Genomic DNA, 112,847 nt, shown 5'->3' with positions numbered 1-112,847 from the left:
CCCTGCCACTCGGCCAGGCTGCTGGAGGCCAGGAAGGGTACGACGACGTACCGCTGTCCGAGGGTCGCGGCGTTCTCGAGCTTGGTGCGCAGCGCGGTGGCGTCGGCGCTGATGCCGTCGTGGCTCGACGAGGCCCGGATGCCCAGCCCGTCGAGGAAGTCGCGGAGCTGGGCAGCGGTGCGGCCGTAGTAGCCGGCGAGCTCCACCTTCTCGTAGCCGTACTGCGCGAGCCGCTCCAGTACGGCGTCGAAGCCCGGCGTGCCGCCGAGCGCCGCCCGGAGCGTGTAGAGCTGGATGCTGATCCGGTCGTGGGGTACGCCGTGCGGGCGGCCGCCCCCGTGCCGGCCGCCCGCGACCGCCGGAGAGGCGAGCCCGGATCCAGCAGCGGCGACCCCAGCGGCGCCGAGGGCCGCACCCCGGAACAGCGAGCGGCGGCTCGCGCCCTTCTCCTCGAGCGAGCGGCGCAGGGCGCCCTCGCCGTCATAGCCGAAGCACATGCGATTGTCCTTCCCGAGATTCCTGGTGCGACCCGGGCCGGCGGCCCGGGCTGGAGCTGGATGACCGACTCAGTCGTCCGTGGCGAACGCGGCGTCGAAGGCCGCCGTAGGAGCGTCGAAGGCCAGCCGGCGCACGAAGGCCAGCGCCTCGGGCGCACCGAGCAGCCGGTCCATGCCGGCGTCCTCCCACTCGATGGAGATCGGCCCGTCGTACCCGATCGTGTTGAGCATCCGGAAGCACTGCTCCCACGGCACGTCGCCGTGGCCGGTCGACACGAAGTCCCAGCCGCGGCGCGGGTCGGCCCACGGCAGGTGCGAGCCGAGCCGGCCGTTGCGGCCGTTGCCCGTCTGCCGCTTCGCGTCCTTGCAGTCCACGTGGTAGATCCGGTCGGCGAAGTCCCACAGGAAGCCGACCGGGTCCAGGTCCTGCCACACGAAGTGCGAGGGGTCCCAGTTCAGCCCGAACGCCTCGCGATGCCCGATCGCCTCCATCGCGGCCTTCGTCGTCCAGTAGTCGTAGGCGATCTCGGAGGGGTGCACCTCGTGGGCGAACCGAACCCCGCACTCGTCGAACACGTCGAGGATCGGGTGCCAGCGGTCGGCGAAGTCGCGGTAGCCGGCAGCGACCATCTCCTCGGTGGCCGGCGGGAACATCGCGACGTACTTCCAGATCGAGGAGCCGGTGAACCCGACGACGGTGCGTACGCCGAGCCGCTGCGCGGCGCGCGCCGTCATCTTCATCTCCTCCGCCGCCCGCTGCCGCACCCCCTCGGCGTCGCCGTCGCCCCAGATCCGCGCCGGCAGGATCGCCTGGTGCCGGGCGTCGATCGGGTCGTCGCAGACCGCCTGGCCCTTCAGGTGGTTGGAGATCGCGAACACCTGCAGGCCGTGCCGCTCGAGCAGGTCCAGCTTTCCCTGCACGTACGCGTCGTCCTCGGCGGCCTGCCAGGGGTCGAGGTGGTCGCCCCAGCAGGCGATCTCGAGGCCGTCGTACCCCCAGTCGGCGGCCAGGCGGACCACCTCCTCGAAGGGCAGGTCGGCCCACTGGCCGGTGAACAGGGTGATCGGTCGGGTCATGTCGGGACCTCCTGCCAGGTGCGGGTGTCGGAGCTGGTCTCGACGGCGGCGAGCACCCGCTGCACCTGCAGGCCGTCGGCGAAGGTCGGCGCCGGGTCCGTGTCCTCGGCGATCGCGGTCACCAGGTCGACGACCTGGTGGGTGAAGCCGTGCTCGTAGCCGAGCCCGTGACCGGCCGGCCACCAGGCGTCGACGTACGGGTGGCCGGGCTCGGTCACCAGGATCCGTCGGAAACCGGCGGTCTCGGCGGGCTCGTCGGCGTCGTACAGCTCCAGGACGTTCATGTCCTCGAAGTCGAAGGCCAGCGACCCGGCGGAGCCGTTGAGCTCGATCCGGATGGAGTTCTTGCGGCCGGTGGCGAACCGGGTCGCCTCGAAGACGCCGAGCGCCCCACCCGCGAAGCGGGCGATGAAGACGGCCGCATCGTCGACGGTCACCGGGCCGCGCTCGGCGGTGGCCGTGCCGGAGAGGCCGGCGCCCACCGCCACCAGCGGCCGCTCCTTGACGAAGGTCTCCAGCTGACCGGAGACCTCGCGGACCCGGTCTCCGGTCAGGTACTGGGTCAGGTCGATGATGTGGGCGCCGATGTCCCCGAGCGCCCCGGACCCGGCCAGCTGCTTGTCGAGCCGCCAGGTCAACGGCGCCTCCGGATCGGCGATCCAGTCCTGGAGATAGTGCGCCCGGACGTGTCGGATCTCCCCGATCCGACCCTCCGCGACCAGGCGGCGGGCCAGCGCGATCGCCGGCACCCGGCGGTAGGTGAAGCCGACCATCGAGCGGACACCCCGGGCGGCGGCGGTCTCGGCGGCCGCCGCCATCTCCTCGGCCTCGGCCACCGTGTTGGCCAACGGCTTCTCGCACAGCACGTGCTTGCCGGCGGCCAGCGCCGCGATCGCGATCTCCGCGTGGGTGTCCCCCGGGGTGCACACGTCGACGAGGTCGATGTCGTCACGAGCCACCACGGCCCGCCAGTCGGCGGCGCTCTCGGCCCAGCCCAGCCGGTCGGCCGCCGCGGCCGCCCGGTCGGCGTCCCGGCCGACGGCGACCCTCATCACCGGGTCCAGGGCGAGGTCGAAGAACCGGGGTGCGCTGCGCCAGGCCTGCGAGTGGGCGGCACCCATGAAGGCGTGGCCGATCATCGCGACGGCGAGCGCGGGGCGAGGGGAGGTCAACGTCGTCTCTCTTTCCGAAGCGGTCGACGGATCCCGCGGGCCCGCCCGGGGAGAGTCGGGCGGGCCTGCGGGAGACGGGTCAGGACTCGAAGGCGGTGTCGATGAACTGGTCGACGTTCTCGGCCGTCACGACCGGTGCGTAGAGCTGCACCGTGCGCGGGACCTCGACCTCGACGAGGTCGCTCATCGACTTCCCCTGGACGAGCAGTCGAGCGAGCTTGATGCCGTCGGCCGCCTGCGTGGACGGGTAGATGACCGTGGCCTTCAGCACGCCGTCGTCGGCCTGGATCGAGCGCATCGCGTTCGCCGAGCCGGCGCCGCCGACCATGAAGAACTCGTCGCGCCCGGCGTTCTCGATCGCGGCGAGTACGCCGACGCCCTGGTCGTCGTCGTGGTTCCAGAGCGCGTCGATCTTCGGGGCCGCCTGCAGCAGGTTGGCCGCTGCCTCCTCGCCGCCCTCGACGGTGAAGTCGGCCGCCACCCGGTTGTCCACGTCCAGGCCGCACTCGCCCAGCGCGTCCTCGAAGCCCTGGCTGCGGTCCTGGGTCAGGGGCAGCGAGTCGATCCCGGCGATCTCCGCGACCACCGCGTCCGGGGTGTCGGCGAGCTGCGAGCACACGTAGGTGCCGGCCGAGACGCCCATGCCGTAGTTGTCGCCCAGGACGGTCACCCGTGCCGCGTTCGGGTCGTCGAACTCGCGGTCGACGTTGATGACCGGGATCCCGGCCTCCATCGCCTTCAGCGCCACCGGCGTCATCGCGGCGCCGTCGAAGGGCAGCAGCACGATCGCGTCGACCTTGTCGTTGATGAAGGTCTCGACCTGGCTGATCTGCAGGTTGACGTCGTTGGTGCCCTCGGCGACCCGCAGGTCGACGTCGTCGTACTGGTCCGCGACCTTGCGGGCGGACTCGGTGATCGAGCCCATCCAGCCGTGGTCGGCGGCCGGGGCCGAGAATCCGATGACGACGGTGTCGCCGGGCTCGTCGTTGGAGCCCTGCTCGGCTGCGGAGGTGCCGCCGCCCAGGTCCTCCTCGTCGTCGCCGGACTCGTTGCTCGTGCACGCCGCGAGGGCGAGCACCGTCACGCCGGCGAGCAGGCCGGCTCCGAACTTCGTGTGCGTGGGTCGCAGGGACATCGTGGGCTGCTCCTTGAACTGAGGGTGGCGCTACTGGGGAGGTGTCGACGCGGGAGGCGTCAGGTGCTGCTCCGAGACGCCAGCCGCTGCTGGAGCAGGACGGCGGCGACGATGATGGCTCCCTTGAGGAGCGACTGCTCCGAGAAGGAGCGGTTGTTGAGGGTGAAGACGTTGGTCAGCGTCGTGAAGATCAGCACCCCGATCACGGTGCCGACGATGGTGCCGCGACCGCCGGAGAGGAGAGTTCCGCCGATGACGACCGCCGCGATCGCGTCCAGCTCGTAGAGACCACCGTGCGTGGAGCTGCCGGTCGTGGTGCGCGAGATGATCATCAGCGCCGCGATGCCGCAGCAGACCCCCAGCAGCACGTAGAGGTAGACCGTGTGCCGCTTGACGTTGATGCCGGCCAGGCGGGCGGCCTCGGGGTTCCCGCCGACCGCGAGGGTACGACGCCCGAACGTCGTGCGGTTGAGGAGCACCCAGCCGGCCGCCGCGACCAGCACGAACAGGATCACGATGAACGGGATGCCGAGGATCTCCCGGGTGAAGAACTCCTGGAAGCCCGGCACGTCGACGATCTGGGTCTTGCGGTCCGAGATGATCTCGGCGAGGCCGCGGGCGCTGGCCAGCATCGCCAGCGTGGCGATGAAGGGCACCACCCCGCCGTAGGAGATCAGCAGGCCGTTGACCACGCCGCACCCGCCGCCCACCGCGAGCGCGGCGAGCACCATCACGGTCCAGTGCGTGTCGTTGGCCAGTTCCTGGGTGGCCACCGTGGTGCACCACACCGAGGACAGGGCCAGGATCGCGCCGACCGACAGGTCGATGCCGCCGCCCGTGATCACGAACGTCATGCCGATGCTGACCACGCCGATGGTCGCGGCCAGCCGCAGGATCGTGAGCACGTTGTCGGTCGAGGCGAAGCGGTCCCCCGCGGTCGCCACCCCCACCACGCAGAGCAGCAGCAGCGCGATCACCAGGCCGAGGTTGCGGCCCAGGCTGGTGCGCAGCACCGCCAGCACGGGGTTGTCGGTCCGGGTGGTCTCCAGAGCGGCCTGCTCGACCCGGGCGGTGCTCTCGGTCATGCGACCTTCCCTTCCATGACCAGGTCCAGGACCCGGGACTCGTCGATCTCCTCGGCCGGGGACTCGTGCACGACCACGCCCTCGCGGACCACCAGCACCCGGTCGGCGAGGCCGAGCACCTCCTCGACCTCGCTGGAGACCACGACGACCGCGACGCCGGAGTCCGCGAGCCGCCGGACCAGCTGGTAGATCTCGCTGCGCGCCCCCACGTCGACACCGCGGGTGGGCTCGTCGAGCAGCAGCACCCGGCACTCGCGCAGCAGCCACCGCGCGAGCACCACCTTCTGCTGGTTGCCGCCGGACAGGGTTCGCACGGCTCGCTCCACGCCGGCGGGGCGTACGTCGAGGGAGCGGGTCAGCTCCTCGGAGCGCTTCCGCTCGGCTGCGGAGCGGAGGAAGCCGGCCCGGGCGAACCGGTTCAGCGAGGAGAGCGTGATGTTGCGGTACACGGCCTGGTCGAGCAGCAGGCCCTGGCTCTTGCGCTCCTCGGGGGCCAGGCCGACCCCGGCCCGGACCGCGGACTCGACCGAGCCGCGACGCAGCCGCTTGCCGTCCACGCTCACCGTGCCGGCCGAGGCCCGACGGGCGCCGTACAGCGTCTCGAGGATCTCGGAGCGGCCCGCGCCGACGAGTCCGGCCAGGCCGACGATCTCACCGCTGTGCACGGTCAGGTCGACGCCTCGGAAGACCCGGTCGTGGGCCAGACCCCGGACCTCCAGCACCGGCTCGCCGCGATCACGCGGCGTCTCGGGACGGGGCGGGAAGACGTACTCGATCGAGCGACCGGTCATCAGCTGGATCAGCCGGCTGGTCGGGGTCTCCTCGACCCAGAGCCCGGTGCCGACCGTGATGCCGTCCTTCAGCACGGTGATCCGGTCGCCGATCGCCCGGATCTCCTCCAGTCGGTGGGAGATGTAGACGATCGCGACGCCCTCGGCGGTGAGCCCGCGGATCACCCGGAAGAGATTGTCGACCTCGCCCTGGTCGAGCACGGCCGACGGCTCGTCGAGGACCAGCAGCCGGGTGTCGTGGGAGAGCGCGCGGGCCATGCTGACGATCTGCTGGCTCGCCGGCGAGAGGCTGCCGACCGAGCGGGTCGGCGAGATCTCGCTGTGGCCGAGCCGGGCGAGCAGCTCGCGGACGACGGTGTTGGTGCGGGCGCGCTGCGTCAGGCCGCCGCGCGAGAGCTCGTGACCGAGGAAGATGTTCTCCGCGACACTGAGATCGGGGACCAGGTCGAGCTCCTGGTAGATCGTGGAGATGCCGACCCGGATCGCCGCCATCGGGGACCCCAGCGAGACCTCCTCGCCGTCCCAGGTGATGGTGCCCTCGTCCGGCTGGTACGCCGCGGCCAGCACCTTGATCAGCGTTGACTTGCCGGCGCCGTTCTGGCCCAGGAGGCAGTGCACCTCGCCCGCCCGGACGTCCAGATCGACGCCGCCGAGGGCCCGGACGCCCGGGAACTCCTTGACGATGCCGCTCATCTGGAGCAGCGGGCGATCGGTCATGTGCACCTCGTCCACACCGTGCCGGACGAGTGACGTCCGTCACTCGTGGGCGTCAAGGTAGGCCGACGAGCGACGTTAGATCAAGAGGTGATGGCGAAAGTTCGCAAATTCGTGTGCAAACTTTTGCAGTCGACTGGACAAAGTCGGAGAGTCTCAGGCGAGCGACTCCGGGGCGTAGACCGAGTCGCTGATCAGCCGGGCCGCACCGACGACGCCGCCCTCGTCGCCCATCTCGCTGAGCACGATGGGCAGGCTGCCCGTGGCGAGCGAGAGGGACCGCCCGTAGGTGACCCCGCGGATCTCCGCGAGGAACGGGTGCCCCAGCCCGGTCACCCCGCCGCCGATGACGATCATCTCGGGGTTGAAGAACGACACCAGGGTCGCGAGGACCTGGCCCACCCGGCGACCGCTCTCCCGGATCAGCTGCACGGCGGGCGCGTCGCCCCGCTGCACGGCCAGGCCCACGTCGGCCGCGGTCAGGGCGCCGCTGGCCGCCAGCGCCTCGGCCAGGAAGACCGATCGACCGGCGCGGGCGACCACCGTCGCGTCGCGGGCCAGTGCCGCGCCACCGGCGTACGCCTCCAGGCAGCCGATGTTGCCGCAGGCGCAGGTCGGGCCGTCGTCGGCGACCCGGATGTGCCCGATGTCGCCCGCGCAGCCGTCGACGCCGCGGTAGAGCTCGCCGTCGATCACGATGCCGCAGCCGATGCCGGTGCCGATCTTGACGAACAGGAAGTCCCGCGCGCTGCGCGCCACCCCGGCGTGCTGCTCACCGATCGCGAGCAGGTTCACGTCGTTGTCGAGCAGGGCCGGGCAGCCGAGCTCGCGCGAGACGGCGTCGCGCACCGGGTAGCCGTCCCAGCCGGGCATGATCGGCGGCGTCACCGGCTGACCGCGGTCGAAGTCCACCGGACCGGGTACGCCGATCCCCGCGCCCGCGGGTCGCTCCACACCGAGCTCGTCGAGCACCTCTCGGACCCCGGCCAGCGCGATCCCGAGGACCTCCTCGGGACCCTGGCGGATGTCGCAGCCCAGCTGCCGGGTGGCCAGGGTGGTGAGCCGGCCGTCGGTGACGCCCACCGTCATGCCGGTCGCCCCGATGGCGATGCCGACGAAGTGGATGTCCTCGGCCAGGTCCACCATCGTCGAGCGCCGGCCGCCCCGCGAGGCCGCCGGCCCCGCCTCCTGGGCCAGGCCGAGCTCGAGCAGCCGGGCGACCTCGGCGGCCACGGTGGTCCGGGACACCTGCAGCCGGTCGGCGAGCTGCGCCTTCGACAGCGGGCCCTCGTCCCGGAGCCGGGTCAGCAACCGGGCCTGGATGGCGCTCTCCGCCCGACCCGCCAACGAATGACGCACGCGCAGATCCTCGCACGGCGTTACGGGAGGAGTGCCCCGATCCGCTCGGCCAGCTCGTCGGCGACGTGGTCGCCGAGCTCGCGGTGGCCGGCTTCGGTGAGGTGCAGCCGGTCGTCGAGGTAGGACAGCTCCAGCCCCGCGGTGGAGATGTACGTCGCGCCGTGCGCGGCGCTCAGCCGGGCCAGCAGTGCGTCGAGCGCCGGCACCCGCCGGGCCCGTGAGGGGGCCGGGGCCGGTCCGACGACGACCAGCTCGCGGTCCCCGACGGCGCGGACCAGCCGCTCGAAGCCGAGGGTGATCGCGGCCGGGGTCTGGTCCCAGTCGTTGAGGCCGCCCTCGACCACGACGAGCCGGGCGCCGGAGCGGCGTACCGCCTCCGGGGTGCGGGTCGCGAAGGAGACGGCGCCGCACGGGCTCGCGGTCCGGCTGAAGCCGGAGCCGGAGAACCCGGCGACGTGCACCCGACCGGACAGCCGGCTCGGCCAGGAGTCGGCGGGCCGGTCCAGGCCGAGGCCGGCGGCGTAGGAGTCGCCGACGACCAGCACGTCGACGCCCGAGCCGGTCACCTCCGCCGCACGGGCGGCCGACTGGTCCGCGAACCGGTCGCACCGGGTGTCGTCGGCACCGGCACGGGCCGTGACCGACCCGACGGCGAGGGTCGCCATCAGGGCGACGACCAGCACCAGCACGCGCGCGCGGGTCGATCCCGCAACCCCCCGGAGGACCACCCCGCAATTCTGCTGCCGGCGGCCCCAGGACCGGTATGGCCCAGGTGGGCTACCCGGGGGCTACGCGGTGCTCAGCCGGTGACGAGGAAGTCCGCGAGCTCGCCGGCGAGCGCCTCGCTGGCGCGACCGGTGACCCGGGTGCCGTCGGCGGTGTGCTCCAGGCTGCCGATCTCGCCCTGCTGGTGGATCTTGTTGACGAGGTCGCCGCGGGCGTACGGCACCAGCGCGTCGAACTCCACCGACGGCCGGGGCAGCTCGCCCTCGACCAGCGCGATCGCCTCGGCGATGCCCTCGCCCGTCTTGGCCGAGACCACGATGCTGTGCGGCTCGCGCTGGCGGATCCGGGCGAGCACCAGCGGGTCGGCGGCGTCGGCCTTGTTGATCACGATGATCTCCGGCACGCCGCTCGCGTCGATCTCGGCGAACACCTCACGCACCGCCGTGATCTGGCCCTCGGGGTCGGGGTGCGAGCCGTCGACCACGTGCAGGATCAGGTCGGCGTCGGCGACCTCCTCCAGCGTGCTCCGGAACGCCTCCACCAGCTGGTGGGGCAGGTGCCGGACGAAGCCGACGGTGTCGCTCATCGTGTAGACGCGGCCGTCGGCGGTGGTGGTACGACGCGTGGTCGGGTCGAGCGTCGCGAACAGCGAGTCCTCGACCAGGACGCCGGCGCCGGTGAGCCGGTTGAGCAGCGAGGACTTGCCCGCGTTGGTGTAGCCCGCGATGGCGACGGCGGGGATCTGGTGGCGCCTGCGCTCCTGCCGCTTGGTCTCGCGGGTGCCCTTCATCTCCTTCAGCTCGCGGCGGAGCTTGGCGATCTTGGTGTTGATCCGGCGGCGGTCGGTCTCGATCTTGGTCTCACCGGGACCGCGACCGCCGATGCCGGCACCGCCGGCGACCCGGCCACCGGCCTGGCGGGACAGGTTGCCGCCCCAGCCGCGCAGCCGCTGCTTCATGTAGTTGAGCTGGGCCAGCTCGGTCTGGGCCTGCGCCTCACCGGAGCGGGCGTGCTGGGCGAAGATGTCGAGGATCAGCGCGGTCCGGTCGACGACCTTGACCTTCAGCTTGTCCTCGAGGTTGCGCAGCTGGCTGGGCGCGAGCTCGCCGTCGCAGATGACGGTGTCGGCGCCGGTCGCCTGCACGATCTCGGCGATGCCGTCGACCTTGCCGCGGCCGACGTACGTCGCGGGATCGGGAGTCTGGCGGCGCTGGTAGATCGCCTCGAGCACCTCGGAGCCGGCGGTCTCGGCGAGCAGGGCCAGCTCGGCCATGGAGTTCTCGGCGTCCTCGGTCGTGCCCTCGGTCCAGACCCCGACCAGGACGACGCGCTCGAGCCGGAGCTGGCGGTACTCGACCTCGCTGATGTCCTCGAGCTCGGTGCTCAGGCTCGCGACCCGCCGGAGCTGGTGGCGCTCGGCGAGCTCCATCGCCCCCACGGTGGGTTCGTCCTCGGGGTCGGGCGCGCTCAGGTCGGGCTCGTCGTACCCCGACTCGACGTCGTCGTCCTCCCAGTCGGAGGTCGAGTCGAGCTCGTGGTCAAGGTTGAAGTCAGATGCGTTCGTCATACGCCTTCCAGAGTAGGTCCCCTACCTCAACCCGCGCGAACGGTTAACTAATCCCGTGCTCCCTCCCCTCCCCGCCGGGATCCGACTGCTCGGCCTCACCGGTGCTCCCGGGGTCGGCAAGTCGACCCTCGCCACGGCACTCGAGCTGCCGGTGGTGCCGATGGACGGCTTCCACTACGCCGACGTCGAGCTGGTCCGGCGCGGCCTGCTCGAGCGCAAGGGCGCGCCGGAGACGTTCGACGCCGAGGGGTACGCCGCGCTGCTGCGGCGGGTGCGGTCCGGGGAGCCCGAGGTGGTCGCGCCGGTGTTCGAGCGGGGCCTCGAGCAGCCGCTGGCCGGAGCGCTGCGGGTGCCTCCGGTCGGCACCGTGGTCACCGAGGGGAACTACCTGCTGCTCGACCAGCCGCGGTGGCTCGCGGTGCGCGCGGAGATCGAGGTGGTGTGGCACCTGCAGGTGGATGCCTCGATCCGGGTCGAGCGGCTCGTCGCCCGGCACGTGCGCTTCGGCAAGTCGCCCGCCGAGGCGCGGGCCTGGGTGAGGCGGGTGGACGAGGCGAATGCGCGCCTGGTCGACGCGGCCGCGTCGCGGGCCGATTCGGTGGTGGATCTCTCCGGCTGGACTCCTGGGTCCTAGTCAGGCTCGCCTCGCTGGCCGGGCTCCGCCGCGAACCGCCCCGGCGTGAGCCCGGTCGCGGTGCGGAAGTCGCGGGAGAAGTGCGCCTGGTCGGAGTAGCCGAGCTCGACCGCGACCCGGGCGAGGTCGGGCCCCTCCCCCGCCCGCAACAGCTCGGCGGCCTCGTGCAGCCGGCGCCGCTGGACCAGCCACTTCGGCGTCAGCCCGAGCCGGCTGCGGGTCAACCGCTGCAGGGTGCGCTCGGTGAGTGCGAACTTCTCGCACACCTGGCTCACCCGCTGGACCCGCGGGTCGCCCTCGACGTACTCGACGACCGCGTTGGCCAGCAGCCCCTCCTCGTCGACCGGCAGCAGCCCGGCTAGGGCCGCCTCGACGACGCGGACCCCGGCCCGCTGCCGATCGGGATCGAGCGGGTCGTCGCCGACGGCCTCCCGGACGCCCGCCTCGAGCGCCGCGCCGTCGAGGCCGCCCGCCTCGGTCAGCGGGACCGCCGTGTCGGTGAGCCGGTCCACCGCCCCGCCGGCGAGCGCCCGACCGGCCGCGGGCTGGAGCATCGTGCCGAGCGCCCAGCCGTCGCCGGCCAGCGCCTGCACCGACAGCCCCCGCTGCGGCCCCACGAGCAGGCCGTAGTCGGCGGAGACGACCAGCAGGCAGACGGGGTACTGCAGGACCCGCTGCTCGCTGACCCGGCCCGCGGGCAGCGACCAGACCGGCATCCAGTAGCGGCGCACGACGTCGACCAGCTCGACGCTCGGCGCGAACCGGAAGATGGGCGGGGTGTAGCCCTCGGCGTCGAGCAGGTGGGCACGCTCGGTCGGGTCGATCCGGCGTGGCTCCTGCATATGTCGGATTCTTGCAAGAACCACCGACACCGCGCGACGACGCTGGACCCCATGACCACGACCACGCACCCTCAGATCCAGCAGTACCTCGACAACGCGGCCCTCTTCACCGAGGTCGTCGACGCCGGCGGCCCCTGGGACGCCACCAGCCCCTGCGCCGGGTGGAGCGCCCGCGACGTGCTCGACCACGTGGTCGAGACGCAGCGGTCCTTCCTCGCCCAGCGCGAGCTCGACCTCGGCCCGGCTCCCACGGGCGAGCCGGCCGAGGTGTGGCGGACCCACCTGGACGCCGTACGCCGGGTCGTCGCCGACGACGACCTGGTCAGCCGCGAGTACGACGGCTACTTCGGCCGCACCACGATCGCCGCCACCCTCGCGACGTTCTACGGCTTCGACCTGCTCGTGCACCGCTGGGACCTGGCCCGCGGGCTGGGCCGCGACACGACCTTCAGCGACGCCGAGCTGGAGACGATCGAGACCGCGCTCGCGGGCTTCGGCGAGCACCTGTACGACGACGGTGTCTGCGCCCCCGCCGTACCCGTCCCCGACGACGCGCCGCGCCAGACCCGCCTGCTCGCGCAGATGGGCCGGCGCGGATAGCCGGGTCGCCGGGTCGCCGGGTCGCCGGGGTAGTCCGTCACACCAGCGGGGTCGAGTCCGCCGAAAGTCCCCCTGGTGTGACGGAGTATCCCGACGATCGACTACTTCGGCGGCATCCGGATGCCGCCGTCGACGCGGATCGTCTCGGCGTTCATGTAGGAGTTGGTCAGGCACTCCAGCACCATCGAGGCGAGCTCGTCGGCGGTGCCGAGCCGCTTCGGGAAGAGCACGCTCTCACCGAGCTTGGCCTTGAACGCCTCCGACTCGGGGCCCTCGCCGTAGATCGGGGTCTCGATCAGGCCCGGGGCGACGGTGTTGACGCGGATCGCGGCGGCCGACAGGTCGCGGGCGACGGGCAGGGTCATGCCGACGACACCACCCTTCGAGGCGGAGTACGACGCCTGCCCGATCTGGCCGTCGAACGCCGCGACGCTCGCCAGGTTGACGATCGCGCCGCGGTCGCCGGACTCGGTCGGCTCCTGGGTGCTCATCACGGTCGCGGCCTGGCGGACCATGTCGAAGGTGCCGATCAGGTTGATCGCGATCACCTTGGTGAACGCGGCGAGGTCGTGCGCCGACTCCAGCTGGCCGTCGCGGCCGATGGTGCGCTGCGCCCAGCCGATGCCGGCGGAGTTGACCACCGAGCGTAGCGGCGCGATCTCGGCCGCCGCCTTCACGGCCGCGCCGATCTGCTCGGTGTTCGTCACGTCGACCAGGGCGAAGACGCCGCCGATCTCCTGGGCGAGCGCCTCGCCCTTGTCGGCCTGCAGGTCGGCGACGACGACGATCGCGCCCCGCGCGGCGAGCTGGCGGGCGACCGCGGCGCCGATGCCCGACGCCCCGCCCGTGACGATGGCACTGGTTCCCTTGATGTCCATGGGTCGGAGCATAGCGATTGCGACAGCGTCGCTGTCACGGTTCGGGACCTGGATCGGCAGGCCGTCGTACTTCTCGGGGAGAGCCTGACGTTCTCGGCCGTGGTGATCCCCGCGGACATCCCCTACAGCGAGGTCACTCCCCGCGCGACGACCACCGCGGGCCCCGTCAGGAGCACCCGGTTGGCGGCGGTCCAGGTCACGGTGAGCGTGCCGCCGGGGACGTCGACGGTGTACGCCGTGTCGGTGGCGGGCGCGTCGTCCCCGGAGCCGACGACCCCGTCGCGGATCGCGGCGGCGACCATCACCGCGCAGGCGCCGGTGCCGCAGGACCGGGTCTCGCCCGAGCCGCGCTCGTGCACCCGCATCGCGACGTGCCGCTCACCCCGGTCGACGACGAACTCGACGTTGACGCCGTGCGGGTAGACCGCCGGGTCGTGGTCCGGTGCCTCGAGGAGCGGCCCGGCGTCGTCGAGCGAGGTCACGAACGCCACTGCGTGCGGGTTGCCCAGGTCGACGTGGCGCGCCGTCCAGGCGGACGGCCCCACCGACACCGGGGTCTCCCCCAGCACCCGCGGGACGCCCATGTCGGCGGTCACCAGGTCGCCGTCGACCTGCAGCACCTTGATGCCGTCGCGGGTGCCAACCGGGATGGGCGCGGACGGGTCGGCCAGTCCCTCCTCCACCAGGTGGCGGGCGAAGACCCGGATGCCGTTGCCGCACATCTCCGAGACCGAGCCGTCGGAGTTGCGGTAGTCCATGAACCACTCGGCCGCGCCCTCCGGGACGTACGACGCCGCCTCGGCGTACGACGCCGTCCGCACGACCCGGAGCACCCCGTCACCGCCGATGCCGGCCCGTCGGTCGCACAGCGCGCGCACCCGCGCGGGGTCGAGATCGCCGTGCACGCTGCCGTCGTGATCGGGCAGCAGCACGAAGTCGTTCTCGGTGCCGTGGCCCTTCAGGAACTCGTAGGTGTCAGGCATAGAGACCCTTGGCGTAGGTCTCGGGCGAGTAGTACGCGTCGAGCTGCTCGAGGGTCATCCCGTTCGGCTCGATCTCCTGGGTGACCAGCGCGCGGCGCGGCACCTTCCCCTCCGGGTCCCAGGTCTCGGGCTGCCACAGCCCGGAGCGCAGGAACGCCTTGGCGCAGTGGAAGAACAGCTCGTCGATCTCGACGACCACGGCCAGGATCGGCCGGTGGCCCTTCACGACCATCTCGTCGAAGAACGGCGCGTCGCCGACCAGCCGGGCGCGTCCGTTGACGCGCAGGGTGTCGCCTCGGCCGGGGATGAAGAAGTTCAGCCCGACGTGGGGGTTCTGCAGGATGTTCTGGTAGCCGTCGGCACGCCTGTTGCCGGGTCGCTCGGCCAGCGCGATCGTCGTGTCGTCGATGACGTGCACCAGCGACCCGGGCGGGTCGCCCTTCGGGGAGGCGTCACACTCGCCGGTCGCCGCGGCCGTCGCCAGCACGCAGAACGGCGAAGCGGCCAGCCAGTCGCGGTCGACCGGCAGCAGGGCCCGGCGGGTCTTGTCGCGGGCCCGGTCGCTCGGGACCCCGAGCAGGTCGACGAGCGCGCCGACGGTGGTGATCTCGGTCCAGGCGGCAGCGGTCGACACCCCCCAGACGATACGTGGGGGCGCCGACCGCCGCGCGTCACTTCCGGGGCTTGACCACTCCGGCCGCGCCGCCACCGCGCCGAACCGGCTCGGCCACCGCGATCAGGCGGCGGCCGCGGATCCCGATCGCCGTCGCCGCGCCGATCTCGGCCGCGCTGGTGAACGCGTCACCCGCGGGCACCAGGGTGTGGCCGTACGCCGTCAGCGCGTCGCCGTACCGCTGCAGGAACGCCGGCTCGGCCGTCACGTTGGCGGTGTTGCGCTGCGCGGCCCGCGGGGCGGCGATGGCCTGCGGCAGGCTCATGCCGAGGTCGAGCCGGTTGACCAGCATCTGCAGCACCGTCGTGATGATGGTCGAGCCACCGGGTGAGCCGAGCGCGAGGACCGGCTTGCCCCGCTTGGTCACGATCGTCGGCGACATCGACGAGCGCGGGCGCTTGCCGGGCTGGATCCGGTTCGGGTCGTCGGCGACGTACTCGGTGGAGAAGTCGGTCAGCTCGTTGTTGAGCAGGAACCCGCGCCCCGGCACGACGATCCCGGAGCCACCGGTCTGCTCGATGGTGAGCGTGTACTCGACGACGTTGCCCCACTTGTCGACCACGGTGAGGTTGGTCGTCGAGACGTTCTCGGTGTCCTCGGCCGACGCGGCCGTCCTGGGCGCCGCGGCGCACTTCCCGTCGTACGACCGCACGTCACCCGCCGCGGTCGGCTTGGCCATCGCCCGCGCCGGGTCGATCGCGCAGGCCCGCTCGCGGGCGTACTTCTGGCTCAGCAGGTGCCGGATCGGGACCTTGGTGAACCGCGGGTCGCCGACGTACTTGCCCCGGTCGGCGAACGCGAGCGCGCTGGCCTCCAGGTAGTGGTGCAGCGCGGCGGGCCGGGCGAGCTCGCCCAGGTCGGTGCCCTCGAGGATGTTCAGCGCCTCGCCGACCGTGGAGCCGCCGCTGGACGACGGCGGCATGCCGTGCACCTGGTAGCCGCGGTAGGCGACCTTGGTGGCCCGGCCATCGACGGTGCGGTAGCGCTTCAGGTCGCGGGCGGTCAGGTAGCCCCGCGGCACCGGGAGCGTGGTGTCGCGGGTCTTCGGGGGCTTGCGGACGGTGCGGGCGATCTGCCGGGCCAGAGCCCCCTCGTAGAACGCGTCGGTGCCGCGCCGGGCGAGGAGCCGGTAGGTCTCGGCGAGGTCGCGGTTGCGGAAGGTCGAGCCGATCCGCGGGGCGTCCCCGCCTCGGAGGAAGAGCCGCTTGGTGGACCGGAAGGCGTTGAACCGGACCTCGTTGTCGAGCGTCTGCTGGCGGAAGGTCCGGTCCACCCGGAAGCCCTTGCGGGCGATCCGGGTCGCCGGGGCGAGCGTCTCGGCCAGCGACCAGGTGCCCCAGCGGTCCAGGGCGCGCTGCCAGGTGGCGGGCGTGCCGGGCACGCCGACCGAGACGCCGCTCGTCACCAGGTCGGGAGTGAAGGTGTAGGGGTCGCCCGTCGTCGGGTTGATGAACGCGTCGCGCGGCATCGCCTTCGGGGCGGTCTCGCGGCCGTCGATGGTGCGGACCCTGCCGGACTTGGCGTCGTACACGACGAAGTAGCCACCGCCTCCGATGCCGGCGCTGTACGGCTCGGTGACCCCGAGCGCGGCCGCCGTCGCGACGGCGGCGTCGACGGCGTTGCCACCGGCCTTGAGGACCCGCAGGCCGACGCGGGTGGCGTAGGGATCGACCGACGAGACGGCGCCGCCGGAGCCGCGGGCGGTGGGTTTCTTCGGCGGGGCCGCCCCGGCGGGAGCTGCGCTGCTCACGGCCAGGGTGGCCGCGGGCAGGGCGAGGGCGAGCAGGACGGCTGGGACGCGCCGAAGGTGCATGGGTTTTCCTCCCGAGCGGGGTGGTCGCCGCTCCGGTACCCGATCAGCGCGGACCCACGACCTCGTAGCGCGCGCAGAGGAACGCGCCGTTGACGCCGTGCTCGACCAGCTTCAGGTCGAACGGCTGCGTGAACAGCGGCCGCCCGGCGCCGAGGGTGACCGGCGCGATCGAGAGCACGATCTCGTCGAGCAGCCCGGCGGCCGCGAACTGCGCCGCCAGGTCACCGCCGCCGACGACCCACAGGTCCTTCTTCCCCGCTGCCTCGGCCATCTCGGCGTGGATCGCGCGCACGTCGCCCTGGGCGAACCGGACGTCGGCCCCCTCGATGCCCGGCAGGTCGGCGTGGGTCAGCACCCAGGCCGGCATGTCGTAGTACCAGGCCTCGCCGGTCTTCTCGAGGTGGTCGCGGACCCACTCGTACGTCGTGCGCCCCATCACGATCGCGCCGACGTCGCGGATGAAGTCGTCGTAGTTCATCGCGCCGCCCTCGTCCTGGGGCTGGGTGAGCAGCCAGTCGAGGCCGTCCTGCGCGTCGGCGATGAACCCGTCGATCGTGGTGGCGGTGTAGAAGGTGGTCGTCACGGTTGTCCTCCGGTCCGTCGCTGAAGCCAGGTGATGGGATCGCCCTCCGGCCAGGCCGCAGCCGCGCCGAGCAGGTGCCGGGCCAGCAGGCGCCGGTGGGCGGAGTAGGTCAGCACGTGCGCGAGCACGCTGGCGAGCACGAAGCTCTCGGGCGGCTCGCACAGCGCGTCGACGAGTCGGTCGCCCCAGGCTCGGCGGCGGTCCACGTCCCGGACCATCGCCAGCCAGCGCGGCGCCACGGCGTCGTGCCGCTCCAGCAGGGCCGGCACGTCGTCGGCACCCGGCGGCGGGACGTCGCGCCCCTCGATCGAGGCGAGCCAGAGCTCCTTGGTGCCGACCAGGTGGCCGAGCAGCTGGGCGAGCGACTCGTCGGGGCCGTCGAAACCGAGTGGGGCGTGGCCGGGCAGCCGGGCGTCGCGGTAGGCGTGCTCGTCGAGACCCTTGGCCAGCTCCAGCAGCTCGCGGGTGTCGTCGAGGTCGTGCTCGACCAGCAGCGCGCTCACCTCACCGGCCGCCGGGCGGGCCGTCCCCTCGACCCAGAGCGAGGTGGGCGGATGGAAGTGGATGCCGTTCGGGGCCGGCAGCCAGTGCGGTCCGGCGTCCCGCGGGACGGACCCGGGCGGCTCGCCGTACGCCCGCTGGAACGCGCGGCTGAACCCCTCGACGCTCTCGTAGCCCGCGGCGAAGGCTGCGTCGGTGACCGAGCTGCCCTGCCGCAGCTGCCAGGCGGCCCGTTCCAGCATCACCCGACGTCGCATCGCCACCGGCGGCTCACCGGCGCCCCGGCTGAGCTGGCGGCTGAAGTGGTACGGCGACGCGTACGCCCCGCCCGCCATCTCCTCCAGCGTGCGATGGTCCTCGTCGAGGACCGCGTCGAGCAGCTCCCGCAGCCGGTCCCGCCCGGCACCCGTCTCGGTCATGGCTCCAGTCTCGCGCCGATCGACCGGTCGGCGCCCGACCGATCTTGCTCCGATGAGTTCGGAGGCCGGTCCGGGTCGGTCCGGTCATGAGCAGGATCATCGGGGACATCACGGTCTCGCTGGACGGGTTCGTCGACGGAGCGGGCGACGGCGTGGAGGCCCTGCACGCCTGGGCCCTGGTCAGCGACGACCCGGTCGACGCCGCCGTGCTCGCGTCGGTCGCCGGGGCCGGGGCGGTGGTGATGGGCCGGGGCACCTTCGACGTCGTCGACGGGCCGCACGGCTGGCAGGACGGGCTCGGGTACGGCGCCCGCGAGGACGCCCGACCGCCCTTCGTCGTGGTCACGAGCAGCCTCCCCGAGGAGGTGCGGCTCGCCGCGACCCACGACTTCTCCTTCGTCACCTCCGGCCCGGCTGCTGCCGTCGCCGCCGCCCGGGAGGCCGCGGGCGACGCGGACGTCTACGTGATGGGCGGCGGCACGACGGTCGGCTCCTGCCTGGCCGCCGGGCTGCTCGACGTACTGCAGCTGCACGTCGCCCCCGAGGCGCTCGGCAGCGGCACGCCGCTCTTCACCGGCTCCCGGCACCGGCTCGTCCAGCGGGACGTCCGGGTCTCCCGCGCGGCCGTGCACCTGACCTACGACGTCAGCGAAGTGCCCGCACCAGGCTGAGCCCGAGCCCGTCGACGCTGCGGGCCCGAGCCGAGAGCACGACGACGGCGTCGCCGGTCTCGGGCAGCACCGCCACGAAGCTGCGGTGCCCGCCGGTGCCGCCGTCGTGCCACAGCACGTCGTGGGCGAAGCGGAACCGCGCCGGCCCCTCGCCGCCCGCGATCCGCAGCCAGGCCAGGCCCACGCCCATCACGGCGTTCGCCCGGTGCCGCGGTACGGCGGTCTCCGCAGCCGCCTCCGCGAGCGAGCCGGTCGCATCCGGTGCCCACAGCGCGAGCAGGGCGAGCAGGTCGGCCGCGGTCGAGACCAGCCCGCCCGCGCCGGCCAGCGAGGCCAGGTCCCAGCGCTGGGCCCGCCTGCCCCACCGGCTGCGCCCCTCGACGAGGCGGTGTCCGGCCGGGGTCGCGACACCGGTGTCCGCCAGGCCCAGCGGGCCGGCCACGCGGTCGGCGACCAGGGCGTCGTACGACGTCCCGGCGGCGTGGGCGAGCGCGTAGCCGAGCAGCCCGGCTCCGTAGTTGGAGTACGCGAACCGCTCGCCCGGCGGCCGCTTCGGCCGGGTCTCCCGGATCGCCTGCTCCATCCGCTCGTCGTCGAGCCGGGCGTAGGGGTTGCCGCGGTCGCGCGTCAGGCCCGCGAGCAGCATCCCGGCCGGCAGCCGCGGCAGGCCGGAGTGGTGGGTGGCCAGGTCGACCAGCGTGATCGGCCGGCCCACGACCGGTGGGGCGACGGGCAGGTGCGCGGCGACCGGGTCGTCGTACCCGACCTCGCCGGTGCGGACCAGGTCGGCCAGCAGCAGCGAGGTCACCACCTTGGTGACCGAGCCGATCTCGAAGATCGACGACTCCCCGTCCGGCAGCTCCCCGTGGCTCCACAGCCGGGTCGTGCCGCCGCTGCGGACGCCCACCACCGTCGGCCGGCCCCGCAACCGGGTCTCGCCCAGGATCTCCTCGATCTGCTCCATCGCCCCAGCCTGCCCGCCTCGGCCGCACGCGACATCGGGCCGAGGTCTGCTCCGGACCCGACGAAAGTCGCACGGGAACCTCCGGCTGCTCGACGCCGTCGCAGAGACGTGCGGATGACCTGGGGGATGCGGTTCGCGGTGGCCCTGCTGGCACTGGCGAGCCTGCTGTCGGCGGCGTGCACGGTCACCGGGGGATCCGACGAGCCGGCGACGGGCGCACGCCGGACCGGTCCGGCCAGCGGGTCCGCTCCCGAGGCGTGCCTCGGGAGCGCCGAGGCCACGCGGGACAGCATCGAGGGGACACCGGTCTGGGCCAGGTTCTGTCCCGGACCCGAAGGGCGCACGGCACTCGCCGAGGTGCCGTCCGACGCGCTGGTCACGCACCTCGACCTCCTCGCCGGCCTCCACCACCTGTCCGCGCCCGCCAACCCGGCGGTGGCGAGGTGCGACGGGTCGATGGGCCGGACCTACCGCGTCCAGCTCGGCTACGCCGACGGCCGGGTCGCCACCGTCGGCGGGCACACCGACCCCGCCTGCGCCGGGCAGCTCGCTGGCGACGGTGCGCTGGTCGGCGGCCCCGAGACGCTCGGCGTGTACGGCGCGGTGATGACGGCGTTCGGGCGCCAGTACGCCGACGAGTCCGTGGACGCCCCGAGCGGCGTACCGCTCGTCTGTCCGGAGGACCCACGAGAGCCCGACAGCGTCGACCTCGACGGGGCGTCGGCATCGCTGGACACCGGCTACGTCCTCGGTCAGCGCAGACCGATGATCATGCCGCTGCCGGCGGTGCGCGGAATCGTCTGCACCTGGCCGTTCGGGACCGAGGACGACGAGCCAGAGGTTCGGGTGCTGACCGGCGAGGAGGCCGAGCGGGTCCGCATCGGGCTGCACGCGATCGCAGGCGGCACGGTCGACTGCGAGCCCGGTCCCGAGCCGACCCACACCGCCGTGGTCGAAGACCGAACCGGCACCCGCCGTGCGGTCACGATCCTCGAGTCGGAGTGCTCGACGGTCATCCGCAGCGACGAGGGGTACGGCCTCGGGTTCGCCTGGCTGGACCGCTGAGACAGCGAGCTCTCAGAGCGCCGCGACCGCGGCCAGCGCCTTCTCGACCCGGTCCGGGTCGTCGAAGGAGACCCAGACGATGCGCGGGTCCTTGCGGAACCACCCGTCCTGGCGGCGCGCGAAGCGGCGGGTGGCGGCGGCGGTCCGCGCCCGGGCCTCGGCCTCGGTCAGCTCTCCGCGCAGCAGGGCGACCACCTCGCGGTAGCCGATCGCCCGCGACGCGGTCCGCCCCTCGGCGAGCCCCTCGTCCAGCAGCCGCTCGACCTCCGCGACGAACCCGCCGGCGAACATCGCCTCGACCCGTTGCTCGATCCGGGCGTCGAGCGTGGGCCGGTCGATGTCGACGCCGACCTGGACGGTGCGCGGGTCGTCGTACTCCAGGACGGGGAGGGAGGCGGAGTACGGCCGCCCGGTCAGCTCGATGACCTCGAGGGCGCGGACGATCCGGCGACCGTTCTCGACCAGGATCCGCTCGGCCGCCTCGGGGTCGGCCTCGCGCAGCCGCGCGTGCAGGGCACCGGAGCCGAGCTCGGCCAGCTCCGCCTCCAGCCGGGCCCGCACCGTCTCGTCGGTGCCGGGGAACTCGAAGCGGTCCAGGATCGCGCGGGTGTACAGCGCCGAGCCGCCGACCAGCACCGGGGTCGCCCCGCGCCCGCGCAGCTCCACGACGGCCGCCCGGGCCCACTCCTGGTACGCCGCGACCGTCGCCGGATCGCGGATCGAGTGGGTGTCGAGCAGGTGGTGCGGGATGCCGCGCCGCTCGGCGGGCGGCAGCTTCGCCGTACCGATGTCCATGCCGCGGTAGACCTGCATCGCGTCGGTGTTGACGACCTCGCCGCCCAGTCGCTCGGCGAGGTCGAGCGAGAGCGCGGTCTTGCCCGACGCGGTGGCCCCGACCACCGCCACGATGGGCGACGGGACGGCGCTGGGCATGTGGCTAGTGTGGCAAGTCGGGTACGGGACCGGCACACCGACCAGGAGGAACGATGAGCTTCTTCGACAAGGCCAAGCACAAGCTGAGCGACGCCGTGGACCAGCACGGCGAGAAGATCTCCCAGGGCATCGACAAGGCCGCCACGGTCGCCGACCAGAAGACCGGCGGCAAGCACGCCGACAAGATCCGCAGCGGCGCCGACAAGGCGAAGGACGCCCTCGACAAGCTGGACAAGAAGGACGACGGCGACCTCGGCACCCCGGGAGCGCACCGATGAACCAGAAGCAGCACGACGACCTCGACGCCCCCACCCCGCCGGGCGGCCCGCAGCGCACCGACGCCCCCGACGGTCGTGAGACACCCGGTGAGGCAGCGCCCGATCCGGGTCCCCGCACCCCCGCCACCGGCTCGGACGTGCCCGCTCCGACGGGCGACCGCCCCGAGCAGGACGGCGAGGAGCGTGACCGGCAGGAGGAGAACGCCGAGACCTCCCTGGACCAGCCGTCCCAGTGACCGAAGGAGCACCGATGACCGACCAGCCGATCGAGGCCGAGGAGCTCGAGCCGGACGACCGTCCGGACCCGGAGGAGCACCACGCCGACGACGAGACCGTCTCGGACAGCACGGGTACGGCCTACTCCCCCCTCGGCGAGGCCGACGCGACCCCCCAGGACGAGCTGACCGAGGACGTCGAGGAGTGACGCACGGTCGCTTCGTCGTCGTCCCCGCCTCCTACGTCTTCCTGCTCCGCGACGGCGTCTCCGGACCGGAGGTGCTGCTCCAGCTGCGCCAGGGCACCGGCTACATGGACGACCACTGGGCCGCGGCCGCGGCCGGTCACGTCGAGCAGGGCGAGACGGCGTACGACGCCGCCCACCGCGAGGCCCGCGAGGAGCTCGACGTCGGCGATCTCGACCTGACCTTCGTGACCGCCATGCAGCGCACCCGGGGCGGGGAGTCGATCGACGAGCGGATCGACTTCTTCTTCACCGCCCGCAGCTGGTCCGGGCAGCCCCGGATCGTCGAGCCGCTGAAGTGCGCCGACCTGCGCTGGTGCCCACTCGACGCCCTGCCCGACCCGGTGGTGCCGCACGAGCTCAGCGTGTTGACGGCGATCCGCTCGGGTACCACCCAGGCGTACTCAACCTTCGGTTTCTGACCGTCCCCCATGTCTTCCGAGGAGGACCCATGACCGACCCGACCGATCAGACCGACACCGCAGATCTCGGCCCCATGCCCGAGCCGGAGATCGAGCCCGGCGAGCCGAACCCCGGCGGCGTGGACGCGATCCCCGAGACCGACGTCGCACTCCCCGCAGACCTGTCGACCGCCGAGAACCCCGCCGTCGACGCGGAGACCACCCCCGACGAGATCCAGGGCGGCGAGGACACCTCCACCGAGGCGACCAAGGACGGCGAGGACGTGCCCGCCGAGGAGGAGTCCCCCGCATGACGACGCCGGATCCCGAGACCACCGACGCCGCAGCGGGCGGGATGGGCGTGAGCAGCGAGCGGGTCGGGCCCACCGGTCCCGGCCAGGTCGGCACCGACGGCGTCCGAGACGTCACCTCGGCCGAGCCGCCCGCGGACGCCCCGCCCGAGCAGTCCACCGGCGGGCCGGAGACCAACCCGGGCCCCGGCATCCCGCCGAAGGCCGGCTACTCCAGCAAGGACCCGCGGCACGACGACGAGGTGTAGAGGTAGAGGGCCCGGATCGACCTGATCGGCGTCCCGTTCGACGGCTTCGGCCGTCCACGCCGCCAGTCGCGGGCGGCGTGGGAGCGGTGAGTGGTCCACCGTTGCTGGGCGGTCGAAGGTGGACCACTCACCGGCGGCTCGCGTGTCGGGCGCGACTCACCGAGCCGGTCCGCGTCGCGACCGACTCCCTGCCCTGAGCGGACTCAGCGGCAGGCGGGCGCGTCGGGCAGCGGTGCGGGTACGCCGATGGACGGCATGCCGAGACCCACGCCGGCCGTCGCAGGCGCGGCACGGCGGGCCGCCCACGCGTCGCCCGAGCGGGTACGACGCACCTCGAGCACCGGACCGTCCGCGACCAGGTGGTGCGGGGCCGCGTAGGTGACCTCGACGGTGACCATGTCGCCCGGTCGGATCTCGACGGGCTCGACCGACGGGGCGAGCGCCGGGTTGAAGTGCACCAGCCGGTTGTCGCGGGCGCGGCCGGAGAGGCGGTGGGTGGCGGCGTCCTTGCGACCCTCGCCCTCGGCGACCATCAGCTCCACCCGCCGACCGACCAGCCGCTTGCCCTCGTCCCAGGCGATCTCGTTGACGAGGTCGACGAGCCGCCCGTAGCGGTCCTTGACGTCGGCGGCCGACACCTGGTCGGGCAGGTCCGCGGCGGGGGTGCCGGGGCGCTTGGAGTACTGGAACGTGAAGGCGCTGGCGAAGCGCGACTCCCGGACCACCCGCAGCGTCTCGAGGAAGTCCTCCTCGGTCTCGCCGGGGAAGCCCACGATGATGTCGGTGGTGATCGCCGCGTCCGGCATCGCTGCGCGGACCCGCTCGATGATGCCGAGGTACTTCGACGACCGATAGGAGCGCCGCATCTCCCGCAGCAGCCGGTCGGAGCCGGACTGCAACGGCATGTGCAGGCTCGGCATCACGTTCGGCGTCTCGGCCATCGCCTCGATGACGTCGTCGGTGAACTCGGCCGGGTGGGGCGAGGTGAACCGCACCCGTTCCAGCCCCTCGATCTCGCCGCAGGCGCGCAGCAGCTTGCTGAAGGCCTGCCGATCGCCGAACTCCACGCCGTACGCGTTGACGTTCTGCCCGAGCAGGGTCACCTCGCTGACGCCCTCGGCGACCAGGGCGCGCACCTCGGCGAGGATGTCGCCGGGTCGGCGGTCCTTCTCCTTGCCGCGCAGCGCGGGGACGATGCAGAACGTGCAGGTGTTGTTGCACCCGACCGAGATCGAGACCCACGCGGCGTACGCCGACTCGCGCTTGGTCGGCAGCGTCGACGGGAAGACCTCGAGCGACTCGAGGATCTCGACCTGCGCCTCCTCCTGCACCCGCGCTCGCTCCAGCAGCGCGGGCAGCGACCCGATGTTGTGGGTGCCGAAGACGACGTCGACGTACGGCGCCCGCTCGGTGATCGTCGAGCGGTCCTTCTGGGCCAGGCAGCCGCCGACGGCGATCTGCATCCCCGGGTGCGCGGCCTTGACGGGCGCCAGGTGGGAGAGGTTGCCGTAGAGCTTGTTGTCGGCGTTCTCGCGCACCGCGCAGGTGTTGAAGACCACCACGTCGGCCTGCTCGCCCGTGGGCGCGGCGGCGTACCCCGCGTCCTCCAGCAGCCCGGTGAGCCGCTCGGAGTCGTGGACGTTCATCTGGCACCCGTGGGTGCGGACCTCATACGTGCGAGCCATGACCGCAAAAGGGTACGGCGCAGCGGACCTCGCCACCCAACCGCGAGCGTCGCCTTCCGGTGGTCGCGTCGTTTACCACCACGTGTGACCGGGCAGGTTGCGCACGATCTCTCAACGAATACGGGGCACACATGCGACCACTCCGTCTCGGGACGACGCTCGGTGTCGTCGCGCTGACCCTCGCTCTCGGCTCCTGCTCCTCGGACACCGAGGAGCCGAAGACGCTGGAGCTCGACGCCACCCCGTCCGCCTCGCCGACACCGTCGGCGGAGCCCGGCGAGACCCCGTCGGGCGAGCCGGCCGACGACGCGATCCCGACCAGCTATCCCGAGATCGGGCTGGAGTTCTCCGCGCTCCCACAGGCCAGTGGGCCCGAGGCGGCCGCACTCGCCACCTACGTCGAGTACGAGCGAGGCCTGCGCGAGCTGAGCCGCACCGGCGAGCTCAACCCGCTCCTCACCGACAACGCCGCCCCGTCGCTCACGCCGACGCTGGAGTCGACCGTCGCCTACCTCCGCGACAACGACACCCGCTACGACGGCGAGGTGCGGATCGACGTCGACCTCGAGGGAGCCGGCCCCCGGGCCGCCGCCCTGACCCTGTGCACCGACGCCTCGGACCTGAAGCTCGTGAAGTCCGGCCGGCCCGGGCCCGTCGAGGGCCTGCAGCGCGCCGTCGGGCGCGTGGTGCTCACCGCCGCCGACGGCACCTGGGTCGTGACCCAGTACGACACCCTGGAGGAGTCATGTTGAGATTCGCCCGCTCCCTGGCGACCGTGATCGGCGCCGCGTCCGGCATCGTCGTGATGGGCGCGGTGCTCGAGTCCGCAGCCGCCTGCGGAGGTGGCGGCATCAGCTGCGAGCCCCCGCAGGTCGACGGCAGCACGGTGACGGTGACCGTGACCGGCTCCTTCGTCTCGGGTGGCAGCCCGGGCTCCCCCGGCGGCGGCACCACGACAGTCCACGTCCCCGTCCCGTGCGTCTTCTACGAGGGCTGGACCGGCAAGGAGTACTTCGAGGGCGTCAAGGAGGGCTCCATCTCCGGCGCCGGCAGCGACGAGGCCGACCGGGGCGAGTGGAAGCCGTACGCCGGCTACCAGCAGCACAAGGACGACACCGAGGGCCACTGGTACTTCGCCGGCTGCCAGAACGTGAACGACCTGCCCTGGGACGACTTCGAGGCCTTCGCCGAGAACTTCTTCGACACCCACGACGGCGTCTACGTCGAGGCCGGCGGGGCCCCGCCGGTGCCGCCGGTGCCGCCCGAGGTGCTGCTGATGGCCGCCCAGCAGGCGATGACGATCCCGGAGCCGGCCTTCGAGTTCAACCCGGACGCGGCGGGCGCCTTCGACACCCTGGTCAACCTCGACACCTGGTTCTGGCTCTCCGACCCCGCCCAGAGCGGGTCGGTGACGGCCACCGCCGGCACCAACAGCGTGACGGTCGAGGCCGCGCTCGCCGACGTCGTCTTCTCGGCACCGGACGCCGGCGCGGTCCCGTGCGCCGGCACCGGGGTCGCGTGGCAGCCGGGCGGCTCCAGCGAGTGCGTCCTGGCCTTCCGCCGCGCCGGGACCGCCGAGGTCACCGCCGACACCCAGTGGACGGTCAGCTGGACCTTCAACGGTCAGCCGCAGGGCGAGGTCGACCCGCTGTCGGCGAGGTTCACCCAGAGCGTCGGCGTCGCCGAGTCCCAGAGCCTGGTCACCGCGGTCGGCTGAGCGGGGTCTCAGCGCACGTAGACCGTGCCGTCGAGGTGGAGCAGTCCCGCCGCCTCGAGCGCGACGCTGGTCTCGCTGTCCTCGTCGGACTCGGCACCGGTCTCGACGTCGACCGCGGAGACGTCCGCGAGCGGGATCATGTGGGTCTGCGGGGTCCGGATCCCGCTGCCGGAACGGTCGGTGGCGAGCTGGTCCTCCAAGAACACGAAGCCGTCGCGGATCCCCAGGATGCGGGCGAGCGGATGCACCTCGCGGGCACCGTCGGTACGGCGGACGGAGATGGTGCTGAAGGCAGAGGTGTCGTCGGGCACGACACCATCCTCCCGCGTCCCGTGCCGGAACGCCGGGTCACGACTCGGTCTCGGTTCGCATCGCCCCAGGTGGGGGATGGTTCGGAAGGACTACTTGTGGATAGTGTCCCCGGGCATGACCGCACCGGAGGCAGCCCCCGCCACCGCCGGCCGGGGCGAGCCCCTGGTCGTGCTCGAGAACGTCGACAAGTGGTACGGCCAGCTGCACGTCCTCCAGGACATCAACCTGACGGTGAAGCGCGGTGAGGTCGTCGTCGTCATCGGCCCCTCCGGCTCCGGGAAGTCCACGCTCTGCCGGGCGATCAACCGTCTCGAGGTGATCCAGGAGGGCTCGATCACCCTCGACGGTCAGCCCCTCCCGGCGGAGGGCAAGGCGCTCGCCAACCTGCGCGCCGAGGTCGGGATGGTCTTCCAGAGCTTCAACCTCTTCGCCCACAAGACCATCCTCGAGAACGTCACGCTCGGTCCGATCAAGGTGCGCGGTCTGAAGAAGGACGCCGCGGAGACCCGGGCCCGCGAGCTGCTCGAGCGGGTCGGCGTCGGGCACCAGGCCGAGAAGTACCCGGCCCAGCTCTCGGGCGGCCAGCAGCAGCGGGTCGCGATCGCCCGCGCCCTGGCGATGGACCCGAAGGTGATGCTCTTCGACGAGCCCACCTCGGCCCTGGACCCCGAGATGATCTCGGAGGTCCTCGACGTCATGGTCGACCTCGCCAAGCGCGGGATGACCATGGTCGTCGTCACCCACGAGATGGGCTTCGCCCGCACCGCGGCCGACCGGGTCATCTTCATGTCCGACGGAGCGATCGTCGAGGAGAACACCCCCGACGAGTTCTTCACCAACCCCCAGAGCGATCGGGCCAAGGACTTCCTCGGCAAGATCCTCAAGCACTGAAGGAGACAGCTATGCGCTCGATCAGGTTCAAGGCGGCCGCAGCGGCCGTCCTCCTCACCGGGAGCCTCGCGGCCTGCGGCGACGCCGGCAGCGACGACTCCGGTGGCCGCGAGGTCGAGGCCGAGGAGAACGCCGCCGACCAGTTCGAGGAGGGCACCCGGATGCGGGAGCTCGCCGAAGCCGGCAAGATCACGGTCGGCGTGAAGTTCGACCAGCCCGGCCTGGGCTTCAAGGGCGCGAACGACGACCTGCCGAGCGGCTTCGACATCGAGATCGCCAAGCTCCTGGTCGCCGACCTCGGCATCGACCCCAACCAGGCCGACATCTACGTCGAGACCATCTCCGACAACCGCGAGCCGTTCCTGGAGAACGACCGGGTCGACCTGGTCCTCGCGTCGTACTCCATCACCGACGAGCGTCGCGAGCTCGTCGGGCAGACCGGGCCCTACATGGTCACCGGCCAGCAGGTCCTGGTGCCCACCGACAGCGACGTCGAGTCGATCGAGGACCTCAAGGGCCAGGAGGTCTGCTCCGCCGAGGGCTCGACCTCGCTGAAGAACGTCACCGCCGCCGGCGCGGTCGGGGTCCCGGCCGACACCTACAGCGTGTGCGCCGAGCAGGTCGTCGACGGCTCCGTCCCCGCGATGTCCACCGACGGCTCGATCCTGCTCGGCCTCGCCGCGCAGTACGAAGGCGAGCTGAAGGTCGTCGGCGACGAGTTCTCCGAGGAGCGGATCGGCGTGGGCTACTCCAAGGACCACCCCGAGATGTGCCAGTGGATCAACGACGTGCTGACCGAGTCCTTCGAGGACGGCTCGTGGGCGGAGGCGTTCGAGCTCACCCTCGGCCCCTCGGGCGCCGAGACCCCGGAGCCGCCGGCCCTCGACGAGTGCGCCGCCTGACCTGACCTCATTCCGGGGGTGACCCCGACGATCACCGGGCACCCCCGGAAGGAGGACCGCATGGACGTGATCCGCGAGAACTACCAGTTCATCGCGATGGGCTTCGCCCACACGATCCTGCTCTTCGTCATCGCCGGCATCGGCTCGCTGCTGCTCGGCACCCTGCTGGCCGCCCTCCGGGTCGGACCGGTCGCGATCATGCGTCGTACGGCGGTCGTCTACGTCACCCTCGTCCGCAACACGCCGCTGCTGCTCGTGCTGCTGTTCTTCAGCATCGCCGGGCCGAAGATCGGCATCCGGTTCACCTGGATCGACATCGTGATCAACACCGGGTGGGGCCAGATCCGGATGACCAACGCCTTCGCCGGAGCGGTCGTCGGGCTGACCCTCTACACCGCCGCGTTCGTGTGCGAGGCACTGCGCTCCGGCGTCAACGCCGTCCCGCTCGGACAGGCCGAGGCGGCGCGCGCGATCGGGCTGCCGTTCAGCGGCGCGATGCGGCACGTCGTACTGCCCCAGGCCTTCCGGGCGGCGCTGCCGCCACTGGCGAGCGTGCAGATCGCGCTGATCAAGAACACCACCGTCGCCGGGACCGTCCTGGTCGTCGAGGCGTTCTACCGGATGAAGCTGCTGCTCAACGACTACCCGGCCGACCGGTGGTGGATCTTCGGCGCGTTCGCACTGGTCTTCGTGGTCCTGGTGGAGATCTACTCCCTGGTGGCCCACCGCCTCGAGCGTCGATGGAGGGTCGCCTGATGTCCGGAAGCGTGCTGTTCGACGCACCCGGTCCGCGCACGATCGCGCGGCACCGGCTCTACACCGTGCTGACCCTGCTGGCCGTCGCCGCCGCGGTCGCCTTCCTGCTCTTCCAGCTGCAGTCCAAGGGTCAGTTCGAAGGCGACAAGTGGGAGGTCTTCACGACCCCCGGCTACCTCGAGACGATCCTGGTCGACGGCCTGTTGAACACCCTGAAGATGGCTGCGGGCGCGATCGTCGGGGCCCTGGTCCTGGGCGTTCTGCTGGGGGTCGGCAAGCTCTCCGACCACCGCCTGGTCCGGATGCCTTGCTGGGCGTTCGTGGAGTTCTTCCGCGCCCTGCCCGTGCTTATGTTGATGATCATCTTCTTCTCCGCCTACGGCATCACCCGGGGCGAGAGCGGCGCGTTCTGGTGCGTCGTGTGGGCGCTCAGCCTCTACAACGGCGCCGTGCTGGCCGAGGTGTTCCGCGCGGGGGTCCTCGCGGTGCCGCCCGGGCAGGCGGAGGCGGCGTACGCCCTCGGCCTGCGCAAGACCCAGGTGATGCGGGTGATCCTGCTGCCGCAGGCGGTCAAGATCATGATCCCGGCGATCATCAGCCAGTGCGTGGTGGCCCTGAAGGACACCAGTCTCGGGTACGCCATCACCGCCCCCGGGCTGACGGCGATCGGGAAGCCGATCTACCTGGAGTTCCAGAACCACGTGCCGGTCATCTTCGTGCTCGGGGCGATGTACGTCGGCGTGAACCTGGTCCTGACCGGAGCGGCGACCTGGGCGCAGCGCAAGTTCGTCGGCGAGAAGAAGCCGCTCGAGGTGGCGATGGTCGGCGAGACCGACCCACGCTCGATCTGACGATCCCGATCACCGGGACGGCGCTCGTCGGTCACCGGGCGAGCTACTGACACGTGTCAACTTCGTTGCTAGCGTCGCGCCGCGTGACCACCGACACATCCGGACCGGCGTTCCCCGAGCTCGGGTGCTACGGCCTCGCCGGCCACACCAGCTCCCCCGCCGATTTGCTCGACGAGGTCCGACTGGCCGAGGACCTGGGGCTGGGGGCGGTGTTCCTCTCGGAGCGGTTCAACGTCAAGGACGCCGGGGTGCTCGCCGGGGCCGCCGTCGCGGCGTCGAGCCGGATCGGCATCGGCACCGCCGCCACCAACCACAACACCCGGCACCCGCTGGTCACCGCCACGATGGCCACCACGCTGCACCGGATGAGCGGGGGGCGCTACGCCTTCGGCCTGGGCCGCGGCTTCGACCTGCTCTTCGACGTGATGGGCCTGCCGCGGGTCACCGGAGCCCAGCTGGCGGACGCGGTCGGGATCTACCGCCGACTGTGGCACGGCGAGGCGTTCGGCCACTCCGGACCGGCCGGCGACTACCCCTACCTGTCCCAGGACTCCTCCTTCGACGAGGACATCCCGGTGCTGATGATGGCGATCGGGCCGAAGAGCCTCGAGCTCGCCGGCCGGATCGCCGACGGCGTCGTACTCCACACGTTCCTGTCCGACGAGACCCTCGCCCGATCGGTCGCGACGATCCGCCGCTCGGCCGAGGAGGCCGGCCGCGACCCGGCCGCAGTCCGGGTCTGGTCGGTGCTGGCCACGGTCGAGGACTCCATCCCCGAGGAGCAGCAGCTGCGCAAGCTCGTGGGTCGGCTCGCGACGTACCTCCAGGGGTACGGCGAGGTGCTGGTCCGCGCCAACGGCTGGGACCTCGCGGCGCTGGAGCGGTTCCGCGCGGACCCGCTGCTGCAGGGCTACCCCGGCGCGCTCGACGCGATCGGCACGACCGAGGAGCTGACCTACCTGCGCGAGCAGGTGCTCCCCGCCGAGTGGCTCGCCGCCTCCGCGACCGGCACGGCGGAGCAGTGCGCACGCCGGGCCCTCGACCAGCTCGCCGCGGGCGCCGACAGCGTGATCCTGCACGGCGCCACCCCCCTCGAGCTCGCCCCCGTCCTGGCGGCGTACGCCGGCCTGCGGCCCGACCTGCCGGCCCTCCCCGCCAACCCGGGGTGGCTGCGATGAGCATCCCGGCGCTGATCGAGGAGCTCACCCCCGCGTGGCTGAGCGAGGCCCTCGGCGGCCGGGTCACGGCCGTGCGGAGCGAGCCGGTGGGCACCGGCCAGATCGGCACCTGCCACCGGCTCCACCTCGAGGGCGAGGGCGTCCCCGAGACCGTGCTGGCCAAGCTGCCCGCGGTCGACCCGGCCGCCCGCGAGCTGCTCGCCGGGGTCTACCGCACCGAGACGCTCTTCTACACCGAGGTGGCGCCGACCGTCGCGATCCGGGTCCCGACCTGCCACCACGCGGAGATGTCGCGCGACTCCGGCGCGTTCGTGCTGCTCCTGGAGGACCTCGCGCCGGCGGTGCAGGGAGACCAGCTCGGCGGCTGCACCGTCGACCAGGCCCGCGACGCGGCGGTCAACCTGGCCGGCCTGCACGGCCCGCGCTGGTGTGACCCGACGCTGCTCGACCTCGACGGCGTGACCCTGACCGATGCCGAGGGCGCGACCCTGCTGGCCGAGCTCTACGGGCCGGCGACCGACATCTTCCTGGACGGCCTGGGCACGCTGCTGGCCCCCGAGGACCACGACACGCTGCGCGACTGCGTCGCCGTGACCGAGCAGTGGACGCTGGCCCGCGGCGAGAGGTTCGGCCTGGTGCACGGCGACTACCGGCTCGACAACCTGCTCTTCCCGCCCGACGGCGGACCGGGCTCGGTCGCCGTCGACTGGCAGACCCTGTCGCTCGGCCTGCCCGCGCGCGACCTCGCCTACGTCCTCGGGACCGGTCTGCCCGTCGAGGACCGGCGGGCGCACGAGCGGGACCTGGTGGCGTCGTACCACTCGGCGCTGGTGGGGCACGGCGCGGCGTCGTACTCAGCCGAGCAGGCCTGGGGCGACTACCGCTTCGCGATGCTGCAGGGGCCGCTGGTGTCGGTCTTCGGCTGCGCCTACGGCACCCGCACCGAGCGAGGGGACCGGATGTTCGCGGCGATGGTGACCCGTTCCTGTGCCGCGATCCGGGACCTGCGGTCGATCGAGCTCGCCGGCGGCTGAGCGCGCCCACCCGGGTGCTAGTGTGGCGCGCGGTGACGGCCCTCGGTGCCCGTCACCAGCGCTTCTGGCCGGTCGTGGACGGCCCCTCGGGAGGAGCTCCCCCCGCTTTTCTCGAGGGGTCGCCCAGGACCGGTCGTCCGGTCAGGGGACCCGCGCCACCACGAAGATCCGGCGGAACGGCAGCACGACGCCCCACGGCCGCTCGGGGTACACCGCCCGGAGCCGCCGCCGCAGCTCCGCCTCGAAGGCCGGCCTCAGGTCGTCCGGCAGCGCCTGCAGGGTCGGGCGCGCACCGGTCGCGGAGATCCAGGTGAAGACCGGATCGGGGCCGCTCAGCCGGTGCAGGTACGTCGTCTCCCAGGCGTCGACCTCGCAGCCGAGGCCGGCCAGCGCCTCCAGGTAGACGACCGGGTCGTGGCTGGCGGGCACGGCGACGCCGCGGGTGTGGTCGCGGTACGCCGCCTCCTGCGCGAGCTCGGTGCGCAGCGTGTGGCTCGGCTCGCCGAAGTTGCCCGGGACCTGGAAGGCGAGCCAGCCGCCGGGACGCACGGCACCGACCAGGCGGGGCAGCACATCCAGGTGATCGGGCAGCCACTGCAGGGTCGCGTTGGAGACCAGCACGTCGACGCCGTCGGGCTGCTCGGGCCGCCAGTCCCGCAGGTCGCCGACCGCGAACTCGATCCCTGGCACGTCGCGACGCGCGGCGGCGACCATCTCGGCGCTGGCGTCCCATCCGGTCACCGACGCGCGCGGCCAGCGCTCGGCGAGCAGCGCGGTCAGATGGCCGGGCCCGCACCCGAGGTCCACGACCCGCTCGGGATCGCTCGCCGGCACCCGGGCGAGCAGCTCGACGAACGGCCGGCCCCGCTCGTCGGCGAAGGTCAGGTAGCGGTCCGGGTCCCAGGTGTGCGCCATCACGACTCCAGAGTCTCTTGATGTCAAGACATTTCATCGTGCGCCCGAACTGTCTCGATGTCAAGAATCTCGATGAACCGGTAGGGTGGCGCCATGCAGGGCTCCGGGCAGGACCCCAAGCGGGACGAGGTCGACGAGCTCGTCGAGGCGTGGGCGCGCGAGCGCTCCGACCTCGACCTGGCGCCCGTCGCCGTCTTCAGCCGGATCAGCCGGCTCGCCCGTCACCTGGACCTGGCCCGTCGTGCGGCCTTCACGGCGCACGGCATCGAGTCCTGGGAGTTCGACGTGCTCGCGGCCCTGCGCCGTGCGGGCGCGCCGTACGAGCTCTCGCCGGGCCGACTGCTCCGCGAGACGCTCGTGACCAGCGGGACGATGACCAACCGGGTCGACCGGCTGGCCGCCCGGGGGTTGGTCGAGCGCTCCCCCGACCCCGACGACCGGCGCGGGGTCATCGTCCGGCTGACCGCCGAGGGCAAGACCGCCGTGGACGGCGCCTTCGAGGCCCTCCTCGACGCCGAGCGCACCTTCCTCGCCGATCTCAGCGGGTCCGAGCGCGAGCAGCTCGGCGGGCTGCTGCGGACCCTGCTCGTGCCGTTCGCGCGGTCCTAGTACCGCCGACCCGGCCCGGACGAAGCGCTGGGAAGAGCCCGCACGGGCTACCGCAAGACCCCCAAGGTGGGTGATGCGAACCGGACGTCCTCGGGACCAGCATGGCGAGGTCTCGATGTCCCGGGGTCCGACGGACGACCTCGGCGTCCTCATGGGGAGACCTGACGAACCGCCTCCGCGGTGCCGGGTCCCCTGCCCGTGCGCCTCGGCGGACGGGTCCGACCAGACTCCGCCCCCCATCCTCCGGAGACCCCCATGTCCACCTCCCCCAGCACGTCCACCAGCACCGAGTCCCCCGACGGCCGGCCGCCCGAGCAGCTGGTCAACCAGGCCGCGTCCTCGCGCGGCTTCGGCACCCCGCACCGGCCCGCCCGCGGCCACGGCTACGAGCAGCGCGGGCTGGCCTACCTGCCGGTCTCCCAGCTGTTCGAGGGGCGGTTCGGGCGCATGTTCCGGCTGCCGCCGTACGTCCCCGACGCGGCGCGGATCAAGGCGGTCGCCGAGCTGATGCTCGAAGGGGACGCCGGCACCGACTCCGCGCTGGACAACCCCGACATCCCGGCCGGCTACACCTACCTCGGCCAGTTCATCGACCACGACCTGACCTTCGACCCGGTCTCCAGCCTGACCCGGCAGAACGACCCCGACGCGCTCACGAACTTCCGCTCCCCGCGCTTCGACCTCGACTGCATCTACGGTCGCGGGCCCAACGACGACGCGTTCCTCTACGACAAGGACCCCGGCCGCGAGGACATGCTCCTCATCGGCCGCCACGACGACGAGGACGACCTGCCCCGCAACACGCAGGGCACCGCCCTGCTCGGTGACCCGCGCAACGACGAGAACACCTTCGTCAGCCAGCTCCAGCTCACCATGCTGAAGTTCCACAACAGCGTCGTCGAGGTCGTCCGCGCCGACCCGACGCTGCGCACGGGCAGCGAGAGCACCTTCGACACGGCCCAGCGGATCGTCCGCTGGCACTACCAGTGGGTGGTGATCCACGACTTCCTGCGACGCACGGTCGGCCAGGAGATGCTCGACTCGGTGCTCGACGAGACCGGTCCGGTCCCCCGGGTCCGGCTCCGCCACTACGAGCCGCGGTCGGCCGCGCCGTACATGCCGGTGGAGTTCTCCGTCGCCGCCTACCGCTTCGGCCACTCCCAGATCCGCGGCGGCTACGCGCTCAACACGCTGGTCCGCAACCCGCTGTTCAAGCCGGGCAGCGTCCACGACGACCCGCTGGGCCACTTCGGCGGCTTCCGCATCCTGCCGCCGTTCTGGACCATCGAGTGGCGCCGGTTCTTCGAGGTCGACGGCGCCGGCGACGGCGCCCGGCAGCTGACCCGGCTGATCGACACCAAGATCGCCAACCCGCTGGCCAACATGCCGAAGGAGATCGGCGGCGACCGACCGTCGCTGGTCGACCGCAACCTGACCCGGGGGGCCCGCCTGGCGCTCCCGTCGGGTCAGGACGTCGCCGCCGCGATGGGTGAGGCAGCGCTCACCGACGCCGAGCTCGGGCTGCCCGGCAACGGTCCCGCGCCGCTCTGGTACTACATCCTGCGCGAGGCCAGCGTGCGTGCCGGCGGCCGTCACCTCGGCCCGGTCGGGGGTCGGATCGTCGCCGAGGTGTTCCTCGGCCTGCTCTCCCGCGACCCGTCGTCGTACCTGCGCAAGGCGCCCAACTGGAAGCCGTTCCTCGGCGCCACACCCGGGACCTTCACGATGCCCGACCTGATCACGCACTCCGGCCACGGGCTGGAGGTCACGACGATTCCCGGGGGTGGACCCGGTGGGCCCGGCGGTGGGCCCGGCGGTGGTCCCGGCGCCTGATCGGCCTCAGGCCGGCACCGGGACCGGGACGGGAGGGCCAGCCCCCTCGTCACTGCATCCCGGCGCCGGCCCGGTACGACTGGTCGGTGCCGCTCGGGTGCGCTACTCGACGACCTCGGCCGCCGCGAGCCACTCCAGCTCGAGCTCGTCTTTCTCGGTGGCCAGCGACTCCAGCTCGCGGCTGATCTCGGCGAGCCGCTCGTAGTCGTGGGCGTGAGCGAGCACCTGCTCGTTCAGGCTCGCCTGAAGCGCGGCGATCTTGGCCAGCCGCTTGTCGATGCGGGCCAGGGCCTTGCGCGCCGTCCGCTCCTCCGCGCTCCCGGCCCGCGCCTTGCCGGGTGTCGCCGAGTCAGCAGAAGTAGCGGGCCGAGTCAGCACTACTGGTGCTGACTCGGCGTGCTGGAGGCTGGCGGCGCGGCGCTCGAGGTACTCGTCGACGCCGCGGGGCAGCATCGAGATCTGGCCGTCGCCGAGCAGCGCCCAGGTGGAGTCGGTGACCCGCTCCAGGAAGTAGCGGTCGTGGGAGACCACGATCAGGGTGCCGGGCCAGCCGTCGAGGAAGTCCTCCAGGACGTTGAGCGTCTCGATGTCGAGGTCGTTGGTCGGCTCGTCGAGGAGCAGCACGTTGGGCTCGTCGAGCAGCAGCAGGAGCAGCTGGAAGCGCCGCCGCTCGCCACCGGACAGGTCGCCGATCCGGGCGGTCAGCCGGTCGCCGGTGAAGCCGAAGCGCTCCAGCATCGCGCTGGCGGTGATCTCGCCGTCGGCGACCTTGGTGACCCGACGTACCGACTCGACCATCGGCAGCACCCGGGCGTCCGGGTCGAGGTCGTCGAGCTGCTGGGTGAGCGAGCGCAGCTTGACGGTGCGCCCGGTGCGCACCCGGCCGGCCGAGGGAGCCAGGGTGCCGGAGAGCAGGCCCAGCACCGAGGACTTCCCCGCGCCGTTGACGCCGACGATGCCGACCCGGTCGCCCGGGCCGAGCCGCCAGGTCGCATGACGCAGCAGCACCCGGTCGCCGCGCACCAGGTCGGCGTCCTCCATGTCGAGGACGTCCTTGCCGAGCCGCTGGGTGGCGAACTTCTGCAGCTCCAGCCGGTCGCGCGGCGGGGGCACGTCCTCGATCAGCGCATTGGCGGCGTCGATGCGGAACTTGGGCTTCGAGGTCCGCGCCGGGGCGCCGCGGCGCAGCCAGGCGAGCTCCTTGCGGACCAGGTTCTGCCGGCGTACCTCCGAGGAGGCCGCCTGCCGGCTCCGCTCCGCCTTGGCCAGCACGAACGCGGCGTACCCGCCCTCGTAGACGTCGACGGTGCCGTCGTGGACCTCCCACGTCCACTGGCAGACCTCGTCGAGGAACCAGCGGTCGTGGGTGACGACGACCAGGGCCGAGGACCGGTTCGCGACGTGCTGCGCGAGCCAGGCCACCGCCTCGACGTCGAGGTGGTTGGTCGGCTCGTCGAGCACCAGCAGGTCCTGGTCGCCGAGCAGCAGCGCGGCCAGCGAGCAGCGCCGGCGCTCGCCACCGGAGAGGCCGAGGACCGGCCGGTCCAGCGCGACGCCGGCCAGCAGCACCTCCACGACCTCGCGGGTGCGCGAGTCGGCGGCCCACTCGTGGTCCTCCCGGCCGCCCAGCACCGCCTCACGGACGGTGTGGGTGTCGACCAGCTCGTCGCCCTGGTGGAGGTAGCCGACGATCAACCCGCGGCTGCGGGAGACCCGGCCGGTGTCGGGCTCCTCGAGCCCCGTCATCACCTCCAGCAGCGTGGTCTTGCCGTCGCCGTTGCGGCCGACGATGCCGATCCGCTCGCCAGCGGAGATGCCGAGGGAGACGTCGTTCAGCAGCGGTCGGACGCCGTACGACTTGGACACACGCTCGAGGTTCAGGAGATTAGCCATAAGTCACCAGGTGGGCTCCCGCGACGGCGCCGTTGGCGACCAGTACGACGGGATGCGGGTTGTCGTCGGCGAGGGCGCCGGCCACCGCGCGGGCGGCGTCGGCGGACTCGCACAGGAAGACGCAGGTCGGGCCGGAGCCCGAGATCAGGCCGCGCAGCGCGCCCTCGGCCTCGCCGCGGGCGAGCAGGTCGCCGAGCTCGGGGCGCAGGTCGATCGCGGGGGCCTGCAGGTCGTTGTGCAGGGCGGCCGCGAGCGCGTGCGGGTCGCCCGCGGCGAGCGCGGCGACCAGCTCGTCGGCCGGCGGCGGCTCGGGCGGCGCGTCGGGGTGCAGCTCGTCGAAGTGGCGGTAGACGGCCGGCGTGGAGAGCCCGTCCAGCGACGGTACGGCGACCCACCACCAGGTGCCGGTGTCGGTGAGCGCCTCGACCAGCTCCCCGCGGCCGGTGCCGAGGGCCGAGCCGCCGACCAGCGCGAACGGGACGTCGCTGCCGAGCTCGCCGGCGATCCGCAGGAGGTCGTCGTCAGAGGTGTCGACACCCCAGAGGCGGTCCAGCGCGACCAGCGCGGCCGCGGCGTCGGCGGAGCCGCCGGCCATTCCGCCGGCGACCGGGATCGACTTGGTGACGTGCACCGACCCGGTCGGCTCGATGCCGTGATGGCGCGCCAGCAGTACGGCGGCCCGGGTGACGATGTTGTCCTCGACGGTCGGCAGCGCGATGCCGCCCATCCAGTCCGGCACCTCGACCTCGACCGACCAGGTGTCGGCCGCGCGTGCCGTGAGGTCGTCGTGCAGCCCGACGGCCTGGTAGACGGTCAGCAGCGGGTGGTAGCCGTCCTCGCGCGGGGCGCCGACGCCGAGGTGGAGGTTGATCTTCGCGGGCGCCCGGACGGTCCGCGTCGTCACGCCGGGGCCCCCGCGGAGGCGCGAGCGGAGCGAGTGGTGTCGTGGGGAGAGCTCATCGGCCGGCCTCCCAGGCACCGGCAGCGGCCAGCGCCTCCGTGACCCGGACGAACTCCGCGACGCCGAGCACCTCGCCGCGGGCCATCGGGTCCACCCCGGCCGCGAGCAGCGCCGCCTCCGAGGCCTCCGAGGAGCCGGCGAGGTCGCGCAGCACCCCGCGCAGCGCCTTGCGTCGGTGGGCGAACGCCGCGTCGACGACGGCGAAGACCTGTTCCCGGGTGGCGGACGTCTCCGGCGGCTCACGTCGGGTCCAGGAGACCAGGCCGGAGTCGACGTTCGGGGCCGGCCAGAACACGTTGCGCCCGACGGCGCCGGCCTTGCGGACGTCGGCGTACCAGGCGGCCTTGACCGACGGGACGCCGTACACCTTGGAGCCGGGGGCGGCCGCGAGCCGGTCGGCGACCTCGGCCTGCACCATCACCAGGCCCCGCTCCAGCGACGGCAGCAGCGCGAGCAGGTGGAGCAGGACCGGGACGGAGACGTTGTAGGGCAGGTTGGCGACCAGCGCCGTCGGCGCCGGGCCCGGCACCTCGTCGACCCGCATCGCGTCCGCCAGCACCACCTCGAAGCGGTCGGCCTGGTCGGGGGCGTACTCGGCGATGGTGGCGGGCAGTCGGGCCGCCAGCAGCTCGTCGAGCTCGAGCGCGACCACCCGCCCGGCGACCTCCAGCAGTGCCAGGGTCAGCGAGCCCAGCCCCGGTCCGACCTCGAGTACGACGTCGGTGGGACCGATGCCCGACTCGCGCACGATCCGGCGGACGGTGTTGGCGTCGATGACGAAGTTCTGACCGCGCTGCTTGGTGGGGCGCAGGTCGAGCTCGGCGGCGAGCTGACGCACCTCCGCCGGCCCCAGCAGACGGGGACCGGCGGAAGTGGACATGCGGTGAAGGCTAGTCGGCAGGGGGTGTCCTCTAGCGCGGCAGGCCGAGCTTGGCGGCGCAGCCCGGCCAGGGGCCGTAGCCGCCGGCGGCGTCGCGGAGCTTGGTCGCGATCGCGATCTGCGTCTCGCGGCTGGCGTTGCTGGGCAGGCCGGAGCCACCGTTGGACTGCCAGGTGCCGAGGTTGAACTGCAGGCCCCCGTAGTAGCCGTTGCCGGTGTTGATCGCCCAGTTGCCGCCGGACTCGCACTGCGCGAGCCGGTCCCAGACCGTGCCGCCACCGGAGAAGTCGGGCGCGGCCGGCTCGGGCTTCTCCTTGGTGCCGACCTCGACGACCTCGTTGACGGGCTCGCGCAGCACGCGCTGGCGGACCACCTTGCGGTCGGTGAGCTCGCCGTTGCGGAAGACCAGCTTGTAGACGACGTCGCGGGCGCCGTCGCGGCCCTCACGGACCAACGTCTCCTCGCCCTCGAACGCCGAGTCGTCCTCGCGCTCCACGGAGTCGTGCCCCAGCGCCTCGCCCGCCACCTTGCGGGTAACGACCCGGACGTCGGTGAAGACCACCTTGTCGCCGTCCTGCAGCTCCTGGTCGACCGCGGGCTTGATGCGATCGTGCTTCTCGACCTCGACGCCGAGCTGCTGGAGGGCCTCCCCGACAGTCAGCGCCAGGACCGTGCGCTCGCGCGCCTTCCGGTCCCCGATCTTGACCTGCACGGTCTTGGGGGTGACCACGTCGACCTCGATGCCGCCGCGGCCGATGGTCGCGCTTCGGCTGCTGGACAGGCGCGCGTCGCCGTACGTCTGGCCGACCTCGCCGAGGGCGTCGGAGACCTCGGTGGAAGTGACCCAGTGGGTCTGCTCGTCGCCGTCGACCGTCAGGGTCAGCGGCCGGCCGTACTTCACGTTGATCCGGCTGCCCTCGTCGATGGTCTCGTCGAGGTCGGGGGCGACCAGGTCGTGCTCGCCGACCTCGATCCCCTCGGACTCCAGCACGTCGCCGACGGTGCTGCCCATCGCGCTGACCTCGCGGTCCTTGCCGTCGACCGTCACGGTCACCGACGTGCTGAGCGCCCGGTAGCCGAGCGCGCTTCCGGCGACCGCGAGGACCACGACGGAGGACAGGGCCACCAGGGCGATCCTGCTGCGGGTGAGTCGGGCGAGCGCGTCGCGCAGGCGGTGGGTCGTGCTGGGGCTGCTGGGCGTCGAAGCCACACTTCTCCAATGTCGTGCGTCCCGGTCCTCGGGGTGCCAGCGCCCGCGCGCACGCCCTCGCCCTGGGGGTGAGGTGACTCGCGGGAAGGTGCTGCTCGGGCCGTGGAGGCCCCGCTTCGCTGGCTAGATCTGTCCCGATCCCGGCCTTCTGTTCGTCCAGAAGAACAGTGGCGGCCACCGAAAATCAAACCCTCGACCCACCCTGTGGGCACCGACACGTAGTTGCACCGGTGTCACCAGGCCCCGCCGAAGGCCCGTTCGGTGGTGCTGTCGAGGGCCGCGCAGAGGGTCTCCAGGTCCTCGCCTCGAACCTCCGCCATGACCCGCACCGTCAAGGGGACGAGGTACGACGCGTTGCTGCGGCCGCGGTGCGGGGTGGGGGTGAGGTACGGCGCGTCGGTCTCCACCAGGACCCGGTCCAGCGGGGTCACCAGCAGCGCGTCGCGCAGCGGCTGGGCGTTCTTGAACGTGACCGTGCCGGCGAAGCTGAGGTGGGCGCCGCGGTCCAGGCAGGCCCGCGCGAAGTCCGCGTCGCCGGAGAAGCAGTGCATCACCCAGCGCTCGGGCGCGCCCTCCTCGTCGAGGACCCGGAGCACCTCGTCGTGGGCGTCGCGGTCGTGGATGACCAGGGTCTTGTCGAGCCGCTTCGCGAGGTCGATGTGGCGACGGAACGACTCCACCTGCACGGCCCGGCCCTCCTCGCCGGTGCGGAAGTGGTCGAGGCCGGTCTCCCCCACCGCGCGCACCTTGTCGTGCGCGCCGGCCAGCGCCTCGATCTCGGCCATCGCTGCGTCGAGGTCGACCCCCTGCTCGACCAGCCGGGGTGCCTCGTTGGGGTGCAGCGCGACACCGGCCACCAGCGCGTCGTACGTCTCCGCGGCCCGGACGGCCCACCGCGCTCCCGGGAGGTCGCAGCCGATCTGCACGATCCGCGCCACGCCGACGGACGCGGCGAGGGCGAGCGCCTCCTCGACGACCAGCGGGTCGTCGTCCCCGTGCCGGGCGATGTCGAGGTGGCAGTGGTTGTCGACCACCGGCAGCGGCAACGGCTCGGGGACAGGGGGACGCTCGGTGCTCACCGGACGATCCTCCCAGGACCAGACCAGTGCGCGCCGTCGGCCCGTTCTCCTCCGCCGGGCATCCCCGGCGACGACCATGGCCTGTGATCAATCGCCGTACCACCGCAGTCGCGCTGACCGCGCTGACTCTCCTCCTCGCCGGCTGTTCCGGCACCGCCGACTCCGACGAGCCCGACGAGCCCGGGGGCGGGTGGACCGTCCTGCACTACTCGATGGCCGACACCAACCTCGAGCCGTTCATGGTCGCCGACGTCAACGAGATCGGCGAGGTCGGCTCGACCGGTTCCCTGCAGGTCCGCGAGTTCATGGACCGCTCCGCGGAGTACGGCGACGACGAGCTGCTCGACCAGGGCTCCTGGGTGGGCGCCCGCGTCCTCGACATCGATCCCGGCTCGGCCGAGCTGGTCGAGGACCTCGGCGACGTGAACTCCGCCGACCCCACCGTGCTCGCGTCGTTCGTCGCCGAGGGCATCGCGGCGCACCCGGCGGGACACTACGCGCTGATCATCTCCGACCACGGCGCGTCCTGGCCGGGCGTCGGTCCCGACGAGGGCTCCGAGGGCGACGTGCTCGACCTCGCCCAGATCGTCGAGGGCGTCTCGGCGGGCCTAGAGGAGGCCGGCGTCGACAAGCTCGACCTGCTCGGCTTCGACGCCTGCCTAATGGGCAGCTACGAGGTCGCCAGCGCGGTCGCGCCGCTCGCCGACCGGCTGGTCGCCTCGCAGGAGCTGGAGCCCGGCCACGGCTGGGACTACCGCGCGCTGCAGGTGCTCGCGGACGACGAGCGCGCCACCGCCGACGACTTCGGCTCCGCCATCGTCGACGGCTTCGAGGCCCAGGCGGCCGAGTCCGGCACCGGGGACTCCATCACGCTCTCGATGATCGACCTGACCCGGATGGACGCCGTCGACGAGGCGCTCGGGGAGTTCAGCGGCGCGCTTGCCGAGCGGGTCGCGACCGTCGCACCGGCGGTGGGCCGGGCCGGAGAGTCGACACTCGGGTTCGCGCGCAGCCCCAACCCGGACGAGGACAGCCAGATGAAGGACCTCGGCATGCTCGCGTCCACCATCGGCGTCGAGGCGCTCGACGTCTCCGACCAGGCCGACAACCTCGTCCGGGCGATCAACGACGCCGTCGTCGACTCCGTGGCCGGCCAGGCGACCAACGGCGCCACCGGCCTGTCCATCTACTTCCCGCCGACCCAGGAGCTCTCCGACGGCGCCTACACCGAGGTCGCCAGCGCCGCGACCTGGACCGACTTCCTCATCTCCTACTACGACGCCGGCACGAGCATCCCGGAGGAGGAGCAGCCGGAGTTCGTCGACGACGGCAGCGGCGCCGAGATCGAGTACGACGGCGAGGGCTACTCGATCACCGGCGTCTACGACGAGGTCGGCGAGGGCAACCTGACCGGCGCGTCGATGAGCTACGCGCTGGTCGGCGAGGACGGCACACTGACCTACCTCGGCGAGCAGTCGGCGGTCATCGGCGAGGAGGGCGCCCCGGTGGCGTCCGGCTACTACGACCTGACCGCGCTGACGGTCAGCGACGGCGAGGACACGTCGTACGCCTATCTCGCACTGGGCTACCAGGAGGGCGACGAGGTGATCAGCATGGACGTGCCGATGGCCTACTACGCGCCCGAGGACGTGGACGGCGAGACCTACCAGGACGTGCTGCTCTCGCTCGTGCTGGACGCCGAGAGCGGCGACATCGTCAGCGAGCAGTACTACGTCTACGACGAGGAGAGCGGCGGGTACGGCGAGCTGAACGCCGACCCGGCGGGGATCATCGTCCCCGAGACGCTGGACGTGGCCCCCGACGGCACCCAGGAGTGGACCGCCACCTCCGACACCGGGCTCTACGCCGACCTGGAGAACCTCACCTACGACCTCGAGCCGCTGCCGTCGGGCAGCGTGGTCCAGCTCGACCTGACCGTCACCGACTTCGGTGACAACTCGACCACGATCAGCGGCACGGCCGACGTGCCGTAGGCCCCTACGGTGGTTGAGGTGCGAGCGGAGCGAGCCTCGAAACCCGTCTTGCCGGGAGTCGGCCCCGATCGAGGCCGTCCGTCGACCCACCGGGTTTCGAGGCTCACCCGCTAGCGCGGCTTCGCACCTCAACCAGCGTCAGGGGCCGAGGCGATCCGGGCGAGGATCGCCTCGGCCAGTGGCGCGGGGGCGTGGGTGGGGATCCAGTGACTGACGCCCTCGAGCACGACCAGCTCGTACGGCGCCTCGACGTACTCGGCACACCCGTCGACCCCGGACCGGACGATCGCGGTGTCGCGGGTGCTCCACACCAGGGTGGTCGGCACCCGGACCCGGCCGCCCATGCCGCGACCGCGGCTGAGCGGGAGGGCGCGGTACCAGCCCAGGGCGCCCGGCAGCGCGCCGTACTCCACGATCTCGGTGCGGAAGCGGGCCACGTCCGCGCTGCTCATGCCGCTGCTGCGCAGGCCCTGGTCGACCGGACCGCCGGGCCACCGGGCCAGGCCCTCGACGACGAACGGGAGCTGGAAGAGGCCCATGTACCAGCTGTGCAGGCCCTGCCGGGTGGTCCGGATCGCCTTCACGAACGCCGCGGGGTGCGGGACCGAGACGGCCGTCCAGCTGGCCACCAGCTCCGGGTGCCGGGCCGCGAGCGACCAGCCGACGTTGGCGCCCCAGTCGTGACCGACCAGGTGCACCGGCCCGCCGATCCGCTCGATCAGCGCGACGACGTCGGCGACCAGCTCGGGCACGGTGTACGACGACCGGCCGTTCGGCCGGGCGCCCGGGGAGTAGCCGCGCTGGTCGGGCGCGTAGGTGCGCAGCCCGTGGGCGTGCAGCAGCGGCGCCACCTCGCGCCAGCAGGTCGCCCGTTCGGGGAAGCCGTGCAGCAGCACCACCGGCGTGCCGTCCTCGGGACCGCTGTCGATGACGTCGAAGACCAGGCCCTCGCGGGAGTACGACGTCAGCCGGCTCACGACTTGTGCACCAGGTCGTAGACCTCGCGCTTGGGCACCCCGGACAGCCGGGCCACCTCGGCGATGGACTCCCTACGGGTCATCCCGTCCTCCTCGCGCTCGGCCACCGCGGCCCGCAGACCGGCGGGATCGGTGGCGATCTCGGCGCCGGGGACCGCGCCCGCGACGACGATGGTCACCTCGCCCCGTACCCTCTCGGCGGCCCACGACACCAGCTCGGCCAGCGGCCCGCGTCGTACCTCCTCGTGGGTCTTGGTCAGCTCGCGGCAGACGGCGGCGGGCCGGTCGTCGCCGAACGCCGCGGCCATCGCGGCCAGCGCCGTCTCGGTGCGGTGCGGCGCCTCGAAGAACACCATCGTCCGCTCCTCGCGGGCCAGCCCCTGCAGGCGCCGGGCCCGCTCCCCCGCCTTGCGGGGCAGGAAGCCCTCGAAGCAGAACCGGTCGACCGGCAGCCCGCTCACGGCCAGGGCGGTCAGCACCGCGCTGGGTCCGGGGACCGCCGTGACGAGGACGTCGTGCTCGACGGCCGCCGCCACCAGCCGGTAGCCGGGGTCGGACACGCTCGGCATCCCCGCGTCGGTCACCAGCAGCACCCGCTCGCCGGCGAGCAGGGCCTCCAGCAGCACGGGGGTTCGGGCCGCCTCGTTGCCCTCGAAGTACGACACGATCCGCCCGGTCACGCTCACGCCGAGGTCGGTGGTCAGCCGCTTGAGCCGCCGGGTGTCCTCGGCGGCGACTACGTCGGCGGTGGCGAGCTCGTCGGCCAGCCGGGGCGGCGCGTCGGCCACCCGTCCGATCGGCGTCGCCGCGAGCACCAGGACGCCAGTCATGCGCTCGATCATGTCAGGTGCCGCTCCCAGCCCCTCGCTGAGCCGGCGCGAGTTCGCGCCGGGTCGGCACCGAACTCGTGCCGGCTCGGCGTTGCCGGTTCCACGTAGAGTTCGCGCGTGCCGACGACCACGCAGCCCGCCGCGCAGGAGCGCGCCGGGCTCGTCGTACCGACGGCGTGGCAGCGGGCGCGGGCGCGGATGGGGAGCGAGGACCCGCTGATCGGCTGGTCGGCGAGCATCGGGGTGGCGCTGCTGGCGCTGTTCCTGCGGCTGTGGAAGCTGGGCTCGCCGCGCGAGTTCGAGTTCGACGAGACCTACTACGCCAAGGACGCCTGGTCGCTGCTGCACCACGGCTACGTCCAGTCGTACGCCGACGATGCCAACGACCAGATCCTCGCCGGGCAGACCACCGGTCAGTGGAACGGCGACCCCTCGATGGTCGTGCACCCCGAGGTCGGGAAGTGGCTGATCGCCCTCGGCGAGAAGGCGTTCGGCATGGACCCGTTCGGTTGGCGGGTCTCCGCCGCCGTCGTGGGTGCGCTGATGGTGCTGGTGATGTGCCGGCTGGTCCGCCGGATGACCGGCTCGACCCTGCTGGGCTGCACGGCCGGGCTGCTGCTCAGCCTCGACGGCCTGCACTTCGTGCTGTCCCGGCTGGCCCTGCTCGACATCTTCCTGGCCTTCTTCACGCTGTGCGCGGTCACCTGCCTGGTCAACGACCGGGACTGGTTCCGCGCGCGGCTGGCCCGCGAGCTCACCGAGCAGGTCACCTCCGGCTGGGGGCCGGTGCGGGCGCTGCTGTGGCGGCCGTGGCTGCTGGTCGGGGGCATCTGCTTCGGCCTGGCGGTCGGCACCAAGTGGACGGCGCTCTACCCGCTCGCGGCGTTCGGGATCCTGGTCTGGCTGTGGAGCGCCGGCGCGCGCCGGTCCTTCGGCGTGCGCTGGCCGGTGCTCCGCTCCGCCGTGGTGGACGGGCTGCCGGCCTTCGGCTACCTCGTCGTGGTCGGCCTCGTCGTCTACGTCGCGACCTGGACCGGCTGGCTGGTGCATGCGGACGAGTACGAGGAGCACCTCTCCACCACGCAGTACACGACGTTCGTCAGCGGCCACTGCGACGGCGAGGAATTCCTGGTCGACGAGAAGAAGGACGGCGAGCAGTGGCCCTCGGCGGCCGAGCCGGACGCACGCGGGATCGCCGAGCTCGGTCAGTCGCTGCGCTCGCTGTGGAGCTACCACCACGACGTCTACGTCTTCCACACCCACTTCCTGAACTGCAGCAGCCACACCTACGCCTCGAAGCCGTCGGGGTGGCTGCTGCTCAACCGCCCGGTCGGGGTCGCCGCCGACACCGACATCCAGCCCGGCACCCGCGGCTGCGACGCTCCCGCCGGCAGCGACTGCCTGCGGCAGGTGCTGCTGATCGGCACCCCCACGATCTGGTGGGGCGGCATCCTCGCGCTGCTCTTCGCGGTCGTGGCGTGGGTCGGCCAGCGGGACTGGCGCTTCGGGGTCGCCGTGGTCGGCACCGCGTCGACGTGGCTGCCCTGGCTGCTGTACGACGACCGTCCGATCTTCCTGTTCTACATGGTCATGACGCTGCCGTTCGTCGTCCTCGCGCTGACCCTCACCATGGGCCGGCTGATCGGGCCCGACCGGGAGCCGACGGCTCGTCGTACCCTCGGCGTGATCGTCTCGGGCTCGTTCGTGGTGCTGACCCTGCTGAACTTCGCGTGGTTCTGGCCGATCTTCACCAACGGGCTGCTGACCCACGCCGAGTGGCTCAACCGGGTCTGGTTCTCCCGCTGGATCTAGTGCCGCGGGTCGTTGCGTAGATCCTGCTCGTCGCGCGGCAGCGAGGCCCTACGCTCGCTGCGTGACCAGCTTCGCCCCCGGGTGGGACGCCCTTCCGCAGCCCCTGCAGGACTTCTGGACCGAGCGGCACCTGTGCACCCTCACCACACTGCGGCCCGACGGACGCCCCCACGTCGTACCCGTCGGCGCGGCGATCGACCCCGAGCGCGGCTGTGCCTGGGTGATCACCCGCGCGGGATCCCGGAAGGTGCGCAACCTCGAGGACAACCCGTTGCTCTCGATCTGCCAGGTCGACGGCGGCCGCTGGTCGACGATCGAGGGCGGCGGCACCCTCCACGACGACGCGGAGACCGTCGCCCGCGCCGTCGAGCGGTACGCCGGCCGCTACCGCCAGCCGAGCGAGAACCCCACCCGGGTCGCGATCCGGGTCGAGGTGGTCCGGTTCGTCTTCGGGCCGGGTCTGCTCCGCACCGACCCACCCGCCTGAACGGGACGACATCGCCGAGTCGGCAGTAGTTGCTGCCGACTCGGCGGATCGACTCGGTCAGGCGACCGCGGCCTCGCGCTCCTCGAGAGCCTCGGTGAGCAGCGCGACCAGGGCCTCCAGCTGGATGTCGGCCGAGGAGCTGATCTCCGCGTCGGAGCCGTCGAGCGCGCGGGCGGCGAGGCCGGCCTTGCTGTCGATCAGCTCGGCGATCTTGGTGTCGATGGTCTGCGAGGCGATGATCCGCCACGCGGTGACCGGGGTGTCCTGGCCGATCCGGTGGATCCGGTCGATCGCCTGGGTCTGCTCGGCGTCGGTCCAGGAGAGCTCCGCGAGCACCAGGTTGGAGGCGACCTGGAGATTCAGGCCGACGCCGGCCGCGGTGAGCGAGCAGACGACGACCGCGACCTCGGGATCGTCGACGAACGCGTCGATGTTCTTCTGCCGGGCACGCGGGGTCTGGTCGCCGCGGATGGAGGAGTACTTCAGGCCACGCCGGGCGAAGGTCTCCTCGGCGACGTCCATGACGTCGATGTGCTTGGCGAAGAAGACGACCTTGCCCACGTTGCGCGCCAGCTGGGCGGTGTAGTCGGCGGCGAGTCCGGCCTTGGCCTGGCCGATGCGGCGCATCATGCCGAAGACGTTCTCGCCGGTCGAGGTCGTGGTGGTGTCCTCGCGCTCCCAGGTCGCGACCCGGCGTACGAGCTCGTGGTCGATGCCGTCGACGACGCGACCGGACGTGCGGGTGGCGAGCGCCGTGTCGTAGCGCTGGACCAGCCGACGGGCCAGCTCCCGCTCGGCCTCGCGGATCGAGCGACCCATCTCGCCCTCGAGCTCGACCGGCAGGTCGGCGACCCGGCGGGCGGGGATGTCGGCGGCCACGTCGACCTTGCGCCGCCGGACGATGCCCATCTCGATCACCCGGGCCCGGGCGGCGGGATAGAACGCCGGGTCCGCGGGGGTCAGGCCGATCTCCTCGAGCTTGTCCATCAGCTCGCGACGCGGCTTCTTGTCGTCGATCCAGCCGAGGAACTCCCAGATCGCCTGGAAGTCCTCGATGTCGTTGATCAGCGGGGTGCCGGTGAGCGCCATCAGCAGCGGTCGGGCGGTGCGGGCGCGGATCTTCTCCGCCAGGTGCAGCACGTGCTGGGAGCGCTGCGAGCCCTTGTTCTTGATGAAGTGCGCCTCGTCGACGACCATCCCGCGGAAGCCGTGGTCGCTCATCCAGCCGACGTGGCGGTCGAGGATCTCGTAGTTGACCACCACGATGTCGGCGAAGCCGTCGATGTCGTGGCCGTCGCCGTGGATCACCGTGGCGGCCCGCTCGGGCGTCCACAGCGCGGCCTCGCGCGCCCAGTTGGTCTTGACGACGTTGGGGACGACGACCAGGAGCGGGTACGCCTCGGCGGCCCGGGCGGCGAGCAGCGCCTGGGCGGTCTTGCCGAGGCCGGGCTCGTCGGCGAGCAGGTAGGTGCGGTGGCCCTCGGCGGCGGCGGCGACCAGCTCACCCTGGTGCTTCATCAGCTCCAGGCCCGCGGGCAGCCGCATCGGCACCGGGTCGGGCAGGGCCATCGAGGACGACGCGCCACCCTGCTCGAAGGAGCGGAACAACGGGCCGAGCAACTCCCAGGTCGCGAGCCGGCGCGGGCCGTCGTACCGCGGCGTGCCGGCACTGAAGTCGGGGGCCAGGAACGGGTTCGAGAGCTGGCGCTGGCGCACCGAGACCGGCATCACCCGACGGGAGACGGGCACCCCGAGCGGGTCCGGCTCGGGGTCCGGCTCCGGCTCGGGCTCGGGCTCCGCGCCGGCGGCCCGGAGCATCTCGTTCTTCAGCTCCCGGGCGGCCTCGGACATGGTGGCGTCCTCGGCGAGCAGGACGAGCATCGAGGTGTCGCGAGCGGCGGTCTTGGCGAGGATCGTGGCGATCCCGTCCAGGCGCTTGAGCTCCTCGCCCCGCTGGGACTCGGTGAGCTCCTGGTCGGCCTTGAGGCGCTGACGCTCCTCGCGCACCAGGAGCGCGACGACCTGGAACTTGGTCCGGGTGGACCCGTCCACCCGCCCCCGCTGTACGGCGGTCTCCACCTCGCGCACGGCGCGGGCGAGGACGGGGATGATCCCCTCGTTGTCCAGCACCCGTCCGCGCTGGCGTGCCGCCGGGCGGCGAGCGCCGTTCTGACGCTGGCCTCGTCGAGCCACAGACTCCTCCTCGGTGCCGGGCGGGCCCGCCCGGCCTGGTGACGCGGTCACGCACGGCCACCCCGGCACGAGACGTCAGGGCCCGGTCGGGGCTGAGAGACCGCGGGACCGACCGGAGGTGCGTGGGACGGTGGTCCGGCTACGCCGAATGGACAGCCGAGGACGCGGGCCACCTCTCCTGACGTCGAGGGTACCAACGCTCGGCGCCGGGCACCCAACCGGTGCGACGGCCGGCTCAGGCCAGCAGGTGCAGGCCGACCAGCGTCCCGACCGCGCCGAGCGCGAGCAGCGCCTGCAGGACGGTCAGGCTGCGCAGCCCGGCCCTGGGCGACTCCTCTCCCGGGCGGGGCTCACGCAGCGAGCGGAGCAGGTCCAGCCCCCAGGTCACCAGCACCCCCAGGGCCAGGCCCGCGACCGCCGCCGCGGTCGTCCAGTAGCGCGACCCGGTCATGTGCACGAACGGCTGCAGGAGCAACCCGCCGAGGGCGACCTTGACCAGCACCAGCTGGACCTGCCGGTCCCGCGGTCCCCTCGAGACGAGCAGCATCGCGAGCACCACCACGATGGTGCCCAGCGCGAAGAACCGGTCCGTCGCGTCCCGGGAGGCGTCCTCGAACCCGTCGGTCTCCCGGTCGTACGGCAGGTGGTCGAGGTAGTAGGCCGGCTCGGTCCGGTAGCGCTCCAGGTTCTCCAGCACGTCCTCGGCGTACCCGCGCGACGTCACGTCGCGGCGTGCGTACGCCGACATCTGCTCCTGGACCTCGAGCTCGCTGCGGCCGGTCGCGCGGGCCACCTCGCGGGAGTACTGCACCGGGTTGAACCAGATCGTCCCGGCGGGGTCGCACGGGCCGAAGCAGATCTCGTCCCGGTCGCCGAAGGTGTTCGCGAGCGCCAGCGGGACGGAGGTCGTGGTGATCACCCGGCCGCCGAGCGAGGTGGAGGCGAGGACCGACCAGGGCAGCAGCACGAGCACGAAGACCACGATCCCGGCGACGCCCGCCAGCACCGCCCGGCGGCGCTCCGGTCCGCGCAGGGCGACGAGCGCGGTGGCCACGGCCAGCAGGCCGAGCGTCACCAGCACCGGCATCAGGCTGGAGCGCAGGTAGAGCGCGGCGACCGCCCAGCCCGCCAGGCCCATGACCCGCCACGGCGTCGGCGCCGAGCCGGCGGCGACGACCCGGGCCAGCTCCACGGCGCGCAGCAGGACGACCACCAGCACCAGGCCGGCGTTGAGGTCGCCCCAGGCCCCGATCCCGAACAGCGCGACGGCCGGGACCAGCCCCGGCAGCACCGCGAAGCAGAGCGCGGCCGCGGGTCCGAGGACCCGGCGTACCTGCAGGGCGGCGTAGAGGAACAGGCCGGTCGAGAGCAGGCCGAGGTAGACCCGGAACGCCTCGACGGACGCGTCCGGGAGCACCAGGAAGAGGGGGGTCAGCAGCACCGACATGCCCGGCATGAACCAGCCGTTGCCGACCACGTGCCGCTCGAGGTCGGCGACGTCGGGCGGAACGAACGAGCCCAGGTCGCGCAGGGCGTTGGACAGCGATCGGGCCCCGTCGGCGTACGCCTTCTCGTCGCCGATCGGCACCGCGTCCGAGCTGTGCTGGAGCATCAGCACCTGGAGCAGCACGTGCAGCCCGAGCAGCACCAGCAGCACCAGGTCGGCGCGACCGGGCACCCTCACGGGCAACCTCACGGGCCGACTCACGGGCCCGCTCACGGGAACTCCCGCGGCTCGGCCGGGAAGCGCTTGGTCGAGTACGGGTCCGCGCACACCGGATCGGTCGACGAGAGCGGCGTCGCCGGCAGGTCGAGCACGACCCGCCCGCGCACGATCGAGTCCTCCGGGAGGTCGGGCACCTCGGTCACGGTCGCCGCGATCCGATGCTCCCCCTTCGCCCAGGCCAGCGGCCCGACCGCCTGGTAGCCGGCCGCCTGCACGGACCGGTCCAGGGCCGCCTCGAGCTCGTCGGTGTCGAGCTCGTCCCACTGCAGGACGACCTGACGTCGTACGCCGTCGCTCGCGGGCCGGTCGCCGTCGCTGCGGACCTGGTAGGGGAAGTCGAGCTCGATGCCGTCGACCAGCGGGTAGCAGCCGTTGGTCAGCGCGTCCGGGCCCAGCAGCGGCCGGTAGATCCCCGTCGGCTCGGCGCGGCCGAAGGCGCTGCTGACGAGCACCAGCACGAGCGCACCAGCGCCCAGCGCGAGGCGCAGCAGGGTCGGACGACGCATCGGTTGCCCCCGGTGATCGGCTCCCGAGCGGGAAGGTCCTGGTCCGGCGTGGTGGTCGGCGCCAATGTAGTCGACTGACGGGTCCGCACGGGGCGGCTGTAGGTTCGCCGGGTGTCCGACAGCCGCCCCCGCCGTACCTTCGCGGTGATCAGCCACCCAGACGCCGGCAAGTCCACCCTGACCGAGGCGCTGGCCCTTCACGCCCGCGTGATCACCGAGGCCGGCGCCGTGCACGGCAAGGGCGGGCGCCGCGCGACCGTGTCGGACTGGATGGACATGGAGAAGGCGCGCGGTATCTCGATCACCTCGGCCGCACTCCAGTTCGTCTACCGCGACCACGTCGTCAACCTGGTCGACACCCCCGGTCACAGCGACTTCTCCGAGGACACCTACCGGGTGCTCTCGGCGGTCGACTCCGCCGTGATGCTGGTCGACGCCGGCAAGGGGCTGGAGCCGCAGACCCTGAAGCTGTTCAAGGTCTGCGCGATGCGTGGCATCCCGGTCATCACCGTCATCAACAAGTGGGACCGCCCCGGCCTCTCGGCGCTGGAGCTGATGGACCTGATCGAGCAGCAGATCAAGCTGCGCCCGACCCCGCTCACCTGGCCGGTCGGCGAAGCGGGCGACTTCCGCGGCGTCCTGGACCGGCGCTCCGGCGAGTTCGTGCAGTACACGCGGACCGCCGGCGGCGCGACCCGCGCCCCCGAGCGGCGGATGGGGGCCGACGAGGTCGGCGAGGCCGACCTGGACGTCTGGCGGGCCGCCGTCGAGGAGCACGAGCTGCTCGGCGCCGACGACGCCGACCACGACCAGGAGCGGTTCCTGGCCGGCGAGACGACCCCGGTCATGTTCGCCTCCGCCCTGCAGAACTTCGGCGTCGCGCAGCTGCTCGACCTGCTGCTCGACCTGGCCCCCGCCCCGGGCCCGACGCCCGGCGTCGACGGCTCGGTGCGCCAGGTCCGGGACGAGTTCAGCGCCTTCGTCTTCAAGGTGCAGTCCGGCATGAACGCCGCGCACCGCGACCGGCTCGCCTACGCCCGCGTCGTGTCCGGCGACTTCGAGCGCGGCATGGTCGTCACCCACGCCTCGACCGGCCGGCCGTTCGCGACCAAGTACGCCCAGGCCGTCTTCGGCCGGGAGCTGTCCTCGATAGAGCACGCCTCCCCCGGCGACATCATCGGCCTCGTCAACGCCCAGTCGCTGCGCGTCGGAGACACGGTGTACGTCGGCGAGCCGATCGAGTACCCGCCCGTCCCGACCTTCGCCCCCGAGCACTTCATGACCGCCACCGCGGCCGACATCGGGCGCTACAAGCAGTTCCGCAAGGGCATCGACCAGCTCGACCAGGAGGGCGTCGTCCAGGTGCTCCGTTCCGACCTGCGCGGCGACCAGAGCCCGGTGCTGGCCGCCGTCGGGCCGATGCAGTTCGAGGTCGTCCAGGAGCGGATGACGAACGAGTTCAACTCGCCCATCCGGCTCTCGCGGGTCGACTACAGCATCGCCCGTCGGACCAATGCCGAGGGCGCGGTCGCGCTCGCCGGCAAGCGCGGCGTCGAGGTGCTGCAACGCTCCGACGGCACCTACCTGGCGCTCTTCGTCGACAAGTGGCGGGCCACCGCGACCGCCCGCGACAACCCCGACGTCCTCCTCGAGGCCCTGCCCGCCGGCGGCGGCTGAGCACCTCCCGTCAGCTGCGCGTCCGGAGGCGGGCGCGCAGCCGGCGTACCTCCTCCTCCAGGGCGAGGACCCTCGCGACACCCGCGAGGTTGAGCCCCTCGGCGAGCAGCTCGCGGACCCGGTGCAGCCGCTCGATGTCGGCCGGGCTGTAGAGCCGCGTGCCGCCGGAGGTGCGGTCGGGGTCGACCAGACCGCGGCGTTCGTAGACGCGCAGGTTCTGGATCTCCATCGACACCATCTCGGCGGCGACCGAGATGGCGAAGACCCCTCGAGTCCGTTCGCTCACGGGGTTGATCCTGCCGCATCCTTTGGGTATATAAAACCTGTAACCACTGATACAGGTCTGACGGGCTTACGCAGACCGTCGACCAGCTCGACACGATGAGGAGGACACCATGCTGCTGCGCACCACCGACCCGTTCCGCGACTTCGACCGACTCACCCAGCAGCTGCTGGGCACGACCAACCGCCCCGCCGTGATGCCGATGGACGCCTGGCGCGAGGGCGACCGGTTCGTGATCGAGTTCGACCTCCCCGGCGTCAGCCCGGAGAGCATCGACCTCGACGTGGAGCGCAACGTGCTCACGGTCCGCGCCGAGCGGGTGGCCCGTAACGGCGACTGGCAGGTGCTGGCGAGCGAGCGCACCCGTGGCGCCTTCAGCCGCCAGCTCGTCCTCGGGGACAACCTCGACCTCGAGCGGATCGAGGCCTCGTACGACGCGGGCGTGCTGCGCCTGGTCGTCCCGGTCGCCGAGAAGGCCAAGCCGCGCCGGATCGAGGTCTCCTCGGGGCACCGCGACCCCGTAGCGATCGAGAGCTGACCGACACCACGCCGTTCCTCGACAGGGCCGCCCGGGCATCAGCCCGGGCGGCCCTGCACGCTCGGCCGCGACGCCGTCGGTTCACGAGACCCGCACCGTGCCGCCGACGACGGCGTCCTCCCAAGGCCGACGGCCCGGCCGTCAACCTGGACCGCGAGGACCACGACGCCGCTCGGGAAGATCCCGAAGACCTTGAGCAGGCGGCGGTCACGAGTCCCACGTGGTCGCCCCGCCATTGCCGAGCACTGTGACGGGCGCTACATTCTGATCGAACATTCGATCAAAAGGAGCCCGAGATGACCGTCGCGCAGGAGTCATCGGCCGCGCCCACCGCAGGCGTGGAACGGGTCGCCAAGCTGCTGGACGCGTTCGACGGCCGCGACTCCCTCACCCTCGCCGAGATCACGCGAGTGGCCGGGTTGTCGCGTTCCTCCACCCATCGACTGCTCGATCAACTCGTCGGCCTGGGTTGGGTGCGGCGCCACGAGAACACCTACGAACTGGGCATGCGGATCTTCGAGATCGGCACGTTGGTCATGCACCAGAACCACGTCCATCGCACGGCGCTTCCCTTCCTGCACGACCTGCACCGGGCCACGCGGCTCACGGTGCACTTCGGCATCCTGGACGGCTCGGACATCGTCTACCTCGACCGGATCGGCGGATTGGCCGCGACGACGCTGCCCAGCCGGATCGGCGCGCGGGTCCCGGCCCACTGCACGGCGCTGGGGAAGGCGCTGATCGCCGGGACTGCGTCCTGGCCCATGCCGAAGACGCTGGTCGCGAGGACCTCCCGCACTCTGGACACCCCACTTGCCCTGACGCGTGAGTTGGCAGAAGTACGCCGAAGCGGGGTAGCCGTCGAGCGCGACGAGGCGGTCGTCGGCATCTCCTGCGTGGCGGCGGCGATCACGGGGCCGGCGAACACCCCCGTGGCAGCCATCTCGCTGTGCGACCGGACGGCGTCGCTCCGGATCGACGAGGTCACGGCGCAGGTGCGCGAGGCCGCCCTGCGGATCGGCCGAACCCTCACCGGCCCAGCACGGTCCTACACCGCTCGCCGCGCCTGAGCCCCGGGATCCCGCGTCAGCGCGTTGCGAAGCCGTCGAGGAACATCGACACCAGCTCGTCGGCCAATGGCTCGTGGTCCTCCGCGAGCGTCGGGCGGTGCCAGCGCACCGTCAGCCAGGTCAACTCGCGCAACAGCCAACGGAAGTGATCCGGGTCGACGTCGGCACGCAGCTCACCCGTCTGCACTCCCCGGTCGATGATCCGGCGCCAATGCCCCTGTACGACGTCGCGCTTGGCGCGCACCTCGACGTGATCGGGGAGAATCGTCAGGCCGGCGCCCTCGTTCTGGTAGATCTCCGTCGCGAAGGGATGGCGGGACGCGACCCGCATCGAGGTGCGGACCAGTTCCCGGAGGAGGTCTGGTGCCGCCCGGTCCGGGTCGTCGGAGAAGGCGGCGTACTCGACGTTGAGGTCGTCCAGGAAACGATGCAGGATCGTTGACGCGATCGACTCCTTGGACGGGTAGTAGTAGTAGAGGGTGCCCGACACCGTGCCCAGTTCCTTGGCGATCTGACGGATGGTCGTCGCCGAGATGCCCTGGGTCATGAAGAGCCGGCCAGCAGCGGTCAGGATGAGCTCGGCGCGGTCGCGCTCGGCCATGATTCAGTCTCCTCGGGGAGCGGTACGGCGACGGTTCAGGTCGGACGGACCCGGTAGCCCTCGGTGATCAGCACGAACAGCTCCCGAGCAAGCTCCTCCTGCCGGGCAGCGAGATCCGCCCGGTTCCAGCGAACGGTGAGCCACACCATCTCGCTCAGCGTCCGATTCATGGTGTCGACGTCGATGTCCGCGCGGAACGCCCCGTCCTCGATGCCCTGATGTGTCTTCTCCGACCAGAGCACCTCGTTGCGCCTGACCACTGCGGCGATGGCCTCGTGGTCCGGGAGGATCGACAGGTTCGGCAGCTCCCGCACGTAGGTCTCCGTGGCGAAGGGATGCTCCGCCGCCACGCGCAGCGAGACGGTGATCAGCTCGTGCAGCTGATCGCGCCCGGAGAGCACGCTGCCGCGCAGCCGGGTGTACTCGTCGTTGAGCTCGTTGACGAAGCGCAGGATCAGCTCCGAGGCGATCGACTCCTTCGACGGGAAGTGGTGGTAGAGACTGCTCGGCACCAGGCCCACAGCATCGGCGATCTGCCGCACCGACGTCCCCGCGACGCCATGCTCGCTGAAGAGCCGCCCTCCGGCCGTCATGATGCTGGCGCGCCGAGCCTCGGCCACAGTGACGGTGGAAGCAGGTCGCACGTGGCTCCTCAAAGACCAGGTCCGAGTCGAACGACTCAGCATCCCACGCAGCGCAGAAGTGTGTGGAGCTATGGAAGTACGGCGCGTCGCGCGACCGCTCGCGTGCCGGGTGGATCACCTGCTGCGCCGTCGTGGGGCTCTCGTGGCTGTGGGGAGGTCAGTCCGCGCGGCGGGCGAGGTCGCGCTGCTCGTAGACCAGACGAAGCAGCCAGAAACGAAAGAAGCGCTGCAGTGCGGACACGACGTACAGCGCCGCCCCCACGACGGCGAGCCCGACCCCGAACAGGGCCAGGACGAGCATCTCCATCTGGTCCCGCAGATCGCTCGCGGCCCCGGTGCCACGGAAGCAGAGAAGCACCACCACCGCCGCGGCCAGGCACATCAGGAGGCCGAGCGTTCCGGCCAGCTTGTCGCGACTGCCGAGGCCTCCGGTCGCCCGCAGCCGCTCCAGCTCCTGCTGGAAGTCACCCCGGGTCTGCGCACTCATCAGGTCGTTCCCTCCGTGGCTGTCGAGATCTGTCGTGGTCATCGGATGCTCCTGTCGTTGCCGTTCACGTGTGGGTGCGGGGTAGCCGGAGGGAGTGGAGCCGCTCCGGGCTCCGGCGATGACCCCGCGCCACCCAGATAGAACTCGACCAGCTCACCAGAGAGGTCGCTGGGGGTGCCACTGGCCACCACTCGGCCGTGGGCGAGGACGACGGCCTTGTCGGCCACGCCGAGGATGTCGTGCACGAACTGCTCGACCAGCACGATCGTGCTGCCCGCCCGCGCCAGGTCGGCGACGTGTTCGTACAGCATCGCCACGATCTGCGGGGCGAGTCCCATCGAGAGCTCGTCGACGACGATCAGTGGCCGCTGCAGCACCACGGCGCGGGCCAGTGCCAGCATCTGCTGCTCACCGCCCGACATCGTCCCGGCGAGCTGCTGACGGCGCTCCCCCAGCCGCGGGAAGACGCTGAAGGCGAGGTCCTGCAGGCGCCGCGACTCACGGCGGTCGCGCGCCAGCAGCCGCAGGTGCTCGGCGACGGTCAGCCGCGGAAACACTCCTCTGCCCTCGGGCACGGTGGCGACGCCGGCGCGGGCCAGCCGGTCCGGAGACGCGCCGGTGACATCGACACCGGAGATCAGCACCTGCCCGCTGCGGGGCTTCAGCTCACCCGAGATGACGCGCACCAGGCTGGTCTTCCCGGCGCCGTTCGCGCCGAGGATCCCGACCACCTCACCGGGACGGACGTCCAGCGAGACACCGTGCAGAACCGGGATGTGGCCGTAGGAGGCGTGCAGGTCGCGCACGGACAGCAGCGGGGCGGCACTCATCGCCGACCTCCCTCAGCCGTGCCCAGGTACGCCGCCTGGACCGCCGGACTACTGCGCACCTCGTCGGGCGATCCGACGGCGGCCACCTCGCCGTGATCCAGCATCACCACCGTGTCGGACAGGCCCATCACGAAGGACATGTCGTGCTCGACGAGTGCGATGGTCAGGCCGTCGGCTGCGAGCTCGCGCAGCAGGTCCGCCATGGCGGAGGTCTCGTTCTCGTCCAGGCCCGACGCGGCCTCGTCCAGCAGGAGCAGGCGTGGCCCTGTCGCCAACGCGCGGCCGAGCTCGACCAGCCGCTGTGTTCCGGTCGGCAGATTGTCGACCAGGACGTCACCGACGTCGTCGAGTCCCAGACGCTCACTGAGCTGCCGGGCGACGTGCTGAGGCCGCACACTGCGATCCCAGCGCCGGCGCGACTCGGCTCCGACCAGGATGTTCTCCCGGGCACTCAGCGTCCCGAACACCTCCAGGCGCTGGAACGTCCGAGCCAGGCCGAGTCGGGCACGTCGCTGTGGAGATGCCGCGGTGACGTCCCGCCCGCCGAGCGACACCCGTCCCTGGTTGGGCCGCTGGATGCCGGCGACGACGTTGAACAGCGTTGTCTTGCCGGCCCCGTTGGGTCCGATCAGGCCGGTGATCGTGCCAGCCGCCGCCGACAGCGAGACCGCGTTGACAGCCTTCAGCCCGCCGAAGGCCACCGTGACCGACTCGACCCTGAGGAGGTCCTCGCCTCGACCGGTCATCCGCCCCGCACCTCCACCTTCAGCTCGCGTTCCATCCCGATCACGTCGATCGGCCGGATCTGCACCGTGATGCCTCCGCGCAGGTCGGCGACGTCCGCACCGGGACCGCCGGCCCCGAACGGGTCGAGCAGACCCTGCCTGCGCTCGGCGAGCACCGTCGCGACGATGCCGCCGGCGACGGCGGCCAGCACGACCACCGCACAGGCGATACCGCCCGGCAGCCCCAGCCAGGCGGCGGCGAACGCCGTCACCACACCTGAGAGAACGGTCACCCCGCCGCGGACCGGATGGCGACGAAACAGGTCGCACACCAGGGGGATCTGTCCCCGCGGCATGTCGATCAACGCCAGGACCGCGAGCCCGGGTGCCAACAGCTCGAGCGAGCTGGAGAACGAGCCCGGGGCCCAGTCGTGCACCATCGTGGTGAACAGCACCGCGACCAGGGCCGAGGCCATCGGGGCACTGACCGTGCCGACCCCCATCACCATCATGGACAGCACCAGCGTGAGTCCGAGGATCATCGGGAACTGCTCGACGGCCGCGAACCGGGCGCCCTGGGCGTACAGCCCGCCACCGATGCCGGCGATCAAACCGGTCAAACCGAACACGGTCGCCTTGGTCCACGTCGACCGGATGCCCACACACGCCGCCGCGACCTCGCTGTCGCGCAGCGCCACCAGCCGTCGGCCGTAGGAACGACGCCGCAGAGCCGTCAGCGACAAGGCGATGACGAGGTACCAGAGGGCCGCGTAGACCAGGAACGCGCGAGGCTCGGTCAGGTCGATCCCGGCGAGGGTCAGCTCGTCGAGCCGGCGCTGGTTGCCGAGCACCTCCGGCTGCTGCAGGACCAGGGCGCCCACGACCACGGCGAGCGCGACGGAGCACAGGGCCATGTAGAGGCCGTCGAGACGCAGTGCGGGCAGGGCCAGGACCATCGCGATGAGCCCGGTCGCCATTCCGCCCAGGAACAGGTCGGTCACCGACCCGCCGGCCCAGAGGCTGACGAACGCACCGACTCCGGCCAGCGCGAGCGGCGCCAGGAACGGGATCCCGGCCCAGCCCATCAGCGGCACCATCCCGAGTAGCACGACCGCGAGCGCCACGCCGCTGGAGAGCCGGCTGACCGCCACGTTGCTGGCGGTCATCGCCATCACGCCGGCGAGCACCAGCCAGACCGTGGACCACACGCCGACGGTGCGCGGCGAGGGGAGCCGCTCCACCGGGAAGCTGCGCAACACGCGCCCGGTCGGCAGCGCCGCCTGCGGCAGCACGAAGAGGACCACGAAGAGTGCGATCAGCGGCAGGTTGGAGGGCACCCCGACCCAGCGGCCCTCGAAGTTCAAGAACATCGTCGAGAAGGTCATCGTCAGCCCCAGGAGGAGCGCACCGCAGTAGGCCATGCCGAGACTGCGCAGCCGGCCGAAGACCGCCGCGGCGAAGGAGTTGATGACGAGCAGGCTCAAGGTGTCGACGCTCATGTTGCCCACCTCGGGGGCGATCAGGATCCCGGCCGTCGCCGCGGTCACCGCACCGATCACCCACGCCAGGGAGGAGATCCGCGCTGGGCTGATCCCGTTGAGCGCGGCCAGGTGCTCGTTGTCGACCGATGCGCGCATCGCGATGCCGAGCCAGGTGCCCCGCAACAGCAGGTGGAGTCCGATCGCGAGAGCGATGGCGACGCTCAAGGTGATCAGCCGGGACCAGGTCAGCATGACGCCGGCGATCTCGATCCCGCCGATGCCGCCGATGGGCTGCGTCGGGTAGGAGTTCTGCGGGCTCCAGATCAACCTGGCCAGACCCATCAGCGCGACCATCAGGCCCACGGTCCCGACCAGCCGCATCATCACCGGGGCATGCTTGAGCCGCCGCATCAGCCCGGCGTCGAGGATCAGTCCGATCGCGGGAGCCACGACTCCGATCACCAGCACCAACGACAGCCAGAGCGGGAGGCCGCGGTTGACGTTGATCTCCCAGAACACGAAGGCACAGAACATCCCGATCGCACCGTGCGCGAGGTTGAAGATCCCCGTCGCCGAGTGCACCACGACCAGGCCTGCCGCGTTGATCGCGTAGATGCCGGCGATCGGCAGGCTGAAGACGAGGAGTTGGAGGAGGCTCTCCCCCGTCACCGGGGTGCCGGCCCAGGTCTGGTGGACCACGAGGGCCAGCACCCCGGCGAGGAGTGCAACAGGGATGCCCCTGCTGGCAAGACTGCGCATGAGGCGACCTAGCCCTTGAACGCCGTCGCCGGATCGATGACCACGCGGCCGAGGTCACCGCAGTGGAACTCGCCCTCGGCCTCGGGGAAGGCGCGCTCCCACTTGCCGTCGTCGGTCAGCTCCACGAAGACGTTGCAGACCGTCGCCTCCTTCGCCGACGGGGTGGTCTTCGCGATCATCCCGTCATTGGTGAAGTCGGTGATTCCGTCGAGCTGCTCGAGCAGGGCCGCTCGGGTGAGGCCGTTGACGCCGTCGGCCTCGACCACGCGGTTGACCGCCTCCTCGAAGAGTCGGCCGTCCGACCAGGCCAACGCGGCGAACAGGTTGTGCGTCTTGACCTTCTCCGTGAAGGTCCCGAGCTCCTCGTTGCCCTCGGCCTCCTCGAAGGGCAGGTGCGACAGCGGGACGACCGTGCCCGGGCCGACCTCGCCGGCCGCGTCGACGAAGGCGGGGTCGTAGCAGGCCGTGCACAGCCAGTGCTCGACACTCTTCACGCCCTGCGCGACGGCTTCCTGGCGCAGCTGGATGAAGCCCGGGAAGGGGGCGCCCCACATCACGAACTGGGACTCGTCATCCTTCAGTGCGGTGGCCCGCGGGGTGTACTCCGCGCTGGTGTCGGTCGACTTGGCACCGATCATCCGGTCGATCTTCATCCCGCCGTTCGCCATCACCTCGAACACGGCGACGGAGGTCGCCAGCGTGCTGACGTTGTCCGCGGAGACGCCGAACATGCCGTGGGTCTCCCCACCGGCTTCCGCCTGGAGGTAGTCCGAGATCGCGGTGGCACCGGTCAGCTCACGCTTCCCCTCCTTGGCGGGGCACGGGTCGCCCGAAGGACCGAACAGGAAGTACGTCGTGTCGTTGCAGTACTGGTTGGCGAACAGTCCGAGGGTCTGCAGCTGCGGCTGCCCGGTCTCGCTGCCCGCCTGGTCCTTGCACTCGGCGAGTGGACGGGAGTCCGCTGCGGCGAGCATCGTGTCGCCGACGCTGGCGAAGGCGCTCTCGCACGAGGAGACCATCGCGTTGCGCGACTCGGTGGGGTCCATCTTGCTGTCGTAGGTCTTCACCTCCACCTGTCGACAGGCCAGACCGCCGTTGGCGTTGACCTCGGCGGCCCAGGCCTCGACGGCATCCACCGATCCGCTGGCCAGACCGGGGGCGGCCGGGGCGCCCGTGTCAGCCGAGACCTGCACGACGATGGCCTTGTCGGTGACGCCGATCTCGGTCGACTCCAACTCGGCGTCGACACACTCGGGGCTGACCTCGGCCGCGCCCGCAGTTCCGCCGTCGCCGATGTCGTTCCCGTCATTGCGCTCCCCCGAGCCGCAGGCGCTGAGGATGAGAGCCGCCGCCATTCCCACAACGGCAGGTCTCGTCAGTGCTCGAATCATGGTTCTCCTTAGTCAGGGTCGGACTGGGCGATCCGGCGGATCGCCCGAGGGTCCCGAGAACCGGCCGGCGAGGGCCGAGGTCAGGCGGACGGCGGCGGGGTGAAGCGGTGGCCCCAGAACGCGCCCTCGGTGATGGCGTAGACGGGCTGCCGGGTCTCGACGCGCTCGCCGTCGAAGCCGAGCTCGACGTGGTGACCTTCGGGCGAGTAGACGTAGAACGACACCATCCGGTCGTTCGTGTGCCTGCCCAGGGACTGCATCATCGGAACGTCCATGTGGTGGGCCCGGTCCAGGCCCAGCCCGACGTCGTCGAGGCTGGCCGCCTCGACCATGAAGTGGGCCAGCCCGGGCGCATTTCCCGGCGCGAGTCCGAGCGAGTGCTGGCGCGGGTTGCAGCCGAGGAAGTAGTAGCGGCCCTCGAGCTGCGGGATGTCGAGGACGTTGCGCTCCTCGAAGCCGAGGACGCCGTTGTAGAACTCGAAAGCCTCCTCGCTGTCCAGCACGCTGAGGATCACGTGGCCCAGACCCTGGTCGCCGGTGACGAACCGCGAGACCAGCGGCGTACGGACCGGCTGGTGGTCGTAGACCGGCCCCCAGAACAGCTCGTTGGGGTTGCCGCTGGGGTCCTCGAAGCGGATGAGCCCGGTGACGGCCCGCTCGGCACACTCACCGGGAGTGCCGACCGTGACCGCTCGGCCGGACCGCTCGATCCGGTCGGCGAAGTCAGCGAGGTCCCTGCGGTCCGTGACCTCCCATCCGATGGCACCCAGACCGGGCGCCTCGGAGGGCGACAGGACGAACCTCGCCGGATACTCGTCGATCCGATAGCTCAGCGAACCGGGCGTGGCGCCGTCGACCTCCATGAGGCCGAGGAAGTCGCGCATGAACGGCTGCCAGCGGGACGCATCGGCGATGTCGAGGCGCAGGTAGCCGAGGGAGAGGATGGGCATGGTGCTCCAATCGAGGACGACCGGACCGGCCCGGTCGGGCAGGCGTGGTCGGGGCAGGCGTGGTCGGGCGACTCAGACGGGGTAGCTGACGACACCACCGGTGAGGAAGTCACCGACGGCGGGCATGATCAGGTCGGGAACGTTCATCGCGTGGTGCTGACCGGCGTGCACGTCACGCCACACCTGCTGGAGCACGCTGGTGGCCTGGATCGACCGCGGCCCTCCGGACAGGTACGCACCGTCGGCGGCCGCGACCGCGAGACTGACCGCCATGACGTGGTCCCGCTTGGAGCGGTGCCGCTGCTCCATCGTCACCGGCTGCCCGGCCGCCACGCTGGCGATGATGTCGCCCAGGTTGTGCTGCAGGACCAGCATCGCCAGGTCCGCCTCGGAGTCGGACTGGGCCAGTCGCGCGTGCGTCAGCGGCAGCGGACTCCAAGCGGAGTCCGCGGAGCGCCTCTCACGAAGCGGGGCGACGGCCTCGTCGACGGCCCGCCGCGCCATGCCCACGATCGGGACGACGACCGCGTTGAGGAAGATGCTGTACCACGGGATGGAGAAGAGCGGGCCCGTGTTGACCTCGCGGCCCGGGCAGTCGAGCCGGTAGAGGTCCTCGACGTCCATCGTGCGGTAGTCGGGGACGAAGGCGTCCTCGATGAGGATGTCGTTGCTGCCGGTCCCGGCGAGGCCGGAGGTGTTCCAGACGTCGACCACCTGGTAGTCACTGAGCGGCAGGAGGAAGTGACGGTACTTCGGGGCTCCACCGTCGCCCTCGTCGGCCATGCCGCCCACGAACACCCAGGTGCACTGGTCGCTGCCGGAGGAGAACCCCCACCGACCACTGAGCCGGTACCCGCCGGGTACGGCGACGGCGCGCCCGGCCGGGCCGTAGGACGAGCTGATCCAGGTGTCCGGGTCGTCGCCCCACACCTCGCGCTGCGCGCGGTCGTCGTACAGGCCCAGGTGCCAGGAGTGGATGCCGACCACGCCGGTGACCCAGCCGGCCGAGCTCGACAGCCGGCCGAGCTCGAACAGCGCCTGACTGAACACGCGGGCATCCGCTTCGAAGCCGCCGTACCGGGCCGGCTGGACGAGGCGCATGACGCCGGTGTCGCGCAGCGTCTTGGTGGCCGCAGGGGTCAGCCGGCGCTCGCTGATCGAGTTGATCTCCTCGTCCTGGATCGAGGCGGCTGCGTCGGCGATCCGGTCGAGCACTTCATGCTGGAACACGTGGTTCTCCTAGTCGGGGGTTCAGCGGCTGAGGAAGTCGAGAACGGCGGACTCGAAGTCGGCCTTGCGCTCCACCTGGGCCCAGTGGCCGCAGTCGGAGAGCACGAGAAGGTCTGCCTTCGGGATCCGACGCGTGCCGAAGAAGGCGCCCTCGAGCGGCAGCATCCGGTCGTCACGTCCCCAGATCACCAGCGTCGGGTTGACCAGCTCGGGGAGCCGGAGCAGCAGCGGGAGCTCGTCGGTCGCGTTTCCAAGGGAGCCGAGCACGGCCCGCATCCGCTCGATCGCGCCCGGCGCCTGCGCCATCGCGATCCGCTCCTCGATCAGCTCGTCGGTGATCAGGGCCGGGTCGTGCACCATGCAGTCGACCCAGCGGATCATCGCCTCCCGCGACGGCGCGCTGACGTAGTCGAACAGGCGCCTCGCCCCCTCGGACTTGGGCGGGCTGAAGACCTCGGCGAAGAGCCCACCGGGACCCATCAGCGCCAGGCTGCCGAACCGTTCCGGAGCCGCCAGTGCGGCGGTCAGCGAGACCCAGCCGCCCATCGAGTTGCCGACCAGGTGCGCCTGGTCGATGCCCAGGTCGTCCATGGCCCGGATCAGCGCCTCGGCGGCGTGCTCCGGGTAGGGCCGGGTCAGCTCCAGGTCCGTGCTGGCACCGAAGTTCGGCAGGTCGAAGACGTAGGTGCGGAAGTGCTGCGCGAAGACCGGCAGGTTCTCGGAGAAGTTCGACCAGCCGCTCACGCCGGGGCCGGAGCCGTGCAGCATGATGAGGGCGGGTCCCTCGCCGGCCACGTGGTAGTGCAGCCCGTCCGTGGTGGTCTTCGGCTGGGCTGTCGACTCGTAGGTCAGGGACATGTACGACGCTCTTTCAGGTCTCGATGAGTGGTGCTGGTCGTTGACGAGCCGGTCGATCGGGACGCTAGGTCTCGCCTGTCGCGCTCAGGAACACTTCTTCCCGTTGAGCGGGAGACGCGTTGCCAGGGGGAATCCGGTGGCATCGATCAGGTCACGGGGCGGCCAGGATGAGGCCGCTCGTGGGCACCCCCGTGCCCGCGGTGACGACCACCCGCTCGACCTCTCCCGGCTGGTTCGGCGAGGTGCCGCGGACCAGCCGGACGGCCTCGGCGATGCCGTTCATCCCGTGCAGGTAGGCCTCGCCCAGCTGACCGCCGTGCGTGTTGAGCGGTAGCGATCCGTCGAGGCCGAGATGGCCGTCGGCGATGAAGTCCTTCGCCTCTCCCCTGCCGCAGAATCCGAGCTCCTCCAACTGGGGCAGGACCAGGGGCGTGAAGTGGTCGTAGAGGATGGCCGCCTGCATGTCCTCGGGCCGGAGCCCGCTCTGGCGCCACAGCTGGTCGGCGACCAGTCCCATCTCGGGAATGCCGGAGATGCTCGGCCGGTAGTACGACGTCATCATGTGCTGGTCCGCACCGGAGCCCTGAGCCGCACCGACCACCAGTGCACCCGGATGGCGCAGGTCTCGCGCGCGCTCCGCCGACACCACGACCAGGGCCTGACCGCCGTCGGTCTCCTGACAGCAGTCGAGCAGCCGCAACGGCTCCGCGATCCAGCGTGAGGCCTGATGATCGGCGAGGGTGATGGGACGTTCGTAGAACCAGGCGGCCGGATTCGTGGCCGCGTGCAGGCGGTCGAGGACGGCGATCCTGCCGAAGTCCTCGGTGCTGGCGCCGTACTCGTGCAGGTAGCGACGGGCGAAGATCGCCACCCACTGCGCCGGCGTGGACAGACCGACCGGGGTGAGCCACGAGAAGGCGGCGCGGTCGGCGTCGATCGACATCGCCCGGTCGGCCTGGCCCAGTCCGAAGCGGACTCCGGAGCGCTCGTTGAAGGCACGCCAGCAGACGACCACCTCGGCCAGACCGCTGACGATCGCGGCGACCGCGTGCGCGACGGTCCCGCAGGCGGCCCCACCGCCGTGCGGAACCCGGGAGAAGAAGGTCAGGTCACCGATGCCGGTGTTGCGGGTCAGGTGGATCTCCGCGCTGGTCTCCATCGAGAAGGTGACCATGCCGTCGACGTCACTGGGCTGCAGGCCGGCGTCGTGGATGGCGGCGAGCACCGCCTCGCAGGCGAGGGTCAGCTCACTGCGCCCGGAGGCCTTGGAGAACTCGGTGGCGCCGATGCCGGCGATCGCCGCCCGGCCCGCGAGCCCCGCGTTCACGAGGCCGCCCCCGATCTCGCCGAGGCCGGGAGCTCCACCACGACCGTGCCGCTGAGGTGGGTGCCCGACGAATTCGTCGCCGCGACCCGGACCTCGACGGTGCACTCGTGCACGGCCGTCACCTCGCCGGTCAGGGTCATCGTGTCTCCCGGGTAGTTGGGGGCACCGAGCCGCAACGCCAGACGGCGTACCACCGCCGCGGGTCCGGCCCACTCCGCGACGAAGCGCTCGGCGTAGCCGTTGCTGGTCAGGATGTTCATGAAGATGTCCTTCGATCCCCGTGCCACGGCCAGCTCGGGGTCGTGGTGCACGTCCTGGTAGTCACGGGTCGCCAGCGCCGTACTGACGATCAGGGTCCGGGTGAGGTCGACGGTCAGGGGAGGTAGTGCCTCACCCGGCTGGACGTCGGTGGCGGACCTCGTCGGCCTGAGGCTCATCGCGGGCCTCCGCTCGTGGCCAGCAGCTCGCCGAGCGCGTCGAGCGCGGACGCCGGACCGCCCAGCGTCGTCGCGACCTGGCGGGCGCGCAGGAAGTAGCGATGGATCGGGTAGTCCACGTCGACGCCGATGCCGCCGTGCAGGTGCTGCACCCGGTGCACGACGTCGAGCCCGGCCTGCCCGGACCACCAGCGCGCCACGAGCGCGAGCCGTTCCGCGTCCGGCGTCGCGATCCCCAGCACGGCCTGCCAGCGGGTCCATCGCATCGCCTCGACGTCGATCCAGCAGTCGGCCAGCTGATGCTGGACGGCCTGGAAGCTGCCGAGGGGGCGGCCGAACTGGTGACGCCCGCGTAGGTAGTCGGCCGCGATGGCGACCGCGCCCTGGGCGATGCCGACCTGCAGGGAGGCGAGGGCGACCGCGGCATGGCGCAGCACGTCGGCGACCGCACCGTCCCCGGGCTCCCCGACCGGCTCCGCGCCGACCCGGTCGAGGACCAGCTCGGAGACCAGGTCGTTCGCGGTGTCGCGCGCCGTCGACCAGGTCACCCGGCCGCCCGCGACGTCCGAGGCGTTCGTGACCGGAAGATCCGCGCCGGGAGCGGCGAGGAGGAAGAGGCCGGGGCCGTCCGGGGTGGTGGCGCACACGAGCACCCGCGCGGAGCCGCCCAGGCCGGGAACCGCGGCCCAGGTCCCGCTGACCCGCCACCGCCCGGCGACGAGCTCCGCACGGCAGGCGGACGCCCCCGCATATCCCTCGACCGCCAGGGCGAGCCGGGCGGTCCCGGTGGCGATGCCGGGCAGCAGGCCCTCGCGTTGCCCGGGACTCCCGTGTCGGGCCAGGGCCATCGCGGCGACCGACGCCGACCACAGCGGCACGGGTGCGACCTGCCGGCCCTGCTCCTCCAGCACCACCGCCAGGGCACCGAGGCCGAGCCCGGCCCCGCCGTACTCCTCGGGGAGCATCACCCCGAGCAGCCCGGCCTCGGCCATCGTCGACCACAACCGGGCGTCCAGCTCCGCGTCGCTGCGCTCGTGGACGGCCAGCCTCTCGGGGGAGGCTTCGCGGGCGAACAGATCGTGCGCCAGGGCGCGTAGCGCCGCGTGGTCCTCGTCGAGCTCGAAGTCCATCAGTCCTCACCTTCGGTCATGGGGGTGGCAGGTCCGAAGACCGGCAACGAGAGCTCGGGGTCGACATCGAGCCAGGTCATGCGCAGGTCCATCCCGATCTCGAGGTCACGTCCGGCGGGATCGAGGTTCGCCACCAGCCGGGTGCCTTCCTCCAGCTCCACCAGGCCGATGACCAGCGGATAGTCGAAGGCGGGGTGGCGCGGGTGCTGAGCGACGGTCCAGCTGTAGAGGGTCGCCCGCCCGGTCGCCACGACGACATCGCTGGAGAACGAGCCGCAGGCCGCGCAACCCGGGCCTGGAGGATGTCTCAGCACCTGACAGTCCGCGCAGCACTGGATCAGCAGCCGGTGCTCGCGTGCTGCGTCGAACCAGAACTGGTTGTCCAGGTTCACCGCGGGACGCGGGCGCAGTGCGCGCGGGGGCTCGACCTCGCGTGGCCGGAATCGGAAGGTGCGCCACAGCTGCGTCGCGACCACCGTGCCCGCACCGTCCCGGTAGGTCTTGCGCGTGGTGACGAAGCGTCCCTCGCCCAGCCCCGTGCTCTTCTCCGGCGAGATCGACTCGACGACCTCCTCGCAGGCGACCTCGTCGCCGGGCACGAGCTCACGGACGAACTCGAAGTCCGAGTCGGTCGCCACCACGGAGGTGTAGCCACCCTCGTCCAGCAGCGCCGTCAGCTGTTCGAAGGGCCCGGTCTCCTGCGCGCGGCGCATGGTTCCGGCGTACCCGCGCATGACGAAGGCCTGGATCATCGACGCCGGAGCCACCACGTCGGTCCGCCCCGTCGCGCGTGCCATCGCACGGTCCAGGTGGACCGGGCTTCGCAGCCCCAGAGCCTCGACCCACTGTCGGATCATCGGCACGTTGACCGGGTCCTGCGCTGCCCGGGGCTCGCCGAGCGCTCTGCCCACCCATCCTTGGAGGAGGTCCTCGTAGGCGGCGGTCATCGTCGACTCCGCGGCATGCCCAAGGCCTGCTGGGCGATCATGTCGCGCAGCACTTCGTTCACGCCGCCGCCGAAGGTGTTCACGATGCCCTGTCGGGCGACCTGCTCGACCTGACCGTGCATCGGTGCACCGTCGGCGCCCGGGCGCAGCCGGCCGGCCGCACCCAGCACCTGGGTCAGGGACCGCTGGACCGCGAGGTGGGTCTCGGTCCCGTAGACCTTCGCGGTGGCCGCGAGCTCCCCGGTCAGCGCGTCGGCGCCGACGGCTGCGGCGAGGCGCCAGTTGATCAGGCGCATCGCCTCCAGCCGCGCGTGGGACCGCGCCAGCTCGTGGCGCACCCACGGGAGCTCGGCGGTGCCGTTGTCGCGGGCCCACGACAACGTCGACTCCCAGAGCTGGGTCGTCCGTCCACCGAGCGCGGCCAGGGCCACCCGTTCGTGGTTGAGCTGGGCGGTGATCAGCTGCCAGCCTCCGTTGAGCTCGCCGACCAGCGCCTCGGCTCCGACCCGGATGCCGTCGTACCGGGTCGTGGTGACGCCGAGCCCGCCGACGGCTCGGATCGGAGCCCAGCTGAAGCCGGGATCGGTGCACGGGACGATCAGGATGGAGAGGCCCCGGTGCCGCGGCAGGTCCGGGTCGGTACGACACGCGAGCCAGACGTAGTCGGCGGTGTTGCCGCCCGTCGTGAAGACCTTGGCCCCGTCGACCACATAGCCCTCGCCGTCGACCGTCGCCCGCGTGCGCAGGGCCGCCAGGTCGGTGCCGGCATCGGCCTCGGTGTAGCCGATCGCGAAGACGATCTCGCCACGCAGGATCCCCGGGAGGAAGAGCTCGCGCTGCTCGTCCGTGCCGTAGCGCATCAGGGTCGGTCCCACGGTGTTGACCGTGACGAGCGGGAACGGCGCTCCGGCGCGCTGGACCTCGTCGTAGAAGACGAACTGCTCCTCCGCACCCAGACCGCGGCCGCCGTACTCGACGGGCCAGCCGACGCCGAGCCACCCGTCGGCCCCCAGCCGCCGCACGATCTCGCGGAAGCGTGGGCCACCCGCGCCCTGCTCGCCGGCCTCGCGCAGTTCCTCGGGCGGCATCAGGGCGGCGAAGTACTCCCGCAGCTCCAGGCGCAGCCGTTGCTGGGCGTCCGTCTCGTTCAGGTTCACGGCGTGAACAGTAGACACGTGTAAACCATCTGTCTATAGCCTGCTCGAACAGACTAGGCTTCGGCCATGGATGCCCCCGGCCAGGTCGTACAGCAGGTCCTCTCCCCGGCGCGTGCCGCGACCCGGGCCCGCTTGATCCAGGCGACCATCGACCTGGCCGCCGAAGACGGCTACGACGCCGTCACCATCCGTCAGATCGCTGCCCGGGCCGGGGTCTCCACCCCGACGGCGTACCAGCACGCCAGCTCCAAGGACCAGCTGCTCCTCGAGGCGCTGATGGAGCTGGGGCGGCGCTCCACGGCGCAGGTTCGTGAGCATCCGCCACAGGCCGGAAGCGCCGCCGAGCGCCTGATCGGCGTGTTCGACCGGATCCTGCGGCAGGCCGCGGCGAAGCCGCGGCTCTACCACGCCCTCTACCGCGGGTACGTCGGAAGCACCGGCGCGATGATCAGCTCGGACACCGTGATCGGGTTCGGCCCCGAGAACGCCGCCTGGATCGGCGAGACGCTCCGGGCTGGCGAGTCCGAGGTCCCGGCGGCGATCGAGAGCACGGCGCGGATCCTCAGCTGCCTGTTCCTCGGCACGATGCTCAACGTCGCCGCCGGGCGACCGGTGGCGGAGGTCATGGAGATCCTCGCCGACGCGGCGCACCGCCTCCTCGACTGAACCGCCTCGTCAGACAGGGGCGAGCGGGAGCAGGTGCCCCCGCTCGTGCCGCGCGAACTCGGCCGACAGTGCGGCACGATCCTGCGGACCGAACTCGCGGTACTCCCTCGCCTCGCGCCCGGCACGCCAGAAGACCCGGTCATCGCAGCACCATGCCGTGGCCACGAGCGGAGCCTTGACGACCTTGTTCGAACCCGTCGTCGGCAGTTGCTCGGCGACGCGGACGAACAGCGGCAGCTCCTTGGCACCCAGGTCCGGCTGCGCGGCGAGGTAGGCGAGGAAGTCCTCGCCGTCGAACGACCGGCCCTCGGCGAGCTGGACCGCGATCATCAGCGCGTCCCCGGACCGCGCATCCGGGATCCCGAAGGCAGCAGCGCTCACGACGTCGGGATGACGTTCCACGATCCGCTCCACGGTCAGGGCCGAGATGTTCTCCCCGTCGACCCGCAGCCAGTCGCCGCGCCGCCCGCCGAAGTGGAGGAACCCACCCTCGTCGACGTAGCCCAGGTCACCGGTCCACACCCAGCCGTGGTGCAGCCGGGCCGCGGTTGCCTCCGGGTCGTTGTAGTAGCCCTCGAAGCTGGCCGCACCCGCCCGATCGACGATCTCGCCGACCGCCTGCTCGGGATTGAGCACCCGACCCGTCGCGTCGACGACCGCGCGGGGACACTCCTCCAGGGTCTCCGGATCGATCACCGCCACCTGGGGGGCGGGACGCCCCAGGGCGGTCTCCGGAGCCGCCGGGTCGCGCAGCACCAGGCCACTGGACTCCGTGGACCCGTATCCCTCGATCAGCTCGCAGCCGAAGCGCTCGCGGAAGCGGTGTCGATCGTGACTCGAGGCCTCCGTGCCGAAGGCCCGCACCAGTTCGTTGTCCAGGTCGTCGGCGCGTTCGGGGGTCGCCAGCACGTAGGCGATGGCCTTTCCGACGTAGGTGAAGTAGGTGACCCCGAAGTCACGGACGTCGTCGATGAAGCGGGAGGCGGAGAACTTGCCGGTCAGCACCACGGTGGCGCCCACCGCCAGCGCCGGCGCCCACAGAGCCATCAGGGCATTGCCGTGGAACAGCGGCATGCAGGCGAGACACACGTCGTCGCGGCCGACCCCGTCGCGCCGGCTGGCCGCGAGGCCACGCTGTGCCAACCTGCCCTGCGAGCAGCGCACCGCCTTGGACCGGCCGGTCGTTCCCGAGGTGAACAGCAACAGCAGCAACCTGTCCGGATCCACGGACCCGGACACCGGCAACGGCGTGCCGCGGTGCGGTGCGAGCTTCGCGGCGTAGTCGGCTTCACCGACGACCAGGACGCGCACGCCGCCCGCCTCCAGCTCGGGCAGCGGCAGTCTGGCGAGCCCGGCTCGGTCGGTGACGACGATGCGGCAGTCCGTACGACGGATCTCGTCGTCCAGCTGCTCGGTGCGGCGGGTCTTGTTCAGTCCCACGATCGCGAAGCCGCCCAGCGCGGCCGCCCCCACCCAGAGGAGGTACTCGGGGTCGTTGTCCAGGTAGACCCCGATATGAGGCGGACCCGCGGAGATCAGCTCCCGGGCGAGGCCGGTGCGCGCGATGCTCTCCGCGACGACCTCCGCCCAGGTCCAGTCCCGCTCGCGGGTACGCAGACCGAGATGGGAGTCCGCTGCTCGCGCGAGCAGGAGGTCCGCGACCGTGACCACCGAAGGGGCCGGCTCCACGCGGGTGATCGATGACATCTGACGTTCTCCATTCGAGGGGCGCAAGGACGTTGGTCGAGAACACGTGAGGGACAACCCGCCCTCCCGCTGAGCGAACGCCCGGGGCGGCAGCTGATCGACCGTTCACCGGGAGGTTTCCTGGATAGCTCGCGAGCGACCGCCCTAGCCTCGCCGCGATCGAAACTCAGCGCAGGGAGGACCAAAGAGATGAGCCGTACCGCAGTAGACGAGCCGGAGCCGGCCGTGATCGACGCATTGGACATGCGGCGAGCCATGGGCCTGTTCGCCAGCGGGGTCACGATCGTCACGGGAATGGACGACGAAGACCCGGTGGGCTTCGCGTGCCAGTCCTTCGCATCCGTGTCCCTCGATCCCCCGCTGGTCCTGATCTGCGCGGACCACCGGGGCCGCAGCTGGCCGCGGATCCGCACGAGCGGCCGGTTCACGATCAACGTTCTCGGCGAGGACCAGCGCGATCTCTGCAACCGCTTCGGGTCCGCCTCGGGCACGCGCTTCACCGAGCTCGCCTGGGACCGATCGCGCTGGAACACCCCGTCGCTGCCCGGCGTACTGCTGCGGATCCACGCCGCAGTGGACGACGTCCGTCCCGCCGGCGATCACGACGTCATCATCGGCAGGGTCCTCGAGCTGGAGTCGCTGCGCAGCTGTCGCCCCCTGCTCTTCTACCGCGGCCTGTTCGAGCTTCCCGGCTCCTCGAGTCCCGCGAGCCCGCAGGCCTGGGATGGCGACTGGGGTTGGGGTTCGCGCTGGGGCTGAGCCGGGCAGGCCGCTCCCCCGGCTGGACGCAGTCCACACGGCTGCGCCCAGCCGGCCTGGGCAGAACTAAGCCGTGTCTCCAAAGTCGGATTCGCCTGCTGCGCGGACTTCAGAGACACGGCCTTGGAGCCTAGAACGAGTTGGGGTCCGCGATCACCGACTCCGGCACCGGGTGGCGGTAGAGCCGCGACGCGTTCTCCCAGGTGACCTTGCGGATCTGCTCGGCGGGCAGCCCTCCGACAGAGTCCTGCACGACGGCCTGGGTGCGCGGCCACAGCGAGTCCGAGTGCGGGTAGTCCTCCTCGACCATCACGTGGTCGACACCGATCCGGTCGATGAGCGCGAACGACGAGGGGTCCTCGACCGCACAGAAGTAGAAGTTGCGCTGCAGCACCTCGGCCGGGGTCAGGTCGATCCCGTCCCAGGTGCCGTACATCTGGTGGTACGTCGACATGTGGTCGAGCCGGTCCAGCAGAGCCGGCACCCACCCGATCCCGCCCTCGGACATGCAGATCTTCAGATCCGGGAACCGCACGGGGAGTCGCGAGTACAACCAGTCCACCGTCGCGTGGATCGCGTAGGCGAAGAACAGCACCCCGACGACGTCCGGCGGCGCGTCCTCCGACGTCGAGGGCGAGGTGCCCGAGGACCCGATGTGCAGGTTGATGACCGTCCCGGTCTCCTCGCACGCCCGCATGATCGGGTCCCAGTGACCACTGTGCATCGAGGGGAAGCCCTGCAGGTGCGGCGCCTCGGAGAAGGTGACCGACTTGAAGCCGCGCTCGGCGTTCCGGTAGATCTCCTGCGCGCCGATCTCGGGGTCCAGCATGAAGGGCAGCTGGCACGGGATCATCCGGTCGGGGTAGGCCCCGGACCACTCCTCGATGTTCCATTGGTTCCACGCCCGCACCGCCGCCAGGGCGAGCTCGGGGTCCTTGGTCGTCTGCTGCAGTCGCACCCCACCGAAGCCGGCCAGGAACGAGGGGAAGCAGAGCGAGGCGTACACGCCGCTGAGGTCCATGTCCTTGACCCGGTGGTGGATGTCCCAGGCGCCCCGGCGCATGTCGGTGAACCGGGCCGGCTCAAAGCTCCACTCGTCGATGGGACGACCCACCACGGCGTTGAACCCGACGTTGGGCAGCTCCTGACCGTCGTAGATCCACACGTCGGCGCCGTCCTTGTCGACGACCTTGGGCGCCTGCTCGACGTACTTGGCCGGCATCCGGCCCTCGAACGCGTTCGGCGGCTCGACCATGTGGTCGTCCACCGAGATCAACGGGAACTTGCGATCTGCCTTGTCCGGCTCGGGAAGGAACGTGACCTTGCCCTTCACCGCGTTGGTGAAGCTCGTGTTCTTGCTCAGCTCTTCGATGCTTGCCATGCGCATTTTCTCCTGTCGATCATTCGGATGAGGCGCCGCCCGGGAGTCAGCGCGCCAAGAACTGGGCCACCAGCTGGTTGAACTCGTCTGGCTGCTCCTGATGGGCGCGCTGAGCGCAACCCGCCATCACGTGCAGGTCGCCTCGCGGTATCCGGCGGGCGCCGTGCAGGACGCTGTCGAGCGGGAAATCGACGTTCTCGCGGCCCCAGAGCAACAGCGAGCGCTGGTGGACCTGTCGCGAGTGACTCCACAGGGGCGGATCGCTCTCGGCACCCTCGAAGCTTCGTCGTACGGCGCGCAGTCGCGCGATCGCGCCGACCTGCATGGCCCTGGCGAGCTCGTCCTCGACCATCTTGTCGGTGATGGAGGCCGGATCCGCGAACTGGGTCTCCAGCCACTCCAGCATCTTCAGCGACGAGGGGCGGGCGAGGAAGGCAGAGAGCTTGCGGACGCCCTCACTGGTGCGAAGCCCATCGTCGCCGGCCACCAGGGTGCCGGGCGCCGCGAGGACGAGACGATCGACCAGCGCCGGGACGTCGAGCGCTGCCTGGAGGGCGACCCACCCGCCGAGGGAGAGCCCGAGGACGTCCGCGTGCGCGACACCCAGGGCCTCGAGAGTCACCTGGAGACGCTCCACGGCTTCGCGGGTGTAGCAGTCGGTGACGGGAAGGTCCGCGGACGCCCCGAAGCCGGGCAGGTCCAGCAGGAGCACGCGGTGCCGGGCAGCGAACGCGTCGACCTGAGCTGCGAACTCGGTGCGCGAGTCGATGCCGGGAGCGAATCCGTGCAACATGACCAGGGTGGGACCCTCGCCTGCTTCGAATCCCCCGAGGCCGCCCGGAACGGCGCGAATCTCCGCGGCGGGCGCGTACGGGATCTCCCTCATGACCTTCCCTTCCGGCCGCCGCAAGGCGACCTCGCGCCCTCGATGTGGCGACGGACACAACTTAGGCAGAATTGCGATCTCGATCAAGATCTTTCAGAGGATTATTTTGCTATGAGACCCGACCTTGCCCGCTCTGACCGGACCAGTTACGTCGGATTGGTCGGCCGAACGGGCCATCGGCGCCCTTGCCTCTATCTGGAATGTGATGTAGATCTTTCATATCATTCACGTCAGAACGAGGTTCGATGCTACCCGCGCCACAGATCGCCTTCCTCAGCCTGTCCCGGGCCCGCACGCCGTCGATGCACAGCGCGATCAACCAGTGGCACCAACTGGACCACCGACCGGAGAATCTCGCCCTCCAGGGCCTGGCCTGGGGCGAGCGTTTCGTCCTGACTCCGACCTCGGCGGCCCAGGCTGTGCGCCGCGAGGAGTTCTCGGACTTCCACTACGCCACGTTCTACTGGTTCGACGAGCCGCACGTCGACAGCATCGGGACCTGGGCCGAGCTCGCCGAGCAGTCCTTCCGTGAGGGTCGCCGGCCCGACGTGTCGCTCGTGGACCGCGCCTACATGGACTTCTTCCGCCTCGTGGGCACGGCGACGTCGCCGGACATCCGCCTCAGCGAGCGTGCCCTGGTCCACCGACCCGGCACCGGCATGCTGATGCTGGCCACGTCCGTTCCCACGGCGCAGGCCAGGGAGGAGTTGCACCGGCGCTTCGCGTGGGAGCTCGAGGAGCTGCTGCCGGCGTTGGCCGGGATACCGGGCGTCGCCGGCGCCTGGTGCCTGCAGAACGACACCTCACTGGCACCCTCGTCCTGGGCCGCGCGCGAAGCCGCGCAGGGCACCGGAGGCGACCGGATCGTGCGCCTGGTCATGGTGCGGACCGAGATCGAACCACCGACCGTCGTGCTCGACCGGCTCCGGTCCGACGAGTACGCCGCTGCCCTGCAGCCGCCGGTGACCCTGCCGGGACGGATCGACTTCCACGGGTCCCTCGAGACGATCCTCCCCTGGCAGTGGGACTGGTTCGACACGATCTAACGACCCTCGGGCGCGGGACCCGGCCCGTCACAGGTCGATCCGCGCAGCGTCATCCTGCTGCCCGGCGGTCGATGGCCTGGAGGTCGCCTCACCATCGACCGCCGGAGCGTGCCCCTGATCAGGCCGCCGGGCCACTGCCCTCGATGGCCGGGTCCCCCCACGAGTGGGGCTCGCGCGAGAACACCTCCTGGAGCATCGGCAGGAAGAAGCTCAGCGGCAGCGAGTCGTAGTCGGGATCGAAGGAGGGCGCGTCCCACGCTGCGCAGAAGTGTGCGCAGCTGTCGAAGTACGGCGAGTCGCGATACCGCTCCCGCGAGTCGGTCGGGATGCCCATCGCCGCCCCGTAGTGGTAGGTCTGGAAGACCCCGTGGTGCTTGACGACCCAGACCGATTCCTCGTCGAGGAAGGGGCGAAGGATGGCGGCGGCCACCTCACTGTGGTTGTCGGGCGACAGGTCGTCGCCGATGTCGTGAAGCAGTGCAGCGATCACCAGGTCGGTCCGGGCGCCCTCCCGGTGCGCGCGTGTCGCGCTCTGCAGCGAGTGCGTGTAGCGGTCGACCCGATAGCCGTAGGTGTGGCCCCTCATCGCCTCGAGCTGCTTCACCAGGTTGGGAACGAGGTTCTCCTTCCGGTGTCGCTCGGCCTCGCGGGCGATCAGCTTGATCTCCTCGGCCGTTGCGGCGTCCATCGTGGTGAAGCTGACGACGTCGATACTCATGCTGACTCCTTCGGTCGTTTCGTCTGTCGTGCACATCTCATGGGCGCAAAGCCCGCGGCATCGGCGTGGGCACCGAGGCAAGAAGGTCGCGGGTGTAGGGGTCGGCGGGGTTGCGCAGCACCCGGGCCACGGGGCCCTGCTCGACGATGCGGCCGCTCTTCATGACGATCACGTCGTCGGCGATCACCTCGACCAGGGCCAGGTGGTGCGTGATGAACAGCAGGGCCAGGCCGAGCTCGCGCTGCATCTCGGCCAGGAGCCCGAGCACCTGGGCCTGAACGGAGACGTCGAGCGCCGCTGTCGGCTCGTCGCAGACCACGAAGTCGGGCTCGACGATCAGCGCCCGCGCGATGGCGACGCGCTGCAGCTGCCCGCCCGACAGCTCGGAGGGATGCCGGCGACCGAACTGCGACGTCAGGCCGACGCGGTCGAGCATCTCGGCCGCCTTCTGCAGCCGTTGGGAGGGCGAGCCCAGCTCGTGGACGATGAGTGGCTCCGCGACCGAGTCGGCGATGGTCATCCGTGGATTCAGGCAACTGTAGGGGTCCTGGAAGACCATCTGCATCCGCCGCCGAAGCGCGCGCAGCTGAGCCGCCGACTGGAGGCGCAGGTCGATCCCGTCGAAGGTGATCTCACCACGATCGGGCTCGATCAGCCTGAGCACCAGTCGACCGACAGTGGACTTCCCCGCTCCCGATTCTCCGACGACAGCGATCGAGCGGCCCTTCGGCAGGGTGAAGGAGACGTCATCGACCGCCGGGAGGATCGAGGGCGCTCGGCGCCCCACCAGCCGGCGACTCCGGGAGAACGTCTTTCCGAGACCACGTACCTCTAGAAGGTTCGTCATCGCCTGATGCCCTCCAGCTTCAGGTCCGCAGCGCGATGGCAGCGCACATCTCGTGCAGCTCCCACGCCGTCCAGCTGGGGGTGGGCCGACCGGCACTTGCCGGCGTCGGCGTAGGCACACCGCGCTGCGAAGCGACACTCGTCCCCGTGCGAACCCGCAGCAGGGATCGTCCCCGGGATCGATCGGAGCTGTTCCCCCCGGCCCAGGACCGGGATCGAGCCGAGAAGACCCTCGGTGTACGGATGACGGGGCGTGAGGAACAGGTCCGTGATCGCCCCGTGCTCGACGACCTCGCCGGCGTACATCACCACCACCCGGTCGGCGACGTCGGCGACGACGCCCAGGTCATGGCTGATGAAGAGCACAGCGAGGTCGCTGACGCGCTGGATCTCCTGCAGCAGCTCGAGCACCCGCGCCTGCACCGTGACGTCGAGGGCCGTGGTCGGCTCGTCCGCGATCAGCAGAGCAGGGTTGCTGCACAGTGCGGCGGCGATCGACAGACGCTGGGCCATGCCCCCGCTGAACTGGTGCGGGTAGTCGCGGCTGCGACGTTCTGCCTCCGGGATGCCGACGGCCTCGAGCATCTCGATGGCCTTCTGCCATGCCGTTCGTCGGCTGAGCCCCAGATGAACTCGTGCCACCTCGGCAACCTGCTCGCCCGCTGTGAAGGCCGGGTTGAGGCTCCGCATCGGGTTCTGGAAGATCATCGAGATCTCACGGCCCCGCAGCTGCCGCAGCTCGCGCTCGGGCAGGCCGACGAGCTCGCGCCCGCGGAACCTGATCGAGCCCTCGACGATGCGTCCACCCTTGCGACCGGCGAGACCCAGCACGGCCGTGGCGGACACCGTCTTGCCTGATCCGGACTCACCGACCAGCGCGATGGTCTCGCCCCGGTCGAGGGTGAAGCTGACGTCCTCGACGACCCGGGTCCAGGTCCTCCCGGTGCGGTACTCGAGGGTGAGGCCCTCGACCTCGAGAAGTGGTGCAGCTGAGTCCACGGACCGCTCACTCATCGGACGTCTTCCTTCCGGTAGCCACCAGGGACCTCCGAATGCCTTCCCCGATCAAGGAGAAGGAGAGGACGACGGTGAAGATCAGGATTCCGGGCAGCCAGACCAAGTTGGGCGCGAGCGTCATGGTCTGTGCCGCGGTGCTCAGCATGGATCCCCAGCTAGCGGTGGGTGCCTCGACTCCGAGTCCGAGGAAGCTGAGGCTCGCCTCGGCACTCACCGCAACTCCCAGAGCAACCGAGACCTGGACCAGAATCGCCGGCACGACGTTCGGGAGCACGTGTTTGAACACCACCCGGCTGGGCTTGCAGCCGATCGAGATCGAGGACTCGATGAAGGTCTCCCCCATGACCTCGTGGGTCGCGGCCCTGGTGACACGGAAGAACTGGGGAGCGAAGATCAGCCCGATGGCGGCCATGGCGTTGGTCAGGCCCGGGCCGAGGACGGCGACGATGGTGAGCGCGAGGATCAGACCGGGAATGCTCATCAGGCCGTCGAAGACACGGGACAGCACCGAGTCGAGCAGTCCCCCGCGGAAGCCTGCGAGCAGGCCGGAGGAGACGCCGATCAGCACGCTCACCCCGACGGCCACCGCAGCCGCCTCGAGGGTCACCCGGGTGCCGAACACGAGCCTGCTGAAGACGTCGCGCCCGTAGCCGTCGGTACCGAACCAGTGCTCTCCCGACCATGGCTGGAAGCGCTGCATCAACTGCTGCGCATCGGGATCGTGCGTGGCCAGCACCGGCGCGAAGATCGCCGTTAGCACGATCACCGTCAGGTAGAGCGCCGCGACGCTCGCCAGCGGCTCCCGACGGACGACCGCTCCCACGCGAGTCATCACTCCTTTGCCCTGGCGGGGCGGGGCTGTCGTGCGACTCATACTCGGACCTTGGGGTTGAAGTAGCCGTAGGAGATGTCGACCACCAGGTTGATCAGCAACACGATCAGCGTCGTGAAGGCGACCAGTCCCAGCAGGACCGGAATGTCTCGCGACAGGACGCTGGTGACGGCGAGCCGTCCGATGCCGGGCAGGTCGAAGACGCTCTCGATGGCGACCGTGCCACCGAGCACCTGCGCGAACCGGTAGGCGAAGACGGTGGTGACCGGCACCGCTGCGTTCTTGGCGGCGTGCTTTCCGAGCACCCGAGGCCGCGAGAGCCCTCGGGACTCCGCGTTGGTGATGTAGTCGAGCTTCAGCACGGTGGTCATCGCCTGACGGAACTGCATGGCCACCTCGGCCATGGGCAGGAGCGAGAGCGCAATGGCCGGCAGCAGCAGATGAGAGAGCCACGGCCAGATCCCGGCTGACAGCGGCTCGTAGCCGATGGCAGGCAGCCAGCGCGCCTGCACCGAGAAGAGCATCACCAGCACGAGGGCCACCCAGAAGGGAGGCAGAGCGATGGCCGCGGAAGCGCAGGCGGTGATCAGCCGATCGGCTGCGCGCCCGTGCTGGAGCGCGGCCACCAGGCCGGCCGCCAGCCCGACGACCAGCGTGATGGTCATCGCGACGACGACGAGGGAGAGGGTGGTGGGCAGGCGGTCACCGATGGCCTCGGTGACCGCCTGTCCGTTGGTCAGCGACGCACCCAGGTCTGCCTGCACGGCGTCGACCAGCCACCCCCAGTAACGCGTGAGCAGTGGATCGTCGAGCCCGAGGCTGGCCCGAATCTGGGCGATGCGCTCGGCCGTGGGGTTCTCTCCCGCGATCGCCGCGGCCGGATCGCCCGGCGCGAGGTCGACGAGGACGAACACACAGAAGGTCACTGCCACCAGGATCGGCAGCGCCACCGCGAGTCGTCGAAGTGCGTATCTGGTCATGGGCTACTCAGTTCCTCACCGACCGGGGCAGGCTCACTTGACCTTGGCGACGTTGCGGTAGTTGGGGAAGCCGCTCCGCACCCAGGGAAGGTTCGGCACGTTGGTGACGTCCTTCGATCGGACCCAGACCTGCTCACCGCGGACGATCGGCGTCCACATGTGGTTCTCCGCCATGACGTTCCAGATCTCGCGGTACTTGGTCGCACGGTCCTCGAGGGTCTTCGTCGGGTCGGCGGCCTCCGCCGGAAGGTTGCCGAGAACGTCGCCGAAGCCACGGCTGGCCGCGAATCCGTCGGTGACGTAGTAGGTCAGGGACGAAGCCGGGTCAGGTCCGGGCGAGGCGTTGACGACCTGGGCGTCGATCTCGCCGCGCCGGTACATGTCGTCGATCTGCGCGAACGGGATCGACTGCAGGTTGACCTTGATGCCGACGTTCCCCAGCTGGGTCTGGAGCGCCTGCGCGACGGACTCCGCCGTACTGCCGGTCGCCGCGGCGATGCTGATCTCGGCTCCGCCGACGTCAGCAACGAGCTTCTTCGCCGCGGCGGCGTCGAACTTCGCGGCAGCGTCGAAGTCCGGGTCGGCCGCCCAGTAGTCCTCGGGGTAGAACTGGGTGGCCTCGGACGCGTTGCCCGCGAACAGACCCTCGACGATCTCGGTGCGGTCGACCGCCTGGGCGAGGGCCTGTCGCACCTCCGGCTTGACGAGATCGCCGCGCTCGGCGTTGATCATCAGCACCACCGGCGTGATCTGGGAGATCTTGTCGCCCTGGACCGCGCCCTGCTCGACCAGGGCGAGCGCCTCCTGCACGGGGGACGAGCCGGAGATCTGGGCCACGTCGATGGCGCCGGTCTGGACACCGTTGAGGCGCGCGGCCTGGTCGGTGACCGAGCGGACGACCAGGGTCTTGGCGTACGCGGTGTCGTCGTTCCAGTAGCTGTCGCTGCGCTCGAAGGTGACCTGCTCCCCCGTCTTGACCTCGACGGGGACGTAGGGGCCCGACCCGGCCGTATCCGGGTCGAGGGCGAGCTCGTCGGCACGCTCGGCGATCGCCTTGGGGCTGACCATCATCCCCGCGTTGAGCGCGAAGGTGGCCGGCAGGTCCGCACCGAGGCCGGGCGCGAGGTCGAGCCGGACCGTGTAGTCGTCCTCGACGACGACGTCCTCGATCGAGGCGAGGGGAGCGGCGAGGCCGCTCCCGGGCGTGGACTTTCCGCGCTCGATGTTCGCCTTCACGACGCTGGCGTCGAACGTGGCTCCGTCGTGGAAGGTCACGTCGTCACGCAGCTTCAGGGTGAGACTCGAACCGTCCGCGGCGAACTCCCACGACGTGGCCAGCATCGGCTGCACCTGGTAGTTGGCGTCCATCTGGGTGAGGGAGTCGTAGATCAGGAAGGTGAAGGTGTTCTCGCCGATGTTGGTCTGCTTGACCGGGTCGAGGGCCGAGAACGGAGACGGCGTGCCGACCGTGATCGTCGCCTCGCGGTCATAGGTCGAGGGGTCCGCGGAACTCCCCTCGCCGCCGCCCCCGGAGCCGCCCTCCGAGCCCGAGCCACACGCGGCCAACGGCACCAGGAGCCCCATAGCGGCGACCGCCATCGAGGTCCGCCTCGCCCACCGGCCCACACCAAGTCTGCGCGTCACGTCTTCACCCTTCCGTCTGCCCTGCACCTGGGGGCGCAGAGGTCGTTGCTGACCCGTTCGGACTCGATTTCGGACCGCGAATGCGTCCTAGATGGAGTGACGGGCGCCACAGGCGAGAGTAGGTCTTTTCACTCCGGCCGCACAAGAGATTCCATGGATCTTTTATATGTTTCGTCCGCACTGCATCACTGTTGTGGCGATCACACCGCTTCAGTTTGTATGTAAAGTTCCATACATATATCGTGTTGATCCTCCCCAAGCCTGCCTGCGTTGCCTGCGTGCCGCGGACGATCGTGTCTCGTTCGATGGAGGACCGCTCGGTCAGTCGGCTCGCGACCGAAGAAGAACCCTCGCCACCTCGTCCACCGCCGCGGTCAGATCCGCTTCGGCCACCGTCTCGGCCAGGGCGGCGGCTCCCGCGTAGCGGAGCATCGCCGGCAGACTCGTGCGCAGCCGCTGCAGCGTCCAGGTCTCGGGGTCCCCCTCGGCGAACTGGTCGAAGCGAACCACCTGGTTGGCGCTCTCCCCGTTGCGTACGTAGTGGTAGTGCGGCTCGTTGTCGAAGCAGTCGAAGCGCAACCACTCCAGGCCGTCCTCGGCGTCGAGCACGTGCACGCAGGCGCCACCGTCGTCGATGCCGCTGACGACCGTCTGGTCGGGACGCCCCCGGTCGAACGCGTTCTCGTTGATCGCCTCGTCAGAGAGGCGGCGCGCCTCCACGACGAACGTGAGCGGGCCGGCCGGCACCTCCACGCAGTGCTCCGGCACCATCGGGATCGGCATGACCGCGTAGGTGCGGCCGAGCAGATAGGCCTCGACTCCGCTGGGTGTCTGGGTCATGTGAGCTCCTTCATCGGGTTCCTCGGGTCGGTCGGACCGGCCACCTGGTTGACGAGTGGGACGCCGTCCAGCAACCGGCGCAGGTTCAGGGCGAACAGGTCCCCGACCTCAGAGAGCGCGCGAGCCGGCACGCTCGCACTGTGCGCCGAGATGCGTACGCCGGGCGCGCTCCACCACGGGCTCGTGGCGGGGAGGGGCTCGGTCTCGAAGACATCGAGTGCGGCACGGATCCGACCCGAGGCGCAGGCCCGGACGAGCGCGACCTCGTCGAGCACGCTGCCGCGGCCGACGTTGACCAGCAGCGCCCCGTCGGCGATCGCCGCGATCGCGGCGCCGTCGAGCAGGTTGGTCGTCGCCCGGACCTCCGGGAGCGCACACACGATGTAGCGCGCCCGCCCGAGCAGATCAGGAAGGTCAGCGAGGGCACGCTGCTCGACGACGCCGGCGGGCGGGTCCCCGGCGACGTCCCTGCGGGCGACGCGCACGGTCATGCCCATGGCCGCAGCAAGCTCGGCGACCACCCGGTTGATGGCCCCGCAGCCGACCAGCAGCAGCTCAGCTCCACGAAGCCCCTCGCCGTACGTCGGCTGCCAGCGTCGTGCCGCCTGTGCCTGCCACGCATCGGGGAGGCGCTTGGCGTCCTCGAGGATCCTGGCCAGCACGAACTCGGCGATCTCCCGGGCCGCCGTACCGGCCCCGTTGCAGACCCGGACGCCTGCCGCCTCGAGCTCGTCCAGCGGAAGCTGCTCGACCCCCGTCGTGACCGACTGCAGGAGCCGCAGCCCGGTGAGCGCCGAGAGACCGACCGACGGGAGCTCCAGGCAGGTCATCGCGCGGACCTCACCCCACGGATAGGCCGGATCCCGCAGGACCGTGCGGTCGTCGTCGATCCGCCAGTCGGGAAACTCCCGGGCCAGGCGATCGACCTGCGCCGCACGGGCCCCGGGCCGATGGAGGCCGTCCGCCTCCGCCAGCAGCAGCCGCGGACGCATCATCCGGGTGTGGGGGCCGAGGAGATCCTGCGGGTGCGGCCCTCTTCGCTCAGGCCAGCACCTCCGGCTCGGCCCGCAGCAGACTGCGGACGGCGCCACCCCAGTAGGCCTCGGCGGCCCTCTCGATCAGGGAGGCCTTCATGCCGACCATGGCCGAGCGCGGCAGCTCCAGGGGCTTGATGCCGGTGAGCATGACGTCGTAGGCGAGCCGACAGGCGCGTTCGAACGACGCGGCCCGGTACGTCGCCTCGATCGGGTCCGCCCCGGTCACGATCACCCCGTGGCTGGCGAGCACCGCGACCTTGGCATCGCCGATCTGCTCGGCGAGCTCCCGGGCGCGCAGGGGCGTGTCGATCTCGCCGCCGTACTCCTCGACGAGAACCATGTCGTCGAGATACATCGACCCCGTCTGGTGCACCAGCTCGGGCAGGCGTCCGAGCGCCGCCAGCACGCACACGTGGTACGGGTGGTTGTGTACGACGACCCGGGCGTCGGGTCGGGCTCGGTGCAGCTCGGTGTGAAGGTGGATCGCCGGCGTGACGTCCCACTTGCCCCGCAGCACCCGCGCGTCCTCGTCGACGACGCAGATGTCGGAGGCACTCACCTCCTCCCACCACAGACCCCAGGGGTTGACGAGCAGGTCGGTCTCCCCCGGTCGCTGCCAGGTGATGTGACCGGCCATGTTCTCCGAGAACCCCTCCCGGGCGAGGACCCGGAAGGCGGCCGCGAGTGTCTGCTCGTCGGTCATCGCCCCCCGACTGACCTCGGGCATCACGGACGGGGCCCAGACGTCCAGTCCTCCCTGGCGCGGCGGTTCCGCAGTTCCAAAGCCATCGACGGTGGCAACAGACATCGTTGTTCCTCCTGTATTCGAGAAGTGGGGGTGGACCGCTCAGCGCGAAGTGAGTTCGCGACCGACCGTCGCGGCGATTCGTTCTCGCAGCTCGCCCTTGGCGACTTTGGCGCCGCTGGAGCGCGGTAGCTCGGTGACGACCTCCAAGCGCTCGGGGAAGAGCTCCCGCGAGACGCCGTGGGCCGTGAGGTGAGACACCAGGTCGTTCAGTTCGAGTTCGTGCCCGGGATGCAGCTCCACGAAGAGGCAGACGCGCTCGCCGAGGACCGGGTCCGGCATGGCGACCGCTGCCGCGTGCCTGATCGACGGGTGGGTGAGCGCGTCACCCTCCACGACGGCCAACGAGATGTTCTTGCCACCGCGAACCACGAACTCCGAGATGCGACCGACGACCGAGAGATAGCCGTCCCCGTCGATCTCGCAGATGTCTCCCATCAGCATCCACCCGTCCTCGGTGTACAGCGCGGCGTTCGCGTCGTCGTCGTCGAGGTAGCCGAGCGAAAGTGCGGGGCCCTGGCAGGCGGGTTGTCCCCGGCCCGATTCGGTGACGTCCGTCAGGCCGTCGTAGAGCCGGACGTTCATCTCGGGCACGATCCTCCCGGCGGTCCGCAGCCGCATGTCGATCGGGTCCGCCGTCGTCGTGCCGCTGAGCAGTCCGGTCTCGTTGGAACCGTAGAACTGCAGGATCCGTGCTCCCGTTCGCTGCTCGAACTCGCGCGCCTTCACCTCGGGGACCGCTTCGCCCCCCGTGAAGACCACCCTCAGGGAGGTGAGGTCGTGCCGGTCCAGGGAGTGATCCGCGAGCATCATGATGAATTGGGTGCTCACGCAGCACAGCACCGTGACCCGGTGCTCCTCGATGGCTCGCGCGGCCGCAGCCGCGCTGAACCGCGGCATCACCACGGTGTGCGCACCGAGCTTGGCCGGAGTGACGTGCGACGTCCACAGCCCGAACCCGAACGGAGCCGGCACGACCGAGAGCATGACCTCCCCGTCGCGCAGGTCGCCGTTGGCGACCGCCCGGGTGTGGAAGTAGTGCCAGCGGTTCTGCGTGTGCATCACGGCCTTCGGGAGGCCCGTGGTGCCCGAGGTCGAGTTGATCAGGTAGAGCGCGTCGGGGTCCGGTACGACCTCCGGGACGCCGGCCGCCCCCCGTGAGTCACGGTCACGGACGACGCCGTCCTGGCGTACGACGACCCCGGCCGGGCCGAGCTCGACCACGAGGTGGCGGGGCTCGACATCACGAGCTACGAGCTCGCGGAGCATCTCACCCGCCGGTCGGCCGTCGTGGTCCGACAGCGTGAGCAGGACCTCGCAGCGGCTGCGCCCGAGCAGGTGGGCGATCTCGCGGACACCCGCCTTGGCGCCGACCCCGACGATCGTGGCGCCCAGCCTCTCGATCGCGACGAAGGCCAAGTGGATCTCGATGCCGTCGAGCATGCACACCGCGACCCGGTCGCCCCGACGAACGCCGGCGTCGGCGAGTGCGCCGGTCAGCGAGCCCACCTCGGCGTCGAACTGCGCCCAGGTGAGCGAGCGGGTGCCACTCGTCCACGCGGGACTCTCCGGGGACCGCCGGGCATTGCGAGCGACGGCAGTACCGATGGTCTCGTCGCTCCACCAGCCCCGGCGCCGGTACTCCTCGGCCATCGCCGGCTCGATCAGACTCATATGAATATTCTAGATCTTCTATGTGACCGCGGTCAATCATCCTCGTCGCCCCCGCCACTCTCCACAGGGACCGATCGGCGGTCAACCCCGCAGCTCGCAACGTCTGCGACGTTGCCCGCGGAGGGGAATTCGTGGAACAATCTTCCACATGATTCGAATCGGGGAGTGCCAGGTGGCCGCACCGTCGCCGCACAGCCGCTCCGACCGGGAGCCGACATGAGCAGGCAGCTCGCGATCGGGCTGCTCTTCGACCTGCGCAATCCCCGACCGTGGGCCCGGCCCTGGCCGGAGGTGATCGGAGGGGCGCTCGACCTCGCCGTCGAGGCCGAGCACCAGGGCGCCGATTCGATCTGGGCGACCGAACACCACGGCTTCGAGGATGGCTACCTGAGCCAGCCGCTGACCTTCCTGGCCGCCGCGGCGGCCAGGACCAGCACGGTCAGACTGGGCACCGGCGTTCTCCTGGCCGCGATGCGGCACCCACGCCACGTGAGCGAGCAGGCCGCGCTGATCGACAACCTCAGCGGCGGCCGTCTCGAGCTCGGCGTCGGCGCGGGCTACGCACCCGCCGAGTTCGCCACGTTCGGGCGCGACCTCGGTCGGCGCATGTCCCTGGCCGACCAGAGCGTCCGCGATCTCATGGCGGACCTGTGGGGGGCTGACCTCACTCCAGGCCCCCTTCAGCCGCGGATCCCGCTGTGGCTCGGCTATCAGGGCCCCCAAGGTGCCCGGAGAGCGGGACGCCTCGGTGTCGGTCTGCTCTCGCCCGACCCGAGGCTGCTGGGGCCGTACGGCGAGGGGCTGGCGGAGGGCGGTCACGAGCCCGGCACCGCGGTGATGGGCGGCCTGGTGCCGATGGTGCTCAGCAGCGACCCGGAGCGCGCCGCCAACCTCCTGGCCCCGCACTACGCCCATCAGGCACGCACCTACGCCCAGGCCCGCCACGCCGACGGCCCGCGCGTGCCCTCCCCCGATCTCGCGGAGGTCGCAGCCGGAATGCTCGATCCGGGCAGCCGTGGACTGCGGGTGGTCACGGTCGACACCGCGACCGAGGAGCTCACCGCGATCGTCTCGGCCGCTCCGATCCGCCACCTCTACTTCTGGGCGTCGGTCGCGGCCATGCCCGACGTGCTCGTCGATGAGCACCTCGCCCTCGTCCTCGGACAACTGGCGCCTCGCCTTCGGACACGATGAACTCGCGAATGCAGACGCTGTCCGTCGCGTCGTCGTACCGTCACCCGGTACGACGCACAGGTCGACCTCCAGGTCGACCTCCAGAGAGGAAGCCATGACCCCTCCCGGCAGTTCCCCGCCCGCCGGCGGCGTGCGCTTCGCACGCCTGGCCGAGCAGATCGCCGACGATCTTCGCACCCGCCTGCTGGTCGGCGACCTGGCTGATGCCACGGAGCTCGGTGTGGAGGAGTCGCTGCGCGGTCACTACGCCGTGAGCAAGCCGACCTTCCGCGAGGCGATGCGCGTCCTGGAGGCGGAGGGGTTGATCACCGTACGGCGTGGGGCGATCGGCGGAGCGATCGTGCATCGTCCTGACGCCGAGCACGTGGCCTACACGCTCGGCATGGCGCTCGCGGGCCGGGGCGTCAGCATCAGCGACGTCGCGCAGGCTCTCCGGGAGGTCGAGCCCGCGTGTGCGGCGGCCTGTGCGGCGCGCGAGGACCGGATGCAGGAGATCGTTCCGATCCTCACCCGGCTGCACGAACACTCTGTCCGGGTCGTCGACAACCTCGTCGAGGTCACCGCTCTTTCCCGGATGTTCCACGAGACCCTGGTCGACCTGTGCGGCAACCAGTCCCTGGTGATGCTCGCGGGTGCCTTGGAGTCGCTGTGGAGCTCCCACGAAGCCGCCTGGGCCAATCGCGCCGCCGCGACCGCCGAGATCCCGCGGGCCGAGCGCCTCAAGGCGCTCGACGGTCACCGGGAGCTCCTGGATGCCATCGCCGCGGGAGACGCGGAGCGCGCCCGCCAGCTCTCGCTGCAGCACCTCTTCGTGTCTCAGATCTACCCGAACGATCAGACCGACGTACTGATTTCGCCCGCGTCGGTCCGCAGTCGCTTCACCTCCTCCTCCGGCTGACAGGAGGGCCGGGCCGATCACGCCAGTCGTGACGTGTCGCAGCGCGGATCACGACTTCCATGACCGCCGTTCGATCACAGCACGTGCTGTCGGTCCGGCGACCTGCCCTCGGTGCGTCACCAGTGAGCAAGTCCCACCAGCACAGCGACCCGAAAGCCCGCCACACTGCTGGGTTGTCTGCTTGCCACGGGCAGCCCTAGGGTCGCAAACGGACCCGTGGACTCAGACGCCCGAGTTTTCACACCCCAGTGCCTACCACCCGACCCGTGCAGCCATCCTCCGGTCCAGGTCGCACTCCCAGGAGAATCGGTCACCGGGCTCATCGTTCGTATGGCAGCGGACACTCAGCAGGCGCCAGGCCGCCTTCGGCCAACGGAGGCTCGCGCTTTCGTGGCTGTCGCTGAGTTGTCATCGGTGCGAGATGCCCAACAGCTCCCAGCACTCCGGCGCTCCGTCTGACCTTCTCGGAGGTTTCTCGTACGTTCTCGTGCACGCGACCGAACCCGCGTGGATTCCCGTCACCGCCCTCCACCCGACTGCGGAGTCCAACGGGTCTACTGCGGTGTGCCCCGTCAGCTTGCCGACAGTTTACCGAGGATGTAGTCCGCGCCCATGGAGCTGCGGAAGTGCTCGGCGGAGGGGTAGACGTTGAGGAGCCAGTTGCTGTCTAGGGTGGTGGTGGACCCGGATGTCTTTCCTGCGTTTCGTTCGACGACGATGAACTGGCCGGTGCCCTGGTGGACGCCCACGACGGCGACGGCGTGCAGCGATGTCTTGGGCTCTTTCGGATTGATCGCGACGAGGCCCTCACCGACCTGCAGCGGGTAGATCTTGAAGTTGAAGTTGCCGTACTTCGGCAGCTTCTTGATGAGGTCGTCTGTGCCGACGTTGGCGGCGAGCACCGGCTTTCCGCCTCCCTTGCCCTTCGATCCCATGAATACGTCGACCGACTTGTCGTCAGCCAGGTCCTCACTCCAGTCCTGGGCGTCGTCCTCGGCCGCCTGCCACACGATGTGCTCGGCTGACTCGATGCAGCTCACGGGGAGAACGAAGTTGCGAACGGCCGCGAGCACCGTCCCGTTCCACGCCACCACATGGGGGTCGATGTCCCAGTCGCCCTTCTTCTCCCCCGCCTCCAGCTCGAACTCGACGTACCCGCTCTCCTCGGTCACCGGGGCCTCGTCGTCATCCTCGACCATCGCGTCGTACTTCTTCTTCGTGATCTTGGTGAGCTCGTCGTCCACTTCCTCGTACCGGTTGAAACGCATCCGCCCACGCGGGACGATCCGGCGAACAACCGCCCCCTGGGCAACAGGGGAATCGTGGGCAGGAGCATTGTCCGAAGCGGCGAGGGGCGTCAGGTGGGAAACGCCGATGGGTGGCTGATGGTCCGCGATCGGAGACCGCCGGATCTGGACAGGGTGGGGAGTGTCCCCGGGGTTGGCGGCATCGATTCGCCGTAGGCGATCCAGTGGGCCGACACACGCCCCGGTCGGACTGCTCGAGAGAAGCGGCGGCATCGCTTTGACAGCCGGGATAGGCCACGGCGATACCGGCTCCGAATGTGCTGGAGCGGACGCCTCACGCGGAAGGGCAACCGACTCTGTGTCGGTCGTGATGCCGCGCTTGTGGCCCATGCGCGGACAGTAGTCGTCACAAGCGGTCCAGATCCTCCTTTTGGGGGACACGCATCCGTTTGCCGGCGCAGGCCCTTCATAGATCCCAGTCGCGATTCCATGGAATGTGACATGCCCACCGCCGGGGGGGAGGCGATGGGCATATCCGTAGACGATAGGAGATTCTGTTCCGCTGCTTCCCGGCGGGACATTGTCATCGATCCTGTAGCCACAAGGGGGAACGAGTGCGAGTCCGGTCTCAGGATTTTCCCCGCACATCGGACCAGTGGCGCGTGAGTCATGAGCCGGTGCCTCATCGACCGACGCGGGGCGACGTTCTGCGGCTGGACTCGCTGAGCCGGCCCAGAGAGCCGGAACGACGTCCCCGGGAGGCTGCTCCCGGGGACGTCGTTATCGGCCTCAGCGCCGGAGTCGGACGCGCACGACGTTCGAGGTCGAGCGAGCCGTGGTGTTGCTGCCGAGGTAGACCACCCTCACCCGCTTCGTGCCGTGGCCGGTGAGTCGCAGCTGCAGTTTGGCCCCGCCCTGGCGCACCGTCAGAGTGCGGACGGTGTGCCCGTTGACGACGAGTCGGACTCGGCCGTTCGCCCGGACCTCGGTGGCCTTCGACGTCACCAGGATGCGCAGGCGCACCTCCTGTCCCGCCCGCACCTTCGTCCGGCTCGATCGCAGCGTGGTGCGGGTCGCGACCTTCCTGACGGTCCCGGTCTGCGCCGAGTCAGCCGTACCCGCCAGCCCGGACGTGCTCGTGGCCGTGACCCTGACTCGAAGGCGGCTCCCGATGTCTGCTGCCCGCACCGCGTAGGTCGGTGCCGTCGCGCCCGCGACGGGCGCGCCGTTCCTCGACCACTGGTAGGTGAAGGCCAAGCCGTCACGGTTCCACGTGCCGGTGGTCGCCCCCAACGTACGACCGACGGCGGTCGTGCCGCTGACGGTCGGCGCTCCGGTGGACACCACGTCCCCACCCGGCGTCGGGTCCTTCACGCCGACGGTGAAGCGGTACTCACCGGAGCCGACGCCGAAGACGGCGCGACCGTCGTCCGTGGCGCCCTGCGCGACCGCACCGTCCGGCGCCTGCACCTTGCCGCTGCCGAAGCCGACGGTCGGGACCTCTACGGTCGCCGTGGTGTTGGCCGGCACCGTCACGTCCAGTACCAGCCCGTCGTCCGCACGACGCCAGGAGGAGCTCACGGTGCCGCGGACCGTGTCCTGCTTCACCCGGACCCAGTCAAGAGACTCGGGCACCTCTGGCGAGATGGTCATCGAGGAGTACGCCGGCCCGTCCGGCTGGATGCCGCCGAGACCCGTGTAGAGCGAGGCGTTGATCCCGGCGAACATCGCGTGATCGTGGGTGATCATCCCGGCGTCGTACATCCACTGCTCCCACGGCGTGGTGGCGCCGTTGTCGATCTGGAAGCCGAAGCTCGGGTAGCTGCGCTGGCCGAGCACGGTCATCGCCACGTCGACCCGCCCGATGGCCTGCAGCGCGTCGAAGAGGTGGCGGGTGCCGAAGATCCCGGTGTCCAGGTGTCCGCCGTTGTCCTCCACGATGGTCCGGACGAGCGTGTCTCCGACGGCGTCGACGTTCTCCTCCGGAACCATGCCGAACGCGAGCGGGAGGACGCTCGTGGTCATCCGGCCGCTGCCGTAGCTGTCCCCGCCGGCGTCGAGGAACGTCTCGTTGAACGCGTCCTTGATCCGGTCGGCCACCTGCGCGAAGTGGGCGGCGTCGGCGTCGTTCCCCAGGACCTCGGCGGCCTGGGCGACGTCCCGTGCCTGCACGTACCACAGAGCGGTGTTGACGATCCGGGTCTCGCTGGTGCAGTCCCCCGCACCCGGACCGCCCATCCCGCCGTTGGCCTGGTCGCCGTGCACGGGCGGGCACCAGTCACCGAGGCCGGTGTCCGCTGTCCACACGTAGCCGGGGAAGTCGGCCACGTTGCGGTCGACGAACGCCTTCATCGCCGGGTAGTTGTGGCGCAGGGTCGCCACGTCGCCGTACTGCTCGTACAGGGTCCACGCCAGGGAGACCTGGCCACCGGCCATGTCGGGGTACTGCGACTTGTGCGCGTCCTGCGGCAGCCCGACGCCAGGCGGCATGTCGAGCAGGTACTTCGCGTAGAACGGTCCCATGTCGAACTCACGCACGGCCGCGTCCTTGTAGGCCTGGACGTCCATCGCCGGGGGCGTCCGCTCGTCGCGGACCGGGGTGTCGGTCGGCGTGCTCATGGAGTTGTTGCGGATCGCCCACCTGTTGTTCTCCCAGATCTGGTTCAACAGCTCGTCGGAGGACTCGAAGGAACCGGTCGACTCGACGTCGGCCTGGACGACCCGACCGTCCAGGTCCTCGAGGGTGGGCGTGCCGGGGTAGCCGGTGACCTGGACGTAGCGGAAACCGTGGTAGACGAAGCGCGGCTCCCAGCTCTCAGGGCCATCGCCCTTCAGGACATAGGTGTCGGTGGCCTTGGCGCTGCGGTTGGTCCGCGTGTCCAGTCGCCCGTCGGGGTAGACCTCCTCGGCGGTTCTCATCGTGACGGCCGTCCCGGACGGTCCCTCGACGTGCAATCGCGTCCATCCGGAGATGTTCTGGCCGAGGTCGAAGACGAAGACGCCGTCGGTCGGTTCACTCACCGAGACGGGTCGCAGCGTCTGGACGACGCGGCGGTCCGGGCCGGGATTGGCCACGAGCGGGGCCTCGGGGCCGTCGACCCCGGCCACCGAGAGCCAGCCGGCGTCGTCGTACCCGGCGGTGTCCCACCCGTGCCGCTCGGCGCGAGCGTCGTACACCTCGCCGTCGTACATGTCATTGGCCACGACCGGTCCGGTCGACCAGGTCCAGTCGTCCGACGTGGTCACGGTCTCGGTGCTGCCGTCGGTGTAGGTGACCTCGAGGAGCATCCGGGCCACCTTGTCGCCCAGGTAGCGCCAGGCATAGCCGTTGTAGCGCGCGCCGTAGCCGTTGGCGAGGGTGAGCCCGACGGCGTTGGCGCCCTCGCGCACGGCCTCGGTGACGTCGTAGGTGTCGTAGAAGAGGTTGTTCTCGTACTGCCCGCTGGTCGGGGTGAGCCTGCGGTCGTCCGCCGTTTCGCCGTTGAGGCTCAGCTCGTAGAGACCGAGGCCGTAGACGTAGGCGCGTGCCTCGGCGACCGGGCGCGCCAGCTCGAAGTCGTGCCGGAGCAGCGGTGCCTCCGGCGTCCGCGACATCAGGGTGAGCCCGCTGCCCGGAGCGAGCTGGCCGTCGACGACGGGGATCGTGGGGAAGGTCGCGGCCGGCGGGGTCGAGAAGTCCTCGCTGAAGAGGTCCGTGCCGCCGAGGCTCTTCACGAACAGGTTGTCGAAACTCGCACGCTCGTCCTGCCCGTTGGTCCGGTCGTGCCGGAGGCCGAGGGTGCCCGCGCCGCTGAGACTGGAGTCCTGCCGCTGGTCGACCTGGGTGCCGTCGACGAAGGTCGTGAAGGTGTCACCCTCGACACGCACCTCGAGGCGGTGCTGGCCACCGACGTTGGCGGGCGTGAGAACAGGAGCGAGGTCGACCTCGCCCAGATTGCGGAACTGGCCGTCGACCCGCACGTGGGGCCGCAGCATCACCGCGCCGGAGCTGACGGCGGTGCTGACCTGCCACATGTAGAAGTTGTCGGCATCCTTCGCCCGGAGCAGGAGTCCCGCTGCCGCACTGCGGATGGTGAAGTCCACCCCGACGGTGAAGTCGTCCCACGTGAGCGCACCGGCGGTGTCCGGGCTGATCCAGTCCGCACCGCCCCAGTCACCGCCGAGAAGCCCGGTCTCCCACCAGCCCGGCTCGCTCCAGCCGGAGACCTGATCGGTGCCGTCCCAGACCTGAACGGCCCAGTGGTACCGGGTCGAGGCCTCCAGGCCGGGCCCGTCGTACGAGATGCCGATCGACTCGCCGCTCTCGACCCGGCCGCTGTCCCACACATAGGGCCCCGATCCGAGCCTGTCTGCGTCCGTGGCCACGACGATCCGGTACGCCGTCTGGCGAGCTCCGGCCGTGCTCGACTTCAGCCGCCAGCTCAGGCTCGGCCTCTCCGTGTCGACGCCGAGCGGGGACGGGCGACCGTCGACCCGCAGGCCCGTGGCCACCAGCCCGGGCGCCACCGACTGCGACGCGTAGGCCACCTCACCGACCGCCTGAACGGGTGCGGTCGTAGCTGTCACCAACCCGACGGCCAGCGCCGCGAGCGCTACCTTGACTCCAGACTTCGCCATGCCGTTCCCTTCCACATGATTTAAACGTTTCACGGAGGTTAGGGTCGTGACGGCCGTCACGCAAGGGCTGTTCGAGGGTTCGGGACGCGCGAAGCTCAGAATCACTCAGGCGACAATCTGAAACCATTCATTGCGAATGCCGACCAGACTTTCGGCAACCCTCGGTGTCGCAGGCAGGTGGGGCACCGAGCAGGAGCGGGACCGTTTGGCGGTTCGGTCTGTCCGACGTGCCCGACAGGGTCGGTCAAGCGAGACACGGTCAACCGGGGGTTCCCGTCGCTTGACCCCGGCCCACTCAGGGGCCGCGCGGTCCACGGCCCTGACAGCGCAGGTCGTCCAGCGTCTGCACGCTGACCCCGCAGGTAGGCGGCGGGCTCGGAGGTGGAGGACGTCGCCGATAGCCCCGAGAGCGGGGGGTCTCCATGCCGGAGAGGTGCGCACCGCCACTCCGTCTCCTCAGTGAGGATGTCGGAGCAACCGTCCGACCAGCACTACCTCGTGCCCGTCCAGCGCGGCTGGTGGCTCGCCGGGGCCGGGCCGTGCCCGCTCAGTTCTGCTCGGAGCAGTTGACGGCTTCCCCAGCTCGGCACCACCAGGGGCTAGACCTTCCGGAGCTCAGGTCGGGGTGACAGGTAGACCCGTGCTCCGGAAGCTCAGGCACTCGGCGGGCCGTGGTCGCGGTTTGGGAGGTAGAAGGAGTGCGTGTTGGTGCTTCGGTAGTAGTCGACCTCGTCCGCTGGGAGTGCGAACGTCTTGAGCCAGGGCAGGTGCTGACAGGTGAAGTCCCCTCCTACTCGTACGGCTAGGAGCGGGTCGGCCTTGTCGAAGAAGTCCTTGTTGTAGATCGCGAAGGTGGTGTCGATGGCAGCGCGGTAGACGTCGGCCTCGACCTGGTCGGTCCAATACTGGGCCTCCCATTCCCAGATCTTGTAGGGCGACCCGCCGATCACGAACGAGTTGTCGACGAGGGCGTCGACGTTGCTGATGTCGAGCGCCATTCCGGCTTTCCCGACCTGGTGGCGCACGGTGAGTGTGTAGAGCTGCTCGATGAAGTCGTCGGGCAGGGCCGGGTGGAGCTGGAGATCGGGGTCGGTGACGCCGAAGACCTGAGGCAGAGCGTCGTAGATCTCGGGTTCGTCCCACACGCGGCGTGGTCCACGATTGTCGAGGAGGCGTCTGACGGTGGCACGTCCGCGGAGGTCGTCGAGAGTGCGGAGCATCTCGGGCGAGGTGGAGGCGTTGTCGAGGATGACGATATTGGCGTGGTGCCTGGCCTCGAGCTGCTCGACCATGGCGCGCGCGAACGTGGGGTTGTTGAACGTGGGGATGAGGATGGGTGTGAACCGTCCGACCAGAGGCGGGTAGGTCCGTGCAGGCCGCGAGCCCGACGAGCTCTGCGCTGAGTCCAGAGGTCCACTCCGATCTGGCGCCGGGGCCGACTGCTTCGAATCCAGGGCCCTTTCGAGTCGCTCGAGACGTTCTTCCAACGCGGCGACAGTGGCCGCGGTGGCAGAGGGCTCCCGCTCGGGGTTGGTACGCGACAGAGTCAGCGCGCTGTTCGCGTCGAATAGTTGCGGGCCGAGCTGCGGTAGCAGGTCAGCTCTGACCAAGACGACGTTGAACTGCTTGTCGTAGTACTCGCGGTCGCGTGCGACGGGGACGAGGCCGAGATCGATGAGCTGGGAGATCACGGTGTGGGAGGTGGACTGTCCGTCCCAGAACGCGTGGCCCTCGACCTCGATGAGGACGACCGCTGCACGCGCAAGAGTCCGACGACCGCCGTCAATGACGAGCTTGGCGGCTCCCTCGACGTCGATCCAGAGCGCGAGCTCGCCGTGCTTGGTCAATCCCTCCGCGCGGGCGAGCTGGTCGAGGCTGGTGGCGGCCACGGTGACGATGTCGTATTGCGCGCCGGCGTCGGTGCGTTTGAGCAGTGAGCTGCGGCCGGTGTCGGCTGCTTCGACGTGGTGGGATGCGACGATCTCGTCGCCGACGACGATCTCGGTTGAGACGCGAGGGATGAACAGCTCGATCTCGCCGGCGGTGTCGCTTACGGCAAGGTGGCGGTAGTCAACGCGTCCATGCTCGGCGACGGCGTCGGCGAACTGGGCGTAGATGTGGGGGTTGGCTTCGAAGGCGATGCAGCGGCAATCGGGATGGGCGTCGGCGACCGCCATGGCGCTCTCGGCGTCTCGGGCGCCGATGTCGAGGAACACTCGGGGTCCGATGGTCTCGAGCAGCGACAGGAACAGGGTTCTGAGTTGCTCGTTTGACTCTGCTCCGACCTCTGAGGGGCGGTGAGCGTTGACGTCGACCTGGAGCAGGTGACGCAGAGCATGTCCTGCGGCTGAACGCTTCATGCGGTCCTCTCTCGAGAATACTGGCTCCGGTATTCAATCAAACCCGCGGCAGTGACCGCCCTGACCGCGTGCCGGCTCAACGGTGTGTCGGGGCTACGACCGCGGAGCGCCGCATCCCACGAACCAGTCTCGAAGCAGCAAGCGAGGGACTCGACGGCCTATGGGCGAGAGCCTGGAAAGGTCTCTGACCACTTGGAGGTGGACAGGACGTCGCCGATCGACTCGGTGTGCGGGTGTGTGGTCTCCATGAAGGAGAGGCGCACGCACTGAACCGAGGCAGCCCGAGATTCGCACCTACGGTGCGAGGAACTGCCGAGCTTCTGCCGACTCGCCATTCCGTCTCCTCAGTGAGGAGGTCGGAGTAACCGTCTGACCAGCGGGTTTGGTGGAGCTGAGGGGATTCGAACCCCTGACCTTCTCATTGCGAACGAGACGCGCTACCAACTGCGCCACAGCCCCAGATCGCGCCCGAAGACGCGAGGCGAAACGTTAGCACCAGCCTCGCGGCCGGTCCCAATCGACCCGACTGATCGGGTCGACGTTCAGGATCCGACCGCGCGATCGTCGCCGTCGGCCCGCTGGGCCTTCTCGACCCGGTCGGCCTCCTCGGCCTCACGGGCGAGCTGGCTGTCGGCCTGGGCGTGGCCCGAGGACCACACGCCGGTGTCGTCGAGGTCGATCGTCCGGACGGTACGACGGACCGCGGCCGGCTTGGAGACGTACGTCGGCAGCGTGACCGGCACCGGGTCCCACAGGGTCGGGTCGACCTGGACGTCGGAGGTGATCTGGACCTCGGCCTCAGCCACGATCGCGATCTCCTCGGTGACCTCGCCGACCTGCTCGTCCGCCACGACCGGCTCGGTCGCGGAGGGAGCTGCTGTCGGGACGGCCGCGCGCGGAGCGAGGGCGGCGTGCTCCTTCTTGACCATCACGCGGCACAGCACGAGCCAGGCGCCGAGCAGTCCGCCGGGGATGGCGACGTACCACCACGAGTGCACGCCGAGCCCGGCGAGCAGCGCGACGACGGCGTTGGCGAGCAGCAGTACGGCGAGCACGTTGCGGCGGCGCTTGGTCGCGCGAACGGCGGCGGCGCGGCGGGCCCGGCGCTGGGCCGGGGTCAGCTCGATCGCGGGGACCTCGACGGCCGCGGGGGCTTCGGGAGTCTCGGCCGGAGCCGGGGCGGGATCCGCGGCCGAGGGCTTCGTGACGACGATCGCCGTCGACGCGGGACGGCCCGGCGTGACGACGAGGCGGGCACTGCGCCGGTCGACGGGCTCGCGGCGGGCGAGCACCCGCATCCGGTGCGAGAATCGCTCGACCGAGCGGCTGCGCACCGCGTCGTCGTGCGACTTGATCGCCACGGGGATGAGGTAGGCCGCCCACGCCACGGCCACGGCCACGAAGATGAGCGAGCTCCAGGTCACGAACGTGAGCGTAGGACCGCCGACGGAGCCTGGGGCGGATGTCTACCCGTGTGTCGCGAGAAGACTTCTGAGACTCCTGTGACTAGGCCTCGTCGAGCCGCCGCAGCAGGCCGTACGGGCACTCCTCGCGGGTGATCGCGTAGAGACGGTGGTCGCGCCAGTCCCCGTCGATGTGGAGGTACCGCGGCGCGTAGCCGAACTCCTCGATCCCGAGCTTCTCGACCACCCGCAGCGAGTTGGAGTTCTCCGGCCGGATGGCGATCTCGACGCGGTGCAGCCCCGCCTCGGTGAAGCAGTGGTCGACGACCAGCGCGACAGCGCGCGGGATCGCGCCGCGGCCGGCGTACTCCTGGTCGATCCAGTAGCCCACGGAGCCGAACTGCGCGGACCCGCGGGCGATGTTGGTCACCGTCACCTGACCGGCGAATTCGCCGTCGACCTCGACGGCGAAGGGGTACGTCGTCCCCTCCCGGGCCTGGCGGCGCATCCGTCGCACCAGTCCCGCGAAGGTGTTCGGGCGGATTCCCAGGCCCGGCGGGACCGTCGCCTCCCACGGCATCAGCCACGCGGCGTTGCGCTGTCGGGCCTCGCGCCACGCGCGCTGGTCGCGGACCCGCAGCGGCCGCACCGTCACGTCGCCGTCGCTCAGCCGCGCCGGCCAGGCCCGACCCGGGCCGGTCAGTGGTCGCTCCCGACGACCTGCTCGACCGCGTGCAGCACGATCGGCGCGAGCACCGCGAGCCCGTCCTTGACCCCGCCGCGGGAGCCGGGGAGGTTCACGACCAGGCACGATCCCGCCACACCGGCGAGCCCGCGGGAGAGGGCGGCGGAGGGTACGCCGTGCGCGACGCCGTACGCCCGGATCGCCTCGGCGATGCCGGGCACCTCGCGGTCGAGCAGCGGGCGGGTGGCCTCGGGGGTCCGATCGGTGGGGGTCAGGCCGGTGCCGCCCGTGGTGAGCACCAACCGGGCGCCCGCCGCGATCGCGGCGGCGATGGCCTCCCCCACCGGCTCGCCGTCCGGTACGACGGCCGCGGGCTCGACGGCGAAGCCCAGCTCGCGCAGGGCGTCGACGATCAGCGGGCCGGTCTCGTCGGCGTACACCCCCGCCGCCGCGCGGTTGGACGCGACGACGACCGCGGCCGGGATCGTCATGAGCGGGCCCAGTCGCCGGACTTCCCGCCCGACTTCGCCTCGACCCGGACGTCGGTGATGACCGCGCCCTTGTCGACGGCCTTGACCATGTCGACGACGGTCAGCGCGGCGACCGAGACGGCCGTCAGGGCCTCCATCTCGACGCCGGTGCGGTCGGTGGTGCGGACGGTGGCGGTGATGTCGACGGAGGAGTCGGTGACGACCAGGTCGACCGTCACTCCGGAGATCGCGAGCGGATGGCACAGCGGCACCAGGTCGGGCGTCCGCTTCGCGGCCATGATCCCGGCGACCCGGGCGACCCCCAGCGCGTCGCCCTTCGGGACGCCCTCGCCGCGGAGCAGCTCCACGACCCGCGGGGCGACGAGCACCCGGCCGGAGGCCGTGGCGGTGCGGGCGGTGACGTCCTTGGCGGAGACGTCGACCATCCGGGCCGCGCCGGACTCGTCGACGTGGGTCAGGCGGTCGCTCATGGGATCAGTAGTCCAGATCGAGCGGCAGCACGTCCACCTGCGCGCCCGCCGCCAGCGAGGTGGTGTCCTCCGCGATCACGATCAGCGCGTTGGAGGAGGCCAGGTCGCCGACCAGGTGCGATCCCGGTCCGCCGACCGGCGCGACCGTGGCGGCGCCGGCCTCGGCGACGTACTCCCCCCGCAGGAACTGCCGCCGGCCCGCCGGCGAGGTCACCGCGTGGGTCAGCCGGGCCGGCACCGTCGGGCGGGACCAGGGAGTCATGCCCATCAGCTTGCGCAGCGCGGGCAGCACGAACAGCTGGAAGGAGATGTACGACGAGACCGGGTTGCCGGGCAGCGTGAAGATCGGGGTGTTGTCCTCGCCGACGAACCCGAAGCCCTGCGGCTTGCCGGGCTGCATCGCGACCGGGCCGAACCACACGCCCCTCGGCGCCAGCGCCTCCTTGACCACGTCGAAGTCGCCCTGCGAGACGCCGCCGGAGGTGACGACCACGTCGGCGCGGACCAGCTGGTCCTCCAGCGCGGACAGGAAGGCCTCCGGCTCGTCCGGGACGATGCCGACCCGGTAGGCGAGCGCGCCGGCGCGGCGCGCGGCGGCGGCGAGCAGGAACGAGTTGCCGTCGTAGATCGAGTCGTGACCGAGAGGTACGCCGGGCTCGCGCAGCTCCGTGCCGGTCGACAGGATCACCACCCGCGGCCGGGGCCGGGAGCGGACCGTCGCCCGGCCGATCGAGGCCAGCAGGCCGAGGTGCCGGGGACCGAGCACCGTGCCGCGCTCGACGACCAGGTCACCGACGGCGACGTCCTCACCGGCGGGCCGGATGTGCTGGCCCGGCTTCGGTGCCCGGCTGATCGCCACCTGGGCGACCCCGCGGTCGGTCCACTCATAGGGCACGACCGCGTCCGCACCCGCGGGCACGGGCGCGCCGGTCATGATCTTGACGGCGGTGCCGGGCGCGAGCGCGAGCAGCTGGGCGTTGCCGGCGCCGATCTCGCCGACCACCGGCAGGTGCACCGGCGACTCCTCGGTCGCCGTCGCGACGTCGTGCGCGACGACGGCGTACCCGTCCATCGCGGAGTTGTCGAACGACGGCAGCGCGACCTGGGCCGTGACGTCCTCGGCACACGCCAGCCCGAGGGTGTCCATCAGCGACTGCGGGAAGACCGGCAGCGGATCGAGGTCGCGCAGCACCCGGTCCAGGTGCTGCTCGACGGTGTCCGGGGCGTCAGGCATCGGACGAGAGCACGGTGTCGGCGCCGACCCGCTGGGCCGACGACGACTCCAGCGCCACCTCGCCCACGACCTGCACGCCGCGGCAGAAGGTCCAGTCGCCCTCGACGGTGAGCGACGTCGCCTGCTTCAGCGACGGGGCCCCGTCCGGGAAGCGCTTGTCGAACTCGCCGACCAGCTTGTAGTGCTTGCCGTCGAGGTCGATGAACGGGATGGCGTCGGCGACCTGGTCGAGCACGAAGTCCTGACCGATGTCGTAGACGTCCGAGCGCAGCACCAGCAGGTCGTTGGTGGTCTTCACCGGCACGAACCGCTCGCGGGTGACCTCGATCAGCGTCGACCCCTCGAAGACCTCGATCGCCGCACCCATGGCGGTCTCGACCTGGATCACCTCGGGGGTGGACTTGTCGCCGGGGTCGACGTTCTTGACGTTGCGGATCAGCGGCAGCCCGAGGATGCCGTCGCGCTGGTCGAGCACCGACTTCATCGCGGCCAGGTCGAACCACAGGTTGTTGGTGGAGGTGAACCGGTGCCGGTCGAGGTCGGCCAGCGCTTCCTGGTCGGCGTCCAGCGTCTGCGCGGTCTCGCGCAGCACGATCCGGCCGTCGCCCTTGCGGCGCGCGAAGTGGCCGCCCTTGCGGTCCGAGGGGGTACGACGAACCGCCTCGATCGCGAACGGCGCGCCGGTGGCGGCGAACCAGCCGGCGACCCGCGCGTCGGGAACGGCGCCGAGGTTGTCGGAGTTGGAGACGAAGGCGTAGCGGTAGCCGGCCGCGATCAGCTGGTCCAGCAGGCCGGTGCCGCGCAGCGCGGTGTACAGGTCGCCGTGCCCGGGCGGACACCACTCCAGCTCGGGGTCCTTCGGCCAGCTGACCGGGGAGAGGTCCTTGGCGAGGAGCTTCGGCTCCTTGTTCTGCAGGAACTCCATCGGGAGCCCGGCGACCGGCAGCTCCTCGTAGCGCGCGAGCGCGGCCATGGTGTCGGCCGACGTGCGGAAGGAGTCCATGAAGATCAGCGGCAGCGTCGCGTCGTACTGCTTGCGCAGGTGCAGCACCTGGCGGGCGATGATGTCGAGGAACGACAGGCCGCGGCGCACGCACAGCAGCGACTTCGCGCGGTCCATGCCCATCGAGGTGCCGAGCCCGCCGTTGAGCTTGATCACCGCGGTGCTGCGGATCGCCGCGGCGGCGACGTCGTCGGGGACCTCGACGTCGGCCAGCGCCTCCATGTCGATCGGCTCGATCGTCGACTCCGGGATCATGCCCGTCTCACCGTGCTCTAGGAGCCGGTAGTAGTGCGCGAAGGTGTCGATGGCGACCGGGTCGACGCCTTCGGCTGCCATCTTGTCGCGAGCCTTGTGCAGGCCTGGGCTACCCATGTCTCCGATCGTAGGCTCGCGGGGTGGACCGCAGGCAATCGCTACCGGAAAAGACCAGCAGGTGACCTCCCCCACGTCGGCCCAGAAGCTGGCCCTGCGCGACCAGCTGCTCACCGCGCGCAACCGCCGACCCCTCGTCGAGGTGGGCGAGGTCGGCCGGCAGATCGCCGAGCACCTCCTCGCCGCGCCGGAGGTACGACGCGCCGCCACCGTGGCGGCGTACGTCTCGATCGGCACCGAGCCCGGCACCGGCCTGCTGCTGCGCGCCCTGGCCGACGCAGGGAGGCGGGTGGTGCTGCCGGTGCTGCTGCCCGACGGCGACCTGGACTGGGGCACCTACCGCGGGGACTCCTCGCTCGTCGCCGCCCGGATGGGGCTGCTCGAACCGGTCGACCGGCTCGGCGTCGACGCGGTCGCCACCGCTGACGTCGTCCTGGTCCCCGGTCTGGCCGTCTCACGCGCCGGTCTGCGGATGGGCCGCGGCGGCGGCTCGTACGACCGCGCTCTCGCCCGGGTCCCCGTAGGCACCTTCACCTGCGTGCTGCTGCACGACGAGGAGGTCGGCCTCGACGTCCCCGCCGAGCCGCACGACCGCCCGGTCATGGCAGCCGCCTCCCCCGCAGGCATCACCCACTTCCGTTGAGTCCGGAGTCCTGACCGTCGAGTCGGGAGTTCAGTCCGAATCTCTGGCGCGCAATTCCCGACTCAACTGCACAGGGTCCCGACTCAACCGCCTTCGCTCTCGCCCGGCACCAGGGTGAGCACGTGCACGGACGCGGCCTCGACGGCGGCGGGTGAGAAGGGCCAGGCGAGGGACTCGCCGCGGGCCCACAGGTCGGTCTGGTCGGTGTAGTGGTCACTGGCCGGGTGGCCGGAGACGCCGGTGAGGTTGATCCACCGGGAGTCGTCGAGGTCGTCGAGCGAGACCACCATCCGCATCGACGGGGCGGAGGTGACGGCGTACCCCTCGGCGGCGTCCCACGCCGAGGCGTCGACGGTCCCGATGCCGCCGCCGACCTCCCAGCCGTCGCGGTTGACCAGCCGCTCGACCGGTCCGATGCCGGACTCCCCCAGCGTCGGCGAGCGCAGCTCCAGCCGGTGCAGATGGCCCCAGTCCCAGCCCGCGGGGTCCCGCGACTGGTGCCGCGTCAGCTCGTCGCGCGCGGCGCGCAACGCCTGCTCCAGGATCGCGTGGCGGTCCTCGACGACGTCGTCGGTCGTGGCGTCGTCCCACCAGGCGTTGCCGGGACGCTCGAGCAGCCGCGCGACCACGGCGTACCACCGCTGCCCGCCGTCGGGCCACTGGTCCTCGGGCAGCTCGTCGTGGAAGGTCAGCTCGAGCAGGTTGCGCCAGACGACGTTGTAGTACGCCGCCGCTCCGCTGTCCGCGGACTGGTCGAAGTCCCAGTCACGCAGCAGCTGCTGTCCCCCCGACCAGTAGCCCCGGGGCAGCTCCACGTCGAGGAGGTACGGCGTGAGCCGCTCGGCGAACGGGTGCCGGTCGTCGAGCTGGAGGTCGAGCATCGACTTCACCGTCACAGGCCCGGACTCCGTCAGCACGTCGCGGATCCGCTGCGAGCGCCAGCCGTGGTCCCAGTCGTCGGTGAGGTGGTACGGGTAGTCGGCGCCGATCACGGCCTGGTTGGCCGCCACCAGGAACCCCTCGTCGGGGTCGCGCACGTTCGGGAGTCCGTCGTACGGGACGTACTCGCCGGTCCAGTCGTTCTCGGGCCGCCAACCGGCCGACGGCAGGCTGCCGTCGTTGCCGGACTTCCGGATCGGGATCCGCCCGGGGGCCTGGTAGCCGATGTGACCGTCGCGGTCGGCGTACACGACGTTCTGCGACGGCGCGGCGAACGCCGACAGTGCCGATCGGAACGAGTCCCAGTCGTGGGCGAGGTTGAGGTCGAGGATCGCGTCCGCGGTCGGCGCCGGCTCCAGCGCCGTCCAGGCCAGCGACACGGCGAACTCGCGCCCCTGCCTGGCCTGCTCCCCCACGTCGGCGAGCTCGTCGGCGACGTCGGAGAGGATCGGACCGTGCCCGGTCGAGCGGACCGTCAGCTCGACGTCCTCGCCGTCGGCGACCTCGATGGTCTCGGTGCGGGTGCGGAGCGGACGCCACGCGCCGTCGTACCTCCACTCGTCGCCGCGGACCTGCTCCAGGTAGAGGTCGGTGACGTCAGGACCGAGGTTGGTGAAGCCCCAGGCGACGTCGGCGTTGTGGCCGATGATCACGCCCGGTACGCCGGAGAAGGTGAAGCCGGCGACGTCGAGCGGGCAGTCCTCGGAGACGGTGCGGCAGTGCAGCCCCAGCTGCATCCAGACCCCGGGCATGCCGACGCCGAGGTGCGGGTCGTTCGCGAGCAGCGGCGCACCGGTCGCCGAGTGCTCGCCGTCGACGACCCAGCTGTTGCTGCCGATCCCGTCGCCGCGTCCGAGCAGCGCGGGCATCCGGTCCAGGCCGTCGCGGACCCCGCGCAGGGCGGCCCGCTGGTCGGCGGTCCACGCCGGACGCAGCGGCTTGCGGGTGCCGCCCGTCGTGGCGTCCTGCTCGAAGACACCGTCCACGACGGCGCCCTGGCCGACGATCGGGTCGTGCTCGGCGAGGGGGTACGCCGGGTACAGCTCGCGCATCCGCGACGCACCGACGGCCGAACGGTCGAGCACCCGGTCGACCTCGTCCTGCATGTTGCCGCGGAGGTCCCAGGCCATCGCCTTGAGCCAGGCCAGCGAGTCGACGGGCGTCCAGTCCTCGGGGGCGTAGCCGAGCCCGCCGAGGTTGAGGACGGTGTACTCGACCGCGATCTGCCCCGGTGAGTGCTCGTCGAGGTAGGCGTTGACCCCGGCGGCGTACGCCTGGAGCAGCGCCCGCGTGTCCGGGCGCACCAGCGCCAGCTCCTGCTCGGCGACCCGGCGCCAGCCCATGGTCCGCACGTAGGAGTCGCTCTCGACGGCGTCCTCGCCGAACAGCTCCGCGAGCCGCCCGGCGGTGGCGTGCCGGCGTACGTCCATCTCGAAGAACCGCTCGGAGGCGTGCACGTAGCCCTGGGCCCGGACCAGGTCGGTCATCGAGTCGCCGTACAGCTGCGGGATGCCGTGCTCGTCGCGGACCACCTCGACCTCGCCCTCGAGGCCGGCGACGAGCGCCTGCCCCTCGTCCTGGGGCAGCGGTCGGCGGGCCACGGCGACCACGGTCGCCAGACCTGCGACGAGCACGAGCACCAGACCGACGATGAGGTACGACGTCACCCGCGCCCCACGGGGCCAGGCGCGGAAGGCGGCCCACCACCGGGTCGGTCCGCGGGGGTCGAGGTCGTCCGAGGGGGAGCTGGTCATCGCCCGGTCATTGTGCCTGTGTTCTATGATTGGCACTCGCACAAGTCGAGTGCCAGCAACCTCCTCGCACCACCAGCACGAGCCCGGAGCCACGATGCCGACCTACCAGTACGCCTGTACCGAGTGCGCCCACGCCTTCGAGCAGGTCCAGAGCTTCTCCGACGACTCCCTGACGGTGTGCCCCGAGTGCACCGGACGGCTGCGGAAGGTCTTCAACGCGGTTGGCGTGGTGTTCAAGGGCTCAGGCTTCTACCGCACCGACAGCCGCACGAGCTCCTCGTCCACGTCGAGCTCGACGGACGGTTCCAGCAGCGCGTCGAGCAGCGGCTCGGGCACCAAGACCGAGACGAAGAGCGAGAGCAAGCCCGCCGCGCCGGCCGCGGCGAAGTCCGCCGACTGACGTCTCACCCGCTGGGCCTGTGGAGGACGCGGGCAGCGCCTGCCGATCCCTCCTAGCGTCGGGGGATGCTCCCCGACGTCGCGCCGTCCGCCCGCCGCCCTCTGCGGGCCCTGCGTGCCCTGAGGTCCGTACGCCGCGCCGTGCTGGCGCACCGCCGCCTGCTGGCCGCCGCTCTTGCGGCCGTGGCCGTGGCCGCCGGACTCCAGGCCTCCGCGGCGCCCCCGCCCGCGACCGTGCCGGTGACCGTCGCCGCCCGCGACGTCCCGGCCGGTCGGGTGCTTGCGCCGGGTGACCTGGCCACCGCCGCGTTCGCCCCCGGCACCGCTCCCGACGACCTCGCGACCGAGGCGGTCGGCCGGGTGCTCGCCTCCCCGCTGCGGCGCGGTGAGCCGGTCACCGACGTACGACTCGTCGGCCCGGCGCTGACCGAGGGTCACCCCGGCCGGGTCGCGCTGCCCGTGCGGCTGCCGGACGCCGGCATGGCCGGCCTGCTGCGGGTCGGCGACGTGGTCGACCTGGTCGCGGCCGACCCGCAGGGCGGGAAGCCGACCCTGGTCGCCGCCGAGGTGCCCGTGCTGGCCCTGCCCGCCGGCCCGGCCGAGCACGGCGGCACCGGCGGCACCGCCCTCGGCGGCCGGCTCGTGGTCGTCGGCGCTCGGCCCGACGACGTACCCGTCATCGCCGACGCGGCCGCGAGACTGTTCCTCAGCTACGCGTGGCGGGTCTAGCCTGCGAGGGCCCGCTCTTCTCTCGGCTCGAAGGAGTATCCCCATGCTCGGCGGCTTCAAGAACTTCATCCTGCGCGGCAACCTGGTCGAGCTCGCGGTCGCGTTCATCATCGGCGGCGCCTTCGCGACGGTCGTCACCGCGACCGTCGCCCTGATCATGGACATCATCGGGAAGGTCGGGGGCACGCCCGACTTCTCCAACTACGAGCCCGGAGGCGTCGGCGTCGGCGTGTGGCTCACCGCTCTGATCTCGTTCCTGATCCTGTCGGCGGTCGTGTACTTCTTCATCGTCACGCCGTACACCAAGGCCAAGGAGCGCTACTTCCCGAGCGCCCCGGCGGGCACGCCCGAGGACATCAAGCTGCTCCAGGAGATCCGCGACCTGCTCGCGACCCAGCAGGGTCGTACGACGAGCACCTCGGACACCCCGCTCAGCTAGGCGGCTCCCGCACGCAGGATCTGTCTCGACACGACGGTCGCGACCTCGTTCCTCGGTCGCGCGTCTCGCTCGACCACCATCAGCTGATCCGCTGGCGCGTCTCAGCTAGCCGCCGTGGTGGGGCGGCACCTGCGCGCGCAGCCACGCGTCGCCGGCGTCGCCCCGCTCGCGGGGGCTCTCGTCGTCCCGCTCGTCCTTGGTGGTCTCGGGGAGCGCGTCACCGAAGACCTCGGCCAGCCTCTTCCGACGCTCCCACTCCGTCTCCGGGCGCTGGGGACGAGCGTCGCCGTCGCTCACGTGCAGAGCCCGGCGGCCACGAGCGTGGCCCGCTCCGCCTCGTCGCGCTCGCTCCCGCCAGATCCGTCGCCCGACGGCGACTCGTCGCCCGACGGGGACTCGTCGCCCGACGGGGACTCGCCGCCCGACGGGGACTCGCCGCCCGAGGGGCTGCCGGAGGTGCCGGGCGAGCCGGGGACGTTGGCGGCGTCGATGGTGCCGGTGTCGAGGTTGCGCGACATCGGCCGGTCGTCGAGGATCCGGTCCCAGACCAGCTGGGCGTCCTCGGTCCACACGACCCGGCCGCGATACTGCTCGCGGGTGTCGTAGGCCCACGGGATGGTGATGAAGCGGACCTTCTTCAGGCCGATGTCCTTGAAGCCCAGGCCGACCTTGCTGAGCTTGACCACGTTGTCGAGCCCCGGGTCGACCGTCAGCGACTTGGTGGCGGCGCGCAGGAAGCCGATCAGCCGGTCGGGGCGGGCGAGCACGCCACCGGAGACGACCTTGTTGGCCATCGCCGCGATGAACGCCTGCTGGCGCTTGACCCGGCCGATGTCGGAGCCGTCGCCGAGGGTGTAGCGCGCCCGGACGTAGTTCAGCGCCTCCTTGCCCTCGATCTCGCGGGAGCCGGCGGGGATGTTGATGTCGTGGGCGGGGTCGGTGATGTCCTCGGGGATGCAGACCGGGACGCCGTCGATGGCGTCGACCATGTCCTTGAAGCCCGCGAAGTCGACGACGACGAAGTGGTCGACCTTGACGTCGGTGAGGGTCTGGAACTGCTGGATCGTGCACGCCGGCCCGCCCAGCGCGAACGCCTCGTTCCACATCGCGTTGTCGGCGCCCTCGATGGTCTTGCCGTTCTCGCCGATGCAGTCGGGGCGGGTCACCAGCGAGTCGCGCGGGATGCTGACGCCGTACGCCGACTTCCGGTCCCCCGAGAGGTGGAACAGCAACGTGGTGTCGGAGCGCTGACCGGCGCCGGTCAGGCCGTCGATGTTGTTGCCGGCACCGTCTCGGTCGTCGGAGCCCATCACCAGGATGTTGAGCGGCTCCTCGGGCTCCGTCGACTCCGGCTTCTCCGGCTCGTCGTAGAGCTGGCCGCCGACGTCGAGCACCTCGATGTTGTGGTTGAGGTCGCGGTAGAGCCACACCGTCCCGAGCCCGGTGATCATGCCGAGCACGACGACCGTCACCAGGAGCACCTTGCCGACCGTGTGCCGCTTGCGCGTCTTGCCCCGGCGCGATCCCCTGCGTCGGCCGCCGGACCCTGCCGTGGGGTCGTCGAGCACCGGTTGGTCGGCCTGCTCGGCAGGCTGGCCGTCGGGGCCATCGGGCATGCGGGTACTCCAGGGGATGGGGCGGGTGGCGCGCCCTGCGAACCTACGGGTGCATGACAAATGGTGATCACGACCGGCGAGTAGGTCAAAACCGCGCCATGACAAGATGTCCGGCGCCGATGAGGCCCCAGTAGCTCAGCGGATAGAGCAGCCGCCTCCTAAGCGAAAGGTCGCAGGTTCGATTCCTGCCTGGGGCACTCCTTTCGCCACCCGCCCGCAGGTGCTCTGACCTGCGGAAACGGTTGCAAAGCAGTCGACACAGAGACGGCGCAGCACCTGCGTGCATGGGCTTCTGGTTCGGGGTCGGAGCCCAACTTCGCGGCGTATTCCCGACGGCGCACCCGCTGACGATCGCAAGCAGCCGTCAACGGCCGGACACAGCGACGTCGGCAGCGGACCCCTGGAAGATGCATGAGTACGCCGACCGCGGGGATCGCCGCCGCTGACCCGCCGAAACCCGCCGCCTGCTGCACCGACGGCGCGCTCCTCCGAGGTTCACGCCCGGTACGGCGGGTGCCGCGTGGTCTTGCCTGACCTGAGTTCAGTCATTCGGGTTAGTGCGTGATGTCGGGGCGGGCCAGCGCGTTGACGATGTCCTGCAGCCATCCGCCGCGAGGTCTTCAAGGCCGTACGTGACCTCAACGCCAAGATCCGGACCTTCATCGACGGCTGGAACGACCGCTCCCACGCCTTCGTCTGGACCAAGACCGCCGACCAGGTCCTCGCGAAGGCCAACCGTCCAACTATTTCAAATGCGCGCCAATAGAATACTGAGGGCCACGACGAAGAGGGGCGACAAATCGCGTTCTCCTTCGAACACCGGCACCTGACCGGCCGGCCGGCCGGCCGGCATGAGCATCGCGCGGGGCGCGGCAGATCCAGACATCTGTCTCGAGGTGGCGCCCTTACGGAAATTCGTTGCGCGGGGAGGCCGTTCACTTGCCTTGGACGGCACGTGCTACGAGATCGACCTCGCCGCGGCCAACGCAATCGGGCGCCGCGACGCCATCCCTGCCTGCATCGCGACCGGGCGCCGCGTTTGCTGCGGCCCCATCGCACGCCGGCCTCGCGCACAACTGCGGCCGGCGGCAGCAATGCCGAGATCCGCGCGCCTGGGTAACGAGCCAACGGCACCAGGTGTCCGACCGAAGGCGGGTGTCCCGGGCCGCATGAGAGGCATTCGCGCCCGCTAAGGCGCGCGCTGCCCATATTGTTGTCATCCGTCGTACAAGGTCCGGTGATTTCTGTGTCGACGTAGGTAGGAGCCTTATTCGGCACGCTGGTCTGACAATACGGTCGAGCGAACACACCTAATCCTCGACCCCCAGGTAGGGAACATGACCGCAAGACGGATGGCGGCCGCAGCGGTCGCAATGGCGTTGTTACCCGGCGCCCTATACGCCGCGGCGACGGCAAGCGACACCCCGGCCGGAGAGCAGGCGGAGGTCCTGAGGACGCCGGCGATTCCGGCCGCCGACCTGGACTCCCTTCTCGTCGAAGGAACCGGCCAGCCGGTCGAGGTCAGCAAGGCGCTCGCGCAAGACGCCGAGCAGTACTCATCTCAGGCCGATGGGGAGCCCCTGACTGCCCAGGATGCCGGCATGCAGAACGAGTTCGCCCTCGCCGCGACCGAGATTGAGCTCGCGCACCCTGACCTCTTCGTTCATGCCCGTGTGGTCGTCGAAGGAGACAAGTCCGAAGCAGACTTCCTCATCGAGCTCACCTCGCGCCCGAGCGAAGACATCATCGCTACGTTGTCGAAGATCAGTGGGAACACTGAGGTGACGTTCGGCGGGCCGGCCCTCACATCCGATGCAACGACGGCCGCGTCAGGAGCAGCACTCAGGGCGCTGCGCGAGTTCGACGAGGTGACGGGCATCGGCGCCTCCCTCAACGAGGCGCGCAGCGGCATCGAGGTCACGTTCAACCCTCGCGCCCAGATCAGCGACAACGAGCTGACCACCATCCACGCCGCGGTCACGAAGGCGGCCCGCGAAGCAAGCAGCCTCCCCGACCTCGAGGTGGAGTTGAGGGGGGTGGATGCGGAGCCCATGACGTGGACGAACAACGTCGTGGGCGGACGTGGCACCTATCTAGGGGGCGTGCACGACTGCACGACCGGGTTCACCGCAGTGCGCGGGGGGCAACACGGCTTCGTTACGGCGAGGCACTGCTATAACAACGTGACGTACCGAAACGTCGGCGGCATCATCGACTTCGTCGCGAACGCAGTCGCGGACAACGGCAACCTCATCGACCTTCAGTTCCACCGCACACTGTCCCCCCACAACACCCTCCCGCAGTTCCAGTGGAGGGCCGCGAACGAGCTCCGCACGGTCACGAGCATGGCGAACCCGCCGGACAACGCGATCATCTGCCTGAA

108 protein-coding genes, 2 tRNA genes and 1 pseudogene (2 of these 111 cut by a window edge) are annotated in these 112,847 nt (G+C 71.1%); 38 read left to right on the top strand and 73 right to left on the bottom strand.

The features are described from left to right. The 9 genes from MUB56_RS09115 to hflX form a co-directional block, all read right to left on the bottom strand. Positions 1-497, bottom strand: the 5' portion of a protein-coding gene (locus MUB56_RS09115) for a sugar phosphate isomerase/epimerase (protein ID WP_244931579.1). The gene continues 457 nt to the left of window position 1, outside the view; the window shows 497 of its 954 coding nt (coding positions 1-497); its start codon is at positions 495-497; the stop codon falls past the left edge of the window. Positions 498-566: 69 nt separating this feature from the next. Continuing rightward, positions 567-1,574 carry a sugar phosphate isomerase/epimerase family protein gene (locus MUB56_RS09110; RefSeq protein WP_244931578.1) on the bottom strand — a complete coding sequence of 336 codons (1,008 nt, stop codon included), beginning with the start codon at positions 1,572-1,574 and terminating at the stop codon, positions 567-569. Further along, the gene (locus tag MUB56_RS09105) at positions 1,571-2,746 is read right to left on the bottom strand and encodes a Gfo/Idh/MocA family oxidoreductase (protein ID WP_244931577.1); all 1,176 of its coding nucleotides are present in this window, start codon (positions 2,744-2,746) and stop codon (positions 1,571-1,573) included. Before MUB56_RS09105 ends, MUB56_RS09110 begins: the two co-directional genes overlap by 4 nt. 79 nt (positions 2,747-2,825) lie before the next feature. Next, on the bottom strand, positions 2,826-3,881 hold the full coding sequence (locus MUB56_RS09100; protein WP_244931576.1) for a substrate-binding domain-containing protein: 1,056 nt from the start codon (positions 3,879-3,881) through the stop codon (positions 2,826-2,828). Positions 3,882-3,940: 59 nt separating this feature from the next. Continuing rightward, positions 3,941-4,966, bottom strand: coding sequence for an ABC transporter permease (locus MUB56_RS09095; protein ID WP_244931575.1), 1,026 nt, complete (start codon positions 4,964-4,966; stop codon positions 3,941-3,943). After that, positions 4,963-6,474 (bottom strand): sugar ABC transporter ATP-binding protein, encoded by a 1,512-nt coding sequence (locus MUB56_RS09090; RefSeq protein ID WP_244931574.1) that lies wholly within the window; start codon positions 6,472-6,474, stop codon positions 4,963-4,965. The genes MUB56_RS09095 and MUB56_RS09090 overlap by 4 nt, the downstream gene beginning before the upstream one ends. Before the next feature lie 153 nt (positions 6,475-6,627). Then, positions 6,628-7,830, bottom strand: a complete 1,203-nt coding sequence (locus MUB56_RS09085; RefSeq protein ID WP_244931573.1) for an ROK family transcriptional regulator — start codon at positions 7,828-7,830, stop codon at positions 6,628-6,630. 20 nt (positions 7,831-7,850) lie between these two features. Then, positions 7,851-8,558: an SGNH/GDSL hydrolase family protein gene (locus MUB56_RS09080; RefSeq protein ID WP_244931572.1), complete on the bottom strand. Its 708-nt coding sequence runs from the start codon at positions 8,556-8,558 to the stop codon at positions 7,851-7,853. 71 nt (positions 8,559-8,629) lie between these two features. Next, positions 8,630-10,123, bottom strand: coding sequence for a GTPase HflX (gene hflX / locus MUB56_RS09075; RefSeq protein ID WP_244931571.1), 1,494 nt, complete (start codon positions 10,121-10,123; stop codon positions 8,630-8,632). A 55-nt stretch (positions 10,124-10,178) separates the two neighbouring features. Here hflX and MUB56_RS09070 point away from each other — a divergent pair, with 55 nt between their 5' ends. Next, positions 10,179-10,757 carry a nucleoside/nucleotide kinase family protein gene (locus MUB56_RS09070; RefSeq protein ID WP_244931570.1) on the top strand — a complete coding sequence of 193 codons (579 nt, stop codon included), beginning with the start codon at positions 10,179-10,181 and terminating at the stop codon, positions 10,755-10,757. On the opposite strand, the gene MUB56_RS09065 is transcribed toward MUB56_RS09070, so the two are convergent. Next, positions 10,754-11,599 (bottom strand): helix-turn-helix domain-containing protein, encoded by an 846-nt coding sequence (locus MUB56_RS09065; protein WP_244931569.1) that lies wholly within the window; start codon positions 11,597-11,599, stop codon positions 10,754-10,756. The two genes, MUB56_RS09070 and MUB56_RS09065, sit on opposite strands and share 4 nt — an antisense overlap. 51 nt (positions 11,600-11,650) lie before the next feature. On the opposite strand from MUB56_RS09065, the gene MUB56_RS09060 reads away from it, so the two are divergent. Then, complete coding sequence (locus tag MUB56_RS09060; protein WP_244931568.1) at positions 11,651-12,199, top strand: TIGR03086 family metal-binding protein; 549 nt, start codon at positions 11,651-11,653, stop codon at positions 12,197-12,199. Positions 12,200-12,300: 101 nt separating this feature from the next. Here the strand turns inward: MUB56_RS09060 and MUB56_RS09055 are convergent, their stop codons facing one another. The 6 genes from MUB56_RS09055 to MUB56_RS09030 all read right to left on the bottom strand — a co-directional run bounded on the left by MUB56_RS09055 (position 12,301) and on the right by MUB56_RS09030 (position 18,049). Continuing rightward, positions 12,301-13,077 (bottom strand): SDR family NAD(P)-dependent oxidoreductase, encoded by a 777-nt coding sequence (locus MUB56_RS09055; protein WP_244931567.1) that lies wholly within the window; start codon positions 13,075-13,077, stop codon positions 12,301-12,303. A 122-nt stretch (positions 13,078-13,199) separates the two neighbouring features. Beyond that, the gene (gene dapF / locus MUB56_RS09050) at positions 13,200-14,060 is read right to left on the bottom strand and encodes a diaminopimelate epimerase (RefSeq protein WP_244931566.1); all 861 of its coding nucleotides are present in this window, start codon (positions 14,058-14,060) and stop codon (positions 13,200-13,202) included. Beyond that, positions 14,053-14,694 (bottom strand): pyridoxamine 5'-phosphate oxidase family protein, encoded by a 642-nt coding sequence (locus MUB56_RS09045; RefSeq protein WP_244931565.1) that lies wholly within the window; start codon positions 14,692-14,694, stop codon positions 14,053-14,055. The genes dapF and MUB56_RS09045 overlap by 8 nt, the downstream gene beginning before the upstream one ends. 37 nt (positions 14,695-14,731) lie before the next feature. Next, a complete protein-coding gene (ggt, locus tag MUB56_RS09040) occupies positions 14,732-16,546 on the bottom strand; it encodes a gamma-glutamyltransferase (protein WP_244931564.1) in 1,815 nt (604 codons plus the stop codon). A gap of 43 nt (positions 16,547-16,589) precedes the next feature. Beyond that, on the bottom strand, positions 16,590-17,129 hold the full coding sequence (locus tag MUB56_RS09035; protein ID WP_244931563.1) for a dihydrofolate reductase family protein: 540 nt from the start codon (positions 17,127-17,129) through the stop codon (positions 16,590-16,592). Further along, positions 17,126-18,049: a helix-turn-helix domain-containing protein gene (locus MUB56_RS09030; protein ID WP_244931562.1), complete on the bottom strand. Its 924-nt coding sequence runs from the start codon at positions 18,047-18,049 to the stop codon at positions 17,126-17,128. The genes MUB56_RS09035 and MUB56_RS09030 overlap by 4 nt, the downstream gene beginning before the upstream one ends. 86 nt (positions 18,050-18,135) lie before the next feature. Between MUB56_RS09030 and MUB56_RS09025 the strand changes: the two genes are divergently transcribed. Continuing rightward, entirely contained in the window at positions 18,136-18,720 is a 585-nt protein-coding gene (locus tag MUB56_RS09025) for a dihydrofolate reductase family protein (protein WP_244931561.1), read from the top strand. Here the strand turns inward: MUB56_RS09025 and MUB56_RS09020 are convergent. Beyond that, the gene (locus tag MUB56_RS09020; RefSeq protein WP_244931560.1) at positions 18,695-19,684 is read right to left on the bottom strand and encodes a serine hydrolase domain-containing protein; all 990 of its coding nucleotides are present in this window, start codon (positions 19,682-19,684) and stop codon (positions 18,695-18,697) included. The genes MUB56_RS09025 and MUB56_RS09020 overlap by 26 nt on opposite strands. Positions 19,685-19,798: 114 nt before the next feature. On the opposite strand from MUB56_RS09020, the gene MUB56_RS09015 reads away from it, so the two are divergent. Beyond that, positions 19,799-20,749, top strand: coding sequence for a hypothetical protein (locus tag MUB56_RS09015; protein ID WP_244931559.1), 951 nt, complete (start codon positions 19,799-19,801; stop codon positions 20,747-20,749). A gap of 12 nt (positions 20,750-20,761) precedes the next feature. Here the strand turns inward: MUB56_RS09015 and miaA are convergent, their stop codons facing one another. Continuing rightward, complete coding sequence (gene miaA / locus MUB56_RS09010; RefSeq protein WP_244931558.1) at positions 20,762-21,682, bottom strand: tRNA (adenosine(37)-N6)-dimethylallyltransferase MiaA; 921 nt, start codon at positions 21,680-21,682, stop codon at positions 20,762-20,764. A gap of 53 nt (positions 21,683-21,735) precedes the next feature. On the opposite strand from miaA, the gene MUB56_RS09005 reads away from it, so the two are divergent. The 6 genes from MUB56_RS09005 to MUB56_RS08980 are packed head-to-tail and all read left to right on the top strand — an operon-like array spanning position 21,736 to position 23,380. Further along, positions 21,736-21,960 (top strand): antitoxin, encoded by a 225-nt coding sequence (locus tag MUB56_RS09005; protein WP_244931557.1) that lies wholly within the window; start codon positions 21,736-21,738, stop codon positions 21,958-21,960. Further along, positions 21,957-22,196 (top strand): hypothetical protein, encoded by a 240-nt coding sequence (locus MUB56_RS09000; protein WP_244931556.1) that lies wholly within the window; start codon positions 21,957-21,959, stop codon positions 22,194-22,196. Before MUB56_RS09005 ends, MUB56_RS09000 begins: the two co-directional genes overlap by 4 nt. A 14-nt stretch (positions 22,197-22,210) precedes the next feature. Continuing rightward, positions 22,211-22,384, top strand: coding sequence for a hypothetical protein (locus tag MUB56_RS08995; protein WP_244931555.1), 174 nt, complete (start codon positions 22,211-22,213; stop codon positions 22,382-22,384). Beyond that, positions 22,381-22,842, top strand: coding sequence for an NUDIX domain-containing protein (locus MUB56_RS08990; RefSeq protein ID WP_244931554.1), 462 nt, complete (start codon positions 22,381-22,383; stop codon positions 22,840-22,842). Before MUB56_RS08995 ends, MUB56_RS08990 begins: the two co-directional genes overlap by 4 nt. A gap of 29 nt (positions 22,843-22,871) precedes the next feature. Next, entirely contained in the window at positions 22,872-23,135 is a 264-nt protein-coding gene (locus MUB56_RS08985) for a hypothetical protein (protein ID WP_244931553.1), read from the top strand. Further along, positions 23,132-23,380 carry a hypothetical protein gene (locus MUB56_RS08980; protein WP_244931552.1) on the top strand — a complete coding sequence of 83 codons (249 nt, stop codon included), beginning with the start codon at positions 23,132-23,134 and terminating at the stop codon, positions 23,378-23,380. The genes MUB56_RS08985 and MUB56_RS08980 overlap by 4 nt, the downstream gene beginning before the upstream one ends. Before the next feature lie 203 nt (positions 23,381-23,583). Here the strand turns inward: MUB56_RS08980 and miaB are convergent, their stop codons facing one another. After that, the gene (miaB, locus tag MUB56_RS08975; RefSeq protein WP_244931551.1) at positions 23,584-25,065 is read right to left on the bottom strand and encodes a tRNA (N6-isopentenyl adenosine(37)-C2)-methylthiotransferase MiaB; all 1,482 of its coding nucleotides are present in this window, start codon (positions 25,063-25,065) and stop codon (positions 23,584-23,586) included. A gap of 131 nt (positions 25,066-25,196) precedes the next feature. Between miaB and MUB56_RS08970 the strand changes: the two genes are divergently transcribed. Together MUB56_RS08970 and MUB56_RS08965 are read left to right on the top strand one after the other, a co-directional pair. Beyond that, entirely contained in the window at positions 25,197-25,817 is a 621-nt protein-coding gene (locus tag MUB56_RS08970) for a hypothetical protein (RefSeq protein ID WP_244931550.1), read from the top strand. Next, positions 25,811-26,782 carry a hypothetical protein gene (locus tag MUB56_RS08965; RefSeq protein WP_244931549.1) on the top strand — a complete coding sequence of 324 codons (972 nt, stop codon included), beginning with the start codon at positions 25,811-25,813 and terminating at the stop codon, positions 26,780-26,782. The genes MUB56_RS08970 and MUB56_RS08965 overlap by 7 nt, the downstream gene beginning before the upstream one ends. An 8-nt stretch (positions 26,783-26,790) precedes the next feature. Here the strand turns inward: MUB56_RS08965 and MUB56_RS08960 are convergent, their stop codons facing one another. After that, complete coding sequence (locus MUB56_RS08960; protein WP_244931548.1) at positions 26,791-27,093, bottom strand: hypothetical protein; 303 nt, start codon at positions 27,091-27,093, stop codon at positions 26,791-26,793. Between the two features lie 163 nt (positions 27,094-27,256). Between MUB56_RS08960 and MUB56_RS08955 the strand changes: the two genes are divergently transcribed. From MUB56_RS08955 to MUB56_RS08930, 6 genes are all read left to right on the top strand, one after another. After that, the gene (locus tag MUB56_RS08955; protein ID WP_244932373.1) at positions 27,257-27,985 is read left to right on the top strand and encodes an amino acid ABC transporter ATP-binding protein; all 729 of its coding nucleotides are present in this window, start codon (positions 27,257-27,259) and stop codon (positions 27,983-27,985) included. An 11-nt stretch (positions 27,986-27,996) separates the two neighbouring features. Next, positions 27,997-28,887, top strand: coding sequence for a glutamate ABC transporter substrate-binding protein (locus MUB56_RS08950; RefSeq protein WP_244931547.1), 891 nt, complete (start codon positions 27,997-27,999; stop codon positions 28,885-28,887). Positions 28,888-28,947: 60 nt separating this feature from the next. Further along, on the top strand, positions 28,948-29,643 hold the full coding sequence (locus MUB56_RS08945; protein WP_244931546.1) for an amino acid ABC transporter permease: 696 nt from the start codon (positions 28,948-28,950) through the stop codon (positions 29,641-29,643). Continuing rightward, entirely contained in the window at positions 29,643-30,494 is an 852-nt protein-coding gene (locus tag MUB56_RS08940; RefSeq protein ID WP_244931545.1) for an amino acid ABC transporter permease, read from the top strand. The genes MUB56_RS08945 and MUB56_RS08940 overlap by 1 nt, the downstream gene beginning before the upstream one ends. An 83-nt stretch (positions 30,495-30,577) precedes the next feature. Continuing rightward, positions 30,578-31,672, top strand: a complete 1,095-nt coding sequence (locus MUB56_RS08935; RefSeq protein ID WP_244931544.1) for a TIGR03857 family LLM class F420-dependent oxidoreductase — start codon at positions 30,578-30,580, stop codon at positions 31,670-31,672. Then, positions 31,669-32,706: an ecdysteroid 22-kinase family protein gene (locus tag MUB56_RS08930; protein ID WP_244931543.1), complete on the top strand. Its 1,038-nt coding sequence runs from the start codon at positions 31,669-31,671 to the stop codon at positions 32,704-32,706. The genes MUB56_RS08935 and MUB56_RS08930 overlap by 4 nt, the downstream gene beginning before the upstream one ends. 141 nt (positions 32,707-32,847) lie before the next feature. Here MUB56_RS08930 and MUB56_RS08925 read toward each other — a convergent pair whose 3' ends face one another. Then, positions 32,848-33,621, bottom strand: coding sequence for a trans-aconitate 2-methyltransferase (locus MUB56_RS08925; RefSeq protein WP_244932372.1), 774 nt, complete (start codon positions 33,619-33,621; stop codon positions 32,848-32,850). Positions 33,622-33,714: 93 nt separating this feature from the next. Here MUB56_RS08925 and MUB56_RS08920 point away from each other — a divergent pair, with 93 nt between their 5' ends. Then, positions 33,715-34,230, top strand: a complete 516-nt coding sequence (locus MUB56_RS08920) for a MarR family transcriptional regulator (RefSeq protein ID WP_244931542.1) — start codon at positions 33,715-33,717, stop codon at positions 34,228-34,230. A 255-nt stretch (positions 34,231-34,485) separates the two neighbouring features. After that, positions 34,486-36,063 (top strand): heme peroxidase family protein, encoded by a 1,578-nt coding sequence (locus MUB56_RS08910; protein WP_280637387.1) that lies wholly within the window; start codon positions 34,486-34,488, stop codon positions 36,061-36,063. Between the two features lie 102 nt (positions 36,064-36,165). Here MUB56_RS08910 and MUB56_RS08905 read toward each other — a convergent pair whose 3' ends face one another. The 5 genes from MUB56_RS08905 to MUB56_RS08880 all read right to left on the bottom strand — a co-directional run bounded on the left by MUB56_RS08905 (position 36,166) and on the right by MUB56_RS08880 (position 42,086). Beyond that, entirely contained in the window at positions 36,166-37,956 is a 1,791-nt protein-coding gene (locus tag MUB56_RS08905; RefSeq protein WP_244931541.1) for an ABC-F family ATP-binding cassette domain-containing protein, read from the bottom strand. Continuing rightward, positions 37,949-38,860: a 4-(cytidine 5'-diphospho)-2-C-methyl-D-erythritol kinase gene (locus tag MUB56_RS08900; RefSeq protein ID WP_244931540.1), complete on the bottom strand. Its 912-nt coding sequence runs from the start codon at positions 38,858-38,860 to the stop codon at positions 37,949-37,951. The genes MUB56_RS08905 and MUB56_RS08900 overlap by 8 nt, the downstream gene beginning before the upstream one ends. Before the next feature lie 52 nt (positions 38,861-38,912). Continuing rightward, positions 38,913-39,797: a 16S rRNA (adenine(1518)-N(6)/adenine(1519)-N(6))-dimethyltransferase RsmA gene (gene rsmA, locus MUB56_RS08895; RefSeq protein WP_244931539.1), complete on the bottom strand. Its 885-nt coding sequence runs from the start codon at positions 39,795-39,797 to the stop codon at positions 38,913-38,915. A gap of 31 nt (positions 39,798-39,828) precedes the next feature. Further along, complete coding sequence (locus MUB56_RS25900; RefSeq protein ID WP_280637386.1) at positions 39,829-41,007, bottom strand: resuscitation-promoting factor; 1,179 nt, start codon at positions 41,005-41,007, stop codon at positions 39,829-39,831. Positions 41,008-41,240: 233 nt separating this feature from the next. Further along, positions 41,241-42,086, bottom strand: coding sequence for a TatD family hydrolase (locus MUB56_RS08880; protein WP_244931538.1), 846 nt, complete (start codon positions 42,084-42,086; stop codon positions 41,241-41,243). Positions 42,087-42,169: 83 nt separating this feature from the next. Between MUB56_RS08880 and MUB56_RS08875 the strand changes: the two genes are divergently transcribed. Next, complete coding sequence (locus MUB56_RS08875; RefSeq protein WP_244931537.1) at positions 42,170-44,080, top strand: clostripain-related cysteine peptidase; 1,911 nt, start codon at positions 42,170-42,172, stop codon at positions 44,078-44,080. A gap of 128 nt (positions 44,081-44,208) precedes the next feature. On the opposite strand, the gene MUB56_RS08870 is transcribed toward MUB56_RS08875, so the two are convergent. Next, positions 44,209-45,057 (bottom strand): alpha/beta fold hydrolase, encoded by an 849-nt coding sequence (locus MUB56_RS08870; protein WP_244931536.1) that lies wholly within the window; start codon positions 45,055-45,057, stop codon positions 44,209-44,211. Further along, a complete protein-coding gene (gene rsmI / locus MUB56_RS08865) occupies positions 45,054-45,899 on the bottom strand; it encodes a 16S rRNA (cytidine(1402)-2'-O)-methyltransferase (protein WP_244931535.1) in 846 nt (281 codons plus the stop codon). Before rsmI ends, MUB56_RS08870 begins: the two co-directional genes overlap by 4 nt. A gap of 105 nt (positions 45,900-46,004) precedes the next feature. Here rsmI and MUB56_RS08860 point away from each other — a divergent pair, with 105 nt between their 5' ends. Together MUB56_RS08860 and MUB56_RS08855 are read left to right on the top strand one after the other, a co-directional pair. Beyond that, complete coding sequence (locus tag MUB56_RS08860) at positions 46,005-47,699, top strand: phospholipid carrier-dependent glycosyltransferase (protein ID WP_244931534.1); 1,695 nt, start codon at positions 46,005-46,007, stop codon at positions 47,697-47,699. A gap of 61 nt (positions 47,700-47,760) precedes the next feature. Next, positions 47,761-48,186, top strand: a complete 426-nt coding sequence (locus MUB56_RS08855; RefSeq protein WP_244931533.1) for a PPOX class F420-dependent oxidoreductase — start codon at positions 47,761-47,763, stop codon at positions 48,184-48,186. 57 nt (positions 48,187-48,243) lie between these two features. On the opposite strand, the gene MUB56_RS08850 is transcribed toward MUB56_RS08855, so the two are convergent. From MUB56_RS08850 to MUB56_RS08840, 3 genes are all read right to left on the bottom strand, one after another. Next, complete coding sequence (locus MUB56_RS08850; protein ID WP_244931532.1) at positions 48,244-50,379, bottom strand: DEAD/DEAH box helicase; 2,136 nt, start codon at positions 50,377-50,379, stop codon at positions 48,244-48,246. Between the two features lie 235 nt (positions 50,380-50,614). Further along, positions 50,615-52,063, bottom strand: a complete 1,449-nt coding sequence (locus MUB56_RS08845) for a hypothetical protein (protein ID WP_244931531.1) — start codon at positions 52,061-52,063, stop codon at positions 50,615-50,617. Positions 52,064-52,095: 32 nt separating this feature from the next. Further along, on the bottom strand, positions 52,096-52,611 hold the full coding sequence (locus MUB56_RS08840; protein WP_244931530.1) for a hypothetical protein: 516 nt from the start codon (positions 52,609-52,611) through the stop codon (positions 52,096-52,098). A gap of 111 nt (positions 52,612-52,722) precedes the next feature. On the opposite strand from MUB56_RS08840, the gene MUB56_RS08835 reads away from it, so the two are divergent. After that, positions 52,723-54,288 carry a peptide chain release factor 3 gene (locus tag MUB56_RS08835; RefSeq protein ID WP_244931529.1) on the top strand — a complete coding sequence of 522 codons (1,566 nt, stop codon included), beginning with the start codon at positions 52,723-52,725 and terminating at the stop codon, positions 54,286-54,288. 10 nt (positions 54,289-54,298) lie between these two features. Here the strand turns inward: MUB56_RS08835 and MUB56_RS08830 are convergent, their stop codons facing one another. Then, positions 54,299-54,574, bottom strand: a complete 276-nt coding sequence (locus MUB56_RS08830) for a MerR family transcriptional regulator (RefSeq protein WP_244931528.1) — start codon at positions 54,572-54,574, stop codon at positions 54,299-54,301. Between the two features lie 109 nt (positions 54,575-54,683). Between MUB56_RS08830 and MUB56_RS08825 the strand changes: the two genes are divergently transcribed. Both MUB56_RS08825 and MUB56_RS08820 read left to right on the top strand, forming a co-directional pair. Further along, on the top strand, positions 54,684-55,109 hold the full coding sequence (locus MUB56_RS08825; RefSeq protein WP_244931527.1) for an Hsp20 family protein: 426 nt from the start codon (positions 54,684-54,686) through the stop codon (positions 55,107-55,109). 296 nt (positions 55,110-55,405) lie between these two features. Further along, a complete protein-coding gene (locus MUB56_RS08820; protein WP_244931526.1) occupies positions 55,406-56,179 on the top strand; it encodes an IclR family transcriptional regulator in 774 nt (257 codons plus the stop codon). A 16-nt stretch (positions 56,180-56,195) separates the two neighbouring features. Here the strand turns inward: MUB56_RS08820 and MUB56_RS08815 are convergent, their stop codons facing one another. The 15 genes from MUB56_RS08815 to MUB56_RS08740 form a co-directional block, all read right to left on the bottom strand. After that, positions 56,196-56,780 carry a TetR/AcrR family transcriptional regulator gene (locus tag MUB56_RS08815; protein ID WP_244931525.1) on the bottom strand — a complete coding sequence of 195 codons (585 nt, stop codon included), beginning with the start codon at positions 56,778-56,780 and terminating at the stop codon, positions 56,196-56,198. A 35-nt stretch (positions 56,781-56,815) separates the two neighbouring features. After that, positions 56,816-57,424, bottom strand: coding sequence for a TetR/AcrR family transcriptional regulator (locus MUB56_RS25895; protein WP_280637385.1), 609 nt, complete (start codon positions 57,422-57,424; stop codon positions 56,816-56,818). 157 nt (positions 57,425-57,581) lie between these two features. Then, positions 57,582-57,953, bottom strand: a complete 372-nt coding sequence (locus tag MUB56_RS08800; protein ID WP_244931524.1) for a hypothetical protein — start codon at positions 57,951-57,953, stop codon at positions 57,582-57,584. Further along, positions 57,950-58,741 carry an ABC transporter ATP-binding protein gene (locus MUB56_RS08795; protein WP_244931523.1) on the bottom strand — a complete coding sequence of 264 codons (792 nt, stop codon included), beginning with the start codon at positions 58,739-58,741 and terminating at the stop codon, positions 57,950-57,952. The genes MUB56_RS08800 and MUB56_RS08795 overlap by 4 nt, the downstream gene beginning before the upstream one ends. After that, a complete protein-coding gene (locus MUB56_RS08790; RefSeq protein ID WP_244931522.1) occupies positions 58,738-59,487 on the bottom strand; it encodes an ABC transporter ATP-binding protein in 750 nt (249 codons plus the stop codon). Before MUB56_RS08790 ends, MUB56_RS08795 begins: the two co-directional genes overlap by 4 nt. Continuing rightward, on the bottom strand, positions 59,484-61,706 hold the full coding sequence (locus MUB56_RS08785; RefSeq protein WP_244931521.1) for an ABC transporter permease: 2,223 nt from the start codon (positions 61,704-61,706) through the stop codon (positions 59,484-59,486). Before MUB56_RS08785 ends, MUB56_RS08790 begins: the two co-directional genes overlap by 4 nt. An 8-nt stretch (positions 61,707-61,714) precedes the next feature. Further along, a complete protein-coding gene (locus tag MUB56_RS08780) occupies positions 61,715-63,061 on the bottom strand; it encodes an ABC transporter substrate-binding protein (RefSeq protein WP_244931520.1) in 1,347 nt (448 codons plus the stop codon). A 116-nt stretch (positions 63,062-63,177) separates the two neighbouring features. Then, complete coding sequence (locus MUB56_RS08775; protein WP_244931519.1) at positions 63,178-64,047, bottom strand: VOC family protein; 870 nt, start codon at positions 64,045-64,047, stop codon at positions 63,178-63,180. A gap of 72 nt (positions 64,048-64,119) precedes the next feature. Then, complete coding sequence (locus MUB56_RS08770) at positions 64,120-65,277, bottom strand: flavin-dependent monooxygenase (protein WP_244931518.1); 1,158 nt, start codon at positions 65,275-65,277, stop codon at positions 64,120-64,122. 21 nt (positions 65,278-65,298) lie between these two features. Continuing rightward, positions 65,299-66,135, bottom strand: coding sequence for an alpha/beta fold hydrolase (locus MUB56_RS08765; protein ID WP_244931517.1), 837 nt, complete (start codon positions 66,133-66,135; stop codon positions 65,299-65,301). Positions 66,136-66,286: 151 nt separating this feature from the next. Then, on the bottom strand, positions 66,287-67,462 hold the full coding sequence (locus tag MUB56_RS08760; RefSeq protein WP_244931516.1) for a lipid-transfer protein: 1,176 nt from the start codon (positions 67,460-67,462) through the stop codon (positions 66,287-66,289). Then, on the bottom strand, positions 67,459-67,899 hold the full coding sequence (locus MUB56_RS08755) for a MaoC family dehydratase (protein WP_244931515.1): 441 nt from the start codon (positions 67,897-67,899) through the stop codon (positions 67,459-67,461). Before MUB56_RS08755 ends, MUB56_RS08760 begins: the two co-directional genes overlap by 4 nt. After that, the gene (locus tag MUB56_RS08750) at positions 67,896-69,029 is read right to left on the bottom strand and encodes an acyl-CoA dehydrogenase family protein (RefSeq protein ID WP_244931514.1); all 1,134 of its coding nucleotides are present in this window, start codon (positions 69,027-69,029) and stop codon (positions 67,896-67,898) included. The genes MUB56_RS08755 and MUB56_RS08750 overlap by 4 nt, the downstream gene beginning before the upstream one ends. Continuing rightward, positions 69,029-69,976, bottom strand: coding sequence for a MaoC family dehydratase N-terminal domain-containing protein (locus MUB56_RS08745; protein ID WP_244931513.1), 948 nt, complete (start codon positions 69,974-69,976; stop codon positions 69,029-69,031). The genes MUB56_RS08750 and MUB56_RS08745 overlap by 1 nt, the downstream gene beginning before the upstream one ends. After that, positions 69,973-71,133: an acyl-CoA dehydrogenase family protein gene (locus MUB56_RS08740; RefSeq protein ID WP_244931512.1), complete on the bottom strand. Its 1,161-nt coding sequence runs from the start codon at positions 71,131-71,133 to the stop codon at positions 69,973-69,975. Before MUB56_RS08740 ends, MUB56_RS08745 begins: the two co-directional genes overlap by 4 nt. Before the next feature lie 66 nt (positions 71,134-71,199). Here MUB56_RS08740 and MUB56_RS08735 point away from each other — a divergent pair, with 66 nt between their 5' ends. Continuing rightward, positions 71,200-71,799, top strand: coding sequence for a TetR/AcrR family transcriptional regulator (locus MUB56_RS08735; protein ID WP_244931511.1), 600 nt, complete (start codon positions 71,200-71,202; stop codon positions 71,797-71,799). 9 nt (positions 71,800-71,808) lie between these two features. Here MUB56_RS08735 and MUB56_RS08730 read toward each other — a convergent pair whose 3' ends face one another. Then, a complete protein-coding gene (locus MUB56_RS08730) occupies positions 71,809-73,506 on the bottom strand; it encodes an AMP-binding protein (RefSeq protein WP_244931510.1) in 1,698 nt (565 codons plus the stop codon). A 189-nt stretch (positions 73,507-73,695) separates the two neighbouring features. On the opposite strand from MUB56_RS08730, the gene MUB56_RS08725 reads away from it, so the two are divergent. Then, positions 73,696-74,265 (top strand): flavin reductase family protein, encoded by a 570-nt coding sequence (locus tag MUB56_RS08725; protein ID WP_244931509.1) that lies wholly within the window; start codon positions 73,696-73,698, stop codon positions 74,263-74,265. Positions 74,266-74,395: 130 nt separating this feature from the next. Here the strand turns inward: MUB56_RS08725 and MUB56_RS08720 are convergent, their stop codons facing one another. Next, positions 74,396-75,646, bottom strand: a complete 1,251-nt coding sequence (locus tag MUB56_RS08720; RefSeq protein ID WP_244931508.1) for an amidohydrolase family protein — start codon at positions 75,644-75,646, stop codon at positions 74,396-74,398. Between the two features lie 46 nt (positions 75,647-75,692). Continuing rightward, complete coding sequence (locus tag MUB56_RS08715) at positions 75,693-76,532, bottom strand: alpha/beta fold hydrolase (RefSeq protein WP_244931507.1); 840 nt, start codon at positions 76,530-76,532, stop codon at positions 75,693-75,695. 245 nt (positions 76,533-76,777) lie between these two features. On the opposite strand from MUB56_RS08715, the gene MUB56_RS08710 reads away from it, so the two are divergent. Next, positions 76,778-77,578, top strand: a complete 801-nt coding sequence (locus tag MUB56_RS08710; protein ID WP_244931506.1) for a hypothetical protein — start codon at positions 76,778-76,780, stop codon at positions 77,576-77,578. Positions 77,579-77,696: 118 nt separating this feature from the next. On the opposite strand, the gene MUB56_RS08705 is transcribed toward MUB56_RS08710, so the two are convergent. From MUB56_RS08705 to MUB56_RS08660, 10 genes are all read right to left on the bottom strand, one after another. Continuing rightward, positions 77,697-78,296 carry an HD domain-containing protein gene (locus MUB56_RS08705; protein WP_244931505.1) on the bottom strand — a complete coding sequence of 200 codons (600 nt, stop codon included), beginning with the start codon at positions 78,294-78,296 and terminating at the stop codon, positions 77,697-77,699. 37 nt (positions 78,297-78,333) lie between these two features. Continuing rightward, positions 78,334-79,143: an ATP-binding cassette domain-containing protein gene (locus MUB56_RS08700; RefSeq protein ID WP_244931504.1), complete on the bottom strand. Its 810-nt coding sequence runs from the start codon at positions 79,141-79,143 to the stop codon at positions 78,334-78,336. Further along, complete coding sequence (locus tag MUB56_RS08695) at positions 79,140-80,156, bottom strand: ABC transporter ATP-binding protein (RefSeq protein WP_244931503.1); 1,017 nt, start codon at positions 80,154-80,156, stop codon at positions 79,140-79,142. Before MUB56_RS08695 ends, MUB56_RS08700 begins: the two co-directional genes overlap by 4 nt. Continuing rightward, the gene (locus MUB56_RS08690; protein ID WP_244931502.1) at positions 80,149-80,982 is read right to left on the bottom strand and encodes an ABC transporter permease; all 834 of its coding nucleotides are present in this window, start codon (positions 80,980-80,982) and stop codon (positions 80,149-80,151) included. The genes MUB56_RS08695 and MUB56_RS08690 overlap by 8 nt, the downstream gene beginning before the upstream one ends. 47 nt (positions 80,983-81,029) lie before the next feature. Further along, the gene (locus tag MUB56_RS08685) at positions 81,030-81,971 is read right to left on the bottom strand and encodes an ABC transporter permease (protein WP_244931501.1); all 942 of its coding nucleotides are present in this window, start codon (positions 81,969-81,971) and stop codon (positions 81,030-81,032) included. A gap of 33 nt (positions 81,972-82,004) precedes the next feature. Continuing rightward, entirely contained in the window at positions 82,005-83,570 is a 1,566-nt protein-coding gene (locus tag MUB56_RS08680) for an ABC transporter substrate-binding protein (RefSeq protein ID WP_244931500.1), read from the bottom strand. Between the two features lie 366 nt (positions 83,571-83,936). Next, positions 83,937-84,455, bottom strand: coding sequence for a hypothetical protein (locus tag MUB56_RS08675; protein WP_244931499.1), 519 nt, complete (start codon positions 84,453-84,455; stop codon positions 83,937-83,939). Then, on the bottom strand, positions 84,452-85,447 hold the full coding sequence (locus tag MUB56_RS08670; RefSeq protein WP_244931498.1) for an NAD(P)-dependent oxidoreductase: 996 nt from the start codon (positions 85,445-85,447) through the stop codon (positions 84,452-84,454). The genes MUB56_RS08675 and MUB56_RS08670 overlap by 4 nt, the downstream gene beginning before the upstream one ends. Before the next feature lie 49 nt (positions 85,448-85,496). Next, complete coding sequence (locus MUB56_RS08665) at positions 85,497-86,195, bottom strand: class II aldolase/adducin family protein (protein ID WP_244931497.1); 699 nt, start codon at positions 86,193-86,195, stop codon at positions 85,497-85,499. Positions 86,196-86,339: 144 nt separating this feature from the next. Continuing rightward, entirely contained in the window at positions 86,340-87,971 is a 1,632-nt protein-coding gene (locus tag MUB56_RS08660; protein ID WP_244931496.1) for a class I adenylate-forming enzyme family protein, read from the bottom strand. Positions 87,972-88,187: 216 nt separating this feature from the next. On the opposite strand from MUB56_RS08660, the gene MUB56_RS08655 reads away from it, so the two are divergent. Beyond that, on the top strand, positions 88,188-89,165 hold the full coding sequence (locus tag MUB56_RS08655) for an LLM class flavin-dependent oxidoreductase (RefSeq protein ID WP_244931495.1): 978 nt from the start codon (positions 88,188-88,190) through the stop codon (positions 89,163-89,165). Positions 89,166-89,259: 94 nt separating this feature from the next. Continuing rightward, positions 89,260-90,063, top strand: coding sequence for an FCD domain-containing protein (locus MUB56_RS08650; RefSeq protein WP_244931494.1), 804 nt, complete (start codon positions 89,260-89,262; stop codon positions 90,061-90,063). Between the two features lie 572 nt (positions 90,064-90,635). Here the strand turns inward: MUB56_RS08650 and MUB56_RS08645 are convergent. The 10 genes from MUB56_RS08645 to MUB56_RS08600 all read right to left on the bottom strand — a co-directional run bounded on the left by MUB56_RS08645 (position 90,636) and on the right by MUB56_RS08600 (position 103,945). Beyond that, a complete protein-coding gene (locus MUB56_RS08645) occupies positions 90,636-91,307 on the bottom strand; it encodes a hypothetical protein (RefSeq protein WP_244931493.1) in 672 nt (223 codons plus the stop codon). A gap of 792 nt (positions 91,308-92,099) precedes the next feature. Then, entirely contained in the window at positions 92,100-95,927 is a 3,828-nt protein-coding gene (locus tag MUB56_RS08640; RefSeq protein WP_244931492.1) for a family 78 glycoside hydrolase catalytic domain, read from the bottom strand. A gap of 653 nt (positions 95,928-96,580) precedes the next feature. Continuing rightward, entirely contained in the window at positions 96,581-98,287 is a 1,707-nt protein-coding gene (locus MUB56_RS08635; protein WP_244931491.1) for an FkbM family methyltransferase, read from the bottom strand. Between the two features lie 383 nt (positions 98,288-98,670). Beyond that, positions 98,671-98,746: transfer RNA gene (locus MUB56_RS08630), tRNA-Ala, on the bottom strand. 83 nt (positions 98,747-98,829) lie between these two features. Beyond that, entirely contained in the window at positions 98,830-99,711 is an 882-nt protein-coding gene (locus MUB56_RS08625) for a hypothetical protein (RefSeq protein WP_244931490.1), read from the bottom strand. An 82-nt stretch (positions 99,712-99,793) separates the two neighbouring features. Continuing rightward, on the bottom strand, positions 99,794-100,345 hold the full coding sequence (locus MUB56_RS08620; RefSeq protein WP_244931489.1) for a GNAT family protein: 552 nt from the start codon (positions 100,343-100,345) through the stop codon (positions 99,794-99,796). Positions 100,346-100,389: 44 nt separating this feature from the next. Beyond that, a complete protein-coding gene (locus MUB56_RS08615) occupies positions 100,390-100,866 on the bottom strand; it encodes a molybdenum cofactor synthesis domain-containing protein (RefSeq protein ID WP_244931488.1) in 477 nt (158 codons plus the stop codon). Next, positions 100,863-101,336, bottom strand: coding sequence for a cyclic pyranopterin monophosphate synthase MoaC (gene moaC / locus MUB56_RS08610; protein WP_244931487.1), 474 nt, complete (start codon positions 101,334-101,336; stop codon positions 100,863-100,865). Before moaC ends, MUB56_RS08615 begins: the two co-directional genes overlap by 4 nt. Positions 101,337-101,340: 4 nt before the next feature. Beyond that, on the bottom strand, positions 101,341-102,570 hold the full coding sequence (glp, locus tag MUB56_RS08605; protein WP_244931486.1) for a gephyrin-like molybdotransferase Glp: 1,230 nt from the start codon (positions 102,568-102,570) through the stop codon (positions 101,341-101,343). Beyond that, complete coding sequence (locus MUB56_RS08600; protein ID WP_244931485.1) at positions 102,563-103,945, bottom strand: UTP--glucose-1-phosphate uridylyltransferase; 1,383 nt, start codon at positions 103,943-103,945, stop codon at positions 102,563-102,565. The genes glp and MUB56_RS08600 overlap by 8 nt, the downstream gene beginning before the upstream one ends. Before the next feature lie 61 nt (positions 103,946-104,006). On the opposite strand from MUB56_RS08600, the gene MUB56_RS08595 reads away from it, so the two are divergent. Continuing rightward, entirely contained in the window at positions 104,007-104,588 is a 582-nt protein-coding gene (locus tag MUB56_RS08595; RefSeq protein ID WP_244931484.1) for a 5-formyltetrahydrofolate cyclo-ligase, read from the top strand. A gap of 83 nt (positions 104,589-104,671) precedes the next feature. Here the strand turns inward: MUB56_RS08595 and MUB56_RS08590 are convergent, their stop codons facing one another. Beyond that, positions 104,672-107,281, bottom strand: coding sequence for a penicillin acylase family protein (locus MUB56_RS08590; protein WP_244931483.1), 2,610 nt, complete (start codon positions 107,279-107,281; stop codon positions 104,672-104,674). A 94-nt stretch (positions 107,282-107,375) separates the two neighbouring features. Here MUB56_RS08590 and MUB56_RS08585 point away from each other — a divergent pair, with 94 nt between their 5' ends. The 3 genes from MUB56_RS08585 to MUB56_RS08575 all read left to right on the top strand — a co-directional run bounded on the left by MUB56_RS08585 (position 107,376) and on the right by MUB56_RS08575 (position 108,848). Then, complete coding sequence (locus tag MUB56_RS08585) at positions 107,376-107,681, top strand: FmdB family zinc ribbon protein (protein WP_244931482.1); 306 nt, start codon at positions 107,376-107,378, stop codon at positions 107,679-107,681. A gap of 65 nt (positions 107,682-107,746) precedes the next feature. Next, on the top strand, positions 107,747-108,409 hold the full coding sequence (locus tag MUB56_RS08580) for an SAF domain-containing protein (RefSeq protein WP_244931481.1): 663 nt from the start codon (positions 107,747-107,749) through the stop codon (positions 108,407-108,409). A gap of 43 nt (positions 108,410-108,452) precedes the next feature. Then, the gene (locus MUB56_RS08575; protein ID WP_244931480.1) at positions 108,453-108,848 is read left to right on the top strand and encodes an MscL family protein; all 396 of its coding nucleotides are present in this window, start codon (positions 108,453-108,455) and stop codon (positions 108,846-108,848) included. 105 nt (positions 108,849-108,953) lie between these two features. Here MUB56_RS08575 and MUB56_RS08570 read toward each other — a convergent pair whose 3' ends face one another. After that, entirely contained in the window at positions 108,954-109,145 is a 192-nt protein-coding gene (locus MUB56_RS08570; RefSeq protein ID WP_244931479.1) for a hypothetical protein, read from the bottom strand. Further along, positions 109,142-110,464 carry an LCP family protein gene (locus MUB56_RS08565; RefSeq protein ID WP_244931478.1) on the bottom strand — a complete coding sequence of 441 codons (1,323 nt, stop codon included), beginning with the start codon at positions 110,462-110,464 and terminating at the stop codon, positions 109,142-109,144. Before MUB56_RS08565 ends, MUB56_RS08570 begins: the two co-directional genes overlap by 4 nt. 124 nt (positions 110,465-110,588) lie before the next feature. Between MUB56_RS08565 and MUB56_RS08560 the strand changes: the two genes are divergently transcribed. The 3 genes and pseudogenes from MUB56_RS08560 to MUB56_RS08550 all read left to right on the top strand — a co-directional run. Continuing rightward, a tRNA-Arg gene (locus MUB56_RS08560) sits at positions 110,589-110,661 on the top strand. 428 nt (positions 110,662-111,089) lie between these two features. Beyond that, positions 111,090-111,230 (top strand): annotated as a pseudogene (locus tag MUB56_RS08555) (IS630 family transposase); the annotation flags it as partial. A gap of 571 nt (positions 111,231-111,801) precedes the next feature. After that, positions 111,802-112,847 carry the 5' portion of a S1 family peptidase gene (locus tag MUB56_RS08550; protein ID WP_244931477.1) on the top strand. Its footprint extends 268 nt past the window's final position, so the window shows 1,046 of its 1,314 coding nt (coding positions 1-1,046); the start codon lies at positions 111,802-111,804; the stop codon falls past the right edge of the window.

The sequence above is a fragment of the Nocardioides sp. W7 genome (assembly GCF_022919075.1).
Lineage (GTDB): Bacteria > Actinomycetota > Actinomycetes > Propionibacteriales > Nocardioidaceae > Nocardioides.
This window is presented reverse-complemented; position numbering and strand designations above follow the sequence as displayed.

Bases quoted from the DNA above. Each gene is read 5' to 3' on its own strand.
- hflX (WP_244931571.1), bottom strand. From the start codon at position 10,123: ATGACGAACGCATCTGACTTCAACCTTGACCACGAGCTCGACTCGACC.
- MUB56_RS08665 (WP_244931497.1), bottom strand. From the start codon at position 86,195: ATGACCGACGAGCAGACACTCGCGGCCGCCTTCCGGGTCCTCGCCCGG.
- miaB (WP_244931551.1), bottom strand. From the start codon at position 25,065: ATGGCTCGCACGTATGAGGTCCGCACCCACGGGTGCCAGATGAACGTC.
- MUB56_RS08815 (WP_244931525.1), bottom strand. From the start codon at position 56,780: ATGGCCGAGCGCGACCGCGCCGAGCTCATCCTGACCGCTGCTGGCCGG.
- MUB56_RS08735 (WP_244931511.1), top strand. From the start codon at position 71,200: ATGGATGCCCCCGGCCAGGTCGTACAGCAGGTCCTCTCCCCGGCGCGT.
- MUB56_RS08925 (WP_244932372.1), bottom strand. From the start codon at position 33,621: ATGGCGCACACCTGGGACCCGGACCGCTACCTGACCTTCGCCGACGAG.
- MUB56_RS08945 (WP_244931546.1), top strand. From the start codon at position 28,948: ATGGACGTGATCCGCGAGAACTACCAGTTCATCGCGATGGGCTTCGCC.
- MUB56_RS08650 (WP_244931494.1), top strand. From the start codon at position 89,260: ATGACCCCTCCCGGCAGTTCCCCGCCCGCCGGCGGCGTGCGCTTCGCA.
- MUB56_RS08565 (WP_244931478.1), bottom strand. From the start codon at position 110,464: ATGCCCGATGGCCCCGACGGCCAGCCTGCCGAGCAGGCCGACCAACCG.
- MUB56_RS08685 (WP_244931501.1), bottom strand. From the start codon at position 81,971: ATGACCAGATACGCACTTCGACGACTCGCGGTGGCGCTGCCGATCCTG.
- MUB56_RS08700 (WP_244931504.1), bottom strand. From the start codon at position 79,143: ATGACGAACCTTCTAGAGGTACGTGGTCTCGGAAAGACGTTCTCCCGG.
- MUB56_RS08970 (WP_244931550.1), top strand. From the start codon at position 25,197: ATGCGACCACTCCGTCTCGGGACGACGCTCGGTGTCGTCGCGCTGACC.
- MUB56_RS08790 (WP_244931522.1), bottom strand. From the start codon at position 59,487: ATGACCGGTCGAGGCGAGGACCTCCTCAGGGTCGAGTCGGTCACGGTG.
- MUB56_RS08930 (WP_244931543.1), top strand. From the start codon at position 31,669: ATGAGCATCCCGGCGCTGATCGAGGAGCTCACCCCCGCGTGGCTGAGC.
- MUB56_RS09060 (WP_244931568.1), top strand. From the start codon at position 11,651: ATGACCACGACCACGCACCCTCAGATCCAGCAGTACCTCGACAACGCG.
- MUB56_RS08615 (WP_244931488.1), bottom strand. From the start codon at position 100,866: ATGACGATCCCGGCCGCGGTCGTCGTCGCGTCCAACCGCGCGGCGGCG.
- MUB56_RS08705 (WP_244931505.1), bottom strand. From the start codon at position 78,296: ATGAGTATCGACGTCGTCAGCTTCACCACGATGGACGCCGCAACGGCC.
- dapF (WP_244931566.1), bottom strand. From the start codon at position 14,060: ATGCCTGACACCTACGAGTTCCTGAAGGGCCACGGCACCGAGAACGAC.
- rsmA (WP_244931539.1), bottom strand. From the start codon at position 39,797: ATGTCCACTTCCGCCGGTCCCCGTCTGCTGGGGCCGGCGGAGGTGCGT.
- MUB56_RS08780 (WP_244931520.1), bottom strand. From the start codon at position 63,061: ATGGCGGCGGCTCTCATCCTCAGCGCCTGCGGCTCGGGGGAGCGCAAT.
- MUB56_RS09095 (WP_244931575.1), bottom strand. From the start codon at position 4,966: ATGACCGAGAGCACCGCCCGGGTCGAGCAGGCCGCTCTGGAGACCACC.
- MUB56_RS08580 (WP_244931481.1), top strand. From the start codon at position 107,747: ATGCTCCCCGACGTCGCGCCGTCCGCCCGCCGCCCTCTGCGGGCCCTG.
- MUB56_RS09000 (WP_244931556.1), top strand. From the start codon at position 21,957: ATGAACCAGAAGCAGCACGACGACCTCGACGCCCCCACCCCGCCGGGC.
- MUB56_RS08720 (WP_244931508.1), bottom strand. From the start codon at position 75,646: ATGGCAAGCATCGAAGAGCTGAGCAAGAACACGAGCTTCACCAACGCG.
- rsmI (WP_244931535.1), bottom strand. From the start codon at position 45,899: ATGATCGAGCGCATGACTGGCGTCCTGGTGCTCGCGGCGACGCCGATC.
- MUB56_RS08670 (WP_244931498.1), bottom strand. From the start codon at position 85,447: ATGCGTCCGCGGCTGCTGCTGGCGGAGGCGGACGGCCTCCATCGGCCC.
- MUB56_RS08785 (WP_244931521.1), bottom strand. From the start codon at position 61,706: ATGCGCAGTCTTGCCAGCAGGGGCATCCCTGTTGCACTCCTCGCCGGG.
- ggt (WP_244931564.1), bottom strand. From the start codon at position 16,546: ATGCACCTTCGGCGCGTCCCAGCCGTCCTGCTCGCCCTCGCCCTGCCC.
- MUB56_RS09030 (WP_244931562.1), bottom strand. From the start codon at position 18,049: ATGACCGAGACGGGTGCCGGGCGGGACCGGCTGCGGGAGCTGCTCGAC.
- MUB56_RS09005 (WP_244931557.1), top strand. From the start codon at position 21,736: ATGAGCTTCTTCGACAAGGCCAAGCACAAGCTGAGCGACGCCGTGGAC.
- MUB56_RS08820 (WP_244931526.1), top strand. From the start codon at position 55,406: ATGACCGTCGCGCAGGAGTCATCGGCCGCGCCCACCGCAGGCGTGGAA.
- MUB56_RS09065 (WP_244931569.1), bottom strand. From the start codon at position 11,599: ATGCAGGAGCCACGCCGGATCGACCCGACCGAGCGTGCCCACCTGCTC.
- MUB56_RS08575 (WP_244931480.1), top strand. From the start codon at position 108,453: ATGCTCGGCGGCTTCAAGAACTTCATCCTGCGCGGCAACCTGGTCGAG.
- MUB56_RS08745 (WP_244931513.1), bottom strand. From the start codon at position 69,976: ATGACCGCCGCCTACGAGGACCTCCTCCAAGGATGGGTGGGCAGAGCG.
- MUB56_RS09025 (WP_244931561.1), top strand. From the start codon at position 18,136: ATGAGCAGGATCATCGGGGACATCACGGTCTCGCTGGACGGGTTCGTC.
- MUB56_RS08920 (WP_244931542.1), top strand. From the start codon at position 33,715: ATGCAGGGCTCCGGGCAGGACCCCAAGCGGGACGAGGTCGACGAGCTC.
- MUB56_RS08725 (WP_244931509.1), top strand. From the start codon at position 73,696: ATGAGCCGTACCGCAGTAGACGAGCCGGAGCCGGCCGTGATCGACGCA.
- MUB56_RS08795 (WP_244931523.1), bottom strand. From the start codon at position 58,741: ATGAGTGCCGCCCCGCTGCTGTCCGTGCGCGACCTGCACGCCTCCTAC.
- glp (WP_244931486.1), bottom strand. From the start codon at position 102,570: ATGCCTGACGCCCCGGACACCGTCGAGCAGCACCTGGACCGGGTGCTG.
- MUB56_RS08750 (WP_244931514.1), bottom strand. From the start codon at position 69,029: ATGGACTTCGAGCTCGACGAGGACCACGCGGCGCTACGCGCCCTGGCG.
- MUB56_RS09020 (WP_244931560.1), bottom strand. From the start codon at position 19,684: ATGGAGCAGATCGAGGAGATCCTGGGCGAGACCCGGTTGCGGGGCCGG.
- MUB56_RS08950 (WP_244931547.1), top strand. From the start codon at position 27,997: ATGCGCTCGATCAGGTTCAAGGCGGCCGCAGCGGCCGTCCTCCTCACC.
- MUB56_RS08910 (WP_280637387.1), top strand. From the start codon at position 34,486: ATGTCCACCTCCCCCAGCACGTCCACCAGCACCGAGTCCCCCGACGGC.
- MUB56_RS09090 (WP_244931574.1), bottom strand. From the start codon at position 6,474: ATGACCGATCGCCCGCTGCTCCAGATGAGCGGCATCGTCAAGGAGTTC.
- MUB56_RS08585 (WP_244931482.1), top strand. From the start codon at position 107,376: ATGCCGACCTACCAGTACGCCTGTACCGAGTGCGCCCACGCCTTCGAG.
- MUB56_RS09110 (WP_244931578.1), bottom strand. From the start codon at position 1,574: ATGACCCGACCGATCACCCTGTTCACCGGCCAGTGGGCCGACCTGCCC.
- MUB56_RS09015 (WP_244931559.1), top strand. From the start codon at position 19,799: ATGACCTGGGGGATGCGGTTCGCGGTGGCCCTGCTGGCACTGGCGAGC.
- MUB56_RS08680 (WP_244931500.1), bottom strand. From the start codon at position 83,570: ATGGCGGTCGCCGCTATGGGGCTCCTGGTGCCGTTGGCCGCGTGTGGC.
- MUB56_RS08600 (WP_244931485.1), bottom strand. From the start codon at position 103,945: ATGGGTAGCCCAGGCCTGCACAAGGCTCGCGACAAGATGGCAGCCGAA.
- MUB56_RS08840 (WP_244931530.1), bottom strand. From the start codon at position 52,611: ATGCGTCGTCCGACCCTGCTGCGCCTCGCGCTGGGCGCTGGTGCGCTC.
- MUB56_RS08730 (WP_244931510.1), bottom strand. From the start codon at position 73,506: ATGTCATCGATCACCCGCGTGGAGCCGGCCCCTTCGGTGGTCACGGTC.
- MUB56_RS08775 (WP_244931519.1), bottom strand. From the start codon at position 64,047: ATGCCCATCCTCTCCCTCGGCTACCTGCGCCTCGACATCGCCGATGCG.
- MUB56_RS08965 (WP_244931549.1), top strand. From the start codon at position 25,811: ATGTTGAGATTCGCCCGCTCCCTGGCGACCGTGATCGGCGCCGCGTCC.
- MUB56_RS08825 (WP_244931527.1), top strand. From the start codon at position 54,684: ATGCTGCTGCGCACCACCGACCCGTTCCGCGACTTCGACCGACTCACC.
- MUB56_RS08635 (WP_244931491.1), bottom strand. From the start codon at position 98,287: ATGAAGCGTTCAGCCGCAGGACATGCTCTGCGTCACCTGCTCCAGGTC.
- MUB56_RS09055 (WP_244931567.1), bottom strand. From the start codon at position 13,077: ATGGACATCAAGGGAACCAGTGCCATCGTCACGGGCGGGGCGTCGGGC.
- MUB56_RS08995 (WP_244931555.1), top strand. From the start codon at position 22,211: ATGACCGACCAGCCGATCGAGGCCGAGGAGCTCGAGCCGGACGACCGT.
- MUB56_RS09100 (WP_244931576.1), bottom strand. From the start codon at position 3,881: ATGTCCCTGCGACCCACGCACACGAAGTTCGGAGCCGGCCTGCTCGCC.
- MUB56_RS08655 (WP_244931495.1), top strand. From the start codon at position 88,188: ATGAGCAGGCAGCTCGCGATCGGGCTGCTCTTCGACCTGCGCAATCCC.
- MUB56_RS08590 (WP_244931483.1), bottom strand. From the start codon at position 107,281: ATGACCAGCTCCCCCTCGGACGACCTCGACCCCCGCGGACCGACCCGG.
- MUB56_RS08905 (WP_244931541.1), bottom strand. From the start codon at position 37,956: ATGGCTAATCTCCTGAACCTCGAGCGTGTGTCCAAGTCGTACGGCGTC.
- MUB56_RS08640 (WP_244931492.1), bottom strand. From the start codon at position 95,927: ATGGCGAAGTCTGGAGTCAAGGTAGCGCTCGCGGCGCTGGCCGTCGGG.
- MUB56_RS08800 (WP_244931524.1), bottom strand. From the start codon at position 57,953: ATGACCACGACAGATCTCGACAGCCACGGAGGGAACGACCTGATGAGT.
- MUB56_RS08985 (WP_244931553.1), top strand. From the start codon at position 22,872: ATGACCGACCCGACCGATCAGACCGACACCGCAGATCTCGGCCCCATG.
- MUB56_RS08715 (WP_244931507.1), bottom strand. From the start codon at position 76,532: ATGAGGGAGATCCCGTACGCGCCCGCCGCGGAGATTCGCGCCGTTCCG.
- MUB56_RS08980 (WP_244931552.1), top strand. From the start codon at position 23,132: ATGACGACGCCGGATCCCGAGACCACCGACGCCGCAGCGGGCGGGATG.
- MUB56_RS08695 (WP_244931503.1), bottom strand. From the start codon at position 80,156: ATGAGTGAGCGGTCCGTGGACTCAGCTGCACCACTTCTCGAGGTCGAG.
- miaA (WP_244931558.1), bottom strand. From the start codon at position 21,682: ATGCCCAGCGCCGTCCCGTCGCCCATCGTGGCGGTGGTCGGGGCCACC.
- MUB56_RS08710 (WP_244931506.1), top strand. From the start codon at position 76,778: ATGCTACCCGCGCCACAGATCGCCTTCCTCAGCCTGTCCCGGGCCCGC.
- MUB56_RS08765 (WP_244931517.1), bottom strand. From the start codon at position 66,135: ATGTCCCTGACCTACGAGTCGACAGCCCAGCCGAAGACCACCACGGAC.
- MUB56_RS08660 (WP_244931496.1), bottom strand. From the start codon at position 87,971: ATGAGTCTGATCGAGCCGGCGATGGCCGAGGAGTACCGGCGCCGGGGC.
- MUB56_RS08940 (WP_244931545.1), top strand. From the start codon at position 29,643: ATGTCCGGAAGCGTGCTGTTCGACGCACCCGGTCCGCGCACGATCGCG.
- moaC (WP_244931487.1), bottom strand. From the start codon at position 101,336: ATGAGCGACCGCCTGACCCACGTCGACGAGTCCGGCGCGGCCCGGATG.
- MUB56_RS08675 (WP_244931499.1), bottom strand. From the start codon at position 84,455: ATGACCCAGACACCCAGCGGAGTCGAGGCCTATCTGCTCGGCCGCACC.
- MUB56_RS08755 (WP_244931515.1), bottom strand. From the start codon at position 67,899: ATGAGCCTCAGGCCGACGAGGTCCGCCACCGACGTCCAGCCGGGTGAG.